The 87,617-nt window shown below is 43.0% G+C and carries 68 protein-coding genes; 33 read left to right on the forward strand and 35 right to left on the reverse strand.

Features of this window, described 5'->3' with window-relative positions; all coding sequences use genetic code 11:
• Window positions 1–348: 348 nt before the first annotated feature.
• The gene (locus EI161_RS00790; RefSeq protein ID WP_192523204.1) at window positions 349–843 is read right to left on the reverse strand and encodes an EVE domain-containing protein; all 495 of its coding nucleotides are present in this window, start codon (window positions 841–843) and stop codon (window positions 349–351) included.
• Between the two features lie 251 nt (window positions 844–1,094).
• Here EI161_RS00790 and hemW point away from each other — a divergent pair, with 251 nt between their 5' ends.
• The gene (hemW, locus tag EI161_RS00795; RefSeq protein WP_192523205.1) at window positions 1,095–2,417 is read left to right on the forward strand and encodes a radical SAM family heme chaperone HemW; all 1,323 of its coding nucleotides are present in this window, start codon (window positions 1,095–1,097) and stop codon (window positions 2,415–2,417) included.
• Window positions 2,418–2,532: 115 nt separating this feature from the next.
• Here the strand turns inward: hemW and EI161_RS00800 are convergent, their stop codons facing one another.
• Window positions 2,533–2,673: an entericidin A/B family lipoprotein gene (locus tag EI161_RS00800; protein WP_192523206.1), complete on the reverse strand. Its 141-nt coding sequence runs from the start codon at window positions 2,671–2,673 to the stop codon at window positions 2,533–2,535.
• Between the two features lie 244 nt (window positions 2,674–2,917).
• On the opposite strand from EI161_RS00800, the gene EI161_RS00805 reads away from it, so the two are divergent.
• The gene (locus EI161_RS00805) at window positions 2,918–3,466 is read left to right on the forward strand and encodes a tRNA (cytidine(34)-2'-O)-methyltransferase (protein ID WP_192523207.1); all 549 of its coding nucleotides are present in this window, start codon (window positions 2,918–2,920) and stop codon (window positions 3,464–3,466) included.
• A gap of 42 nt (window positions 3,467–3,508) precedes the next feature.
• On the opposite strand, the gene EI161_RS00810 is transcribed toward EI161_RS00805, so the two are convergent.
• From EI161_RS00810 to EI161_RS00830, 5 genes are all read right to left on the reverse strand, one after another.
• Window positions 3,509–3,832 carry a TusE/DsrC/DsvC family sulfur relay protein gene (locus EI161_RS00810; protein ID WP_192523219.1) on the reverse strand — a complete coding sequence of 108 codons (324 nt, stop codon included), beginning with the start codon at window positions 3,830–3,832 and terminating at the stop codon, window positions 3,509–3,511.
• Between the two features lie 41 nt (window positions 3,833–3,873).
• On the reverse strand, window positions 3,874–4,218 hold the full coding sequence (locus EI161_RS00815) for a hypothetical protein (RefSeq protein WP_192523208.1): 345 nt from the start codon (window positions 4,216–4,218) through the stop codon (window positions 3,874–3,876).
• A gap of 42 nt (window positions 4,219–4,260) precedes the next feature.
• On the reverse strand, window positions 4,261–4,584 hold the full coding sequence (locus tag EI161_RS00820; RefSeq protein ID WP_192523209.1) for a hypothetical protein: 324 nt from the start codon (window positions 4,582–4,584) through the stop codon (window positions 4,261–4,263).
• Between the two features lie 96 nt (window positions 4,585–4,680).
• The gene (gene tusD, locus EI161_RS00825; protein ID WP_192523210.1) at window positions 4,681–5,112 is read right to left on the reverse strand and encodes a sulfurtransferase complex subunit TusD; all 432 of its coding nucleotides are present in this window, start codon (window positions 5,110–5,112) and stop codon (window positions 4,681–4,683) included.
• 120 nt (window positions 5,113–5,232) lie between these two features.
• Entirely contained in the window at window positions 5,233–6,273 is a 1,041-nt protein-coding gene (locus EI161_RS00830) for an NADP-dependent oxidoreductase (RefSeq protein ID WP_192523211.1), read from the reverse strand.
• Between the two features lie 278 nt (window positions 6,274–6,551).
• Here EI161_RS00830 and glnE point away from each other — a divergent pair, with 278 nt between their 5' ends.
• Together glnE and EI161_RS00840 are read left to right on the forward strand one after the other, a co-directional pair.
• Window positions 6,552–9,419: a bifunctional [glutamate--ammonia ligase]-adenylyl-L-tyrosine phosphorylase/[glutamate--ammonia-ligase] adenylyltransferase gene (gene glnE, locus EI161_RS00835; RefSeq protein ID WP_192523212.1), complete on the forward strand. Its 2,868-nt coding sequence runs from the start codon at window positions 6,552–6,554 to the stop codon at window positions 9,417–9,419.
• Between the two features lie 332 nt (window positions 9,420–9,751).
• The gene (locus EI161_RS00840; protein ID WP_192528762.1) at window positions 9,752–10,681 is read left to right on the forward strand and encodes a branched-chain amino acid transaminase; all 930 of its coding nucleotides are present in this window, start codon (window positions 9,752–9,754) and stop codon (window positions 10,679–10,681) included.
• A 269-nt stretch (window positions 10,682–10,950) separates the two neighbouring features.
• On the opposite strand, the gene EI161_RS00845 is transcribed toward EI161_RS00840, so the two are convergent.
• From EI161_RS00845 to EI161_RS00865, 5 genes are all read right to left on the reverse strand, one after another.
• Window positions 10,951–11,934, reverse strand: a complete 984-nt coding sequence (locus EI161_RS00845; protein ID WP_192528763.1) for a ChbG/HpnK family deacetylase — start codon at window positions 11,932–11,934, stop codon at window positions 10,951–10,953.
• On the reverse strand, window positions 11,931–12,392 hold the full coding sequence (locus tag EI161_RS00850; protein ID WP_192528764.1) for a GtrA family protein: 462 nt from the start codon (window positions 12,390–12,392) through the stop codon (window positions 11,931–11,933). The genes EI161_RS00845 and EI161_RS00850 overlap by 4 nt, the downstream gene beginning before the upstream one ends.
• Window positions 12,385–13,467 carry a glycosyltransferase family 2 protein gene (locus EI161_RS00855; protein WP_192528765.1) on the reverse strand — a complete coding sequence of 361 codons (1,083 nt, stop codon included), beginning with the start codon at window positions 13,465–13,467 and terminating at the stop codon, window positions 12,385–12,387. The genes EI161_RS00850 and EI161_RS00855 overlap by 8 nt, the downstream gene beginning before the upstream one ends.
• Before the next feature lie 45 nt (window positions 13,468–13,512).
• Window positions 13,513–15,117, reverse strand: coding sequence for a glycosyltransferase family 39 protein (locus EI161_RS00860; protein ID WP_192528766.1), 1,605 nt, complete (start codon window positions 15,115–15,117; stop codon window positions 13,513–13,515).
• Between the two features lie 368 nt (window positions 15,118–15,485).
• Entirely contained in the window at window positions 15,486–16,568 is a 1,083-nt protein-coding gene (locus EI161_RS00865) for a glycosyltransferase family 8 protein (protein ID WP_192528767.1), read from the reverse strand.
• A 210-nt stretch (window positions 16,569–16,778) separates the two neighbouring features.
• Here EI161_RS00865 and EI161_RS00870 point away from each other — a divergent pair, with 210 nt between their 5' ends.
• The 3 genes from EI161_RS00870 to EI161_RS00880 all read left to right on the forward strand — a co-directional run bounded on the left by EI161_RS00870 (window position 16,779) and on the right by EI161_RS00880 (window position 19,911).
• Window positions 16,779–17,642, forward strand: a complete 864-nt coding sequence (locus EI161_RS00870; RefSeq protein ID WP_192528768.1) for a glycosyltransferase — start codon at window positions 16,779–16,781, stop codon at window positions 17,640–17,642.
• 71 nt (window positions 17,643–17,713) lie between these two features.
• A complete protein-coding gene (locus EI161_RS00875; protein WP_192528769.1) occupies window positions 17,714–18,790 on the forward strand; it encodes a glycosyltransferase in 1,077 nt (358 codons plus the stop codon).
• Window positions 18,791–18,792: 2 nt separating this feature from the next.
• On the forward strand, window positions 18,793–19,911 hold the full coding sequence (locus EI161_RS00880) for a glycosyltransferase (protein ID WP_192528770.1): 1,119 nt from the start codon (window positions 18,793–18,795) through the stop codon (window positions 19,909–19,911).
• A 27-nt stretch (window positions 19,912–19,938) separates the two neighbouring features.
• On the opposite strand, the gene EI161_RS00885 is transcribed toward EI161_RS00880, so the two are convergent.
• From EI161_RS00885 to aspS, 4 genes are all read right to left on the reverse strand, one after another.
• Window positions 19,939–20,790 (reverse strand): hypothetical protein, encoded by an 852-nt coding sequence (locus EI161_RS00885; protein ID WP_192528771.1) that lies wholly within the window; start codon window positions 20,788–20,790, stop codon window positions 19,939–19,941.
• Window positions 20,791–20,925: 135 nt separating this feature from the next.
• Window positions 20,926–21,669 carry a glycosyltransferase gene (locus tag EI161_RS00890; protein WP_192528794.1) on the reverse strand — a complete coding sequence of 248 codons (744 nt, stop codon included), beginning with the start codon at window positions 21,667–21,669 and terminating at the stop codon, window positions 20,926–20,928.
• 168 nt (window positions 21,670–21,837) lie between these two features.
• Window positions 21,838–22,815 (reverse strand): lysophospholipid acyltransferase family protein, encoded by a 978-nt coding sequence (locus EI161_RS00895; protein WP_192523917.1) that lies wholly within the window; start codon window positions 22,813–22,815, stop codon window positions 21,838–21,840.
• A 67-nt stretch (window positions 22,816–22,882) separates the two neighbouring features.
• A complete protein-coding gene (gene aspS / locus EI161_RS00900; protein ID WP_192523929.1) occupies window positions 22,883–24,709 on the reverse strand; it encodes an aspartate--tRNA ligase in 1,827 nt (608 codons plus the stop codon).
• A gap of 376 nt (window positions 24,710–25,085) precedes the next feature.
• Between aspS and sohB the strand changes: the two genes are divergently transcribed.
• From sohB to EI161_RS00925, 5 genes are all read left to right on the forward strand, one after another.
• The gene (sohB, locus tag EI161_RS00905) at window positions 25,086–26,084 is read left to right on the forward strand and encodes a protease SohB (protein ID WP_318779354.1); all 999 of its coding nucleotides are present in this window, start codon (window positions 25,086–25,088) and stop codon (window positions 26,082–26,084) included.
• Between the two features lie 376 nt (window positions 26,085–26,460).
• Window positions 26,461–27,711, forward strand: coding sequence for an acyl-CoA dehydrogenase family protein (locus EI161_RS00910; RefSeq protein ID WP_192528795.1), 1,251 nt, complete (start codon window positions 26,461–26,463; stop codon window positions 27,709–27,711).
• 238 nt (window positions 27,712–27,949) lie between these two features.
• Window positions 27,950–29,230: a phosphotransferase family protein gene (locus EI161_RS00915; RefSeq protein WP_192528773.1), complete on the forward strand. Its 1,281-nt coding sequence runs from the start codon at window positions 27,950–27,952 to the stop codon at window positions 29,228–29,230.
• 47 nt (window positions 29,231–29,277) lie between these two features.
• Window positions 29,278–30,036 (forward strand): histidine phosphatase family protein, encoded by a 759-nt coding sequence (locus tag EI161_RS00920; RefSeq protein ID WP_192528774.1) that lies wholly within the window; start codon window positions 29,278–29,280, stop codon window positions 30,034–30,036.
• Window positions 30,037–30,416: 380 nt separating this feature from the next.
• Window positions 30,417–31,286: an SDR family oxidoreductase gene (locus tag EI161_RS00925; protein ID WP_192528775.1), complete on the forward strand. Its 870-nt coding sequence runs from the start codon at window positions 30,417–30,419 to the stop codon at window positions 31,284–31,286.
• Between the two features lie 113 nt (window positions 31,287–31,399).
• Here the strand turns inward: EI161_RS00925 and EI161_RS00930 are convergent, their stop codons facing one another.
• From EI161_RS00930 to EI161_RS00940, 3 genes are all read right to left on the reverse strand, one after another.
• Entirely contained in the window at window positions 31,400–33,100 is a 1,701-nt protein-coding gene (locus tag EI161_RS00930) for an AMP-binding protein (RefSeq protein ID WP_192523921.1), read from the reverse strand.
• Window positions 33,101–33,505: 405 nt separating this feature from the next.
• The gene (locus EI161_RS00935; protein WP_192523922.1) at window positions 33,506–35,203 is read right to left on the reverse strand and encodes an AMP-binding protein; all 1,698 of its coding nucleotides are present in this window, start codon (window positions 35,201–35,203) and stop codon (window positions 33,506–33,508) included.
• 448 nt (window positions 35,204–35,651) lie between these two features.
• Window positions 35,652–36,227, reverse strand: coding sequence for a thioesterase family protein (locus EI161_RS00940; protein ID WP_192523923.1), 576 nt, complete (start codon window positions 36,225–36,227; stop codon window positions 35,652–35,654).
• A 241-nt stretch (window positions 36,228–36,468) separates the two neighbouring features.
• On the opposite strand from EI161_RS00940, the gene xthA reads away from it, so the two are divergent.
• The 5 genes from xthA to EI161_RS00965 all read left to right on the forward strand — a co-directional run bounded on the left by xthA (window position 36,469) and on the right by EI161_RS00965 (window position 41,107).
• Window positions 36,469–37,290, forward strand: coding sequence for an exodeoxyribonuclease III (xthA, locus tag EI161_RS00945; RefSeq protein ID WP_192523924.1), 822 nt, complete (start codon window positions 36,469–36,471; stop codon window positions 37,288–37,290).
• A gap of 59 nt (window positions 37,291–37,349) precedes the next feature.
• Window positions 37,350–38,573, forward strand: coding sequence for a bifunctional glutamate N-acetyltransferase/amino-acid acetyltransferase ArgJ (gene argJ / locus EI161_RS00950; protein ID WP_192523925.1), 1,224 nt, complete (start codon window positions 37,350–37,352; stop codon window positions 38,571–38,573).
• A gap of 276 nt (window positions 38,574–38,849) precedes the next feature.
• A complete protein-coding gene (tnpA, locus tag EI161_RS00955; protein ID WP_192523926.1) occupies window positions 38,850–39,245 on the forward strand; it encodes an IS200/IS605 family transposase in 396 nt (131 codons plus the stop codon).
• Window positions 39,245–40,399 (forward strand): IS200/IS605 family element RNA-guided endonuclease TnpB, encoded by a 1,155-nt coding sequence (tnpB, locus tag EI161_RS00960; protein ID WP_192523927.1) that lies wholly within the window; start codon window positions 39,245–39,247, stop codon window positions 40,397–40,399. The genes tnpA and tnpB overlap by 1 nt, the downstream gene beginning before the upstream one ends.
• A 309-nt stretch (window positions 40,400–40,708) precedes the next feature.
• Window positions 40,709–41,107, forward strand: a complete 399-nt coding sequence (locus EI161_RS00965) for a DUF4377 domain-containing protein (RefSeq protein ID WP_192524781.1) — start codon at window positions 40,709–40,711, stop codon at window positions 41,105–41,107.
• Between the two features lie 244 nt (window positions 41,108–41,351).
• Here the strand turns inward: EI161_RS00965 and EI161_RS00970 are convergent, their stop codons facing one another.
• A complete protein-coding gene (locus EI161_RS00970) occupies window positions 41,352–42,785 on the reverse strand; it encodes an L-serine ammonia-lyase (protein ID WP_225735164.1) in 1,434 nt (477 codons plus the stop codon).
• Between the two features lie 543 nt (window positions 42,786–43,328).
• Here EI161_RS00970 and EI161_RS00975 point away from each other — a divergent pair.
• Window positions 43,329–44,762 carry a solute carrier family 23 protein gene (locus EI161_RS00975; protein ID WP_192524782.1) on the forward strand — a complete coding sequence of 478 codons (1,434 nt, stop codon included), beginning with the start codon at window positions 43,329–43,331 and terminating at the stop codon, window positions 44,760–44,762.
• 115 nt (window positions 44,763–44,877) lie between these two features.
• Here the strand turns inward: EI161_RS00975 and EI161_RS00980 are convergent, their stop codons facing one another.
• Window positions 44,878–45,810 (reverse strand): DMT family transporter, encoded by a 933-nt coding sequence (locus EI161_RS00980; RefSeq protein WP_192528776.1) that lies wholly within the window; start codon window positions 45,808–45,810, stop codon window positions 44,878–44,880.
• 347 nt (window positions 45,811–46,157) lie between these two features.
• On the opposite strand from EI161_RS00980, the gene EI161_RS00985 reads away from it, so the two are divergent.
• Window positions 46,158–47,198, forward strand: a complete 1,041-nt coding sequence (locus EI161_RS00985) for a WG repeat-containing protein (RefSeq protein ID WP_225735165.1) — start codon at window positions 46,158–46,160, stop codon at window positions 47,196–47,198.
• A 452-nt stretch (window positions 47,199–47,650) separates the two neighbouring features.
• Here the strand turns inward: EI161_RS00985 and EI161_RS00990 are convergent, their stop codons facing one another.
• The 3 genes from EI161_RS00990 to EI161_RS01000 all read right to left on the reverse strand — a co-directional run bounded on the left by EI161_RS00990 (window position 47,651) and on the right by EI161_RS01000 (window position 49,438).
• Window positions 47,651–48,013, reverse strand: coding sequence for a hypothetical protein (locus EI161_RS00990; protein WP_192523504.1), 363 nt, complete (start codon window positions 48,011–48,013; stop codon window positions 47,651–47,653).
• A 190-nt stretch (window positions 48,014–48,203) separates the two neighbouring features.
• Window positions 48,204–49,241, reverse strand: a complete 1,038-nt coding sequence (locus EI161_RS00995) for an alpha/beta fold hydrolase (RefSeq protein WP_192523503.1) — start codon at window positions 49,239–49,241, stop codon at window positions 48,204–48,206.
• A gap of 32 nt (window positions 49,242–49,273) precedes the next feature.
• Window positions 49,274–49,438, reverse strand: coding sequence for a rubredoxin (locus tag EI161_RS01000; protein ID WP_068406924.1), 165 nt, complete (start codon window positions 49,436–49,438; stop codon window positions 49,274–49,276).
• 328 nt (window positions 49,439–49,766) lie between these two features.
• Between EI161_RS01000 and EI161_RS01005 the strand changes: the two genes are divergently transcribed.
• Complete coding sequence (locus EI161_RS01005; RefSeq protein ID WP_192523502.1) at window positions 49,767–50,333, forward strand: adenine phosphoribosyltransferase; 567 nt, start codon at window positions 49,767–49,769, stop codon at window positions 50,331–50,333.
• Between the two features lie 114 nt (window positions 50,334–50,447).
• Here the strand turns inward: EI161_RS01005 and EI161_RS01010 are convergent, their stop codons facing one another.
• Both EI161_RS01010 and EI161_RS01015 read right to left on the reverse strand, forming a co-directional pair.
• Complete coding sequence (locus EI161_RS01010) at window positions 50,448–50,969, reverse strand: hypothetical protein (RefSeq protein WP_192523501.1); 522 nt, start codon at window positions 50,967–50,969, stop codon at window positions 50,448–50,450.
• Window positions 50,970–51,409: 440 nt separating this feature from the next.
• Window positions 51,410–52,351 (reverse strand): transaldolase, encoded by a 942-nt coding sequence (locus EI161_RS01015; RefSeq protein ID WP_192528777.1) that lies wholly within the window; start codon window positions 52,349–52,351, stop codon window positions 51,410–51,412.
• A 399-nt stretch (window positions 52,352–52,750) separates the two neighbouring features.
• Between EI161_RS01015 and pheA the strand changes: the two genes are divergently transcribed.
• From pheA to EI161_RS01055, 8 genes are all read left to right on the forward strand, one after another.
• Complete coding sequence (pheA, locus tag EI161_RS01020) at window positions 52,751–53,932, forward strand: prephenate dehydratase (RefSeq protein WP_192523499.1); 1,182 nt, start codon at window positions 52,751–52,753, stop codon at window positions 53,930–53,932.
• Window positions 53,933–53,962: 30 nt separating this feature from the next.
• Window positions 53,963–55,105: a histidinol-phosphate transaminase gene (gene hisC / locus EI161_RS01025; protein ID WP_192523498.1), complete on the forward strand. Its 1,143-nt coding sequence runs from the start codon at window positions 53,963–53,965 to the stop codon at window positions 55,103–55,105.
• An 84-nt stretch (window positions 55,106–55,189) separates the two neighbouring features.
• Window positions 55,190–57,553, forward strand: a complete 2,364-nt coding sequence (locus EI161_RS01030) for a bifunctional prephenate dehydrogenase/3-phosphoshikimate 1-carboxyvinyltransferase (protein ID WP_192528778.1) — start codon at window positions 55,190–55,192, stop codon at window positions 57,551–57,553.
• Between the two features lie 277 nt (window positions 57,554–57,830).
• Entirely contained in the window at window positions 57,831–58,793 is a 963-nt protein-coding gene (rarD, locus tag EI161_RS01035; protein ID WP_192523496.1) for an EamA family transporter RarD, read from the forward strand.
• Window positions 58,794–59,030: 237 nt separating this feature from the next.
• On the forward strand, window positions 59,031–59,450 hold the full coding sequence (gene folB / locus EI161_RS01040; protein WP_192528779.1) for a dihydroneopterin aldolase: 420 nt from the start codon (window positions 59,031–59,033) through the stop codon (window positions 59,448–59,450).
• Entirely contained in the window at window positions 59,440–59,973 is a 534-nt protein-coding gene (locus EI161_RS01045) for a 2-amino-4-hydroxy-6-hydroxymethyldihydropteridine diphosphokinase (protein WP_192528780.1), read from the forward strand. Before folB ends, EI161_RS01045 begins: the two co-directional genes overlap by 11 nt.
• A 47-nt stretch (window positions 59,974–60,020) precedes the next feature.
• Complete coding sequence (locus EI161_RS01050; RefSeq protein ID WP_413038491.1) at window positions 60,021–60,578, forward strand: DUF924 family protein; 558 nt, start codon at window positions 60,021–60,023, stop codon at window positions 60,576–60,578.
• A 108-nt stretch (window positions 60,579–60,686) separates the two neighbouring features.
• Window positions 60,687–61,052 (forward strand): DUF488 domain-containing protein, encoded by a 366-nt coding sequence (locus EI161_RS01055; RefSeq protein ID WP_192523492.1) that lies wholly within the window; start codon window positions 60,687–60,689, stop codon window positions 61,050–61,052.
• Window positions 61,053–61,179: 127 nt separating this feature from the next.
• On the opposite strand, the gene cysE is transcribed toward EI161_RS01055, so the two are convergent.
• From cysE to ggt, 8 genes are all read right to left on the reverse strand, one after another.
• Window positions 61,180–62,052 carry a serine O-acetyltransferase gene (gene cysE, locus EI161_RS01060; RefSeq protein WP_413038380.1) on the reverse strand — a complete coding sequence of 291 codons (873 nt, stop codon included), beginning with the start codon at window positions 62,050–62,052 and terminating at the stop codon, window positions 61,180–61,182.
• 176 nt (window positions 62,053–62,228) lie between these two features.
• Window positions 62,229–62,672, reverse strand: a complete 444-nt coding sequence (locus EI161_RS01065) for a YtoQ family protein (RefSeq protein ID WP_192528782.1) — start codon at window positions 62,670–62,672, stop codon at window positions 62,229–62,231.
• A gap of 192 nt (window positions 62,673–62,864) precedes the next feature.
• Window positions 62,865–63,770: an RNA methyltransferase gene (locus tag EI161_RS01070; protein ID WP_192528783.1), complete on the reverse strand. Its 906-nt coding sequence runs from the start codon at window positions 63,768–63,770 to the stop codon at window positions 62,865–62,867.
• Window positions 63,770–64,150, reverse strand: a complete 381-nt coding sequence (locus EI161_RS01075; protein ID WP_192528784.1) for an Hpt domain-containing protein — start codon at window positions 64,148–64,150, stop codon at window positions 63,770–63,772. Before EI161_RS01075 ends, EI161_RS01070 begins: the two co-directional genes overlap by 1 nt.
• 93 nt (window positions 64,151–64,243) lie before the next feature.
• Window positions 64,244–67,969: a DNA polymerase III subunit alpha gene (dnaE, locus tag EI161_RS01080; protein ID WP_192528785.1), complete on the reverse strand. Its 3,726-nt coding sequence runs from the start codon at window positions 67,967–67,969 to the stop codon at window positions 64,244–64,246.
• Window positions 67,970–68,361: 392 nt separating this feature from the next.
• Window positions 68,362–68,760: a hypothetical protein gene (locus EI161_RS01085; protein ID WP_192528786.1), complete on the reverse strand. Its 399-nt coding sequence runs from the start codon at window positions 68,758–68,760 to the stop codon at window positions 68,362–68,364.
• 126 nt (window positions 68,761–68,886) lie between these two features.
• On the reverse strand, window positions 68,887–69,321 hold the full coding sequence (locus tag EI161_RS01090) for a hypothetical protein (protein WP_192528787.1): 435 nt from the start codon (window positions 69,319–69,321) through the stop codon (window positions 68,887–68,889).
• A 475-nt stretch (window positions 69,322–69,796) separates the two neighbouring features.
• Complete coding sequence (ggt, locus tag EI161_RS01095) at window positions 69,797–71,731, reverse strand: gamma-glutamyltransferase (protein ID WP_192528796.1); 1,935 nt, start codon at window positions 71,729–71,731, stop codon at window positions 69,797–69,799.
• A 261-nt stretch (window positions 71,732–71,992) separates the two neighbouring features.
• On the opposite strand from ggt, the gene EI161_RS14760 reads away from it, so the two are divergent.
• Entirely contained in the window at window positions 71,993–73,990 is a 1,998-nt protein-coding gene (locus EI161_RS14760) for a hypothetical protein (protein WP_225735168.1), read from the forward strand.
• 66 nt (window positions 73,991–74,056) lie between these two features.
• Entirely contained in the window at window positions 74,057–75,670 is a 1,614-nt protein-coding gene (locus EI161_RS01105) for a hypothetical protein (protein WP_192528789.1), read from the forward strand.
• Window positions 75,671–75,772: 102 nt separating this feature from the next.
• Here the strand turns inward: EI161_RS01105 and EI161_RS01110 are convergent, their stop codons facing one another.
• Complete coding sequence (locus tag EI161_RS01110) at window positions 75,773–76,312, reverse strand: Spy/CpxP family protein refolding chaperone (RefSeq protein WP_192528790.1); 540 nt, start codon at window positions 76,310–76,312, stop codon at window positions 75,773–75,775.
• A gap of 333 nt (window positions 76,313–76,645) precedes the next feature.
• Between EI161_RS01110 and EI161_RS01115 the strand changes: the two genes are divergently transcribed.
• From EI161_RS01115 to EI161_RS01125, 3 genes are all read left to right on the forward strand, one after another.
• Entirely contained in the window at window positions 76,646–77,347 is a 702-nt protein-coding gene (locus EI161_RS01115) for a response regulator transcription factor (RefSeq protein ID WP_192528791.1), read from the forward strand.
• Window positions 77,347–78,969, forward strand: a complete 1,623-nt coding sequence (locus tag EI161_RS01120) for a sensor histidine kinase (RefSeq protein ID WP_192528792.1) — start codon at window positions 77,347–77,349, stop codon at window positions 78,967–78,969. Before EI161_RS01115 ends, EI161_RS01120 begins: the two co-directional genes overlap by 1 nt.
• 475 nt (window positions 78,970–79,444) lie before the next feature.
• A complete protein-coding gene (locus EI161_RS01125; protein ID WP_192528793.1) occupies window positions 79,445–87,229 on the forward strand; it encodes a YadA-like family protein in 7,785 nt (2,594 codons plus the stop codon).
• The last annotated feature ends 388 nt before the right edge of the window (window positions 87,230–87,617 follow it).

The following is an 87,617-nucleotide window of genomic DNA, read 5'->3' on the forward strand; positions in this document are numbered from 1 at the left end:
AAACGACTTATCTAAATTATTTTATGATATTTGTCCAAGGCATAACTCTTTTATGGTGCAGTGACTATAGTGGTGCGACGATAATACTCTGATAAATAATATGAGCAAGTAGATTATGAATAAGGCTGTATAGTCTGCGCGTACAAATAAAATCGACGAGGCTAAAATAAAAATAACCCATCAATTCAAGCGATGAATTGACAGGTCATAAACAAATAAGATGGTAAAGAAACTAAGCGATGAAGTCAATATTTTGGAAGCGTTTATTAGGGCCTGTCCTCAGTTCAATCAATAGTTTTTACTTAAATATTTTTAACCATCTTTAGTCTCTAAATGGGCTGAAAACGGTTAAATAGAGTCTGTTTCATCTGGTATTAGCTCCAGCTCTTCTGCCATGTTCATAATGGTATTCCAGTGTTTGGGTTCTAGTGGAATGACGGTCAGCTGCTGACAGCCTTTTCTTAACAATAAGGAATCCTCAAGCGTAGGCAGAAACTTAAGCTCTGCTAGTGGGAGTATATCGGTAAAAGCTTGCTCGAAAGTGACATCTACCATGTACCAGCGCGGTTCGTCTTCGGTTGCGATAGGGTCATAGTGCCTATGCTCAGGATGGAATTGGGAGGGGTCAGGATGGCCTGCTTTGCTGACGGTCATGATACCAGCGACGCCAGAAGGCTTGGCGCTAGAATGATAAAAGATGACCTTATCACCGACCTTCATATCATCGCGCATAAAGTTACGCGCGCGATAATTGCGCACGCCATCCCAGCTGTCGGTTTTCAAGCGCTGTAAGTCATCAATACCAAAAAACTTGGGGTTGGATTTCATCAACCAGTAAGCCATCTTTTTATCCTATTAATTATCGTTAACCATGCACTTTTTTATGATAGGTCGTTTAACCTATAGTATATTTTATACTATCACTCTTAACTATTCTGCCTGTACGGAAGTGCCATTAACATGAGCGTTTGTTACTGGTTTTGTTATTAATCTAACTTTCTTTAACAAGGCCTTTTTTTTAATGAGCTTAGCCGTTATCCTAGCGCTACTTTCTGCTAATGACAGCAGTTACCTATTTATAGATAAATCCTTTTATGTTAAATATCAAACCTGCTCACTCATCCATTAGTTCTAGTGCTCTGAATCATTCTGTTGCGAATACCATAGTGGTAAACACTATTCCATTGGCGCTATATATCCATATTCCTTGGTGTGTCAAAAAATGCCCTTATTGTGATTTTAACTCGCATGAGCTGCCGATAGACAGTCAGTCATTGATGTATGACGAGTATGTCGATGCATTATTGTTAGATGCAAAGGTGCAGCAGACGTTGACTCAAGGGCGCAAAATCAGCTCGATATTTATCGGTGGTGGTACGCCATCGCTATTGCCGATTGCTCAGTATCAACGCTTATTCGCTGGGCTGCGGGCGTGTTTTGATTTTTCTGCTGACATAGAGGTTACTATGGAAGCCAATCCAGGTACGCTAGAGCATGCGCCTTTTGCGCAGTATTTGGATGTCGGTATCAATCGATTGTCGATTGGTGTGCAAAGCTTTGCGGCTGATAAGCTGAAAACGCTGGGACGTATACATGATCCTGCTCAGGCACTCGCAGCGATTCATGCGGCTCGCACAGCGGGGTTTGAGCGAGTCAATGTCGACTTGATGCATGGCTTACCGCAGCAAACGATGCATGAAGCACTAGACGATATTCAGATGGCACACGATGCAGGTGCAACGCATATTTCGTGGTATCAGCTGACGATTGAGCCCAATACCGTGTTTTATCGCAGTCAGCCCGTGTTGCCAGATGAGGATAACTTGGCAGATATTGAGCAGGCAGGGCAGGCGTTACTCCAAAAATTGGGTTATAACAATTATGAAGTATCTGCTTGGTCAGGCGCGTCCGATAAGCCATGCCGGCACAATGTCAATTATTGGCAATTTGGGGATTATCTCGCCATTGGTGCTGGGGCACATGGCAAGTTAACGGTTGCAGGTAAAGCGACAGAATTAAATGGAAATGAGTTGTTGCTAGATTCTGGCATTTATCGTTTTAGTAAGTCACGCTTGCCTAAAGACTATGTAAATTATCAGGACATAAGTCATCAAGACATGGACTACCAAGCTGACGCCGAGCAATCTACATTAAGCCAAAGTGCACCAAAGATGGTTGGTTGGCAAGTGATTGATAGTGATGAGTTGGTAAGTGAATTTATGCTGAATGCGCTACGTCTGCACGACGGGGTGATGTGGTCGCTTTTTGAGGCACGAACAGGATTGAGATATAGCGATATTGCGGAGCAGGTAGATAAATTGGTTGTTCAAGGTTTATTGGTCGACAGTGCCGAGCATTTGCAACCAACAAAATTGGGGCAGCGTTACCTCAATCAAATATTACGAGTGTTTTTGTAAGCTTGTTTGACGAAGATTTTTTAGTTTTGACGAAGCTTTCTTAGTATAGGTAATAAAAAAAGGCTTGCCAAATAAATGGCAAACCTTTTTAGCTTTAAATCTAAAACGCTAAGACTTAGATTTTTTGTTGTACGTCTTGTGCGCCGCCAGTTACAGCATCGCCAGCGCTTGACACGTCTTGGCCTAGACCTTTAAAAGTGTTGCAACCGGTCAATACGAACATAGCTGTTAAAGATGCAATGATTACTTTTTTCATAATAGTGTCCTCAAAAATAAATGGATTCTGGCGTGTTATACCAATAACGTTAAACGATTTGCGCGAACATTATTGGTTTGGTATAAGATAGCGCCACAATATACCGACATCGACATATCGTCTTGTTATCTAATACAGACATCATAGTGAAAGTTAAAAACGCTGCACAGTATCAAAATGTAATTATTGACAGTAAACTGTAACTTTTGATTACGGTGAGTCTAAAATCATCTACGGAAATATTATGACCATACACATCGTACTGGTAGCTCCAAAAATGCCGAGCAATACCGGTAATATTATTCGCCTATGTGCCAATACTGGTGCGCAGCTGCATTTAGTCAAACCTTTGGGGTTTGAGTTAGATGATAAAAAACTGCGCCGTGCAGGGTTGGACTATCATGAATACGCCCATTTGCAAGTCCATGATAATTGGGCAGCTGCAAAACAATCATTGCTAGCAGCGGACTGCGATATGATTACGGCAATGACTACCAAGCTTAGCAAGCCATTTTATGATTATGATTTTACAAGCTTAAAAGGGAATGCCAATGTGAGATCTAATGTTGCTCTGGTTTTCGGTTCTGAGACAGCAGGTCTGCCGGATTCAATTCGTGAAGATATCGGCAGCGGTAACTGGCTTAGGTTGCCCATGCTACCGGATTCACGCAGTTTGAACTTGTCTAATAGCGTGTCTATATGTCTGTATGAGGTGTGGCGGCAGCAAGGGTTTGAGGGCGATGAAGGGCGTAGCATCGGTTATGAGACCTTGACAGTATACGACCCAAAATAGCGGTTCATATTGAACCGACTATGTATTTATGGATTGAGAAAATTATAAGCAATTAGGGGGTTTTGGCAAACCAGCCAAGCGATTGACATGACGAGCAACCAAGCCTGTATTAAATAATTGCTGCAGCTTTTGATTGCTAATGTCACACTCAGGCAACGTTTTCTGTAGCCACTTGATAAGTGGTCGCGTCGCTGGTGGATGATTAAACTTGGTAAAAAAAGCCCGTACCTGTTGTAAGATTTGCAAATGCTCAGTCTCTAAATGTACCTCTAGGGTGTTGGCTAATTGCTGGGCAATATCAGCCGTCCAAATCGTATAATCACATAAGTGGCCGTCTTGATCCAGTTCAACATCGATTGTTGTCATAATTTTAATAGCGTTGTCGTTAATAGTGTTGTCGTTATTATTCATAAGGCGATGGTCACTACTTTATCAAATCCAGCATTACTAACGTTAGCATTTTGAGTCAGTTTGACCCATTCACTATCGGTTAAGATACAGCTTAACTTGGCCTCTAAGTTTAGCTTGGCTCTGGTATTGGTCGTGAGTTGAGCCACATCATCGGCTAGCGCATAAATACCCGTAATACCTTGTATCTCGCTATCACCTAAGTAGGCATCAAACCAGTCAATAAAAGCGACCGTGGTGCCAAGTAAGACGATACTGTCACCTTTGCACCATGTGCGCGACATCTCTTCGACACTGCGTCTGAGGGTGTCTATCTTACTGTGTAATTGATATAAGGTTGCCATAACGGTATCCATTTGCTTTGATAGTATTCATTGTTTTTTTTATTAAAAAGTCAGTATTTGCTCAAAGTCATTTGAGTTCACCACTTCTGGTATCAATGTTAGCTGCGAGGCCAAATCGGCTGGCAACATACCTGTGACCCAGCCACTAAACACATCGTCTGGTAACCAAGCCGCTGGCATATCATAGAGCTCAAGTGACTGAATCATGCCGTGCAAACGTGACTCATGCTGCATCAAAAAGCCAAAAACAGGCGCATCTAAATACAACTGTACTTCATGCCCAAAGGTTGCCAGCGTTAGTGCCAGTGCACAGCCTTCATAACTGACCATTTCAGTCGGGGTATGCAGCTGAATTAATAGTTTCATGGTATGTTCCTAATCTGATTGCTGGCTTAGAATGTTACTCGCTAATAAGTATTGTCTTGGCGTCATCAATTTTATAAAACCTGCATCAAAATTGTATTAAAACTGCACCAAGCGACAGTCCTCTTGCATCATCATTGCAAGCTCACTCAATCCTACCAATGTAAAACCTTGTGCCAGATTTTCAGTGTCTAGCTGATGTCGTTTGCTGTTATCGCTATCGCTAATACCGCGACTGAGTGCGGTACTGACGCAAACGGGCAGTGATAACTGATATTGCTCAGCGAGCGTTTGCCATTCTTTGGTCAAGTCGATTTGGTCTGCCGACTGCCAGCGTAAACGATTGGCAGTATGCGCTGCGTCTGCATAAAAAAAGACGTTTAAAGGGCTGCGTCTGCCCACCTCTTCTTGGTTTGAGCTGCTCTGAAGATAAGCGCGTGCATAACGTAGCGCTAGTTGAGCAAGCGGGTGACTAGGATCAGCGGTGATTAGAAGTAATGGGGTAGAGGCCGTGGTTGTAGGCGTGGTCATAACGGTAGCATCGCAATTTATAGGTGGTTGTTGATTGATAGGTAGTGACTAAAAAGTCTTTAATAAACCGACCTTGAACGGTTCATGGTCAACCGTTCAAGTCTAAAAGCCAGATTCAATTTATTTTTCTAAATCGCCAGTTTTGATCATTTGCTTACCGATGTTTTCACCGGTAAAGAGACCAATAAAGGCGGAAGGAATGTTTTCAAATCCTTCGATAAGGTTTTCTTTGTATTTCAGTTGCCCAGCATTATACCATTCTGCGATTTGCTTTTTGGCGGCATCGAACTCATCTGCGAAATCGTAGACAACAAACCCTTCCATACGGGCGCTTTTCTTGATTAAGGTTTGCATGGGTCTTGGACCTTGTGGCGGATTGTCTGCGTTGTATTCTGCAATTTGTCCACAAATAGCGACACGGCCGTGTTTGTTAATATTGGCAAAAACCGCATCGAACAATTCTCCGCCGACATTATCAAAAAACACATCAACACCATCGGGACAGGCTTCTTTGATCGCCACTTCCATGTCGTCAGTTTGATGATAGTTGATGCCTTTATCCAAGCCTAAGTCATCTTCTAAGAACGCAATTTTTTGGGCAGAGCCTGCAATACCGATAACTTTACAGCCTTTTATCTTAGCGATCTGCGCAGCAATACTGCCTACTGAGCCTGCTGCACCAGAGACAACGACTGTTTCCTCTTTTTTTGGCTGACCAATAGTTAGCATACCAAAATAGGCGGAGAGGCCGGGAATACCAAGCATACTGACAGCGGTGGAAATAGGTGCAAGCGTCGGGTCTACTTTTTCAATGTCTGCAATTTTAACGGTTTGATATTTTTGCCATGCAAAGCGCCCATGCACAATATCACCTACTGCAAAATCATCATCATTGCTTTCAATGATCTGTGCAACCGTTCGACTGGTAATCGGCTTGTTTAACTGAAATTTATTGCCAGCAGCATCGTCATCGCCTTTATTCATAAAGCCGCGCATACCAGGATCGACAGAGACGTAAATACTTTTTATTAAGACCTCGCTCGCTTTGAGCTGAGGCATATCAATGTCATTAATTTTAAAGGTGTTTTCTGTTGGCAAACCTGAAGGGTGTTCAGCCAATACAATTTCCTGGTTTTGTTGTTTTAAATTTGAATGATTCATTTTATTATCCTGATTTTTATAGTTTGTTTTTTATAATTTGACACTTTCATTATTATTCATCACGGCTGGTGGCCTAAGGTTATGGCTGTTCGTGCTAAAGTTATTCATGCTACCATAAAGCCGCTAGAATCAAATAGTGTCCGTGTTGTTAAACGTTGCTGAACACTCAGATATTGAGTAAGCTTATTTGATGCTGTGATTGGCTCGGCAGAAAAAATCTAGACTTAGGTTCTAGATTTACGTCGTCTTATTATTCTATGTAAGGAGTTCATTCCTCTATGTTATCTGCTATGTCTTTACGTGCGACTCATGGGACAGATTATCAGCCTACGGCAGATCAGTTGCAAGTATTGCAGACGGCGAGTGAATTTGCCTATCAAATTTGGGAAAGTCGGACCATTTCATGCCAGACTTTTTTGCGCAGTTACCCATTAGACCAAACCCTAACACGTCAGCAAATTGATGATTTAATCCAAGACTATACCTTGGATGATAATTACCAACTCGCCGCTGAAATGAAGGTGATGAGTGGTTTGCGCCATTTGCGTACGCTGCTGATGATGCGCTGGATATGGCAAGATGCATTACAAATGATTACGCTTGAGCAGTTAACCGATGAGCTGTCTGAGTTTGCAGATGGTTGTATCTCTTTTGCCAAAGAGTATACCTATCAGCATCTTATCAAACAGTATGGCGAACCGACCTTTATTAATGCTAAAGGCAATGTACAAATTGACGATATGGCGATTATGGCCATGGGCAAACTTGGCGCTCATGAGCTAAATTTATCCAGTGATATCGATCTTATCTTTGTCCATCAGGCACGTGGTGAGACCAATGGCGATAAAGCCAAAGGCACCCGCTGCATAGATAACAAGCGTTTTATGACTCGGCTGGGTCAAGGTATTATTAAGTTGCTTGATAACAAGACCGCTGATGGTTTTGTGTTTCGAGTGGATATGCGTCTGCGTCCGTGGGGTGACGGTAGCGACTTGGCCATCCATTTATCCGCATTACAGAAGTATTTTTCGCAGCATGGCCGTGCATGGGAGCGTTTTGCTTGGCTAAAAGCTCGAGTGGTTGGGCAGATAGAGCAGCCGTTCTATGATGAGTTGCAGGTGCTTATTAAACCATTTGTCTTTCGTTATTATGTTGATTACAGTGCTTTTTCAGCACTCAGAGAAATGAAGTCGCTTATCCAAAACCAAGTGGTACAGCGTGAAGATTTGGATAATATTAAGCTTGGTGCTGGTGGTATCAGGGATATTGAGTTTATTGTGCAAGCATTCCAGTTGATTTATGGTGGGCGGCATCCTCAACTACAGGTTAAATCGTGCTTACAGGCAATGCAGGCATTACATAAGCTTGGGTATATAGAGACCGTCACCTATGAGCAGCTGCAAGTGGCTTATCGTTTTCTACGCCGATTGGAGCATGGTATTCAAGCCATCAATGACCAGCAGACTCAGCGCTTACCACATGATTTACAGTGGCAGCGCAATTTAGCGATAACACTTGGGTTTGATAACTGGCAAGCATTGCTAAGCACGCTTAATCATCATCGCGACAATGTCAATGTTCCGTTTGAGCGTATGGTCACCGAGCGCCAGATACCTGACCAAGACGATATGAATCTTGAGCCAGAACACCTCGATGAGCAGATTGCGCGCTTAAATGAAGTACTCACCCCAGAAAATCGCGAGCTATTGCAGGGTTTTTGGCAATCAAAGATGGTTGCCAACTTAAGTGACGAAGCAAGAGAGCGTTTGGACGATGCTTATCCTGTCATTATCCATGCATTACTCGCTCATCAAGAGCAGCAGCAACTGGCTAATACCGCCTTACCGCGTCTCATTGCTTTGCTCGAAGCGATTTGTCGCCGTTCTATCTATTTGGTCATGATTGCAGAGAACCCCAACGCAACGATTGAGCTGATTCCGATGCTGTCGGCCAGTCCTTGGATTGCAAAAGAGTTGGCACATTATCCGGTGCTTTTAGATACTTTTTTACAGCAACGCTATCGTCATTTGCCAGATAAGCCTGAGCTTCGTGATATTTTGCGCCAACAACTTTTGCGGGTTGAGCCCAATGATGAAGAAGAGTTGCTCAGCGTATTAAGGCTATTCAAAAAGAACCAAGTATTGGCGGTCGCCGCCAGTGATGTATTGGCTGAGCGTCCAATTATGAAGGTGTCGGACTCATTAACCTATATCGCTGCTGTGGTATTAGAAGCGGCACTAGAGCGTGCTTTTGCAGAAATCGTCAAACGCTACGGTTACCCCATTGGTCAAGATGGTGACCCAGTGACTGAGGCTGATTGCGGCTTTGCCATCATTGGCTACGGCAAGCTTGGTGGGTTAGAGTTGTCGTATTCATCCGATTTAGATTTGGTGTTTTTACACAAGATAAAAGAGCAGGGCATGACTACTGGCGAAAAATCAGTCAGTGGGATGAAATTTGCTGCGCGTTTGGTACAAAAGCTGATGAATTACCTCAATACTCAAACTCGAGATGGCCGCGTTTATGAGATTGACATGCGTCTGCGCCCCTCGGGTAACGCTGGCATGATGGTAGTATCTTGCCATGCTTTTGAAACCTATCAAATGGACAAAGCATGGTCGTGGGAGCATCAAGCATTGGTGCGGGGACGGGCGATTTGTGGCGACAAACGAGTGACAGCACGTTTTTGTGATATCCGACGAGAGGTACTGGCCCTACCGCGCACGATAGAACAAGTGCGTAGTGAAGTCACCAGTATGCGTATTAAGATGCAAAAACATCTAGGCACCAGTCAGTGGCAACAACAAGCGGGCAAGTTTCATCTTAAACAAGACGCAGGCGGCATAATTGATATTGAGTTTTTAGCACAATTTGCGGTGCTGGCTTATTCGCACGAATATCCAAGTTTGACTAAGTGGAGTGACAACGTCCGTATTTTTGAAGAAGTTGCGTTACTAGGAATTTGGGACGCGCAAGTTTGTCAGGATTTAACCGATGCTTATCTAAGAATACGTGCTGCCACTCACCAGCTGGCATTGTCAGAGCAGTCATTGTTAGTCGATGAATCGCTATGGAAGGAGACGCGAACATTGGTACAAGATCAATGGCAACATTTGATGGGCGTCGACTCAATAGAAGAAGAATAGGCACCACTATAAACAAAAATCATTTAACCACAAACCAAAAGGTTGCATTTGTCAGCATTGCCAGTGATATAATCGCTTGCTCATGGTAATACTGCCGTCAGTCATTAATAATAATGAAGCGGTATTTTAGCAGTAAAAATTGACGCTGCGGTGTTATCATATGATGTTGATAAATACGACTAAATACAACCTCTAGTCGAAGCAGTTTAAGGTGGGTACAAGGTAACCGAGCGTAAATATTACATTGCACGAGGTTAATGTTGTGGCCATTTTCAAGTGCGTTGACTATACCTAAAAAAGTTAGCCGTTAGTGCTAGCATAAGGATTATAAAATGAACATGGCAACACAAGATGGTAAGCTTTGGATGAATGGCACGATGATTGAACAGCCAGATGCCAAAGTCCATGTACTGACGCATAGCTTACATTATGGTATGGCGGTGTTTGAAGGCGTCCGTGCTTACCAAACGGCTGACAATCGCACAGCAATTTTTCGTCTAAAAGAGCACACTGAGCGCCTATTGGGTTCAGCAAAAATCTTTCAGATGGATGTGCCGTTTGATGCAGCAACGCTTGAGCAAGCGCACAAAGACGTGGTCAAGCAAAACAACTTCGCAGAAGCCTATATTCGTCCACTGATTTGGGTGGGTGCAGAAAAACTAGGCCTGTCATCACGTGACAATAGCATCAATGCGATGGTTGCGGCTTGGCATTGGGGCGCGTACCTTGGTGAAGAAGGTATCAAAAATGGTATCCGTGTCAAAACCTCTTCATTTACCCACCATATGACCAATGTAACTATGTGTAAGGCAAAAGCCTCAAGCAACTATCCAGTCTCTATCATGGCCAATCAAGAAGTCACGCGTAATGGTTATGACGAAGCCATCTTGATGGACCCACAAGGCTATGTCTGCCAAGGTGCTGGCGAGAACTTGTTTTTAGTAAAAGATGGCGTGTTACATACTCCTGATTTAGGTGGCGGTGCATTAGATGGTATCACGCGTCGTACTATCATCGAATTTGCGGATGACTTGGGTATCAAAGTCGTTGAGCGCCGCATCACTCGTGATGAGTTTTACTTAGCAGATGAAATCTTTATGACGGGCACCGCGGCTGAGGTGACACCTATTCGTGAATATGATGACCGTGTTATCGGTAACGGTAGTCGTGGACCCTTGACTGAGCAGCTACAGACTTTATACTTCGATGTCGTGCACGGTCGCAATGAGCAGTATATGGATTGGTTAAGTTTTATTGACTGATTTATATATTAATCGGTGTTTGAGAAAAGCCAAGACTGTGTCATAGTCTTGGCTTTTTTGTTGGCTATACTATAAAGAAAGCCATTGAGTTCGAGTGGTTAATATAGATATAGTTAATCCAATTTTGAAAGAGTACAGAGTTACTGGGGTGAATTATTCGCAGCTTCTGGAGTGCAAAGCGCACAGCAAGCAAGAAAAATTCATCCCAGTAGCACGTTATAATACTTGTCTTTCTTTTATTTAGGACTGGCTATAGCAATAAATAGCTTTTAAACACTTTCTGACCAGCGTACCAATCTCACATCATGCTTCTGTAATAATACTTCAAACGCATCACTCATTAACCAGTTGTATTCAATTTCTCGTGCAGTCTTAATTTCATCCTGCCAGCCGTTATCAGGAATGGCAGGATGGCACATAATGAGAGTGGTAGACAACTCCGTAGGCAATGAGAGTGGCGCAGCATGTATGGCGGGAGTGGTCGTATCATATTGCGCATAAGTGCCCAACGGTTCAATGACAAATGACTGTGCATAGAGCGCAGGCGATAAATCAGCGGTGCGCGGTGCACTCTGTAACCATTGATCCCACAATGCTGTTAACTCTTGACGGTTGGCATCAAACCCATAAATTCCGCCAAAATAATCGTTGGTTGCAATGTGTTTATCTTTGCACAGTTTGCGCCATGCATTGCCACCTAGCGTGTAGATAACCCAAGACTTAAAATCGTTCACCAACGGGGTGGTCGTACGCGCACTAATATGAGTTTGGGTGTTTTCGCCACCGTAACGCTCATTCAGCTCGTTGGCTAAGCGTTGACGGATAATAGGAAACTGATGGATATGCTGATGACCATCTACAAAAATAGGGGCACGGCCAAAACGGTCTTCAAAGCCATCCAATTGTTTTTTGATGGTATCAGTCACTTGTACAGGATTAATTTTACGTAGGTAGCTGGCTATAATGAGCGACTTAAGAGAACCGCGTAGCGCTGATGGGAATATTCCGGTCAAATCCAGATGCAAACCAATATCGATATTTAATTCAGCTAACGTTTGTATCTCACTGTCACTGATAGTACCCCCTACCATATAGCTACTAGCACCGATGCGCCCACGTTCAGCGAGATGTAATACCGCATCATTTACTGCACCCGATAAACCCAAATCATCGACATTGATAATAATAGCGCGTGCACTATTTGATATTTGAGAGTTCTGGTTTTGAGGTGTGTTGTTTTTTATTGTCGTCATGATTTAAATGCCCAAAGTTTACCTAATGAAAAAGTCATCACCGTGATAACGCCGGTTACTACCAACCATATCAACATATAGTAATGCTCACCAAACCAATTTAACCCCAAAACAAATAAGCTTTGATTGGCAAGAAATCCAATAATTGAGCTGGCAAACCACTTGGCTAGCACTGGTAACGAGCCAGCCAAGGATGGACGTTTCACACTCTGATTATCGTTCTTTTTATTACCTGAAAAAGGTAGGCTCGAGGGGTTGAAGGTCAGATAAAAATGCCCCAAAAAACTGATGATGAAGGCCAGTAAAAATGCCATAACATTCGCCCATGTTGGGGTCATGGGCGTAAAGCTGACAATACTTACCAATACTAAAAAATGCACCAATGCAGCAATAGCGCCAACGGCTATAAACCATAGGGCTTGTTTGGATGCTGTTGGTGTTGCTGGTTTTTTATTCATAGGTTTTTTTGTCAATAAATCTAGTAGGGGTGTCCGTGACTTCATCAGCATGGTTATCGCTATCACTGAGTTCGCGACTACTAATGGTTTCATCAATGAGATATAGCGGTCGTTGCTTAACCTCTTCATACAGCCTGCCAACATATTCACCAATCACGCCAATACAGACCAGTTGGATACCAGTGGAAAACATAATGCCAGCGGCTACGGTTGCCCAGCCTGCGACATCGCTACCAAATATTAAGGTATCTATGACAATAAATAAACCGTATAAAAATGCCAAAGCGGAGACGACAAAACCCATGCGTGATATGAGTCGTAACGGTCTTTGAGAAAAAGAAGTAATGCCAACCAAAGCCAATTCAAAAAGACTACCAAAGTTAAACTTACTCTCACCAGAGCCGCGATTATCAGCAGTAAAGGGCAGGTAGACAGTATTAAAGCCTACCCAAGCGTAGAGACCTTTCATAAAGCGTTGGCGCTCAGGTAGTGAGCGTAATGCCTGTACGACCTTACGCTTCATCACGCGAAAATCACCAGCATTGGGGCGAATCTCATAACGCTGACGGTCTTGGATAAAGTGGTAAAAGCTGCGTTTGAAGGTTTTTGCTAACTGGCTTTCATGCGGGCGATTGGCCTGAATACCGGCCACCATATCAATATTTGACTGTTCAATCATATTTAACATTTGCGCCAATACTGATAAAGGGTGCTGACCATCCGCATCAATCATCGCCACCATATCACCTTCTGCCTGAGCAAGACCAGCACTGAGCGCAGGCTCTTTACCAAAGTTTCGAGACAAACGTATTATTTGCAATGTTGTGTTTTCAGGCAGTGTTGCCATCAGATTGGTCACTACAGCAACCGAGTCATCACGGCTACCATCATCGACGATGATAATTTCACAGCTTGCGGGCGTTACTTTGTCTTTTGGTTGTTCTGATATTTTATATTCTTTGGGCAGGTTTAACGCTGCGGTAAACGCAAATACTTCGGGCAAAAATGCTTGCAATGCCTCGGCATCATTATAGGCTGGCATGATGATCGATAAGTAAGGTTGGTTTTGTGGCATAAAACACTCATCATCTTTGGTAAGTAGGTATGGTTGCTGGGCAATTTATTGAGGCGACTGAATACAGCGACTAGGAACATAAGCAGTCCAGTTTACGGTCAACGGTGTATCCGCTTTAGGGTCACGCCATGAAATTTGCCATTGACCTTGTTTTTTTATTAGTCGATCAGAGCTGGCTGCATTATTATCCTGATGGTCACCGACCACTGTTATTTCATCCAGTAAGGGCAGCAATATATCGTCATCGCCGTCTTCCCACATGACTAGGGTGCCGTTTTTTTGAAGTCGTTCAATACTCATCCACGGTGAATGGCTGGCGGGACCTGAAATCATTTGTGATGGAAACCCACTATTTATTGCTACTAAAGCGCCCAGCCAGCGGTCACCTGAGACGCTATCGAGTGGGCAACTACTCAGCGATTGCCAAGTGTCCTGAGCTTGTCCAGCAAGCACTTGTTCAGGCCATTGCATACGCGATGGTTTATGACGTATTTTATCACCAAAACCCACGTATACGACCATCAGTACCGTGGCTAGTGTCAGCCAAATAGCGAGGGCTTTACGTAGTTTAGTCGCTGTCAGTAATTGAGTAGCTGGGACAACGAATGAGGCAGCTAGCAATCCAGACAGCGCCCACATTGGCATGCCCCACATATCACGCAAGCCAACACCGAATACTAAGCTCAACACTACTAGCACACCAATGGGAGCGGCCCAAAGATACCATAGTAGAGAAGCACCTGCTGGCAGGCTATGCTTATAAGCGCTAACACCAAATAAGCGTTTGCGATTAAGGGCGAGTATTAATAATAGTGGGATATGTGCGACGAGCTGAGCGATAATAAAACTGATCCAACTAAAATGGCGGCTAACGCTACTAGCGGCTTCACCGACATCATGTGAGCGCCCATTAGCATAACCGAGCGGCAACCAATCATGCATCACTAACCAATATAGATGCGGGGCAAATACTGCGAGCATCACAAAAATAGCTATCCATGGCTGCGGTTGCTTTAGCAGCGGCCACTGTTTTGGTAGTAACAAGTAAGTCGCCATTGGTAATAATAAGAATACCACACTGTATTTGGTGAGCATACCGAGCCCACCAAGCACACCCAGTAGTAGCCAGTCTGTGAGCCGATTACGGGTAAGTGCTTGATAGAATACTAAATACAGCCCTGCCCAAATAGGAAATTGTGCAACATTATGATTGAACTCTAGGCTGGGATAGGTGTAATAAACGATCGCTAAGGTTAGTGCGCTGCCCAATAGCGCAACTTCATGTGACCAGACCTTTTTACCTAGCTGATAGATAAAAAATAAAGTGAGTAGGACGTATAGTTGGCTAAGCAGATAAGGACCAATATGGCCAAACAGCTGATAAAAGCTATATAGTACCCATGACGAAAAAGGAGGGTGTTTATAGTAGCCCAATTGCCATTCGCTTCCCCAACTAATACCTTCGCTGACATCAAACGGTACGCTGCTGGCGAAAAAGGTAGGCGCGATAGACCAAATAACAAAGTAAGCGATTAAAAACAAACCAAACCAGCGCCAAGAATTTGAACTTTTATCCTGCTGTTCAAATTTCTTACCAGTACCATTATTTATAGGTCGAGCATCAGAGGACACTTTATCAATGGGGGGCATAATACAAGCCTTATAATAGTAAAACTAGCTTAGAGTAAGTCTAGCAGATAAATTTTTTAGTATTATAAAGGCTATTGATAGGCAGTCATAGTCAGGCGTCACTTTTTATCTACAAGCAGCTCTTAAGGCTTATAGGTACAAGGATGAGAATACAGCTGATCCAGTAGACTAAGTATAGCCATAATTGCAATATGACTCATTAAGCAGTTTAGAGAGTTCGCTGATTATCATAAAAAAAATGTAATAATTTAAGAGCAATCTTCATGGAGTGACATAATATAAGCTGCAAAAACTTACCATAAATTGATATGAGGAAGGAGTGTAAATGTTAGTGCGATATTGGGCCCATGCTGTTTAACTGTAACCGCTTAACCTTCTTCATTTAGAGCATCGCTAGTGGACACTAAAAAAGGTGCTTCGGCTAATACTGGTATAATATTATATTTGTCTACTACCTTTTCTGAGCCTGATAATTTCACAAGATTTTCGGAGAAATTAGTTTTTATACGCTGCCATTCTCTTGAGATAAACTCTTTAGCAGGATTGTCATATTTTGGTGATTTACGTCTTTGATCAAACATATTTAATATATCTAATGTTATTTCAGGAAAATTAGTGAATAGGAAATCCTTATAAAATACCTGATATTTAGCAGTGTATTTATTGTCTGTACGCCAAGGTTTATTATTGCTAATAAAATGGATGATATAAGGCTCTGTAGTATCAGTAAAACTATGAGTAAGCCGATTAATTTGCCAATTAAAATCAAACGGTAAAAGTACTATCTCATTTAACAACACTCTATTTAAGGCAGATTGATCATGACACTGTAGTCTATCAGCGTTTTCAATAGCATAATTAAAAACTCTAGATAGTATGTCTTCTTTGACATATTGCCTAGTACTGAATACTAAAACACCTGAATTACGATAAATATGGTCATACTGATGATATGACTTTATATAATTATCCACCGTTTTTTGTTTTTGTTTAAAAGTTGAACGAAACTTAAGTTCCATAATGTCAGCTGCTGCCGCTACGCAAAACTCTGTATCTAAACTATCAACATATGTCATCAGTTCGCTATAAAAAGGTTTGTTTATAAAAGTATCTGCGTCTAAATATATAATATATTCATAAATACCTTCAAAGATCTGAGGTAGAAATAAGCGGTGATAAGCTGCAAGGCTAAGTTTTCCTACCGGTAAAGAGGCTATGCCATTAATACAAAGCTCAATAAAGCGAATCTGTGTGTCAATAAACTTTTCTGGTACTTTACTAATGTCAGGTAAGCATATACAGATATCACACGGTAATTTTGGATGTAGAGCTATAAATTGTTCAGCTACAAATAAAGCATAAGGTAAATAGTTCTCATCAACACAAAAGGCTAAAGTGTTATTATATTCAGCTTCACCTGTTTGCTGAGAAATTGTTGCAGAAATATTCATAGTAATAAAGCTCATTCGTTATTTTGTTAATTGCACACATACTCTTATTACACATTATAACAATAATACAATTAAAAAATAGTGAAGTAATAAACTAGGGTGTACCCCTAAATGTATTTAAACCATAAACCCAATTAGCTATAGGCTATGTTGAGGTATAATATGAGACATAGTATTTTTTATCAAGTTATTAATTCAGGATAGTAAACCATGACTAATGAAACCATACGTGTATTTGTAGGCTGCGATCCTAATAATTGCGATTTAGAGCAGATGATGGTACTAGAATATAGTATTCATAAACATACAAAGACACCTGTAGAAATCACATGGATGCAGCTATCACATAATCCTCAAAGCTTTTGGTATTCTAATCCAACAGTAGGTGAAGGCTGGAACACCACTAAATGGTCGACTCCTTTTTCGGGGTTCCGTTGGGCTATTCCTGAATATTGCAACTACTCGGGGCGCGCCATTTATATGGATGCGGATGTCATAATTTTAGATGATTTAGCAAAACTATGGGATCATCCTATAGAAGGCCAATCAATAGTAGCAGCGAAAAGTTATGCGGATATGACACGATTATGTACCTGCGTTTGGGATTGTGGCAAAGCAAAAACGGTTATTCCGTCAATTGAACAATTACGACAAGACCCTGACAGTCATAAAAAGATGATGAAGCTTCTTAAAAAAAATAAAGACTTAATTGAGCCTTATCAGGACAGCTATAATTGTGTGGATGGTGAAGATTTAGTGATAGAGGATATCAAGATATTACACTATTCTGATATGGGAACACAGTTTAGTCATAAGTATTCACTTGCAAGGATTAGTGAGGAAGGGCTTGAACACTGGTTTGACGGTAATGTGATGGACCATCCAAGACAAGATTTGACTGAATTGTTTGATAGTTATTATAGTGAAGCCTTGGCTAATGGGTATCAATTAGATGATTATAGAATTGATGCTTTTGGTAGCTTTCCAAAAAAGACTCAGCAACGCTATAAGCGTAATAAAGTAACGCGACCAAAAAAATCTAAATCTTTATTTTCAAAAATATTTAAGCGTTAATTTGTTCGATAAAATAATAGTTAATTATCTAGCCAACGAACGAACAACCAATTATCCATAGGTCATAATTTATGAAGCAGCCCACCAAAATAGTGGTATTTGTTATTAACTGTCTACAGGGTGCCGGTGCAGAGCGAGTCGTTCTTACTCTAGGACAAGGGTTTTACGAGTTAGGTTATGAGGTGCATATATTAAGGTTTAAGCCTTTAGTAGAATATGATCTTAACCCAAACCTGAGCTACCATATGCTTAGATTCAAGCCATATAAGCTTATACTGGGAGCACAGCGTCGTGAAAAGATTTTTGCACGAGCTTTAGATAAGTATATTTTAAATAAAATTGGTCAGCCTAATATTATTTTATCCAATCTGATGCCTGCAGATAGCATTCTTAGCTATAGTAGGTTGCCAAATATTACTTATATCATTCACAATACTTTATCACTATTGTATAAGCTTGATAGTGCGAATCAGGGCAATAAGTCAAAATCGAGAATGATTGATATATATTCTAAGCATCCATGTATATGTGTGAGCGAAGGGGCTGAAACAGATTTTATAGAAACCTTTGGCAATATTACGCCAACGACTGCTATCCACAATCCGATTGATAGAGATAACATCCGAAAACTTGCTGAAGTGTTTGTCCCAGAATATCAGAACTATATTATTCATGTGGGTAGTTTTAAAGAAGCAAAGCGTCACGATATCCTGCTAAAAGCTTATGCTCAAACAGATCAATCTCTGCCTTTACTGCTTTTAGGAGAAGGTAAGCGTAAGAGTGATATGAAAAGTCTAGCCGTGGAGCTTGGTTTAGAAGACAAGGTAGTGTTTTTAGGGTTTCGTGAGAATCCTTTTCCCTATATAAAACATGCGCAATTCAAAATATTAACCTCTGACTGGGAAGGGTTTGCCTTAGTTATAGCAGAGTCCTTGGCTCTAGGCACGCCAGTTATTAGTACAGACTGCCCCTCTGGGCCAAGTGAATTGTTACCAAAAAATAATTTAATGCCGATGAAAGATGTTGACGCTATCGCTAACAAACTCAGCCAAGCTATAAACAACCCTCAACAATTTCAGGCTGCATTTGATGATGCGCTCCTTCCTGTAAAGATTGCTAAAAAGTATGTTGAATTTACAGATAGCTAAAAATGATCAAACCCATTATTTTGCTGGTATTAAAGGCGTTAGAAGGTCGCGGTGCTGAACGCATGGTAGCGACTTTAGCGCGTGCTTATGCGGATATGGGCCATAGCGTTCATGTACTCTGTTTAGAGAGTACACAGAAAATGCCTTTAGATTATCGCGTCCAGCATCATGTCGTGGCATACACCCAGATTCACAATAAAGCCATCTTCGAGGAAGAGTCCGAGCAAGCCGCAGGATATAGAACCGTTGCAAAGCGTATAGATCACTATGTACTTAAAAACATAGGGGTACCAGATTTAATATTGGCTAATATCTATAAAGTAAATTGGATTATGTCTTATAGTCAACTGCCAAATATTATCAATGTCTTACATACTGCATTATCTAAACAATTTGAACAACAGTTACTAGACAGTCCCAATCATATTATCCAGCATTTAAAAAAGGTGTATGGTGCCCATCCTTGTAGCTGTGTCAGCGATGGGGCATGTAAGGATTTATTAACACTTATCGGCAATAACCTTAATAGAACGACGACGATATATAACCCATGCGATACCAATGAAATCAAAAAATCAGCCGCTCAGTCATCAGTTTTTGAGCGTTTTGGCGTAACTGCTAAAGGATACATTATTCATGTAGGGTCATTCGATACGATGAAGAATCATCAGGATTTGTTGCGAGCATATGCCAAAACAGATCGGCAGCTGCCATTGGTATTGGTAGGTGAAGGCAAACTTGAAGATGAAATGAAACAATTGGCGACTCAACTTGGTATTGATAACAGTGTCAAGTTTTTGGGGTTTCAGGGCAATCCCTATCCATTAATCGCTGGCGCAGCATTAATGGTGCTGACGTCTAAATTTGAAGGATTCGGTTATGTCATCGTTGAGGCACAGGCGTTAGGAGTACCAGTTATTAGCACAGATTGTCCCTTTGGACCAAGAGAGTTATTACCTGAGCAAAACTTAATACCTGTAGATGATACTGATGCGTTGGCAACGTTAATGAGTCAGGCGCTTGCCAATCTGGATGATTATAAAGTCCAATTGAATAATAGACTTTTACCTCACAGCATCGCTCGTCATTATCTAAAATTTGTTCAAGTAAAGTCAGTTTGAATGTTCAGCACGCCCTAGAAGGTAGTATTAATAAAGCTCATCAAACAAGTCTTTAGATACGGGCGAATGATTATAGACAGTCACACCATGATCCTTATAGACCTTTCCTAATAGATTAAACGACGGCACAATACGATCTGTAATCGCTTTATCCAGTTTACAGGGTGCGCTATTGTCTTTGTTTTCATAAAATCGTGGTTGGTTACTATTAAGTAGGTCGATGCCATATAAATGAATAGCAGAGGCTTGGCGAGAGAATGCCAGCTGTGCGGCGACATAAGCAACGGTTCCTGCTTCTACAAAACCATCAGTGACATCAAGTGATACACCAATGGGCTTTGGTTTATGAGTACTGTTGATGACGAAGCTTGGATGGTCTGCAAACTCTTTCAAGGAGCTTTTTCTAATCAGCCGCTTGGCTGTTAAAGCCAGTTTACTGTGCCAAGGCTTATTAGATTTAACGCCCCACGGCCGATCTACGGGATATAAGACGCGCATTGCTTGATGATAGTTGAGCATAATGTCTGGATGTGAAGCGGCTAAAGCTTCGAATACAGCAAGGGTTGCGTATAGCGGTTGACCATTATAGTGGTTTTTTAAAATATTTGGTTGGTGATGGATAAAGCGGGCGTCACTAATCACCCAGCCAGCAATAGACGTAAAAGTCTGCTCTGAGAGCAGACTGAGGCTACCATTGACAAAGATAGTTGGAGTACCCAATTGCTGATTGTTAAATACTAAGTCAGCAATTGAGGGGCCTGAGGCAATAATCTGCACCGCTGTTTGCCGTAAGTGTTCTTTGGTTTCAGTGCCATTAAAGGCATTAAGGGTAACGCGCTGATTCCCAACCCTAATATCGTCAGTCTTTGGTAATCCCATAATGGTATTCCATAATCTCTTAATAGTATTGTTGAATGGGATTAACCTGTTCTGATATACGGCATGCTTATTTAAAGTACCATTTAATGCATCATTAAAAATACCATTAAAAAACGACTGAAAAATCCAGTGTGCTTATCGCCAATACTCCTTCAACCAAGGGCTTGGTTTCACATGACGATACCATTTACCACCACCACCATTGATAGCATCGGGCGGGTTAATCTCACCATGAAAGATGACGATTTTTGCACCAGATGGAAGTGTAGGTGCGCGTATAAAATTAAATGGAATAGGGGCGATGCATTGGTACTTGAAGCTGACACACCAGTCTTTATCCCAATACTCTAGGTGATGATGTTCACGCAAGTAGTTCGACAGATAGGCCTGCTCGTGGCGTACTTGGGTGCGAATGGTATCAAAGTTACGCTCAAAGTTTGCCAGCAAATCAGGGTACGTATCCAAACCAATATTGAAGCGATATACCGAGCTATTACCAATCATTCGCCACGGTTTTTTCCAATCACGAATGATAACGACACTGTCTTGGTGCTCAGCTTCATAAGTAAAAAAGCCATCAATATTATCAACGATAACAATGTCGATGTCTAAAAATAAGGCCACACCTTTGAGGTCGTATAGCTCAGGCTTAAAAGTCGTGAGCTTTTTCCAGCCACGCTCAGGCCCAGCGGGTAAATCCATTTCAGGTATAGGATAGCAAGCGACATTAGGGTCGATACCTGCGCTATCATCAGTCAAGCATACCATTTGGAAGTCTAAAGTAAGATGGCGACTGACCATATTATAAAGGCGATTGACGTATTCAGGACCATATTTATCACCCCATTTCATACAAATGATATAACGCTGCTCAGACATATGGATGCCTGCTGGCGTTTGGTCTGTCGGTAAAGGGTTGGTTACGTCAGTTGCCATAATGCACTCATATTGATGTAAATGAAGGACTGATGAATAAGATTAAAAAGTTAGCCAATACTAGCATAGCTGTTGCTTGCGATATCTCTAAACGCTTAATTGATTGTACGGTTATTGCTCATTGCATTCATTGTTATGAGGTACATCGTTAGCACTATCTTGGTTGTGAGCAGAATGCCTATCCTGATTACTGCGAATAAAAGTAGTTAAGAGGGTTTTATCAGCCGTATAAGGATTACCTACAGTGGGTATGTGCTTAAAGCGTCGATAGCCCCACATATAATGACTGCAATTGTCTTTAATCATATGCTGCATCGCTTTATTAAGCGCATGAGTAGCGATTTCGGCGTTGCGGTCATAAAGTGCTGGATTATCAAGTTTATAACAGTAAATATCAAAGCCACGACCATCGTCACGGCGAATACAAGATAAGCCCACCAGTGCACATTTGGTTTTGCTAGCCAGTTTGGAGGCGAGGGTGCTGGTTAACGTCTCAACACCAAAGAAGGGTACGACAACACCACCTGATGGGTCGGGGACGTGATCAGGTAATACAATACTAAACCCCCCTTGTTTAAGCGTCTTAAAAACGGCTTTGACCCCGCTACCATCGGTAGGTACTAAAGTCGCATTGAGCCGCGCCCGCCCTTGTAGCACAAAGTCGTTGGTAATATCACCTTTGACTGGTTTATACATGATGGTTGGTGAACCAAACTGATTGAGCCAGGCGTTCATCATCTCCCACGTTCCCAGATGTGGAACGATTGCCAGCATGCCGTTAGGACTAGCAAGTCCTTCTAATAAAATGTCTTTATTATGCACATCACGAATCTGGGCGATACTCCATTCTGGTGGCATCGCCCAACTCTTAATCGACTCAATACTGGTTAAACATTGATGGTAAATAATGTCTTTGACAAGGATTTGTTTTTGCAAATTAGGCAAGGTATGAGCAATCAGTGCGATATTAGTATTCACTGTGCGCATGATACTGGCGTTAGGCATCTTTAAAATGACCCACGCAACAAAACGTGCCAGCATCTGCAAGACAGACAATGGCACGATTTTGAAGATATGATACGGATTCATAACCATTCACATGGTGACGAATCACGTAACCTGCACTGTAAAAAATATCTGCGCATTATTCAACCATTTATTGAGCAGGCTTGTTGGCGTCAGCCTGTACTTTTTCACGCACACGGATACCAAGCTCACGTAGCTGCTTGCTATCAACTTCAGCAGGTGCTTGCGTTAATGGGCACTCAGCTGTCTTAGTTTTTGGGAATGCAATGACGTCACGGATAGAGCCTGCACCGACCATCAGCATAATCAAGCGATCTAAACCAAAGGCTAGGCCACCATGCGGCGGCGCACCAAATTTGAGTGCATCCAATAAGAAACCAAATTTGTCCTCGGCCTCAGTTTCACCAATACCTAGCGCTTCTAACACTGCTTGCTGCATCTCAAACGTGTTGATACGCAAACTACCACCGCCAATTTCGGTACCGTTTAAGACCATGTCATAAGCAATCGACAGGGCGGCTTCTGGATTGTTTTTTAATTCTTCAACTGAGCCTTTAGGCTTAGTAAACGGGTGATGCATGGATGTCCACTTGCCGTCGTCCGTTTCTTCAAACATGGGGAAGTCAGTGACCCAAAGTGGCGCCCACTCACACGTAGTCATTTCAAGGTCGAGACCAATCTTTTGACGTAGTGCACCCATGGCGTCATTGACGATACTGGCTTTATCGGCACCAAAGAAGATAATATCACTGCTTTCTGCACCCGTACGTTCAATCAAACTCACCAATACATCATCAGTCATGTTTTTGATGATCGGTGATTGTAGACCAGATTCTTGGTCCACGCCGTTGTTAATATTGCTGGCATCATTGACTTTAATATAAGCCAAGCCGCGCGCGCCATAGATACCGACAAATTTGGTATAAGCATCTATTTGCTTGCGACTAAGCGAGCTACCACCAGGGATGCGTAGGGCAGCGACGCGACCTTTAGGATCATTGGCAGGGCCCGCGAATACTTTAAAGTCAACGTCTTTCATCAAGTCAGCAACGTCGACCAATTTCAATGGAATACGCAAATCAGGCTTATCTGACGCATAGTCACGCATTGCTTCAGCATAAGTCATACGCGGAAAGTCTGCAAACTCAACGTCCATCATGGTTTTAAACAGATGTTTGATAAGACCTTCGTTGATGTTCATGATTTCTTCTTCATTTAAGAAAGAAGTCTCAATGTCCACCTGGGTGAATTCTGGCTGACGGTCAGCACGTAAATCTTCGTCACGGAAGCATTTAGCGATTTGATAATAGCGATCAAAACCTGAAATCATTAATAATTGCTTAAATAACTGTGGCGACTGCGGCAAAGCAAAGAAGTTGCCCGGGCGTGTACGCGAAGGCACAAGATAGTCACGTGCGCCTTCAGGCGTGGCTTTGGTCAAAATAGGGGTTTCAACATCTAAGAAGCCATGGTCATCTAGGTAACGACGAATCGCTGAAGTGGCTTTAGCGCGGAAAACCATACGCTCTTGCATCTGTGGACGACGCATATCAAGGTAGCGATATTTTAGACGCAAGTCTTCTGATACTGTGGTGTTTTCATCATTCAAAGGGAATGGTGGCGTTTCAGACTTTGCCAATACTTCAATCTCTTTGCCCAATAGTTCCACTTGACCGCTGGTCATATTGTTGTTTTCGGTGCCTTCATAACGACGACGTACACGGCCTGTAATTTTTAGTACGTATTCAGGGCGTACTGCATCAGCAGTGGCAAAAGCTTCTGGGGTATCAGGGTCAACAACGACCTGTAAGATACCAGCGCGGTCACGCATGTCTAAAAAAATCACGCCACCGTGATCGCGACGACGATGTACCCAGCCCACGACACTAATAGTCTGATCAATTAAGCTTTCGGTTACGGCTCCGCAATATTCGTCTCGGTATTCGCTATGCGTCATAGTGCTTTGCGTCATAATAAGGTTATCCAGTTGTCAGCCCAATTCGAAGTACAATATGCAGCCATTGTTGCGCGTTTCAAGCTATTTGCAAAAAAAGCACAAACAACGCGATTAAGACAAATGGTCATCACGTTGGCTGCAGAAAATTTGATGTAAACGCATATTATGCCTAATCTGCCTTTGTTATACAACCAGCGGAGTCCAATCAAACCTTAGGAGTCAGTGCAGCCCAATCAAAGTATAAAAGTACCTCGATACCGACGAGTTTATACAGTAACAATTGCCTTGGCGTAAATATCTGCATTTTGCTTGAAAATAGAGGTCGCTGGGCACATATCAAGATAACTAATAAAATGCTATTAAAATTATTTACACCATTCAAGGAATACTACTGATGCTGTTTCATCCTACTAAAAACCCTGTTGAGCTACGCGTTATTCATCTAAATAAAAATCAAGAACAACGTCGTGAAGACCTGATGGAGGCAACTCAAGGTAAAGCGGCGCTTAAGCAATTCAAAAAAGTGATGGCTAAAAAAGCCAAGCAAGCGCTAAAAGCAAAAACCAAGAATAAGAAAAAAAAGCACAATTCTAAACCACAAGTTTTCGTCCTTGATTTCGATGGCGATATGAAAGCCTCGGCGGTTAAGCATATGCGTGAAGAAATAAGTACGCTCATTAGCACTGCCAATAAAGGCGATGAAGTCGTCGTGCGCCTTGAGTCAGGCGGTGGCTTGGTTCATGGTTATGGACTGGCAGCGGCACAATTGGCACGTCTAAAAGATGCAGGTCTAACATTAACCGTCTGCGTGGATAAAATTGCGGCTAGTGGGGGCTATATGATGGCTTGTGTTGCAGACAACGTTATCGCTGCTCCATTTGCCGTGATTGGTTCTATCGGAGTGGTATCACAATTACCAAATTTCCATAAATGGCTCAAAAATCATGATGTCGATTATGAAATGTTTACCGCTGGTGACTATAAACGTACCGTGACTGTATTTGGCGAAAATGCTGCTGAGGATCGTGCCAAATATCAAGAAGAGCTAGAGCAAACGCACGAGTTGTTTAAGCATTTTGTCAATACTTACCGTCCAGCATTAGATGTCGATAAAGTGGCTACTGGAGAGCATTGGTATGGTGAAGACGCGCTAAAACTCAATTTAATTGATAGTCTGCAAACTTCGGACAGCTATATTTTAGAACGAATGGAAAACAACGAAGTCTATGCACTACATTCACGCCAAAAACCAACGCTAGCCGAAAAATTGGGATTGTCACAAGCGGCAGAAGCCACCGTAAATATGGCGATTGATAAGCTACCAGATGCTTTGATGCGTGTTGATCTGAATAGCCGCTTAAACATTCTAAAATAATGATATATATATCGTTCTATAATCGTTTCGCTTTTATTTTACCGAACTATAGTCCGTTAAAGATAAAAGCGAGTTATTTATATTAACGTGCCGCTGCTATAATTTTTAAATTGAATCGGCTATATATTGCTTATTTATTAATCGTTGAGCATCTTTGGTTTGTATGATGCATTGTTTGTATTTTGTAAAAGGCGTGTCCTAGCGGGTCGCGCCTTTTTGCTGTTTATTCATATTTGCTGTGTTATAAATGGGGCATACCAAAAAGAGTATACGTACGTACACTATAAGAGTCTCATCAAGTTTTAGTAAAAAATTTGATGAAGATAATCAACAACCAGCAAGAAAAAGGATGTCAGCTATGTCTACCGATACATTAATGTTTACGGCCACAGAACATGGTCAAGCCATGCACGCCAAAGTTAAAGCATTTATTGAAACCCATATTGAACCAATAGAAGCGCAGTTCTGGCAAGACCGTGAAGCGCAAAATCCTGATGGTGACTGGACAACATGGCAGTGGCCTGAAAAATATGAGAGCTTACGTAAGCAGGCGCGTGAAGCGGGGTTATGGAACTTATTCCTTCCTGATGATGAGTTGGGTGCAGGGCTGTCGGTTACTGATTATGCACCGATTGCTGAGCTGACTGGTCGTAGTTTATTAGCGCCTTATGTATTTAACTGTAATGCGCCTGATAGCGGCAATATGGAATTGTTATGGCGCTATGGTACACAAGAGCAGCAGGATAAATGGTTGACGCCGATATTAGAAGGTAAAACGCGCTCGGTGTTTTGTATGACTGAGCCTGATGTGGCTTCTAGTGATGCGACCAATATGCAAGCGACGGCTGTCGTGGAAGGTGATGAGATTATCATCAATGGTAGTAAATGGTGGTCATCGGGTCTTGGTGATCCAGCGGTTGACGTGTTGATTGTCATGGCATATACCCCCGATGAAAATAAAGACCGTCACCATCAGCACTCTATGGTCTTAGTGCCAGCAAAAACAGCGGGCGTCAATATCGAGCGTATGCTCAAAGTATTCGGTGATTACGATGCGCCGCATGGTCACGGCGAAGTCAGTTTTAATGAGGTACGTGTGCCAGTTAGTCACTTTATCGGTGGGCCGGGTATGGGCTTTGAAATTGCCCAAGGTCGCTTAGGGCCAGGTCGTATTCATCATTGCATGCGTTGTATTGGGGCTGCTGAAAAGTCATTAGAATTGGCGGTTAAGCGCGGCATGGAGCGCACCGCTTTTGGTAAGCCATTGCTTCAATTAGGCGGTAATTTTGAACGTATCGCTGACGCTCGTATCAAAATTGATCAAGCACGCCTATTAACTTTATATGCCGCACAAAAAATGGATGCGCAAGGCACCAAAGCGGCCTTAACGGAAATCTCTGCTATTAAAGTCGTTGCCCCAACGGTATTGCAAGAAGTGGTCGATATGGCGATTCAGATCCATGGCGGCATGGGTGTCTGCCAAGATACATTATTGCCAAGCTTCTTTGCCCAAGCACGGGCGCTACGCTTAGCAGATGGTCCCGATGAAGTGCATAAAACCATGATTGCCAAATTAGAATTAAAGCGTCAGGGTTTTAAACGTCCGTCGAAACCTACTAAATCATAATTATAGAATGTTATTGAGCTTATAGTTTATACCAAACCCAAGAAGTAAGATTAGCTGTGTCAAACTCGTTTAGTCTACAAAGCGTAGTACTTTCACTCGTTTTCCTTGCTACTCTAATTTTTGTGAATGGTATTAAATAGAGAATAAGTTTAAAAAAAGGTTGATGAAAATTCACTATCGAATATTTGATAGTGGATTTTTAACCCTTAAACAATAACCACAAGATAAGGAATGTCTCATGGCAACTGCTAATAATGTTAAAAATAATAATAAAATATCAGATAAAGTACTGGATAAAGGGGGCGCTGTTCGCGAAGGCGAGGAGCTTGATGCTAAAGCCGTCAGTGAATGGCTACGAGCTCAAGGTGTTGAGATAGAAGGCGCGCCTACCGTAACGCAATTCTCAGGTGGTGCCTCTAACTGGACGTACCGCTTACAATATGAAAATAAAAGCTTGGATAACAGCCAAGACCTGATTTTACGTCGTCCACCAAAAGGCACTAAAGCCAAGTCGGCGCATGATATGGTGCGCGAATATACGGTACAAAAATCGCTAGAAAATGTTTATCCTTATGTGCCAAAAATGGTGGCGCTGTGTACTGACGAAGCCGTTATCGGTGCAGATTTTTACGTGATGGAGCGTATGGAAGGTATTATTCCTCGTGCCAATTTACCAAAAGGGGTTGATTTAGATACCGAGCAAACACGTAAGTTATGTACCAATGTCATCGATGCTTTGGTGGAGCTACACCAAGTGGATTACAAACAACACCCTGATTTGGTGAGTCTGGGTCGCGGCGATGGTTACTGTGAGCGCCAAGTTAGTGGCTGGGATAAGCGCTATGTTAAAGCCAAAACCCCTAACGTGCCAAGCTTTGCATTGGTACGGCAGTGGCTTGGTAAGCATACACCTGCTGATAGTAAAACCTGTGTCATACACAACGATTGGCGCTTTGACAATGTGATTTTGGCAGCTGACGATCCGACCAAAGTCATTGGCGTCCTTGATTGGGAGATGGCGACCCTTGGCGATCCTTTGATGGATTTGGGTAGCGCATTAGCGTACTGGATTGAAGAAGATGACAATATCATCATGCAGCAGTCACGCCGTCAGCCAACTCACCTAAAGGGTATGATGACCCGCGATGAAGTTGTTGCTTATTATCTTGAGCAGACGGGGTTAGAGATAGAAAATTGGACTTTTTATGAGGTCTTTGGTCTATTCCGTCTGGCGGGTATCGTTCAACAAATTTATTATCGCTACTATCATAAACAAACCACCAATCCAGCGTTTAAGAACTTTTGGATTATCGTCCATGTACTACATGCCAAATGTCTTAAACTGATTGCTCAGTATGAAGGAGAGGCGCTATTTACCAGTCATGTGCAGCCGCATCTGCAAGATATGGGCGTCGATGCTGCCACCGTTGAACAGCTACCAAACCCCGTACAAACTGTTATTAAAGGTATTTTGCCAAAAAGCTATTTTGCGCAAACCACTCAAAAGCCTGAAGAATAAATAGTTTAAGTAAAATTCAAGAAATATCAGTGATAAGGCAGTATTTTATGACAACCATACTTTTAGCACGTCATGGTCAAGCCTCATTTGGTCAAGAAAATTACGATCAGCTTTCAAAGCTTGGTGAGCAACAGGCACAAATGCTGGGTCAGCACTACGCGACTACTCAGCGCCAAATCGATGCTATTTTTACTGGCAGCTTGGTCAGGCAGCAGGATTCGGCCCGTCATTTTTGGGAGCGTTATCAGTCATCTTTTGACGATAATAGCAATATACCTAGCACATCTGCAATCGACCTAAATATACCAGACAGCTATGTGCTGCCACAATTTGATGAGTTTAATCATAAAGACGTGTTTATCAAGTCCAATCCTGCCTTTGCTAGTAAAGGAGCCATCACAGCTGAGCTTGCTAAAGCGAATATACCAGTGACGCGTTTGGCTGAGCTGTTTGATAAGGCCATGCAGCGCTGGCATGGCGGTGATAATGATCATGATTATATCGAAAGCTGGACACAGTTTAATGAGCGGGCAACGCTGGCGCTTGAACAAGTACGCTTGCAAGTGGCAAAGATGGGTTTAGAGCGAGATAGTACCGTGTTAGTCTTTACTTCTGGCGGCATCATCGCGGCTATCACCGCACAATTGTTACAGCAGGGCAGCCAAACCGCTTATCAACTCAATAAAAGCTTGGTCAATACTGGCGTAACGTCTATTACCTTCAAGGAGCAAAGTACACGCTTATTGTCTTTAAATGAATATAGTCATTTATTCGCTGAAGGCAAACGCTTTGTGACGTGGCGTTAAAATAACAGGCAGTTTTTTGCCACGTCTTTTAATAAGCTCTTATGTATAGTCGATCCACTATAAAACAAATACAGTGCTACTGGGATAAGTTTTGCGCTGCCTCTGTCTGCGCCGGCACAGCAAGCAAGGGAAATTTATCCCAGTAGCGCGTTATAATATTTGTACTTATTTTATGAAAGACTGACTATAGTCAAACTCAAATAACGCTGCTACTTATACAGTTCTGATATAAATATCTAGCCATGACGTTTATAATCAGAGTCGCTATCATCAGGATTTATAATAAATGCATTATCAGCTCAAATAATACCAAAGCCAGATAGACAAACGAGAGGCTTCGCGCTATCTTGATATCGATATGGAGAAATAAGGGACTGTTCATGCAACATAAGTTAATGAGCCTAGTGGCAAAAACGGCTATTAAAAGTAAAGATCAATTATTTGGTGCCATACAGCCAGCGCGTTATCTAAAAGGCTTGAATAAGCAGCAGATTGGCCATGGCAAAACGGTTTTAATCACTGGTGCTAGCTCAGGATTGGGCGAGGGCATGGCAAGGTTATTTGCTAAGCTTGGCTATAACTTGGCCATTTGTGCGCGGCGTACTGAGCGACTAGAAAGGCTAAAAACAGAATTGTCGGCACAATATCCTGATATTCGTATTGAGTATCGCGTGCTAGATGTCAGCGATTATGAGGCGATCTTTGAAGTGTTTGACGCGTTTGTGGCTGATTTTGGCCATATAGACCGTGTGGTGGTTAATGCGGGTATTGGTGATAGCCGCCGTATTGGCAAAGGCCGCTTTGATACTAACCGCCGTACGGTTGAGATCAACTTTGTATCAGCATTGGCACAGTGCGAAGCGGCGATGAATATTTTCCGCGCTCAAAATAGTGGACATCTGGTGGTGATATCGAGCATGTCAGCGATGCGCGGACTGCCTAAGCATCTGACAGCCTATGGGGCGAGTAAAGCGGGCTTGGCTCATCTAGCGGAAGGCATTCGTGCTGATATGTTGTTAACCAAACTGCCGATTCAGATTTCTACTATTTATCCAGGTTATATCCGTACCGAAATCAATACCAATGCCAAACCATTACCATTTGAAGTGGATGCAGATACGGGCACTAAAGCCATCGTTGCAGCGATTGAAGCTGGAGTAGAGGAAGCTTGTGTGCCAAGTTTACCGTGGTCGATCGTCGGTCAAGCAATGAAGCATTTACCATTACAAATAGTGAATAAAGTCAGTTAGCAACACTGTATTATTTTTAAGTTAGAACGACTATATTGGCATTAGAGTAAGCGGAAAATAAGATCAAAAAAGCCCTCCACATCACATGTGGAGGGCTTTTATCGTTTTGGAGGCTATAAAGCTTGAGGGTTGTCTAACATGTGTTTTTCACGTAGTTTTTGACGCAGCACTTTACCCACGTTACTTTTTGGTAGCTCGCTGACAAACTCGATATGACGCGGGCATTTATAGCCCGTCATATTGTCTAATGCAAACTCTTTGATAGCACTTTTGGTCACGTTATTGTCTGCAGGCACCACATATATTTTGACCGCTTCGCCTTGACGCTCATCAGGAATGCCAATTACCGCACAATCAACAATACCTTTATAATCCAGCATGACAGATTCGATCTCATTCGGGAAGACGTTAAATCCTGAGACTAAAACCATGTCTTTTTTGCGATCAAGTAGGGTGATGTAACCCCTTTCATCCATACTGATAATATCGCCTGTACGGAAATAACCATCGCTGGTAAAATCATTAGTGTTGTCTTTATTAAGGTAGCCCGAGGTGATATTTGGCCCTTTGATACACATCTCGCCAGCTTGATGTAAGCCTACACGGTTACCTTCATCATCTACGACGATGATATCGACACTAGGTACTGGTATGCCTATGGTGCCGTTAAACTTTCTGTCAGTGATGACATTGGCCGTACCAGCCGCCACACCTTCGGTCATACCCCAACCTTCAACCATCGGGCAGCCAGTGACTTCTAACCAGCGAGCTGCCGTCTGTTCAGTGGCAGCCATACCACCAGCTTGTGAAATACGTAGCGAGCTAAAATCTAAATCTTTAAAGGTTGGTTGATCCAGTAGTCCTTTAAATAGCGTATTAACCGCAGGGAAGATATGGAACGGCTGTTTGGATAACGTTTTGACAAAACCAGGCATATCGCGTGGGTTGGGTACCAGTATAAAGGTATACCCTGAACGCATGCCCAAAAGGCTGAGCATAAAGGCAAAAATATGATACAGCGGTAACGCCATGACCATATTGATGTACACTTCATTGATGTCTGAAGTGACAGGGCGATACCAGGCTTCTGACTGCATGGCGGCAGCGACGACATTACGCTGAGTCAATATAGCCCCTTTAGATAGCCCTGTCGTACCACCAGTGTATTGCAAAATAGCTTTTTGTTGTAGGGCGGTTGTTGGTGCTTTAAAAGGTAGGTTTTTGCCTTTTTTTAATACATCAGGAAATTTAGTAACATTATATTTAGGGTCATTAAGATTATACTTAGGCACTAAACGCTTAACCTGACGGATAACGGTATTAACCAAAATACCTTTTAGTCCCATCATGTCGCCCATTTTTGATAGGACAATACGCTTGATATTGGTCTCTTCGATCACTTGCTCGAGTGCTTGAGCGAAGTTGTCGACCACAAAAATAACCTGAGCGCCCGAATCATTTAGTTGATGACGCAATTCGCGACCCGTATATAGCGGGTTGACAGGGGTACAGACGTAGCCAGCACGCAAAATACCAATCATCGTCGGCAAGTATTGTGGTACGTTTGGCATCATAACTGCCACCACGCTACCTTTGGGGATATCTTGCGCTTGTAACCATGCCGCTATGGCAAGAGAGGCTTTATCGACATCACCATACGTATGAGTGACGCCCATACAGATAGTCATTGGGTGCATACGAAAACGGTTAAAGCATTCTTCATATAGCTCTATGAGGTTTTCATACTGATCAGGGTTGATAGTTTTTGGTACGTTTTGAGGGTACTGATCGAGCCAAGGTTTATCTACTGTCATATTTAGTGTCCTTAAATGTTGAGATAAGTTAAGGTTTTATAAGAAAGTAGTCACATCCATGTCAACAATACCAGTCATCGCTTTGAGGGCAATGGATTGTCGCGTGCTATCCCATTTATTCACAGACTGCTGAAATACGGTAACCTCTATATAATGATATTTAACTAAGTGACATATTTTGGCAACACATTAACATAATTACCATTGATTCCGTTATTTTCATACAAGAACTTGATAGTTTATTATTAAGTTTGATAAACCAAAGAATATATGTTGCAAAATAGAGAAGACAGGATGTTTGGTAAGCTGAAATGAACGTTTTTCTCAGTTAGGCATCAAGGGGTTAAGGAAAAAACGCCTCACATATTATGTAAGGCGCTTGTTACGATATAGGTTTTATATCATTTAGAATTGAGGGTTATCTGCCATGTGTTTTTCGCGGAGTTTTTGACGCAGTACTTTACCCACATTACTTTTTGGTAGCTCGCTGACAAACTCGATATGACGTGGGCATTTATAGCCCGTCATATTGTCTAATGCAAACTCTTTGATAGCGCTTTTGGTCACGTTATTGTCTGCAGGGATAACATATATTTTGACTGTTTCGCCTTGACGCTCATCAGGAATGCCAATCACCGCACAATCAATAATACCCTCATAATCGAGCATGACCGATTCAACTTCATTTGGGAAGACGTTAAATCCTGAGACCAGAATCATATCTTTTTTGCGGTCCAATAGTCTAAAGTAGCCTTTTTCATCCATGCTGACGATATCGCCAGTACGGAAATATCCATCGCTGGTAAAGTCGTCGCTACTGTCTCTATTGAGGTAGCCTGAGGTGATGTTAGGGCCTTTTACGCACATCTCGCCTGCCTGATTGACCCCAACGCGATTGCCCTCGTCATCAATAATAACAATATCTACGCTAGGAACGGGAACACCAATAGTGCCGTTGAACTTACGATCAGTGACGACGTTGGCTGTACCCACGGCAACACCCTCAGTCATACCCCAGCCCTCAATCATGGCACAGCCTGTCGTCTCAAGCCAGCGTTTGGCAGTTTGCTCTGTCGCAGCCATACCACCAGCTTGTGAGATACGCAATGAGCTAAAATCCAAGTCTTTAAAGTTTGGATTATCCAGCAACCCTTTAAACAAGGTATTAACCGCAGGGAAAATATGAAACGGCTGTTTTGATAATGTTTTGACAAACCCTGGTATGTCACGTGGATTAGGTACCAGAATAAAAGTATAACCCGAGCGCATACCGAGTGAGCTAAGCATAAAGGCAAAAATATGATACAGCGGTAACGCCATGACCATATTGATATAAACCTCGTTGATCTCTGAGGTAATAGGCCGTGTCCATGCTTCTGATTGCATAGCAGCTGCGACGATATTACGCTGAGATAAAATTGCACCTTTTGATAGCCCCGTCGTACCACCGGTGTACTGTAAAAAGGCTTTTTGATCCAAAGTCATTTTTGGCTTTTGGAAAGGCAGGTTTCTACCTTTTTTGAGCACGTCAGGTAATTTGGTGACGTCATATTTAGGGTCATTAAGGTTGTATTTAGGTACTAAACGCTTAACTTGACGGATGATGGTATTCACTAGAATACCTTTCAGACCCATCATGTCGCCCATTTTTGATAAGACAATACGTTTGATATTGGTCTCTTCAATGACTTGCTCGAGTGCTTGAGCGAAGTTGTCGACCACAAATATAGCTTGAGCCCCTGAATCATTTAGTTGATGACGGAGCTCGCGACCGGTATATAGCGGGTTAACAGGGGTACAAACGTAACCAGCACGCAAAATACCAATCATTGTCGGCAAATATTGCGGTACGTTTGGCATCATGAGTGCCACCACACTGCCTTGAGGCAACCCTTGCGCTTGTAGCCATGCTGCAACGGCAAGTGAGGCTTTATCAATATCATCGTAGGTATGGGTAACGCCCATACAAATACTCATCGGATGCAGACGAAAGCGATCAAAGCACTCCTCGTACAGCTCCATGATGCTGCCATATTTATCTGGGTTGATCGTTTTAGGTACACCATTGGGATATTGGGCAAGCCAAGGTTTGTTCGGCGTCATGTCAGCGTCCTTGAAGTTCTAAATAGGGTGGGATTGTGTAATAAAGCAGCCATATCCGTGTCAATAAAACTTATCAGCGCTGACGTAAATCGTTTGCCGCTGAGAGCGATAATATCCTTATCTATTGACGGACCGCTAAGTTTTGTTACTTCGTTCAGTTGCGATGAATGATAAAAGTGTGAAAGTCTAATGAGTGAATTTTAGAAAATACGCTTAAATAAGATCTCTTACTGATTACCTATCACTAAAAATAATGTATTAAGTATAAAATGATACATTTAAGCAATACATTAGCATGAATCTATGTAAATACACTATTAACATGCGCGTACTGCTCAGTACATACAATATAGCTATAAATGAATGTATTTAGAGGTTAAGGAGTGGACACTAAAACCGTCATTGTAACAATAAACGGTTGTTCATCTTTAGGCCGTGATTTGAAAAATTACTCAGCAATATGTTGTGCTATCGCTTGCTCGATAGTGGTGCGTAGGGTCTGTGGTACACGGATGGGGCGCATGGGGGTGGCAGTAGCGCCAGTATCGTTGCTACCGATTTTATCTTTAGATATCGATTCTGGTCTAATTTGGTTTTGTACGCAGGCAATGACAATTTTGGTGCTACTTAATAAGCTGTTGCTAGTTTTGGCATTGTTATCTGCTGTATGACGATGGATGCTTTGATAGAATATAATACTGGCAGGTTTTAGCTCGACTTTATCGATGCGCACATTGATAACTTCATCTAAGAGAATGGCTTTTTTGTATTGTAAGTCTGCTTGGCTTACGACGAAGTGCTGCACGTCACCAGCATCAGTCTGTAAGAAATAACCATTCAAACCCAGCTTGGTAAACCAATCACGTCGGCAGTTTTCAAAAAAGACCAAATGATTGGCGTGATAGACTATACCGCCCGCATCAGTATGGTTAATATACACCTTATAATCTGTCGCAAATAGTGGTGTGGTTTCATTATTCATAGTCGCCGCTGCGTTGGTACTTTTGTGGATAGTGGTTGTCATAAAAATGCTCAATATTTTAATAAGTTTTATTTGGTGAAGTCTTTTTCTACCAAGCGTTGCTTAGGGGTTGAATTCTATACAGACCCTAATAATTCTGCCAATAATAACTACTCTAGCTTAAGATATAAAGGCACGCAACAGATAGGTTGGTCTACGTCTGTTATCATAGTCGCTTACATTTGGCGGTATCTCATATATTCGTATCAAAACCCCATTTCAATCAATCAGTATAGGATAGTTTATGACCCGTTTTGTTTGTTTTAATGTCAATGGTATTCGCGCTCGTCAGCATCAGCTTGAGTCAGTGCGAGAGACAATCGATCCTGACGTCATGGGGCTACAAGAAACCAAAGTTCACGATGAGCAATTTCCGCTTGAAAATGTGGAAAGTTTGGGCTATCACGTCGAATATTTTGGTCAAAAAGCCCATTACGGCGTCGCATTATTGTCCAAAGTTGCGCCTATTTTTGTACAAAAAGGTTTTCCTGGTGAAGATGAAGACGCACAAAAACGCTTTATCCATGCACGCTACGAGCTGCAAGGGCGTGAGATTGATGTGCTCAATGGTTACTTTCCACAAGGGGAGAGCCAAGATCATCCGACCAAGTTTCCGATGAAGCGCGCTTATTATGCCGATTTGATAAAGTATATCGACACTTTAAAAGCAGAAGGGCGCTCGCTTGTCATTATGGGTGATATGAATGTGGCACCTGAAGATATCGATATCGGCATTGGTGAAGTCAATGCCAAACGCTGGCTTAAAAATAGAAAAACCTCCTTTTTGCCAGAGGAGCGCGAGTGGTATAGTGACCTTATGGCGCGTGAGCTGACTGATACTTATCGTTTGCATTATCCAGAGAGTACCGAGTTATACAGCTGGTTTGATTATCGCAGTCGTGGCTTCAACGATGAGCCTAAGCGCGGTTTACGTATCGATCATATCTTGTGCACCGCAGATTTAGTCGATAATTGTGTCGATGCAGGCATCAGTTACGAGCTACGTGCCATGGAAAAACCGTCTGATCATGCACCAATTTGGTCAGCGTTTGATTTAAGTAAATGATAGGTTCGTCTCTCTCTTTCTATAAATGATGATAAAAATTAAAACATAAGGATTTCACTATGGCCGTTGGCAACGTTGCAGTACCTAATACTATTTATCCTATTAAAGGTATAAAATTAAGCGCCACCGCAGCGGGCGTACGTTATAAAGATCGTGATGACTTGGTGCTGATTGAAATAGCGGATACCGCCACCACTGCGATTGTCACCACTAAGAACGCCTTTTGTGCTGCGCCTGTGCGAGTGTTACGTGAGCACTTTGCTAAAGTCTCGCCGCGTTATTTGGTGACCAATACCGGTAATGCTAATGCTGGTACGGGTGCTGATGGTAAGCGCCGTGCTGTAGATATCTGCGCTGCATTGGCAGACAAAGCTGGCGTGGCTACCGATACCGTTTTGCCGTTCTCTACTGGGGTGATTGGTGAGCCGTTAAATAGCGATGCAGTCATTGCTGGTTTAGATGATGCCTTGGCTAACTTAGCACCTGATAATTGGCTCGCCGCCGCGAATGGTATCCTGACTACTGATACCATTCCTAAGCTTGCCAGCCAAAAAGTTGATGTTTCTGGGAGTAGTTATCACATTACTGGCATGTCAAAAGGCTCAGGAATGATACGCCCTAACATGGCTACCATGCTCGGCTATGTGGCAACGGATGCCAATATCGCTGCTGATTTATTACAAGAGATGCTAAGCGCCATCAATGAGCAATCTTTTAATCGCATTACTGTCGATGGTGATACTTCTACTAACGACTGCTGTGTATTGATAGCGACAGGCGCAGCGAACTCAGAGGTCATTGATAGCATTGAGCATCCACATTATCAGCCAGTATTGACAGCATTGACCGAAGTGTTTGTCCGTCTGGCGCAGTTGATTGTACGTGATGGTGAAGGCGCTACTAAGTTTATGACTGTAAAAGTTACTGGCGGCAAGGTAACACAAGAATGCTGTGATGTGGCTTATGCCGTCGCCCATTCACCCTTAGTGAAAACAGCGTTTTTCGCCAGTGATGCCAATTGGGGCCGTATCTTAGCTGCAGTTGGTTATGCAGGCGTTGAAGACCTCGATACAGAGCAGGTCGATGTCTATCTAGACGAAGTGATGATTTGTCAAAACGGTGGCGTCGCACCAAGTTATACGGAGGCGGCGGGTAATACGGTAATGAGTCGCCCTGAGATTACCATTCATATCGACCTAGCACGTGGCGATGCCAGTGATACGGTTTATACTTGTGACTTATCGTACGATTACGTCAAAATAAATGCTGATTATCGTAGTTAAAGGCTGCTAATGCTATAAGTTTTTATGGCTTGCTGTTGAATATGCCCTAGTATTAATAAGCTTTATAAATCACTGTATCCCCAAGCCAGAGTCGATAATACTCTGGCTTTTTGCTGTTTGTATCTTGGTTGGTATCAATTTACTATTCTATTTAACATTTTACCGCAGAAATCCCCTACCTCTAAGGTAGTGGGGTGAATGCGTTTGACCTTGCGTGATTATTATTATATGATAAATATCTAATTCAGTCTATTTATATAAAGGCCTTATAATCAAATGCTTTTAGACACTAATTATCATTCAGTCTTTCTGCTAAATTACCATCTAATTTTAGTAACTAAATACCGTAGACAGGTTTTTGATGACGAAGTATCGGACAGAGCAAAAGCTATCTTTGAGCGCATTGCACCCGATTATAAGATTGATGTTGTTGAATGGAATCACGACAAAGATCATGTTCATATTTTATTCAAAGCACACCCCAAAACCGAAATTAGTAAATTCATTAACACCTATAAATCAGCAAGCAGTCGATTATTGAAAAAAGAATTTCCTAAGATTAAAACCAAGCTTTGGGAAGATAAGTTTTGGTCGCAATCATTCTGCCTAATCACGACTGGCGGTGCGCCTCTTGAAGTTATTAAAAAATATATCGTTGATCAAGGTAAATAATGACTAAGCAAATCCTTAAAGCCTATAAAGTCAGGTTGTACCCAAACGAGGATCAGCAGATATTCTTTGCTAAGTCGTTTGGTTGCACGCGCTTTATTTGGAATAGGATGCTTGCCGACAAGATTGATTATTACCAAGCCACTAAAACCACCTTAAACAACACACCAGCTCAGTACAAAAAAGAATTTGAATGGCTCAAAGAAGTCGATAGCTTGGCACTAGCCAATGTTCAACAAAACCTAAGAGCTGCCTACAGTAAATTCTTTAAAGGTGGTACTGGCTTCCCTAAGTTCAAGAAAAAAGGCATTAAAGACAGCTATACCACCAACAATCAGAAAGGAACGGTAGCGATCACAGACAGCACCGTTAAACTGCCGAAAATCGGTCATATCAATGCCAAATTCCCCGATAAAATAAACGGCTTGATTAAGAGCGCCACCATCAGCCGTACCCCATCAGGTAAGTATTTTGCCAGCCTGTTAGTCGAAACTATTGTTAATGAGCTACCAAAAACCCAATCAAACATCGGTATTGATTTAGGATTGACAGACTTTATCGTCTTATCGGACGGATGTAGAGTTGCCAATCCTAAGTTTCTAGCAAAGCTGCAAGACAAACTGGCGCGAGAACAAAAGATTTTAGCCAAGCGCAGAGCGGTTGCCAAAGCGGATCAGCGCAAGCTGTCAGAGAGCCGTAATTATCAGAAGCAAAAAATAAAAGTTGCCAAGGTCTATGAGAAAATAACCAATACCCGCAAAGACTTTCTACATAAGCTCTCATTCAACATCATCAAAAACCACGATGTGATTGCCATAGAGGACTTGAATGTAAAGGGTATGGTTAAGAACAGGAAGCTTGCCAAAGCCATATCGGACAGCTCATGGTCGTCATTCACCACCATGCTGGCCTATAAAGCAGAGTGGTACGGTAAAACGCTTGTCAAAATAGACCGGTGGTATCCATCCTCTAAGACCTGCTCAAACTGTGGTCACTTGCTAACGAAAGCTGAATTACCGCTGTCGGTGCGATCTTGGAATTGTCCAAGTTGTTTGCAAGAAAATGACCGCGACCTTAACGCCAGTATCAATATCTTAAACCAAGGATTGATACTAGCTAAACACTCAAAAACTGTCGGTGCGACAGGGTTAGCTTAGTAAATTTGCTTAACCTCTGATACAGAATATCGTATCAAGTATGAGCATTACCTAAGAAACCCCTACTTCTAAAGTAGTGGGTAGTTCATTACGTATTATTAACATCAGTTGCAAAAGCTGACGTTACTTTACAAACCAGTTGTAGAGAGTAAGGTAATTTGCGACCTATACTTGGTTCTAGTAAACGATAGATGACCTTACTGATATCGCCTGATGTGTTTTGAGCATATATCAATCATTATAAGATGTTCAAAATAATGAGCTTAAGTAGGCAATAATAATTAATAGCAATTAACTGAGGATTGAATAATGAAAAAATTAGCACTTGCAGCATTGATGACGACTTTTGCCCTTTCAGGTTGTTCTACGATGGGTATGGATAACGAGCGTACAATGGTTGTCGAAGGCCAACCTATGAACGTTAAGGTAGTCAATATTCCAAGCTTTAAGGTAGAAGTAGCACCGCGCAAAGCAGTTTGTGATCTAACGGCATCTGACGGTAACAAGATTGAGTCACAGTGCCTACAGTATCGTCAGGCTGGTCAAAGAAACTTCACGTCGCTTAACGGTAACATCCAAGGCTTTACTTATGAGCCAAACTATCGCTACATGCTAGACGTACGTCAAGAAGCAGTGACGGCTGAAGGCTCTAACGTTGTCCAGCCAGTTTGGATGCTAAACGAAGTTATCTCAAAAACGGCTGAGTAACTGCTAACCACTTATCTTGATTATAAAAAAAGACCTCTAATTAATTAGAGGTCTTTTTATGTCTTATCTATATACGAGGCTGATAAATTTATCAATTAGCCTCGTTATATTGTTAAGTGAACTGACTATATTATAATAGCATTCACAAAAATTAGAGTAGCAAGGAAAACGAGTGCAAGTGCTACGTACTATAGATTAAACGAGTTTGATACAGCTCATCGTACTTTTTGGGTTTGGTATAAGATTAGCATTGGCTGTATTTTACACTGACCCCATGAGTGGCAGTAGGTATGCGGTTGTCAGCATAAACCGCTAAACCGCCTCGTGAGGTTTCTTTATACTTATCTAGCATATCCGCACCCGTGACTCGCATGGTTTCAATGACTTTGTCTAAAGATACGAAGTGTTGTCCATTGCCGCGGCAGGCAAGTCGTGCTGCATTGACCGCTTTTACAGCGCCCATGGCATTGCGTTCGATGCAAGGTACTTGCACCAAGCCGCCAACAGGGTCGCAAGTCAGACCTAAGTTATGCTCAATGCCAATCTCGGCCGCATTAAGGCACTGAGCGGGATCGCCACCTATGATTTCTGCTAAGGCAGATGCGGCCATTGCGCATGCAGAGCCTACTTCCCCTTGACAGCCAACTTCAGCACCAGATATCGACGCGTTTTGTTTGATGAGACTACCGATAGCGGTGGCATTTAACAAAAATTTGCGCGCGCCCTCAACACTGTAGTTCGGTAAAAAGTCGCGATAATAGTGCATAACCGCAGGAATAATACCTGCTGCACCGTTAGTAGGGGCAGTCACGACATTACCCCCATTGGCGTTTTCTTCATTGACCGCTAAGGCATATAAATCAATCCAGTCCATTGCCACAAGCTTATCGTTTTTTGCAATATCCTGATTTTTCTCAGCACAAAGCTGCAGATGTAATGCTTGGGCACGACGCTTCACATCTAAGCCACCCGGCAAAATGCCACTGTTTTGACAGCCTCGCGTTACGCAATCTTGCATCGACTCCCAAATAGAGTCCAAGTAGGCGAATACTTCAGGTTGGTCGCGGTAATGACATTCATTGGCTAACACCAGTTCACTCACGCTTAAACGGTGCTGACGGCATTGCTCTAGAAGCTCTGCGGCCGTATTAAAAGGGTAAGGAAGAGAGTCAATAGTTGGCGTGGCGTGATCTTCATCTGGATTGGTAGCATCTTCTTCGTTAATCACAAAGCCGCCACCTACGGAGTAATAGGTTTGCTGATAGTGGCTGTCGTCAGCCAATGACACGCGTATGGTCATAGCGTTAGGGTGATAGGGCAGGACTGTCTCACCATACCATTGAATATCACGCTCGGTATCAAAGGCAATAATATGCTCGCCTGCGATATTAAGTTGTTTGTTTGAAAAAATCGCTGATAGATATTGATTGGTCAAACGCGTATCGATGCTGCTAGGGGCATGCCCAAGCAAGCCTAATAATATGGCCGTATCCGTTGCGTGACCTTTACCTGTAGCGGCTAACGAGCCATATAGCTCAATCTCTAGGGATTTTATACTGGTAAGCTCGGTTTGCTTACGCAATGAGGTCAAAAATAAATTCGCCGCGACCATCGGGCCGACGGTATGTGAGCTTGATGGGCCGATGCCAATTTTAAATAAATCAAATACACTAATCATAATGAATTACCAAAAAGTGAAGTAGGGTTAGGATAACCGCATAGCCAAGACTATAGCGCCTACATAATAATATGATAGGCAACAAAAAATAACAGGTACCGTTAATTGGTGGATTTAGAGCATCGTCTATGAAAATGTTTAAACGCAGTAGTTCGAGTGACGGGTGAATAATAGCTGTTGTTTATTATTAAATTCCGTTATGATGCTCGGCATCAACGCTTATGTAACATCCTGTAAGTTGGCTGTCGCTATAGAATACAATAGGTGCGAGCAACCGAAGCGGTGACTTTAGTAGAACATATCTCACTCGATACATCTAGCAAAATATGGCTATTTTATAAAATAATGTACTTTGTCAGCCTTTCTACAAACAAGTGGTTGGATATAGCAGAGTCTTTTGAATACGCCCATAAATATAGTAGCTTTTGTTGCACATACTGCTATTTATTATTTCTTTATTTATCCTAACCACCATTAATCAGCTATCATTACTCAATTAATATTAAGCGGTTATGACAAGTTTAGGCCACATAGGACAAGCGCATGGTAATCCCTCCAGAAAACCCCTCCCCATCAGAGAAAAGCAATCAAGCAGAACCGCTAATGCCAAATGCATTAGAGGCAGCGGGTATTGATTCAGCAACTGATTCAGCGACAATGAGCTTACCGCATAATCCAGATTTTGAAAATGGCCGTTGGTTTCCGACTTGGAAACCGTTCAAAGGCGATTTAGACCGCACGCCAGTCGGTATCAATGAATATTTACCACCATCGAAAAGCATGCTGCTGGGTGTACAACACACCTTTGCTATGTTTGGCTCGACGGTACTTGCGCCCTTATTGATGGGGTTTGATCCCAATTTAGCCATTTTGATGTCCGGTATTTGTACGGTGATGTTTTTTATGATCACTGGCGGGCGGATGCCCAGCTATTTGGGCTCAAGCTTTGCGTTTATCGGCCCTGTTATTGCCGTTACTGCTTATGCTGGCGTTGGCTTCAATGCCAATCTTAATGTCGCTTTAGGTGGCATTATGGTGTGCGGTATCATTTATGCCTTGGTGGGCTTGTTGGTGATAAAGACGGGCACAGGATGGATTGAGCGCTTGATGCCGCCTATTGTCACGGGTGCCATTGTGATGATTATTGGTCTTAATTTAGCGCCAGTAACCATTCAAGGGGTGTCTGCTAATCAGTTTGATGCGTGGATGGCTGCATTGACGGTATTGTTAATCAGTGGGGTGGCGGTCTTTACGCGCGGTATGTTACGACGCTTGTTGTTGTTAGTGGGTTTAATACTATCGTATATTGTCTATTATGTATTGACCAATGTGATGGGCTTTGGGGTGCCGATTGACTTTAGTGGTCTCCAATCAGCTTCATGGTTTGGGCTACCCAGCATTCATACGCCAAAATTTGAGATGAGTGCGATTATACTAATTGCGCCAGTGGCCTTTATTCTGATTGCCGAAAACCTAGGGCATTTTAAAGCGGTAGAAGGCATGACCAAAGCTCGCGTGACACCTTATATGGGTCGAGCATTTTTTGCTGATGGCTTGGCGACAACTTTTTCAGCAGGTTTTGGCGGTACTGGCGTCACCACTTATGCTGAAAACATCGGTGTGATGGCAGTGACTAAGGTTTATAGCACCACTATCTTTTTTATTGCAGGGGTGGTTGCTATCTTGCTTGGGCTATCACCAAAATTTGGCGCGATCATTCAGACGATTCCGCCAGCATTATTGGGCGGTGCCTCTATCGTGGTATTTGGTTTGATTGCGATTGCTGGTGCCAAAATATGGATAGACAGTCATATCGATTTTAGCAAAAACAGCAATCTTATCATTGCTGCTGTGACCGTTATTATGGGTACAGGTAACTTTAGTCTGCATCTAGGTGGCTTTGATTTGGGCGGTATTGGTACGGCGACTTTGACCGCAATTGTTCTTAACGCCTTGTTTAATCGCCAAAAAGACTAGGGCGTGTCCCTAAGTTTTTAGTCGTCATAAGCTTAAAAGAACTTAATATATCGTTAACTAAAAGCCATAATAACCATTGTGGCTTTTAGTTATTCTGGCGTTGTTCACCGTGTTGTTATTTATACTTACGGCTATAAAACCGTGCAAAAAACCGATAACGTCGTAGCGCGCGTGGCTTAGGTTTTAGTGAGCCCAAATAGATAGCAAACATAGTGAGCAGCGCGCCGCTCCATTGTAGAGTGTTGATGGATTTGTCCAGCCAAGTATAATCGATAACTAAGGCGGCAATGGGCTCTGTTAAGAGTAGTAACCCCGTCAATGCAAGCGAAAGTTTAGGGATAGAGTAGGCGATGAGTCCCCACGCCAAGCACTGCATCACCGTGCCATAAATCAATATCCAACCAATCTCCGACCAGGTATTGGGTAAAATGTTACCCATATCGAAGATAAACATCGGCACAATCATCGCTATTACCCCGCCCAGACTGACCAGCTGCATCAATACAAATATGGGTGTCGGTTCGGTATCGTGGGTCTTGCGGATAAAGGTCATTGAGGCCGCTAACATGCCTCCCGATATGATACCGGTGACAAATCCCCAAGTAGCAGCTGTATTCTGTGCAAATTCAGGACTGCCAATCATCGCCACGCCCAGCATCGCCAAGCACAAGCTGAGCAACTGCAAAATAGATTGACGTTCATTAAAATATAAAAAGCCAATCGCGGCTAAAAAGAAAATCTGCAAGCTGTTAAGTAAGGTTGAAATACCAGGGCCGACCGCATAAATACTCTCGTGCCACAGTGCCAAATCCAAGCCTAAAAATGCACCAGATAATAACCCATAAACGATAGCACGTTTGGAGTAGGGTAAGCGCTGGCCCATAATTTTAGCCAATATAGTAAACACGACACCCGATATTGCAAGCCGCCAAAATGACATCGCCCAACCGCCAATATCGACATGAGCCACAATCAAACTGCCTAAACCAAAAATAATACAACCAATAAGTAAGCCAATGGATGCAGAGCGTGAAGAGTCGTCAGCCATAAAATATCTCTATAAAACATATCTAAAGGTTTTTTTGGTCGATGGACAGACCGGTTATAAATATAGTGAGTTTTAAAGAGGTGATTGTAAACCTTTTGATGCTAATTGACATCAGACATGCACTTTTTTGGTATCAGGGTTTGATATGAGTTTTACTGTTATTACTCTGTGACGTATGTTTAGCGTATTAAAGTTGGCGCTTTGCTCGCTATTGGTTTGTTTAGCAGCTTATAATACGGTAACTTTGCATAAAATATGAACTATACAGATAGTCGTTTAGTTTTTATCTTTTTGAAGTTAGTGTGTCGAAATCCTTTATACCATCTCGATTTAGGTCATCATCACTTATGTCATTACTATTTACTCTAAACAGAAAAAATATTCAACCACGAGCGTCGTATGAGATGAGCGTCAAACAGCTGCCTGTGTCGCGCCTTTGTGGGGGTATTGGTATTCTGTTAAGTGCGGTATTTTTTTTGCCAACGGCACAAGCTGCCAGCTGCAAACTGCCTAAAAGCTATTATAAAAATGTTTCTTGTACGGCTAGTAGTGGTTACTTTTTAGCGACAAAAGATTTTGGTGCACCCGTGGCGTTGTTGAATAAAGAAGGCAATAAGGTGGTTGATTTATCACGTTATCAAAAGGTTGCTGCGGACAAAATAGCGGGTGGCTTAATCCCCGTCCAGCGTAGCAATAAAGTCGGTTATGTCAATATGAAGGGCCGCGAAGTTGTGCCTACCGTGTATGACGTATTGGTCGAATCATCAGGCTGGGCAAGGGCAGTGTCAGAAGGGCGTATCGTGGTAAAAAAGAACGGCAACTATGGGGTAATCAATACTGCCAATAAAACCATTGTGCCGTTTTCAGCGTCGTTTAGCGATATTGATAACTATCAAAATGGACTCGCCCGCGTCCACAAAAACCGCGCGATTAGTTGGCTGGATAAAAATGGTAAAACGACCAGCGATCCTAATAACAGGGGCAGTACGCAAACAGATAGGGACCCAGCTTCTGCTAATTCATCGGCGTCAAAACCAAAACAAGCACCTGCCAATCAATTTACGACCTTACAGCCGCATCAACAAGACGGTAAATGGGGGTTCATCGATGACAATGACGTCACCATGATTACCTATTCATTTGATGAAGTACGGCCATTTTCGGAAGGATTGGCAGGCGTGCGTATTGATAGCGACTGGGGCTTTGTCAATCTTGGTGGTGAGCTGGTGATTCCTTTTCGCTTTGACAATAGTGGCGTCAGTACTGGCGATAGCTACCAAGGTAAACCAGCGTTTATATTTACAGGTGGCAAAGCATGGATAGGTAATTTAAAAAATGGTAATAAGATGTGCATTGATAAAGACGGCGCTGGTGTCGGTTGTGATTAAAACTTAATACCATGTTTATTCTGAAAAAAGCTTATATATCTTTAGTTCACTAATTAGCATAGGTAGGTAGTTATTCAGAGATATTTGATTAACTCAACTACTTATTAGATTTTACCTCAATGGTGTACTCTTGTTCAAAACCAGATCCTGGAAAGTTAGTTCCGTATGTATCCCCAGCGATATAAATATGAACAGGCTTTAATGCTGTAGGTGTGCCAGTCACGGTCAACAGGTTATAATCTTTATAACCTCCCTCTGCAAGACTTGGCATAATTTTGAAACTAGCGTCAGACACTTCAGAATGGAAGTTGAGATCGACGACAGTACCCCCTGTAATCTCTATATTGGCTTGATAGGATTGATTAAGGTAAGCGTCAGGTAATTTATTAGGTGTTACATGAACACTAGGAGCACATCCAACTAATAGCAGTATTTATAGGGTGGCTGAGTGCTTATTTAGCAACTTTTACCTCAATGGTGTACTCTTGTTCAAAACCAGCTCCTGGAAAGTTAGTTCCATATGTTTCACCATACATATAAATACTTATAGGTTCGAGTGTAGTTGCTATACCATTAATTTTCAGGTTGTTATAATTGTCTTGACCACTGTCCCTAACTCCAGGAATGATTTTAAAATCAGTATTTGAAGTTTTCGAAGAGAAACTACGGTTAATAACAGTACCCCCTGTAACTACTACATCGACTGTATAAGGCTGATTTAAGTAGGCATCAGGAAGATTATTGGGTGTTACTTTGACATTGGGAGTGCAACCAACTAATAGAAGTGCTGATAGTATGGCTAAGTACTTATTCACAGTGTTATTTCTCTATTATGATAGTGGTCGTAATGTATGCGCTGAATTTTACATAAGATAAATCGGCATGAGTACTCATGTTAGGATCTCCCCATGAAAATAGCTTAAGCAATCATCAATCGCTATAGGCTCTTTTTTAAATAGTCATTTTTGCAAGCTAAAATATTAAAGCTGCTTTTCTAATAAAAAGCTACTTATCCAATAAATGATTACTAATCAAGTCGACCATATAAGGCTGATAATATTCAGGAATGTCATGTGCCATGCCCTCGATTAAGTGAAACTTAGCATTGGGAATGGTTTTGGCAACGACACGTCCTTGCGAGGCAGGTAACAGGCCGTCTGCACTACCATGCAGTACGATAGTTGGTGCTTTGACTTGCTTACTGTATTTGCTAATCGAGCCTGAGGCCAAGATGGCGTTGAGCTGTTGTACCGTACCGAGCGGATGGAAGTTACGCTGATAACGTATCTTGGCAATTTCACGCACCATACGTACATTCACATGTCCTGGCGTGCCGACCGTCTTCATAAACCAAACGCTATGGCGCACAATATCGCGCTCAGAATGGCTCTCAGGACGATTGATAAGTGTATATAGCTGCTTCGGTTTGGGCGGCTTTAAAAAGGCACGGTTGGTGGTGGTAAACATCAGCGCCATGCGTTGTACCAAGCTTGGATAACGTGCTGCCACAATTTGGGCAATCATCCCGCCCATAGAGGCACCTATTAGGTGGGTCTTGCTAAGCCGCAACGCTTTGATTAAGCGCGCGGTATCTTCTGCCATATCGGTTAAGTTATAAGCAACCTGAGTGCCTTTATTAGACAGTCCTGTTTGCAGCCGCATCATCATTTTGAGTTGGCTAATACGGGGTAGGCCGTCAATTTGCACTTTGGAGGACAAGCCAATATCACGATTGTCAAAACGAATCACAAAAAAACCCGCATCAATAAGGCGCTTCATAAAATTGTTTGGCCAAAATACCATTTGTGAGCCAAGCCCCATTATCATCAGCAGTGGCGGATTATTGGGGTTGCCACCGGCTTCAACGCACAGCTCAATGCCATCACCGATGTCTATCATCGATTGATAAAGATGCTCGCTCAAGTCTGAATCACGCCATTGGTATTCGCCAAATTTTTGCCATTCTGGAGTAGGGTAACTGACTGAAATTTTATCTGAGTTTTCAGTCAAGTTAGCATGAGTGATGTCGTTTGGTTCTGTCATGAAGTATCCTAGTTAGAGAGTCGGGCATTCGCTTAAAATTCGAGCATTTCAAAATCAAGCTTGCCAACGCCGCATTCTGGGCATGTCCAATCATCAGGGATATCTTCCCATTTAGTACCAGGTGCGATACCTTCTTCAGGACAGCCGAGTTCTTCATCGTATATCCAGCCACAGACGATACATTCATAACGTTTCATAAATAGTCCTATCGATTATTACCAGTATGACACATATTTTTTTAAAGCTAATATTAACTATTCTGGTCAATATATAGACCTTAAAAGCGCACGTAGTTTAGCATATAACCGTTGTTTTTATAGTTAAGTTTACACTTGTATATTGAGATTGAATAGCTTTTATCAAGTCATTAGCTATCACTTTGTTTATTTAAGCGGGGCTTTTTCCGTGCTATTTGCCGCTATATTAAGGCTGATTATGATATAATTATCACCGAAAATTTCACCGATTCAGTCATTGTTTGCCACTGTTATATCATCATCTAAGTCATACAAGCTAAGGGTTATTATGAGCGCTAACACCGCCGTTACATCAGCCAATACCACCGAGTCATCCAATACGCTCAATACCGATCATCCATTTTGGCAAATCATTCGCACAGTACCAGACTTTCCGAAAGTCGGCATTGATTTTTATGACATTACCCCGTTACTGCGCAGTCATATTAATGAGGTGATTGATGCGCTGCTCGCCGCATTGCCGACGGGTTTACTCGACGAAGTAGACTGTTTAGGCGCCGTTGAAGCGCGCGGATTTGTCTTTGCTAGCTTGCTGGCAGGTCGATTGGGCAAAGGTATGATTTTGCTACGTAAACCCGGTAAACTGCCACCGCCTGTCGCCAATAAAGCCTATGCGCTTGAGTATGGTAAAGACACGCTTGAGATGCAAAATAATCTGCCACCTGAGCGTGTGCTATTGGTCGATGATATCCTGGCCACTGGCGGTACGCTAACCACGGCTTACGAGCTGTGCAAATCTGCAGAACATACCGTGGTAGGGGCGTTAGTGCTACTAGATTTGGTCGACTTACATGGTGAGTTTCCAGTGCCGGTTTATACCGTATTAAAGGCCTAAATTAAAAGCCTAACTGACTGACGAACATTATTTGCTAAGGATAAGTAAAGCACTGACATAAAAAAGCGCGCTGAACTCATTCGGCGCGCTTTCTTTGATTTTATTTGGTGTGTTTTACTTGGCTTGTTCGTAGCTTTTACAAGACTGTTCGATGAGTACTCGGCTAATCGTTTTTGGCGTAGTGACTTTAAAATCTTTGGTGGTCAGGATTGGTTTATCCGATTGCCAAGATTTTAGTACCTTATCGTTAGCGGCATAATCAACGTAGGCTCGTCTATAGTAGCTGGCGTCCTTACAAGAGATAAGCCATTGTTGATCGCTATGATGAATACGCGTTTCTTTAGCAACTTTATCTTTGCTGTCCTTTTCCTTCGGGTCTTTCTCTTTACTGTCTTTCGTCACAGCTTTCGTAGTGGGTTTAGTGACACTTTTTTGTGCAGGATAAGCTCTACGAATGGAGACGGTAATGTTGTCGACACGCTTTTCATCGATGATACTGATGTCTGAGCGTTCGATAGAATCCAAGTCTACGCTAAAAATGGAGCCGGTCTGACTTTCTGCTACTGTTGACCAGTTGGCTGCTTGAGCACCCATCGCCAGCGTACTACTTGCTAATATCACTGCTAGCCGTTTCATAGTTCAGCCTTGCTTGTTGTTATTTGAGGTCGCTTATAATAGCCAACTTGATATTAGCAGGCAAATTTCTTTTATTACCTACTAGGGGCTGTATAGAATTCATCTATTAGGACTGCTGATCGCTAAAATAATTCCAGACTAGGCGTAAATCGAAGGTAATGTCGAGACCTTAGCTAGATTTACAACAACGTCTGGGGCGATTTTAGCATCAGTCCGAAGGAACAGGACTATTTTTTGCCACTTCATAGCCAAAACTATCGCGCTTAGAATAACTAAACTTACTATTTTTGGCGTCGAATTGCCTAAAAAATAGTCTCTGTCAGTTCCTTAGCTGAATTCTATACAGCCCCTAGTTATTCTCGCAGTTTACTGGCAATGTTTATTATCGTTTATATTTAGGCTTAGCGCACTGGAATATCGGAACATTGGCTTAATCGCGCTTAGCTACGCATAGACGCTAACATTTGAGCAAGCTCATTACGTGCAGCGATAAAGCCGTCAATACCCTTAGGTAATAAATCTTGAGTAACCGTGTCTTGCTGATAGGCGGTACTGAACTCTTCTTCAGTCAGGCTCACTTTGGTCATATCGGCCAAATCCATTGACATACTTGGTGACAGCTGCTGCATCACTTCTACATCCATCTCTGCCAGCTCGTCGATGAGGTTGGGCGCGATGGTCAGTAAGTCACAACCTGCCAAAGCCAATATTTGCTCAGTCGAGCGGAAACTTGCGCCCATGACTTGAGTTTTATAACCGTGTTGTTTGTAATACTGATAAATGAGCTTGACCGATTGCACCCCCATATCATCAGTAGCGGGGACATGTTGACGGTTTTTCTGGCGTTTTTGCCAGTCTAAAATACGTCCCACAAAGGGCGATATCAAGGTCACGCCTGCATCAGCACAAGCAATCGCTTGATGCTGACCAAATAACAAGGTTAAGTTACAGTGAATGTTTTGAGTTTCTAGATAGCGTGCGGCTTCGATACCTTGCCACGTCGCTGCCATCTTAATCAATACACGCTCTGACTCGATACCCGCTTTTTGATAAGCATCCATAAACGCTAAAGCTTTATCAATCGTCGCTTGGGTGTCATAAGACAGACGAGCATCGACTTCGGTTGAGACACGGCCTTTGATTAAGTCTAAAATATCGCAGCCCACTTGAACCGTCAGTGCGTCAATCACCGCATCTATATCACCGTTATGCTGACTCATGGTTTCTGATAGCATACTTTGGTTGTCAGGATGCATGAGAGCCTTGGTTATTAGGCTGGGGTTGGTCGTCGCATCGATAGGTTTTAGGCGCGCAATGGCGGCAAGATCACCCGTATCAGCGACAATGGTGGTCATGGTGCGAAGCTGTTGTAATGCGCTCATCAGATATCCTTGGTATGGTCAATTAACGGTGTTGTCTGCTTATTAATGGCTGTAGCAATATGTGCTGTAGCAATATTTATAGTCATCAATAAGTAATTATTAATAAGTAACTATCAATAAAGTTATGGGTACGCTCAAACTGTAACATAGATTTGAGCCTATTTTGAGATTAAGTTAGCTGATAGTTTCACGGTGCTTGGCCTTTATATCATTCAACTGTGCTAAGATTTATAGCTATTTATAGGTTTATGCGCATTTACAAATGGGCACTGTCCCTAGTTTTTGTTATAGTAGAGCAGGTTGGTTATTTGGCTTGTGCTAAATAGCAAAAGTATTTAAGCATGTTATATCTAATAGTGATAAATAGTAGTTATAAAATCTAAAAAAGGATGGGCGGTAATGAGTGAGCAGTCACCAGAGCAGAACGTGGATAATCTAAATCAAACCAGCGCAAGCACTAGCGATACCGCAACTGAAAAAGAGTTTTTGGACAATATTCGCCAAAGTATTGACACAGTAGACTGCGAAATTCAAACGCTGATTAATAATCGTGCCAAGCTGGCTCAGCAAGTGGCAACGGTAAAGAAAAACCATATTGCCAATAACCCGACCACTGACGATAGCAACCCTATCTTTTATCGTCCTGAGCGTGAGGCTCAAGTTTTAAAAGCGGTGATGGAGCGCAATGGTGGGCCAATCGCTGATGAAAAAATGGCACGCTTATTCCGTGAGATTATGTCGGTATGCCTTGATTTAGAAGCGCCGCAACGTATTGCCTTTTTGGGCCCTGTCGGCACCTTTACCCATGCCGCCGCTTTAAAGCACTTTGGCAAAGCGGCTGATACCGTGCCGCTAAACACCATTACTGATGTATTCCGTGAAGTCGAAGCAGGCACGGCGATGTATGGTGTGGTGCCAGTCGAAAACTCCTCAGAGGGCGTGGTCAACCATACGCTAGATGGTTTTTTATCTTCTACCTTAAAAATCATTGGTGAGGTTGAGTTACCGATTCATCAAAACTTCTTGGTCGCTGAGCATACCAAACTTGATGGCTTAAGCCGTATTTATTCGCATCAGCAATCCTTGGCACAATGTCGCCATTGGCTCGATGTCAATTATCCTAATGTTGAGCGTGTTGCTGTATCGAGCAACGGAGAAGCGGCGCGACGCTTAAGAAATGAGTGGCATTCAGCAGCGATTGCAGGCGATGTAGCTGCTGTGGAATATGACTTGCACAAGCTTTACTCAAATATCGAAGACAACCCTAGCAACACCACACGATTCCTGATTATCGGTCACGAAGCAATTGCGCCATCAGGTCAAGACAAAACCTCTATTATGGTTTCAGCGCATGATAAAGCGGGTGCCCTGATCGAGATTTTAAAACCGTTATCGTATCATGGCGTCTCTATGACCAGTATCGAGACGCGTCCAGAACGCCCTAATAAATGGGCTTACGTGTTCTTTATCGATATGGATGGGCACATTCAAGACCCTAATGTTAGTGCTGCTATCGCTGATATCCGCCCATTGGTCAAAGATTTACGTATATTGGGCTCTTATCCAAAAGCGGTATTATAGATATAGAAAAATTAAACCTAAGGATAAATCATGCAGTCTACGCCATCGACAGAGTCAAATTTATCACTGCTAGCACCTGCTTATGACAGTATTTTAGAGTTGGCACCTTATCAAACTGGGAAGCCGGTTGAAGAGTTAACGCGTGAATATGGCGTCTCAGATGTGGTAAAGCTTGCCAGCAATGAGAATCCGATAGGCTGCTCACCGCAAGTAACGCTAGCGATTACCGAGCAGTTAGGTCAGTTGTCGCGTTATCCTGATGGCAATGGCTATTATCTGAAACAAGCATTGGCTGATTTTAATGAGGTTGATGTTGAACAGATTACGCTAGGTAATGGCTCTAACGATTTGCTTGATATCTTGGCGCGTAGTTTTGCCGGTGCTGATGATGCGCTCGTTTATAGTCAATATGCATTTATTATTTATCCGATGCTGGCTAAAATGCAAGGCGCAATGGGTATTGAAGTACCTGCCAATCGTTTTGGTCATGATTTAAAAGCCATGAGCCAAGCGGTTCAAGACAATCCTAATACTAAGATGGTGTTTATCGCCAATCCTAATAATCCGACCGGTACACAGCTTGAACATAAAGAGCTACGTGAGTTTGTGGCTAGTGTGCCAAGTTCGGTATTGATAGTATTAGATGAGGCTTATATCGAATACAGTCCTGAAAGTAACAATCGGGCGCTGTTAGATGAATTTGGCAACGTGGTCATTGTACGTACTTTTTCTAAAGCTTATGGACTGGCGGGTCTGCGTGTTGGTTATGCGCTGAGTTCAGTTGCAGTTGCTGACTTACTTAATCGGATCCGTCAGCCGTTTAATGTCAGCCGCGTGGCTCTGGCTGCTGCCGCTGCCGCACTGACTGACCAAGATTTTATTGAAAAAGTTAGCTCAACCAACCAAGGGCAAAGGCGCTGGCTAGAGAAGCAGTTTGATGCGTTGGGCTTGGGTTTTGTTAAATCACATGCCAACTTTGTTATGGTAGAAATAGAAGTTGAGATGGAGGACGTAACGGCTGCTGTGATTCACCAGGCGTTATTGGAGCAAGGCGTGATAGTGCGTCCGCTCGATGCTTATGGTTTACCTAATTGGTTAAGGGTTACCGTTGGGGTCGCAGAAGACAATACCCGTCTAATCGATACTCTACGTTCTATATTGACTGATGATTAAGATTGACTGATGGCTGAGCTTAATGCTATCAAACTCAAAGCTGTTCAGCTAACACCTATTAAGTGACATGATAACTAAAATAATATGCAAAAAATAAATCAAGCGGCAAGTCATCAAACCGCAGCTGCACCCAACCTATCTACTTTACCACCATTATTCGATCAAGTTTGTGTGATAGGTTTGGGATTGATTGGTGCCAGTTTAGCCCAAGCGATTAAAGACAATGGCTTAAGTCGGCGTTTGGTGGCAGTCGACAGGCATGCTCCAAGCATCGAAGAGGCTATTCAGCAGGGTTTATTAGATGCGGGAAGCTCGGAATTAAGCAAAGTGGTATCGGGCAGTGACTTAATCGTTATTGCGGTGCCAGTACAAGCGGTGCAAACAGTATTCGCAGATATCAAAACAGCGATGGACAGTGGTCAGCTGGCTACTGACTGCATCATTACTGATGTCTGTAGTACCAAGGTTAATATTATTAATGCCGCCAAAGCCGTCTTTAGCTCATTACCTGTGGGCTTGGTGCCAGCACATCCGATTGCCGGTGCTGAAAATTCAGGGTATCATGCCAGGCGAGCCAATTTATTTGTCAACCATAGCGTCATCATTTGTGAGCTACCAACGACCAAACAGACGGCCATTACAAAGTTACGCCAATTATGGGAAGCAGCAGGTGCGACAGTCATGCCGATGGCAGCTGCCCATCATGATTCGATATTGGCGCATACCAGTCATTTACCGCACCTATTGGCATTTAATCTAGTAGAGCAGCTAGCAAGCCACGATGACAATTTAGATATGTTTCGCTATGCTGCTGGCGGGTTTCGCGATTTTACCCGTATCGCTGCCAGCGACCCTAAAATGTGGCATGATATATTTTTTGCCAACCAAGACGCGATTGTGAGCGCCCTTGATGAGTACGGTGTTTATCTACAGACCATGCGCCAGCTTATCATTGATAAAGATTCAACTGCCCTGATGGGACTTTTAGGCCGCGCGCAAGCCGCACGGCGACATTTCGGCCATATGTTAGCCAGCACCCCTTATACGGATACCTCTGCCATGTCAGCTTCTTACCTAATCTCTCCAAGTAACACCGTTTCTGGCACCATTACTATTCCTGGTGATAAATCTATCTCACATCGCAGTATCATGCTTGGAAGCCTTGCAACTGGTGTCACCAAGGTCACTGGGTTTTTGGAAGGGGAAGATGCACTGGCAACTTTGCAAGCATTTCGCGATATGGGTGTGACCATTGAAGGTCCTGATAAGGGTAGGCTAACCATTCATGGCGTGGGTATGAATGGTTTAAAACCAAGCAAGACGCCACTATATATGGGCAATTCAGGCACCAGTATGCGTCTACTAGCGGGTATTTTAGCAGCGCAATCTTTTGATAGTGTCATGACTGGCGATACCAGTTTGAATAAACGTCCGATGGAGCGAGTCGCTGCGCCGCTGCGCGAGATGGGTGCAGTGATTCAAAGTACAGGACATAGTGGTACAGCACCGCTGAGCATCACTGGTCGTGATAACGTGGGTAAACCACTACAAGGTGTTGAGTATGATATGCCAGTCGCCTCAGCACAAATAAAGTCCTGCTTATTGCTCGCTGGATTATGGGCAGAAGGCACCACGACAGTCACGCAACCGGAAGTGAGCCGCGACCATACCGAACGTATGCTTTCAGCCTTTGGGTATCCAGTAACGGTTGACGGTAATCGTATCAGTGTTGACGGTGGTGGTACATTAACAGGCGGTGATATAGCCGTACCTGCAGACATCTCTTCAGCAGCATTCTTTATGGTTGCCGCTGCTATCAGTCATGGTAGTGAGTTGACTTTAAAACAGGTCGGCATCAATCCTACTCGTACGGGTATTATTGATATTTTAAAATTAATGCAAGCAGATATCACCTTAAGCAATAAAACCTATGTCGGTGAAGAGCCTGTTGCTGACATTACTATTCGCTCATCCAATCTGGTCGGAATCAAGATTCCAGAAATGCTTGTTCCGCTTGCCATTGATGAGTTTCCAGTACTATTTATTGCGGCAAGTTGTGCCCAAGGTCGTACGGTGTTAACTGGTGCGAAAGAGCTGCGTGTTAAAGAGTCAGATCGTATCGCCGTCATGGCAGAAGGCTTACAAGCGCTGGGTGTTGATTGCACCGTGACGGATGATGGCTTGATTATTGAAGGTCAAGGCAGCCATGGACAAATGAGCAAAGTAATTGGCGGTCAGGTCGATAATAGTACCCCAGTTTTCGGTGGTGGACATATCACCTCGCATCACGATCATCGCATTGCCATGAGCTTTGCCGTGGCGAGTTTGCGGGCGTCTGAGCAGATCACAATCGAAGGTATCGAAACCGTTAATACCAGCTTCCCAGGATTTGCCGAGCTTGCCAACCAAATTGGTATGGCTATTGAAGTCGATAATGGTGCTGTTTAATATTAATAAAATGTCGGCTTTATTCGTCATTTTATTAATTACTATATGAGTAATATTGACTGCTGAATTCGGCCAAATTGGTTATAAGTAATTATGTAAGACTGTTTTTTTAAAATAGTTATTATCGTCAGCAATGTGTAGATACGATTTTAGTATCTACACATTGCTTTTTACCTTTTATCCTATCTGTAGTGACCCTGTGCTCTTACCACCGAGTTATCATCAATGATGATAGTTGGGTGAGGGCGCGCTTTGCTCTAAAAAGTTGTATTGTCTTATGACTACTCAAAACGTCATCAAAAAATCAATTACTCCTATTAAAACAACCAGACGCGGCATTGTCACCGCCCTGATTGCCTTTTCTATTTGGGGTGCTTTTCCTTTATATTTTAAGCAACTGTCTGACTATAATGCCACCGAAATCATTGGTCACCGCATTGTTTGGACATTTGCTTGCCTGCTAGTGGTATTGATCGTTACTAAGCGTTGGCAGTGGATCGATACGCTTAAGAAAAATCCAAGATGGATAGCCTATACCTTTATTTCGGGCGCTATCATTGCTGTCAATTGGCTTACCTATGTTTGGGCGGTCAATCATGATCAGATTTTAGAAGCCAGCTTGGGGTATTTTATCGGCCCACTCGTTGGGGTGGCGCTATCGATGATTTTGTTCAAAGAACGCCTGCGATCCTTACAATGGGTAGCGATTGGCTTTGCGCTATTGTCGGTCGTTATTCAAGTGGTCATGCTGGGTAGTTTGCCGTGGATATCCTTGATCTTGGCCTTTAGCTTTAGCACTTATGGTACCATTCAACGGCAAACGCCTCTTACCGCTGTCGACGCGATGTTTGTTGAAACCGCGATGCTGTTGCCTATTTTTCTATGGTGGTTCTGGCAGTCTGATGTGGCGAGTAGTCATATCAGCTTTTGGTTTACGCCTTCTATTTGGCTATTAATGCTGGCGGGTCCCATTACCTTGATACCGCTATTGATGTTTAATAAATCGACCAAGTTAGTGGCTTATAGCATCCTTAGTTTTATGAATTATTTAACGCCAACCTTTATTTTCTTTTTGGCTGTATTTTATTATAAAGAGCCATTTGACTTACATCGCTTAGCCGTATTTGGTTTAATTTGGTTGGGGTTATTGTTATTTAGCATTGATCTGTGGCGACACCGTCCTAGTAAAGCGTTAAAAGCCGAACGTCTACGCGAAGAGGCTTTAGAAAGCGTTAAATAGAAGCTAAAGTAGAATTAACCACCAGAGTGAGAAATGGTACTTAATACAGTCAGGTCGATATAAAAGAGATACAGCGGGGCTGGGATAAATGTTTTGTAGCCTCTGTCGGCGTAGGCACAGCCAGCAAGAAAAATTTGTACCAGTCACGCAGCATAGTTTTGTGTATCCATTTTACTCAGTATCGACTATAACTGGTAAATAAAAACTAGTAAAAATTTAGTTAACAAGGATGAAAGCATGTTTCATACCCAGTCTGATGTAGTATTTGTCAAAGGCCTAAAAGTAGAGGCGGTAATCGGTGTTTATGAGTGGGAGCGCGCTATTACCCAGCCCTTACTGATTGATATTGCACTGGAAACAGATATTCGCAAAGCGGCAATCTCAGATGACGTCGGCGATGCGCTTAATTATAAAGCGGTCTGCGATGATGTGACGGATTGGTGCCAGACTATTAAAGCGCAATTGCTTGAACATCTGGCAGGAGAGATTGCGGACAAACTACTAGCGAAATATGCGTGCCATCAAGTGACGTTGAGTGTCGCTAAACCCACTGCTATTAAACAAGCAGATGCCGTTGGGGTACAAATAACGCGTAGTGCCAAAGCTTCAGATAGCGAAGCAGTTGGTGATAATAACAGCCAATCTGATGATGCATAAAGAGCGAGTTGATTTGAATCTTGAAACGCTAAAAAAGTGTGCGCCTGAGCAATTACAAACGCAACCAGTGGCAGCTGTGCTATTGGCTTTGGGTAGTAATTACCAAGCAGAAAAGCATTTATTACGCGTCCGAGAAAGTTTGGCGACTATAGGAGAGATAGAATTATCGATAGCTTTTCAAAACCCTGATTTTACGGCGACTCCTGAGCTGCCAAAACCTGCTTATACCAACCAATGTGTCTATTTGATATTAACCGCGCCATTAACATTACAACAGTTACAGCAGAGGTTTAAAAAGTTTGAAAGGGATTGCCATAGGCAGCGTCTAACGGAATTACAAACGCCAATCAAGCAAGTCACTATGGACATTGATATATTGCTTATTAGATTAGCGAATAATATAAATAGCCTAAGCAATAAAGATGAATCTGAATGGATAGTTATGGCAGATCGTTATCCATTTAAAGCCCATGAAAGAGCAGGGTTAAAAGAGTTAATAGCAACAAAAAGAATAGATTGTTAGAGTAGGTTTGAGTAAGATGTTTGGTCTATGCATCATTGCCTATCAGAATTTGCAAGGTGTGGTTTATGCACAAAAAAATATTAGATTTTTGTTTTAATGAGGCGGGCAGCCAGAAATTTTTTGAAAAAGATTTAAGTTTTGATCGATTATTAACTGAGCAATTTACCACTGTACTCGAGCAAGCCGCCGCTGCCGAATTTTATGCATGGCGTAGTAGTACGCAGGGGCGCTTAGCAGAGATTATTGTATTGGATCAGTTTTCACGTAATATTTATCGTGATACTCCAGCCGCTTTTTCTCAAGATGCAATGGCATTAGCGCTGGCGCAGGAGGCTGTGGCTAGCGGCGCGTTAGAAGAGCTTGTCAGTTTAGAGGCGCGCAAGTTTCTGTTGATGCCTTATATGCATAGTGAATCGAAGCTTATTCATCAGCAAGCTGAACGGTTATTTGAGCAATTTACCAATGCAGAAATCTTTAACTCAGAGATGAAGCATAAAATAATTATCGATCGCTTTGGCCGTTATCCACATCGTAATAAGGTACTGAGGCGAGTGTCTAGTGCAGAAGAAATAGCATTCTTAAAACAGCCCAATTCATCGTTTTAATCAGATTTTCCCTGTATCATTATTTATACTATCTATGGATAAGGCAGGTTAGCGAGCCAACCATTCAAATATTCTATTAATGTTTATCACTACAAGGATTATATAGTTATGTCAAAAATTAAAATCCGAAGAGCGTATACAGAGAAGGGAAATGATGACGGATACTGTATATTAGTAGACCGGTTATGGCCAAGAGGTATAAAAAAAGAAGACCTAAGTTATAGCTGGTGGCCAAAAGATATTGCACCTTCAGATAAACTGAGGAAGTCCTTTGACCATGACGCAGACAAGTTCAGTGACTTTAAAAAATCCTATAAAAAAGAATTAGAAGACAACGAGCTTAAAGATGAGTTTCTAGACAAAGTAAAATACCAGCTTGAAAAGCACAATGTAACTTTTATTTATGGCGCAAAAGACGAAGAGCATAATCAAGCGGTGGTATTAAAACAATGGGCTGAAGAGAAAATAAACTAATAAATACGGCTTTCTATTTTCATTATAAAAAAACCCGAAGCCAATAGTTATGAATGGCTTCGGGTTTTAGCTTGAGACTATAATATATCTGTTCTTGCGAGCGTCAATCAGTGACTTAACGCTAGGCTTACTTCTGCTCAGCGTCCGCCTCATCCATATCTTTTTGACCAATTACGTCTAAATCCTCTAAACACAATTTATCGTATTTTTTCTTACAAAACTCTGGGTCAATCTTGCACATTGCTGTTTGCAGCTGATCGAGACGATTTTCTGATTGCTGAATATGCTCGAGCATTTTAGCAAAAGCTTCAGCAACAGGGTCGTTTGAAGAAGGGTCAATACCATAAGCCTGAAACGCCGTTGCCCGTACTGTGCTTTGGCTTGAGTCTTTATCCTGCTGGTTATCAGTTGTCCCTGCTTGTGCAACTTTTTCTTGTTGCTTGGTATCTTGCACCTTAGTGGTCAATGGGTTGCCTTTTTCATCGTGATGATCAGAAATCATCCGAGCGGCACTGCCTACCATGGTGGCACCAGCTGGTACAGGTTTTACCACCACGGCATTTGAGCCAATTTTAGCGCCTTTACCTACAGTGAAAGGGCCTAATACTTTGGCACCTGCACCAACGATGACACCGTCTTCCAAAGTTGGATGACGTTTGCCATTGTTCCAAGAGACACCGCCAAGGGTGACGCCATGGTATAAAGTGACATCGTTGCCAATCTCAGCAGTTTCACCAATGACCACACCAACGCCATGGTCAATAAAAAAGCGCTTACCGATTGTGGCAGCAGGATGAATCTCAATACCAGTGATGATGCGCGAACCATAAGAGATCACACGCGCTGCAAGTTTCTGCTCATTTTGCCACAGACAATGGGCACCGCGATGCAAGATAAGAGCGTGGATGCCAGGATAAGTTAAGACAACTTCTAAGCTATTACGCGCTGCAGGATCGCGATTAAAGACCGCGTCGATATCTTCTTTTAAGTCTTTTTTAATGCTAGCAAGCGATTTGAACAAGGCGGTTGGCAATGACATAAAGCATCCTATCGTGTTTTTAATTACAATCTCTTTAGTTATAGCAGCTTTGCCTCATAAAATATAGCGATGAGTGATAAATAAGAGCAGATGGCAAAGTTATATGGACTTTTTACTTACAGGTAATCGTTTCCAAATTAGCTGTTGTTGGTAATATATTTCAGCAGCTCTACAACCTGCTCAGGCGTTTGCGCCCAGCCCATTGCTGCTGCATCCACTTCTTTTAGTGGATGAATAATATCCTCAGCATGCAATGTGATATAAGGCTTGCCCAAGGCGGCACAGTAGCCCGCATCGAAAGCGGCGTTCCACTGCTTGTATTTATCACCAAAACGAATAATCGCAATATCACATTTTTGAATCATATTTTTGGTACGAATCGCATTGACCTTCGACGACTGATGGTCGCGCCAGAATCCACTTTCATTTTCGCCGAGTACATCACCGGCTGCGTCGCTGGCTTCGTGCTCAGTCACTGCAGATGTGAACTTAATATTCAGACCATGGTCTTTAGCGCCTTGCATGATTTTCTGACGCCAGTCGGTGTGTATTTCTCCAGATAAATAAACGGTCCAATTCATAATAAACTCCTTTTTAGTATTAAATGCTGGTTATTCTCAAATTCAGGCCAGCTGTTAGTGAACAGTTGCTACTGTTGTTCGATTCATAAAAAATGAATGATAGTTATCGAATGATGTGTGCGGCGTACGGCAATATATTAACTGCTGTCCATGGCACAAAAAATCTAGTGAGCCATGAATTGTAGCTAAGTATTAATCTTTTGCAAGTTTGGCAATCAAAGCGCTTAATAATTGATATTCTTTTTGATCGAGCTGTAGGCGCGAGCCCAGTCGAGACAAACGCGATGGTAGCGATTTTAAATTTTCACTGTCTGCCAGTTTACGTTGCACCATTAATGCGGTGATGCGTTCTGTAAGCTGTTGCAATTGCTGCTGGGTAATCGCAGGTTCATCCCATTGCTGACGTAGATAGGTATTAAGTAGGGGATGTTCTGTTATCTCTAAGCTGCCCGTCGTTTCTAATCTTTCCTCATTACCCTTATTACTATCAGCTTCGATATGCGTTTGGGTATAAGCAAAGATAAAACTGGCTATCACTTGCACCGCTGAGGCGACATTGAGCACTGGGTAGGCAGGATTGGCATCGATTTGAATATGATAATCAGCGTAAGCCAACTCTTCGTTAGTCAAACCACGATCTTCACGGCCAAATAGGATAGCAATATTTGGCTTGTTGGCCTTATCACTTATTGGTTGATCATTGGTAGTCGTGCTTAATGCTATAGCCGACTGCTTATCAATAAAATCCAGCATGATTTTGGCCGCTTGGGTAGGTGTTACCACAGGGCGGGGCAGATGACGACTGCGACTGCTGGCCGCAAACACTAGCTGACAGTCCGCTATTGCCGACTCTAGTGTCGGCGCAATGGTTGCTAATGACAATAAATCACTACCACCAGCGGCGTGTGAGACACTGGTGTCATCAATTGGCAGCTTAGGGTCAACGACCGTTAAATGTGATAAGCCCATAGTATGCATCGCGCGCGCTGCTGAGCCGATATTGGCGGGTAAGGTGGTATTAACCATCACCACTTGTATGCAAGACAGATAATCGCTGACCGAAAAACCCGCTATTGACGATGATGCATTGTTATTCATTATTGCCCCAAGCGCTGGTTGATGTCTTGTTCTGCATGGTCTAGTGCCATGGCAATATCTTCGATAAGCGGGGCTTGTTCGCTGATACGCTGCTCGCGGCATCGCTCTTGTAATTGACTGCTAAGATTCACCAGTTGGGTTGTACCCAGATTAGCGCTGGCACCTTTTAATGCGTGAGCAAGCTCAAAGCCATTGGCATTATCGTTTTCTTGCTGCGCGATTCTAAGTTTGGTGATACGCTCATGACAGTCAGTAATATAGACTTGTATTAAATCGACAAAGTCTTCTTCTAGTAAGTCACGCATATCTTCAAATTGCTCATCATTGATAACCTGGTCATCAGGATTGGCAGTTATATTGTTATTGTGGTTTTCAGCCATGGTCATGTGTCCAATAGGATAAAAGTTAACATGGAAAGTTTAAGTGTCGTTGGTTTCTTAATGCTAATGAATATGCTAACGCTAATCAAATCATCAGCTGTAATGAAAGTGTAATTTATCCTCACTAATCATACTTTTTAGCTGTTGTAAATTATCGTCATTTGGATAAACGCGCCAATGCTCCGATAAACCAACATTGGCAATGCCATATTCTTCATAGATACTCAGCCCAAGTGGCAGGCAGTTATCGTTAATGGAAGCGTCTGTATTACTCAGGGCGTTGTTGGCATAGCTGCTGCCATTTTGGTGAAGAGTATCTTGGGTCATGTCGCTTTCTAACGCCAATAAATCGTTGCCATCTTCATCATATAGGCTGCCGCCCATCACCGGATCGTAAACACCGTTAGCGCCGTTGTTTATATTACCGCCTTGCTCGTTTTGTTCATGGTCATAAGACAGCTTTGGTACCGGAATAATACTGGCTTGTGCAGATTTAAGTAACGGTTGCATGCGCGTCAGTAAGTCGATATCGCTGCCGTGAATTTTAATACTGATTTTTTTTAGCCATCTGAGGCGGGCATCGACCATGCTCATAGCACTATCAAGGCGCGCAAACAGGCGACCCTCGCGCTCACGGATACTGCCTTTTATAATTACTACTTCGTCAACCTTGAGCTGGTCTTTAACACGATTGAAGCGCTCAGCGTAACAGCTTACCTCTAGCCTTGAGGTGCCATCATCCAAGGTAATGACGTTACGGTTACCAAAATTGGCGATGTCGATGATTAAGCCTGCAAAGTAGCAGCTACCATTATAGCCAGTATCCGTGAGCTTATCGAGGCGTGCGCCTGAGGTATAACGTTTTAACTCGTCTAAATACTCATTGATAGGATGTCCCGTTAAATACAAACCTAAAGTATTTTTTTCAGCTTTTAAACGATGCTTATCGCCCCAAATCAACTCAGGTGTCATCACGAGTGGCGGTGCGGCAACGACGCCATCCATTTCACCAAACAAATCCATCATACCGATTTCTTTATTCTGACGGTCTTGCTCAGCGGCTTGCACCGCGCTTGGCAGTTGACTCATCAGCGCACCGCGAATCTCGTATGCTTCGTCTGCTGGCAAGTCAGGTCGTAAAGTGGTAGCAAAGTCATCAAAACAGCCAGCGTTTATCAGACCTTCAAGGGTGCGCTTATTAACCTTTTTGATATCAACGCGTCGGCAAAAGTCATATAAATCTTTAAACGGACCCTCACGGCGGCGCGCATCAACGATAGATTCAACCGCACCTTCACCAACCCCTTTAATAGCGCCCAGTCCATAAATAATGTTGGTTGGCGTATCAGCAACAAAGTGCCATTCACTGCGGTTAACCGATGGATTGACCACGGTTAAATCAAAGTTTTCACGGCAGTCATTGATAAAGAACACCACGTTATCGGTGTTGTTCATATCTGAAGTCAGTACCGCGGCCATAAATTCGGCAGGGTAGTATTGCTTTAGATAAGCAGTTTGATAAGCCAGTACACCATAAGCAGCAGAATGCGAGCGGTTAAAACCATAACCGGCGAACTTTTCCATCAAGTCAAATACGCCACCTGAAGTCACTTCATCGATACCTTGCGACGTCGCCCCTGTGATAAAAATATCGCGCTGCTTGGCCATCTCTTCAGGCTTTTTCTTACCCATAGCACGGCGTAACATATCAGCGCCGCCCAAGCTATAGCCTGCCATTACTTGCGAGATTTGCATCACTTGTTCTTGATAGACAATAACGCCGTTGGTGTTTTCTAAAATTGGCTCAAGGTTAGGATGGTCATAAATGACTTCCTCGCGGCCGTGCTTACGGTCGATATACATCTCGACCATACCGGCATCAAGCGGGCCGGGACGATAGAGCGCACACATGGCGATGACGTCTTCGATATTGGTCGGTTGTAATTTTGCCAGATACTTTTTCATGCCCATACTTTCTAGCTGAAAGACAGCCGTGGTTTTGGCATCTTGCAGTAGCTTATAAGCCTTGCTGTCATCTAATGGCAACTCTTCTAACACCAGCGCATCTTTGCCTTCTATCGCACGGCGTCGATTGATGTTTTCAACGGCCGCGCTAATTACCGTTAAGTTACGCAGACCCAAGAAGTCAAACTTTACCAGACCAACATCTTCGACATCGTCTTTATCAAATTGACTAACGCGGTGTCCTTCGTCATCACAGTAAATAGCACTAAAATCAGTGATTTTATGAGGGGCAATTAGTACGCCACCCGCATGTTTACCGACGTTTCGGCAGACACCTTCCAGCTTGATGGCCATCTCCCAAATCTCAATGGCATCTTCATAATCCATATTATCAGGGTTGGATATTAAGTCTTTGAGCTGCGGCTCTTGTTCGAGGGCTTGGCTCAGCGTAATACCGGGCGTTTTGGGGATGAGTTTTGATAATTTGCTGGCGAGAAAGTACGATTTACTTTGGACACGCGCCACATCACGTACCACCGCTTTTGCTGCCATGGTACCAAAGGTGATAATCTGCGAGACCGCTTCACGCCCATAAGTTTGTGCGACATAATCAATAACGCGGTCGCGACCTTCAATACAAAAGTCAATATCGAAATCGGGCATGGAGACACGCTCAGGGTTTAAGAAGCGCTCAAATAATAAGTCGTAGTGAATAGGGTCAAGATCGGTAATGTTTAACGCATAAGCGACCAAGGACCCGGCACCAGAACCACGACCCGGCCCAACAGGTACGCCATTGGCTTTCGCCCAGCGGATAAAATCCATGACGATTAAGAAGTAACCAGGGAAACCCATGGATAAGATAATCTCAAGCTCATATTCTAAGCGCTCGTCATACTTTTGGCGAAAGTCGCTCCAGTGTTCACTACGCTCGTCAACAGGAAATAGCTTGTCTAGCCGCCTATCAAGACCGCGTTGTGATTCAGCCCGAAAAAACGACTCAGTGGTCTCACCTTCAGGTACGGGAAAATCAGGCAGGACGTTAATACCCAGAGTCAAGGTCACATTACAGCGGGTTGTTAAGCGTAAGGTATTATCAATAACTTGCGGAATATCAGCAAACAATTGCTCCATTTGCGCTTGAGTTTTTAAATATTGCTCATCAGAATAAGTTTGTGGGCGATTTTGGTCGGCGAGTACATAGGAGCCTGCGATACAAACGCGTGCTTCGTGAGCATCAAAATCGTCTTGTTCTAAAAAGCGCACGTCATTATGGGCAACAATTGGAATATTGTGTTTGGCACCCGCGTGAATCGCCGCTTTAATAAATGCGTCTTCGCCTGAGCGATTGGTACGTTTGATGGCAAAATATAAGCGATCACTAAAATAGGCTTGCCACTCTGTAATCAGCTCATCGGCTTTTTCTGGCATCGAACCAACTAGCGCCTGTCCAACATCAGATTTTTCGGTAAATAAAACAATGACGCCTGCCGCATGCTCTAAAATATGGTGACGTTTAATGACAGGCGTACCATGGTTGGCAGGGTCTGCGCGACCTTCGGTAAAGCCAAGCGATACGATGCGGGTAATGTTTTGATAGCCTTCGTTATCCATCGCCAATAAGGTCAAGCGTGTGTCGTCATTATCCATAATGACTTCACTACCGATAATGGGTTTGATACCAGCGCCCAAGCAGGCACGGTAGAACTTTACCGTGGCATAAAGGTTCGATAAATCAGTCAACGCAAGCGCGCTTTGATTGTCTGCCGCTGCCGCTTTAATCAACGGCTTGATACGCACGATAGAATCGGTAATGGAATATTCGCTGTGAATGCCAAGGTGTACAAATGCCATAGAAGACTCTTACTGGTACGATCGAGAAGGAATGGGTTGTATGATGATAAAATTTTTATTATCAATACTTTATGCTTTTTTAAGACGCAGTAGAACGCTAAAACTTGTATTTTTACCGTTTAAATTTGGTCGTTAATAATAGCATTATTTGGCGCGGGCAGCTACTGATTCAAACCTATAAGACTGAGTAAAAACATGTAAAAAACATTTTTTATGCCTATAAAATCAATACCATAAGTGAGTTTTCATGGTAAATACTTAAGTTTTAACGTATGAAAAAATATAAATCATCATCCATCAAGCTAGTGCCAAATCGTAATGTCAGGCATTTTTGATATAGCCAGTATTTAATATCATGTTAAGACTGGTAGGTAGTGCGACGGTTTTTTTAACTAGCTGCTCAAAGGAACAGGAGTAACCGTGCCATTGTTACAAGTGAATCTCATATTTCCGTTATTTAAGTTGTACTTTGATCTAAATCCTTCAACACCACCAGACTGCTTAGCAATGAGATTATTTTGACAATCTGTGACTTTGCTAGGCAAGTAGGCTTTACCATCTTTACAAACGAAGTCATAGGTTCCTTTCGGCAAGTTATTATCTTGCCAAAATGTATCAGCATCTGAAATTGAAAGCTCCATGCTTAAATTATTTCCTCTGCAGTCTCCCACTAATCTTCCTTGATCATCTTTCAAATATTTTCCACCTCCTTGTAGTGCAGCGTTCATATCGAGACACGCATTAAGAGGTAGAAGGCAGATGGTAATTAAGACAGCTCTAATAATTTTCATAATTCTGCTCCTTGATTAACCTTGAATGACGTATCGATAAAACAGATTTTTATTATTTTCCATAGCGGTAAAAAAAGGAGTTGAACGCATCAATACATCATTAAAAGCAGAGACTATAAAGACGCACTACTTATTAGTATAATCTATAGGAACAACTTTACTGCCTTGACAGTTGAACATGGTGTACCAAACCATTTCACCATCTTTATATCTGGGGAAATTATTGTTGAGCTTGAACTGGCTAATACCGCCTGATTGTTTAGCGATGAGATTACCTTGACAGTCAGTTACTTTACTAGGTAAGTAGGCTTTGCCGTCTTTACAGACAAAGTCAGTAGTTCCTTTAGGCAAATTATTAGCCTGCCAAAATCTATCAGCTTCTGACGATGGTTTATGCTTCAGACTTAAGTTGTTTCCTCTACAATCAATAATCATTCCATTGTTATCTGATAAGTAATCTGTTCCTCCCGATAAATATCCACTATTCCAGTTTCGAAGATTATCGCAAGCGGTGAGAGAGAGTAGGCAAACACCTGCTATGATAGTGCTGATGATGTTCATAATGTTGCTCCTATTGGTTAGCCTTGAATGACGTAGCGATAGCATTATCTATATCTACGATAATCATATAAATAGAATAAACTAAGTCGCAGCTAACTATTAAAACTAAGCCTTTAATCGGTTACTACGAGCTACTTATATGAACAGGAGTAACTGTGCCATTTTTACAAGCAAACCTCATATTCCTGTTATTCAAATTGTACTTTGCTCTAAAACCTTCAACGCCACCAGATATCTCGCCAAAATGAATATGCTCAGCTTTTGGGGATTAAAGAAAAAAGAGGCTTGCCTGTTTTCCAGCTTACCGCAGTTGTACATTTTACTACGGCGTTGCCAAAATCATTATTCTAAATATTTTGTCTGCATTTGCGAGTCGATTAAAAACCTAAAGTAGTTTCATAGGCTGCTAGTCCTGGTGTGCTGGTCATGAGTAATACGAGTTTTATTGATTGCATAATAGAACTCAGTGATATGATTAATACCCAACCACCGCCGCATCGACGATACGTGGGTCAGAAGAACCATAGACGCCATTTGGGGTCATCATAATCGACTGGGTTGAGCCCATGGCTGATTGTGGGCTAACTTTGTGCCCCATTGATTCTAGCTTTTGAATAGTATCGACATTCAGCGCTTTTTCGACTCGAATCTCATCGGGCAGCCATTGGTCATGGATACGCGGTGCGTGTGTCGCTTCAGCGATATTCATATCATGATCGATGACGTTAGAGATCACTTGCGCGACGGTAGTAATAATGCGGCTACCACCGGGGCTACCAGTGACGATATAAGGTTTACTGTCTTTAAATACGATTGTCGGACTCATCGAGGATAACGGCCGTTTATTAGCTTCTACCGCATTTGCTTCACCGCCTAATAATCCATAACCATTTGGCACACCCGGTTTGGCAGAAAAATCATCCATCTCATTATTGAGTAAAATGCCTGTGCCGTCAGCGACAAGACCCGTACCGTAAGAAAAGTTCAGCGTATAGGTATTGGCTATCGCATTGCCGTCTTTATCAACGATAGAGAAATGCGTGGTTTGATCGCTTTCATAAGGTAGTGGATTATTTGCCTTAACGGTAGACGCTGGCGTGGCTTTTTCTGGATTAATCAACGCGCGCAGTTTATCCGCATAAGCTTGTGAGGTTAAGCCGCTGGCAGGCACATCGATAAAATCAGAATCCCCCAAATACTCCGCTCGATCCGCATAAGCCAACTGCATTGCTTCAGCCATTAAGTGAATCGTTTGCGCGCTGTTTTGACCGTAGTCTTTTAGCGGATAGCCTTCTAAGATATTTAAAATCTGTACGATGTGTATACCGCCAGAAGAGGGTGGTGGCATCGACACAATCTCATAACCACGATACTCCCCTTTGACTGGCTCGCGAGCAATAGCTTCGTAATTGGCTAAGTCTTCTAGGCTCATGCTACCGCCAGCTTCATTAACCGCTTTTACCAGTTTTTTGGCCGTTTCCCCTTTATAAAACCCATCGGCACCTTTTGCCGCAACAAGCTTAAGTGATTTTGCCAGTTCAGGTTGTTTTAAACGCTCACCGGGTTGATAGGCGCTGCCATCGGCTTTAAAAAATATCTTTTTAGTACTTGGCCATTTTTGCAAACGATCGCTTAGGGCTTCTAGTGACTCGGATAGACCTGCAGTCACTTCTATACCGTCCTCAGCCAGTACAATGGCTGGTGCCATCACTTGTCCGCGACTCATGGTGCCATGATCTTCTAACGCTTTAAGTAATCCTGCGACTGTCCCCGGAACCCCAATCGCTAAGCCATGATAGCGTGATAAATCACTGACCGCATTGCCTTCTTCATCGAGATACATATCACGCGAGGCGCTACTCGGCGCTTTTTCACGGTAATCGAGTGCCACTGTTTTGCCTTGCTTGGCATCATAAATCATCATAAAACCACCACCGCCGATGTTTCCAGCACGCGGTAAGGTCACTGCTAAGGCAAAGCCAACGGCGACCCCAGCATCAACCGCATTACCACCGTCTTTTAAAATTTTGAGTCCGATATCAGAAGCCAGCGCTTCTTGGGTGGCGACCATGCCATTCTTTGCCCAGACTGGATGATGAATCGCGTCAGCTGAGTAAATGGCTTGATCGGTTTTGGCAGTGTTAGTCGTGGGGGTAAGGACATTACTTGTTGCTGGTGTAACACGCTGAGTTTCAGACAATACGGTAGGATTATCAGTCATAATCGCTAGATTGATAGCACTGGTATTAATCGATGTTGGGTTGATGGTATTTGATTGGTTGATTGTCGATTCAGCAGCATGAGCAGATAGCGATACTAAAAACGTACTGCTGATTAACAAGATAGCGGCTTTAATTTTCGATCTATCTTGAAAGATATCGCGAGAAGTATGAGTGGTGTTTTTTGACATTGAGCTTGGCATTATAAGTTCCTTTTTACGCAAGTGATGAAACTGGGTTCGTAGCAGCTAAGCTATAAAAATAAAGCGGTTAAAATAGTCACTAAATAGTCACTAGCTCTACATTTTATAAGCAAATAGTCTTATCAGAAATTCTAAAAAACTTTCTTAAGAAATACGCTCTAATCTTACTAAATTGTAACGCCTTGTGTTATAAGTATACTCAATAATACCCACTTATTATCGACTTTTTATATGTATAAAGGGACTTTTATGTCATTCAACCATAGTGATAATCGCGAACAACAGCGTTACTCTGACATGACTCATCACCAGTTATCTGCCAATAATCATACCGAGCGTTCACATCAGTCGCGCAAATTAATCTCCATCACAGGCTGCGCATTACTGCTTGGCGGTGCGGCTTTTGGGCTGACAGGCTGTCAATCAAGCCCAACGCTATCATCGTCTGCGGCATCAAAAAGTATGATTGATTTTAATACTGCCGATAGTGTACAAAACCAAGCACAAGGACGCGCGTTTAATGCCGAGATAACAGCCAAATCTAAGCGCTATCAACAGCTATTTGATCAAAGCAAAAACCCCAATACGGACAATCAAGCCAAGTCACATTTACTTGCTGCTATTCGTCAGCATCTGGCAACAGAACATGTGGCAGTCGCGCAAGCCAATTATCATGCCGTCCCTTTTATTGACCCAGATAGCATAGATGCAGGCTCTAGTAGCTTACTTAGAACGATTATAGAAGCTTATGCTTATGAACCTGAAAGCATAGATGAGGGTATGGACTATAATGAGAGCGGATCGAATGATAATGACGAGAGAGTTAACGATAGCTATGGAGATAGTGATGAACTGACAATAGCGGATGCGGCAACAGCAGTAGTAGATGACGTGAAAGATATCAGTGAATATGGCGATTATGATGTCATCGATGCCGATGAAACTGTTGATGATTATCATCGCTACTATGAGGATGGCTATAATCGAGAGGGTTACGACAGAGATGGCGATAATGAATATGGCAATGCAGAGGGCGGTCTTCTCTCAGGGGTCTCAAACCTAAAGCCCAAAAACCTATTAAAAAACTATGAAACCGTACAGATGGCCAAACAGCAGTCAAAAGCTGTAGAAGATAGCCAATCATCAATGCCATCTACTGGCATCATCGGTCAAATGCTGAGTATGTTCCATCGCACGCCGGAACAGATAGCCGCGTCAAATGCTTATCAATATCAAAACTTAACGTTTAATAGTGTCAGTCAGTACAAACCCAAACAACGACAACTGCAAAGCGTCTATAGCTATGACTATGTGACGCCGACGATTAGCTCATCCGTACAGATACCGTTAGCATTCGATTTTAACCATAGTAAAGTTACGGTAGACCCGTCAGCAATTATGCCTATCGTGGCGCTCGTTAACCCTGAAAACACCCCTTTACCTAACCAAATGGCCTCAAATACCGTCAGTTTTGGCTTGCCTGAAGCTATTACGGCGCAGCTGCCACCAGCAGTCCTTTATGATGCTGCCATTGCTGCTATACAGAGCAGCATGGCAGAGTTAGCGCCTGAGCACTTTAGCGCGGTAGATATTCGTCATGATGCCTTTGCCAAAGAAGTCGGCGCGAGCCGCGCTGTAAAGCTGCATTTCGGTAGCAAGCAAAGCGGTGAGATGATCGGCAAAACCCTAAAATACATGACACAGTCGCTACAGGATTATGTCGATGCCAATCCACAGAAATATCCTGATGGCGCGATGCTGAAAACTGCGCTTGCGAAAGTGCAGCTATACAATAAAGGCTATCAAAGTGCGGATGTGGGCGCGCTATTGCAGCTCATTGAGGCCATTGGTCCGATCTCTTTTAATCAGATAAATCACTATTATTTAGACAGCTCAGATCGCCTGCTTGCCAAGCAGCAGCGGATAAATATCGGCGGCGACTTGATGGGTTCGACCACCAGCGTGCTAAACCAAATACGCTATGATAAAAGTAGCTTTAATAACCATGCGCTAACGCCTTTATTGACCGAGTCTTTTGGCGTAAACGCTAAAGCTGCTATCGATGGCAATGCATGGATTGCAGAGCAACGCCAACAAAAAGACAGACTGCAAGCAGCACGTGAGGCGCGCTACGATTATAGTGGGAGCAGTATTGATTACGATGATGATTATGATGACTATGTTAGCGATTACGCTGATGATGTGGCAGAGAATGATTATGACGATGACGATGACCAAAAATACTGATAATAGAAAAGCGGTTAAATAGCGCTATTTTATTACGTCTAAGTCAATATTTATTAAGGATAAAAAATGAAAACAGTACATCAAATCATTGCAAGTCGTCTTTCGTCAGTTAGCCTTGCGTCAGTTCTCAATGGCAATCGCCTATTTGCTAGTGTATTGGTAACAGGGGCACTATTATTAACAGGCTGCCAATCTACCAATCCTAGCCAATCCAATGCTATGACTGCCAAGCAAACGCCAGCGGCAGCAAAAGCAGCATTGGCAACTGCATTACAAAAACAGCGCCGCCAGTCTTTTAGTTATCATAGTAATCTTGAGATTAGTAACGAGCAGCAGTTTAGTGATATAAATACTAAAGTAGATGCCAAAGAGCCAGTCGCCTCAGATTATATTTATGAATACTGCGAAGACACACATGATCAAGCATATACCGTCTTACTTGCTCAGGCAGCAGCACAAAATAAAGACATTTTGGCGGTGGGTTATGACGCTGAGCGAACGACGCTGAAAGACCGCTACCTTGAGTGCACGAATGCGTATGAGGCATGGGTAGACAGTAAATATGATAGTGATATCACCGTGCCAGCATCTTACCAACAGCTATTTGATAGTTACGATGATCGAGCGACAGCGCAAGATGTCAAAAAAGCAAAGCTGCTAGATGCTTATGTGCTAAAGCCACTATCTATCAATGCACAAGGCGTTTATCAGCCAATGGCTGGCAAGGCGACTATGCTGGCGAGCATACATTATCAGGCGCGCAACCATCAAAGCAGCATCAATCAGCCTATGTATATCGATTTTAAAAACGGTAATATGTATCTATGGGCAGATAATTTTGCGATGTTTAATTCAGAACTGTTAGACGATAAGCTCGGTACAAAGTGGCGTAATAAGTGGCTAAAGCTAGCCATTGATGATGGTAGCTTACCCAAGGGCTTTGGTAGTGAGTTGATAAAAAGTCATTTTGCGGCGCTAGATGCCACATTTGATGCCGCACCTATTAGCCAGTTTGATTATGTCGCTCCTACTACGCTAGCCTCGCTTTCTCCTAAGTTACCTGCGCATCAGCTACCAGCCATGCTGGCAAGTAACCAAGTCATTCGCCGTGTACAAAGTGTCGAGAGTTATGAGCAGTTTTATCAAGACTACATGCGCATCGTCTACGAGCGGATTGGTCAGCGATATCCAGAGCTAGTCAAAGAAAGTGAATCTTACGAGCTAGGCGAGACTAATACTGATAAATTTACCAGTAAAGCATTAGTACAGCAAATGTTGGCAATGATAAAAAGCGGCATCGACAGTGGTAGTGAAACAAAAGAAGAGGCGGTAGAAGGTGCAATGCTAGCAAATACAGAGATGCAAGCGCTGTATGGATTTGATAAGCGGGGTCAGCTTAAATGGCAGCATCTGCGTCGTGAGCTACCGAGCGAAACTGTCTCTAATAAGAATATGGTCGTAGATGTTTTACAGCAATACTCCGCTATAAGCGCTAAAGACAAGGCATTTCCCAACTTACCCAGTAATAGTCAAGTACCAAACGCCAGTAATAGTATCGATATGCGAGAGTATGGCAGCGAGCTGATGCAATATTATCGTGATGGCAATGGTACTGCGATGGGTAAGATGATGTTTAGTGTCATGCCAATGGCTAAAAAGAAGTTTGGTTCGATTGACTGAGCGAAATCTGGTTAAACCTTGGTTTAAAAACCTAAAAAGCGCACCGGCTAACCGATGCGCTTTTTTAGATAAATGTCCTATCAATTAAAAAGCAGTGGTCAATTACAAGCCTTGTTGATGGTGCTTACCATGCATTTTACGATTTTTTGCACCATGATGACCTTTTGCTTGTCTTTCTGATTTTAATTGCGCCATTTTTTGACGCTGTTCGGCAGTCAGTACTTGAGAGATTGCATGTTGGGTTTGAATACGTTCGATAAAGCGCTGCTTGGTTTTTGCCGCTTGCTGGTCAGCCAAGCGATTGACAGCGGCGTTGTTTAACGTACTGGCACTGGTTAACGCTTGGATTTGTTTTTGCGTTTGCGCACGTTCTGCTTGGTATTTCGTGCGATCATTTTTGTGACCACTATATTTTTCTTTCATGATAGCTTTGATTTGCGCTTGCTGCTCGGCTGTCAAATCCAGCTGTGCCATTGGCCCTTTCATACCGTCTTTATTCATGGCGTTTTTCATGCCATTTTTATGGTGCTGCATTTTGCTGGTCGTTGGTGCAGTGTCGGTGGTGGCATTAACACTGGTGCAAGCCGTTACGGTGAAAATGCTAGACATTGCTAATACTGAGCCTATTAATAATTTTTTCATTGTTATTACCTTAATTTATAGTGCATACGTTATTGATTGCGAAAAAGTCAGTTTTTATCTGATAAGCCTATCAATGATAAGTGTCCCGAATAGCTACTATTCATCACTACTTGCCATCAGGATTGGTTGCTGATAGCCGCTATCATACGTCAGTTAGAAGTTACGAACATTTATGAAGTATTAAGAAAGGTAACGTTTATAGCGCATTGATAGGCGCTTGCCTGATAATATAGGCAGTGCTAAATAGAGTCGATAGGTTGGTAGCACACGTATCGGCTTTAAAGTGAATCAACTATATGAGTAATAATAAGAGTGAGTTACAAGAGGATGGACATGCCAAATATTTTATTGGGTGACGATGACGAAGAGTTGACTCAATTATTGCAAGAGTATTTGCATAATCACGGTATTCGCTGTGATTGTGTTCATGATGGTGAAGCCGTCATAGAGCGACTGAAAACAGCGCTGCATGACGATTTGCCTTATGATTTATTGGTGCTTGATATTATGATGCCAAAGATAGATGGGCTCAGCGTGCTACGTCAGCTGCCAGCTATTAGTGATATTCCTGTCATTATGCTGACCGCAAAAGGGGAGGAGATTGATCGCATTATCGGACTGGAGCTGGGTGCGGATGATTATATTACCAAACCCTGTAATCCTCGAGAATTGCTGGCACGTATCAATGCCGTTATCAAGCGTAGCCGCACTATAGCATCTGGTGTCGCCACATCAGAGCACGCTGTGCTACCAGACAGTCGGTTGCATCTGGATCAAAACCAGCGGCTTTGTCAAATAGATGGTACAGAGCTACAAGTTACTGGCACAGAGTTTGATTTACTCGTCGCTTTATTAAAACAAAAAGGCGAGGTGGTGAGTAAAGCATGGTTATCAAAACATGTCTTGCAACGTGAATTACAACCATTCGACCGTAGCCTCGATGTCCATGTCTCGCGCCTACGTAAAAAACTCCAGCCTTTTCATGATGAGCCAATCAAGGCGATTCGTGGCAAAGGTTATCAGTTGGTGCTTTAATGACAGACGCGACTAAGATGGCAAGTTCAGCGATAAAAAAATCGAAATTTCGCATACATATGACACTATTTTGGCGACTCTTTTTGAGCTTGCTATCGATGATTCTTATCACCTCTGTATTGTCTATTTTGGTTGAGCGCTGGCTTAATGAGCAAGAGCTGGCGACACGCATGGACTCGCAAATTGAAAAGCTATTGACGCAGCGTGAGCGATTGGTGACATCTTTACAAGCAGGTGATTTATCTACCGTTAAGCAAATTTATAGCGAAGATCGTAGGCTCATGAGCCAAATAAGGATATATGACCAGCAAGGCGCTATCATGTTTCCTAGATATCGGATGCGGCAAAGCCGTCGAGAGCCAGGTCAGACAACAGATTCACAGAGTTCTGTGTCGTCAGACAATGGTAGTTTGAATGGTAGTTCTGACAATAAAGAGCGTCGCGATAGCAACCCTCATGGCCGTTACAGCTTAAATGATGATAAATTAAAGGGTAATAATCCGGTCGATAGACCTTTTAGTCTCAATGATATATTACGACCGCTACCTCCTCATAAAGCCATTGCTGATACGGATAGCCGACCTGAGTTGGCCGAGATTACAGTGGTTATGCCGAATGATGAAAGCGTTATCATCCAGATGCGTCCGCATCTATTGTTTAAAGATGTCTTAGAGCTACAGCGTGGTAACTTCATGCTACGCCTGCTATTGATTGTCCTTTTTAGTATTTTGGTATGCTTTTGGCTCAGTCGTACGCTGACGCGGCGTATCGGTAGGGTACAAGATACGGTACACCATATGATTGATGGTAATTATGAGGTCAATCCACAATTATTAACATTGGGCTCTGATGAGCTGGGGTTGCTTGCAAAAGACGTGGCGCAACTATCAAGCCGATTGGCTGATAGTGAGCTGGCTCGTAGACAGATGCTAAGCGATATCTCCCATGAGCTGCGCTCACCACTTGCGCGTCTTGACGTGGCGACTGAGCTGACTCGAGACTTTGCCCCTAATGCCAATCACTATCTAGACCGTATCGATAAAGAATCTACACGAATGAACGAGCTGATTGAACAAATCATTCATATTCAATCGCTACAGATGCAGCAATATACCATCGATAATATAGAAGATGAAGCAGTTGATATTTCTGACATTATCAGCGAGATTGGTAAAGATGTTTGTTTTGAGTTCCAACATAAAAATGTGCGCTGGCAATGGCAGCCAAGCAATAGTTGGTTGAGAGATTCTTGCACCGTAAGGGGTAATCAAGAACAATTATATAGCGCTCTTGAAAATGTTATTCGTAATGCCTTTATGCACACATCAACAAGCTCCGCCGTCGCTGCTGAAATGATAAAAACACAGGTAGGTAATAAAATACCTGCTATACAAGTGAGCATCATAGACGAGGGCGGCGGTATCGCAGAAAAAGACTTAGCGCGTATTTTTCAACCTTTTGTCCGGCTTGATACGGCTCGTCACCGCGAAACAGGTGGATATGGCTTGGGCTTAGCCATCGTTCATGCGGTGGTTATGGCGCATAACGGCCAGATCAGTGTTTATAATCGTAAAGATAATATTCAAGGTTTGGTCGTTGAAATAATACTGCCTGTTGAATAGCTTCGCTAAAGGTTGGTTTAAATATTACTTAATTTGTACCAGTCCCGCTTTATAGCGTTGTGTATCCATTTTATTCAGGATCGACTATAGACAATCTATTTTTGTAATGTATTCAAGTAATATGTAGTAGTAACCTTACATTTATATCTCAGAAAAATAGCACGAATTTCTGAGATATTTACAATGTAGAGTATATCTCCACCTATTATATTCATTTTTTGTTATATATAAGATAAGCGGTAGTAAATAGTCGATGAACAGTATTGATACTCTCTATATATTCGTTAATAATCATATATAGAGAGTGATAATGACTATACAATATAAAACCTACCTGCTGCTTAAGTTCTAATAGCAGTTACATTTCAGCATAAAACAAATATTTTTGTAAAGTTATAAGTGTTTTATTTGATCCTTTTTACTCTCTGCAATACGGAAGTTAATTTTCTCATAAGTTGGTCAGGGAGTACACGTTATGAATCGCAATTATAAAGTGATCTGGAATGCGTCTTTAAACTGTTTTATGGCAGTTGCTGAATACGCAAAAGCGCGTGGTAAGTCGTCAAAGTCTAGCGTGAGTTCAAACGCTACCATCAATACTACATCTAATCTTTCATCTACCAGTATTTTCCGTATAACTACTCTTGGATTAGGGTTAGTTGCGTTCGGGTTTAGTCTGCAGGCGACTGCTGTGCCTTGCGACGGTAGTGCAGAAGTAGAGTGTGGAACTAATGCTACAGCAAGTGCTCTTCATGGTATTGCTATAGGTAAGAATGCCACCGTTTTAGGTAGTCAAGGGATAGCAATTGGTGGGGGGTCAAGTGGTCAGAACACAACAGCAGCGGGTGAGCAATCTATCGCCATAGGTGCGAACGTTGTTTCATCAGGTGCATCCTCTATCGGCATTGGTGGTGATGATTTAGACGCCGCCTCTAAAACCAACTTCGATGGCACCATATCTGCAGGTCCACTAAATAGTGGTGACGTCAATACGACTTTTAATGAATATGCTGGTCGAGATTTATTAGAGTTGAGTGATAGGTATGGTGGACATACTGAAGCGAGTGGAGCGGCCTCTATTGCCATGGGTGCCAAAGCGCGGTCTGCTGGTAACTTAGCAACTGCTATAGGCATTCATTCGAGCGCATCCGGCATCGCTTCATCAGCGTTTGGTGTGGCATCATCAGCCACCGAAAAAGGCGCATTAGCATTGGGCGCAGGTGCACAAGCGTTAGTACAGGATGGCGTAGCGTTAGGTTCAAGATCAGTAGCTAATGTTGCGGGCGGCACAGTAGGCTTTGCGCCAACAAATGCAAGCACAGCAGAACGAAATGCTATTACAGCAACCAACAGCACTACTCTTGGTGCCGTTTCTGTGGGCAGTGCAAAAGACGGTACTCGTCAGATTGTCAATCTAGCAGCCGGTACCAACGACAGTGATGCGGTGAACGTGGCTCAACTAAAAGGCGTATCTAACGCTATCGTCACTAACAAAACGCACTTCTATGGTGTCAATAGCACCGATTCAACCCGTGGCAATTATAACAATGACGGTGCGACTGGCGTTGATGCAATGGCGGCTGGAATAGATGCTAAAGCAGCTGGAGATCGCTCTGTTGCTATGGGTACTGGTGCTTCTGCTACGAGTTCTGAATCAACCGCATTAGGCGCTGCATCACAAGCATTTGCAGCTTCTGCTACCGCAGTTGGTTTTGGCGCAAGAGCAGATCAGTACGGTGCAACTGCGATGGGTGTGAACTCTCGTGCACAAGGCCAGTACAGCACTGCTGTTGGTCAAACTGCACAAGCGACAGGTGATAATTCTGTTGCCATGGGTAAAAACGCTAAGGCAACTAACAAAAGTGCAACAGCGCTTGGCGTCAATGCTGATGCTTTAGGCGAGCGTTCAGTGGCTTTAGGTGAAGGTGCGCAAGCTACTACTCTGACAGGCACTGCCATTGGCTCGCGTACGCGTGCTACTGGAATCCAAAGTACCGCAGTTGGTGTTGGTTCTAAGGCAACTAAGCAATGGGCAACGGCTATGGGCTTTGTTTCAGAAGCAAATGGTGTTAGTTCTGTTGCTCTAGGCGATCGAAGTGTGGTGGATGGTAAAGAGTCGATAGCGATTGGTAAAAGCAATACAGTGAGCGGTAAGAATTCAATTGCTGTTGGTACTGGCCATACTATTGGTGGAGACAACTCAGGCGCATTTGGTGACCCTAACATTGTCAACGGCAATAATAGCTACGCGGTGGGTAACAATAATACTATCGATGCCGACAACTCCTTTGTTCTTGGCAACAACGTCACGATCAACGGCAGTGACAAGCATTCGATCGCTGTTGGCGAGGGTGCGATAATTAATGGCGAAGACAGCATTGCAATTGGTCGGAACGCCTCTGCTGCGGCTGGTACTAGAAACGGTCTAGCAATTGGTGTGAGATCGAAGTCTGGTAACCACGCCGTATCTTTGGGTGACGACGCTACGTCGGGTAACTACGCGGTAGCGCTTGGTAGTAAAGCTAAAACGCAGATTGGCGGTACAGCTATTGGTCAGGCCTCCAGTGCAGTCAGCAATGCCACAGCCTTAGGTCGCGGTGCTATTGCAGGGCAGTCAGGTAATGTGGCTTTGGGGAACCAATCCATTACTGCAGCACAGCACACTGGCGCTTTTGCCATAAATAATCTACCAGTCGCAGGTTTAACTAGTGGCGCTAGGACAGTATCGGTAGGTGCTATTGGTGCTGAGCGACAAATCCAGAACGTGGCACCGGGGGTCGTGGATGCTAATAGCACCGATGCCATTAACGGTAGTCAGTTGTTTGGGACTAACAGCGTGCTTAAAGATTTAGGTGATACTGTTGACGATGGTTTAAACTTCGATGGTGACACAGGTACAACCGTTAACCGCAAGCTTGGTCAAAAGCTCACGGTGAAAGGAGGTGCAACCACGCCATTATCGGACAACAACATCGGTGTGGTGGCGAGCAGTCCTGATACCTTAACCGTCAAATTGGCCAAAAATATTGACTTAGGAAAAACTGGTAGTGTCAAAATGGGTACCAGTGCACCATTTGGTCTAGGTCCTGTGACTAATGTTAACCGTTTAGGTATGACAACAGGCAACGTTCTAGGGAGTACTGCGGTTACTGGTTTAGGAGTAGTTGTAAATGGTCCATTCGGTGTTCCTAGTACCACTTTAACTACTAATGGTCTTAACATTATTGGTGGCCCAAGCGTTACTAAATCTGGCATTGATGCAGGTGGTAAGGTAATCAGTAACGTCAAAGACGGTGTTGCACCGAAAGATGGTGTCAATGTTAGTCAGCTAGTAACCAGTGCTGCAGGATCAAGAACGGAAGTAACTAAAGGCACTAATGTGGCCAGTGTAGGTAAAACCACAGGCGGCAGTGGTCAAGACGTATATACCGTCAATGCCGACGGCGCCAGTGTATCAGGCGGTTCTACGGCAGTCACGGTGACTCCTGGCATTAAAAACACCGCCACTAACGTCACTGATTATCAAGTGGACTTAAGTCAAACGACTAAAGACAGCATCAGCGATAACACGACCAACATCACTAAAGGCATTAAATTCAACGTCAATAATGGTCTCAAGAAAACCTTTGCTTTAGGGGAAGAGATCAAGTTTGATACGGACAGCAATTTAACCACAGCTGCACTCTCTACAGGCGATGGTATTAAACTTGCCCTAGCTCCAGTGGTGAACGTTGGTACTGCTAATCCAGTACAAATCAATGGTGATACAGGTGAAATATCAGGACTGACTAATAGAGCCTTCAATCCAACGACAACCTACACTGGTGGCGTAGCGGCTACTCAAGAACAGTTGAGCGACCTTAATGGAAAAGTCACCACCTTAGGCTTCGGTATCAAAGCTGCCGATGGTAACACTGTCCAGAAGAACTTGGGTGAAGCGGTTGAGGTTGTGGGTTCTAACAGCAATATCACCACGCAAGTAAACGGTGGCAAAGTTGAAGTTGCGCTCAATAATAATCTAGATTTAGGTGCTAATGGCAGCGTCAAAATGGGTACCAGTGCACCATTTGGTCTAGGTCCTGTGACTAGCGTTAACCGTTTAGGTGTTACAACAGGCAATATTGCAGGAAGTACTGCGGTTACTGGTTTAGGAGTAGTTGTAAATGGTCCATTCGGTATTCCTAGTACGACGTTAACTACTAATGGTCTGAACATTATTGGTGGCCCAAGCGTTACTAAAACAGGTATCGACGCTGGTAATAAAAAGATTACTCGGGTTGATGCTGGTACGGCTGGTACCGATGCGGTGAACGTCGATCAATTGGGCGCCGCCATCTCAAGCAACAAAACCAAGTACTACAGCGTCAACTCAACAGGCGGTACCAACGATCTAAACGAAGGTGCCACTGGACAAAACGCCATGGCCATGGGCCGCAACTCAGTCGCTACTGGCAGTCAAGCCATCTCGATTGGTAGCAGTGCAGGCGGTCAAAAAACCACTGCCAGTGGAGAGCAGTCTATCGCCATGGGTGCCAACACAGTGTCTAAAGGCGCATCCTCTATCGCCATTGGTGGTGATGACCTAGACGCGGCCTCTAAAGCCAATCTCACAGGGGCTTCTAGCACAGCCGTCAATGGTGGTAGTGTCAACACTACCTTCAAAGCTTATACCGGTCGTGATCTTGTTGAGACCCCGCCGTATCAAGTGAATACTGCATCAGATGGTACCGCCTCCATAGCTATGGGTGCCAAAGCATTGTCTAAAGGCGCGTTGTCTACCGCCATTGGTATACAATCCTCTTCAGCGGGTGTCGCATCCTCAGCCTTTGGTGTGGGATCTTCAGCGAGTGAAGAGGGTTCAGTGGCCTTAGGTGCCGGATCGGTGGCTAATGTTGCAGGCGGCGCAGTAGGCTATGTTCCAACAGGCACAAGTGCAGCAGATGCAACCGCCATCACAAATACCCAAAGTGGTGCAAGATATGGCGCTGTTTCAGTAGGAAACGGGGACAAAGGTGGCAATCGTCAAATCGTCAATCTAGCAGCCGGTACTAACGACAGTGATGCAGTGAACGTGGCTCAATTAAAAGGCGGCGTCTCAAGTGTCATTGATTTGGGCCTCAACTTCGATGGCGACACAGGTACAACCGTCAACCGCAAGCTTGGTCAAAAGCTCACGGTGAAAGGAGGTGCAACCACGCCATTATCGGACAACAACATCGGTGTGGTGGCGAGCAGTCCTGATACCTTAACCGTCAAACTGGCCAAAGACTTAACCGGTCTTAATAGTGTGACGACAGGTGGTACTGTTATGAATAATAGTGGTCTAAGAGTTGGTAACAGCTTAGTCAACCAAAATGGGTTTACCTTCCTAAGCACTGGTAGTCCTAACAATACTGTTAGATTGACGAAGGCGGGTCTCCATAATGGCAACAAGCAAATCACAGGGGTTGGCAGCGCAGGTGATCTCACCGATATAAATAACGTAAACAATGCCGTCAATGTCAGCGACTTAAATGACTTTAGTTCTAATCTTGGCAAAGTTGACGTTGCTGCTGGTACCAACGTTAATAACGTCACACCAACGACGGTTGGTAACCTAACCACTTACACCATCAATGCCGATGGCGCAAAAGTCTCAGTTGGCTCAGCTTTAACCGTCAGCGATACGAAAGACACGACTACTAATCTCACTGACTATAAAGTGGATTTAAGTGCCGACACTAAAACCAGCTTGGGCAATGCCGACAGTGCCTTACAATCTGTCGTGACTCAGATTGATGGTACTGCTGTCAAAACCATTAACAAAGCAAACAATACTGCCAACTTTGTCACAGGCGATAATATGGTCTTAAGTGATGATTTATCAGGAGGTATTAAAATTGCGACTGCTCAAGATCTGGTGCTAAACAGTGTTAAAACAGGTAATACTACAGTCAATAATAATGGTATGACTATAGTGGCACCAACTTTAGCCCGTACAGTCGTACTTAACAGCAACGGTCTCAACAACGGTGGTAATAAGATCATTAACGTTAAAGCCGGTGAAGCGGATACTGATGTGGTCAACGTTGGACAGTTAAATCTAGCGAATACTACCATTAATAAAGGCTTGGACTTTGGCGGTGACAGTGGAACCGATGTCAACCGTAAACTCGGTGAAAAGCTGATCGTTAAAGGTGGCGACACTATCAATGCGGATCCAACGACGAAAAACATTAGTGTCACTGCTAATGGCGCTGATACGTTGACTGTCAGACTGGCTAAAGATATTAATCTTGGTAATACAGGTAGCGTGACTACTGGTAATACTCAAGTTAATAATGCTGGTATTACTTTATATAATGGTAGTAATGATCAAGTGGTTCTTACTAATAATGGTCTGAACAATGGCAATAACAAAATCACTAACGTTGCTGTTGGAACATTGAACGCGACTAGTAAGGATGCGGTGAACGGTAGTCAGTTATTCGAGACTAACGAAAAAGTTGCCAAAGGCATCAAGTTTGACCTAAATGGTAATACAAAAACCTACGCGTTAGGTGAAGCCATTCAAGTGGCGACTGATGCCAATATTACCACGACCGCTTTTGGTAACGGTGCAAAGTTTGGTCTAGCTGATACTATTAAAGTCGGTGGCACTAGTACAAATGCGGTATCAATAAATGGTACGGCAGGAACTATCAAAGGCTTGTCTAATACGACCTTTGATGCCGATGCCGTTTATGATGGTGGACAAGCCGCGACCCAAGAGCAGTTATCTGGTCTTCAGAGTGGTATAAACACCACCTTCAATAAAGGTATCTCGTTTGCTGGCGATAGTGGTACAGATGTCAACCGTAAGCTTGGTGACAGAGTTATTGTCAAAGGTGGGGTGAGCGATCCTACAAAACTCACGGACAGTAACATCGGTGTGATTGCTGATGGTACCGATACACTATCAGTCAAGTTAGCCAAAGACCTCACTGGACTGAATAGTGCGAGCTTTGGTAATAATGTCATGATTTCATCCACTGGCTTAAGAGCTGGTGATACCTTAGTCAATCAAAGTGGTGTGACGTTTATTAGCGAAGAAAGTCCGAGTAAAACAGTCTTGCTAAGCAGTAATGGCCTAAACAACGGCGGTAATAAAATTACCAATGTTGCAAAAGGTGAAGCAAAAACTGACGCTGTCAACGTTCAACAATTAAACGAAGTCAAGAAAAGTGCCGCTGATGCCAATAAAGGTTGGGATTTAAGTGCACAAGGGGATACAGCCACCACTACTACTGTAAAACCAAGCGCCAAAGTCGACCTAAATAACACAGATGGCAATATTACAGTGTCTAAAACGGCAGACAGTAACGATGTCAGTTTTAATCTAAATAAAGACATTGCCATAGAAAGTGTAAAAACGGGTGTTGTGACGATGAATGGTGACGGTTTAACCATCGCAGGCGGCCCTAAGTTTACCAAAACAAGTATTGATGCTGGTGGTAACAAAATCACCAATGTTGCTAACGGTATTGTTGCGTTTGAAAGTAAAGACGCAGTGAATGGTGGACAATTACAAGAGGTTATCACTGGTATTCAATCAGATGCCGCTGTACTTGCTTTAGAAATGGGCGCTGGACTTAACTTTAATGCTGATAGTGGCCCTATTATCAACAAAAAAGCCGGTTCCAATCCACTTAGCCTTAAAGGTGGTAATAACATTACCACCACATCAGAAGGCAGTAGTATTAAGTTCGACTTGAATGGCAACATTAATGTCGATAGCGTGACGACTGGTAACACCACAGTCAGTACCAATGGCATCAGTATCAAGAATGGTCCAAGTATGACCGCATCTGGTATCTATGCGGGCAACCTTGAAACTGCCCCTAGCATGACTTCAGCAGGTATCAATGCAGCTGGTACTAAGATCAGCAATGTTGCTGATGGTATGGCACCTAGAGATGCTGTGAACCTCGCTCAACTAGATGCGGTTGGTAAACGACTGGGTGACAACATGAATCAGCTAGGTTATAAGATTGGCGAAGTCGAAGATGATGCAAACGCGGGTATCTCAGCTGCGATGGCAATGTCTTCACTACCACAAGCTTATATTGCAGGTAAATCGCTGATTGGTGGTGGTATAGGAACGTACAACGGAGAGAGCGCAGTGGCTATCGGTTTCTCTAAACTGTTTGATGACGGTCGTTGGATCATGAAACTAAATGGTACGGCAGATACTCAAGGCAATGTAGGTGCTTCGGTTGGTGCAGGTTTCCATTTTGATTAAAACCGCTGAGTTAAAATAAGCTAAGCATCAACTACGACTGTTAATAATACACAAAAAAGCAAGACATCTAATGTCTTGCTTTTTTATATACAGCTTCTAGAATCGGTACTACAAAAAATGAGATCTAGCAACTGCTAGCAACTGATTGGTACGCCTCATATGCTCAAGCCATTATATATTTAAGTCATTCAGCTTGTTTTTTACCAGAAAGTTGCTAATATGCGGCAATGGGTTTTATTGTGGGTTTCGTGTCAAACACTTCGTTGTGAAGTGGTTTGATATTAATAGGGAAGTTACTAGGGGCTGTATAGAATTCAAATCAGCGGCAGCCAGATAAAGACACAAGCGAGAATTACGGCAGCCTCATAGCTGGCTTTAAGCTTATCAT

It is taken from the genome of Psychrobacter sp. FME5 (assembly GCF_014861375.1).
Lineage (GTDB): Bacteria > Pseudomonadota > Gammaproteobacteria > Pseudomonadales > Moraxellaceae > Psychrobacter.

What these genes read in the sequence shown, in the direction of transcription:
- EI161_RS00885 (WP_192528771.1), bottom strand. Translation starts at nt 20,790, where the DNA reads ATGGGATTACCAAAGACTGACGATATTAGGGTTGGGAATCAGCGCGTT.
- EI161_RS01005 (WP_192523502.1), top strand. Translation starts at nt 49,767, where the DNA reads ATGAGCGCTAACACCGCCGTTACATCAGCCAATACCACCGAGTCATCC.
- EI161_RS00830 (WP_192523211.1), bottom strand. Translation starts at nt 6,273, where the DNA reads ATGAATCATTCAAATTTAAAACAACAAAACCAGGAAATTGTATTGGCT.
- EI161_RS00845 (WP_192528763.1), bottom strand. Translation starts at nt 11,934, where the DNA reads ATGACGACAATAAAAAACAACACACCTCAAAACCAGAACTCTCAAATA.
- EI161_RS00820 (WP_192523209.1), bottom strand. Translation starts at nt 4,584, where the DNA reads ATGAAACTATTAATTCAGCTGCATACCCCGACTGAAATGGTCAGTTAT.
- EI161_RS01015 (WP_192528777.1), bottom strand. Translation starts at nt 52,351, where the DNA reads ATGAGCGCATTACAACAGCTTCGCACCATGACCACCATTGTCGCTGAT.
- EI161_RS00985 (WP_225735165.1), top strand. Translation starts at nt 46,158, where the DNA reads ATGTCATTACTATTTACTCTAAACAGAAAAAATATTCAACCACGAGCG.
- hisC (WP_192523498.1), top strand. Translation starts at nt 53,963, where the DNA reads ATGCAGTCTACGCCATCGACAGAGTCAAATTTATCACTGCTAGCACCT.
- EI161_RS00860 (WP_192528766.1), bottom strand. Translation starts at nt 15,117, where the DNA reads ATGCCCCCCATTGATAAAGTGTCCTCTGATGCTCGACCTATAAATAAT.
- tusD (WP_192523210.1), bottom strand. Translation starts at nt 5,112, where the DNA reads ATGACCACGCCTACAACCACGGCCTCTACCCCATTACTTCTAATCACC.
- argJ (WP_192523925.1), top strand. Translation starts at nt 37,350, where the DNA reads ATGGCCGTTGGCAACGTTGCAGTACCTAATACTATTTATCCTATTAAA.
- EI161_RS01125 (WP_192528793.1), top strand. Translation starts at nt 79,445, where the DNA reads ATGAATCGCAATTATAAAGTGATCTGGAATGCGTCTTTAAACTGTTTT.
- EI161_RS01045 (WP_192528780.1), top strand. Translation starts at nt 59,440, where the DNA reads ATGATGCATAAAGAGCGAGTTGATTTGAATCTTGAAACGCTAAAAAAG.
- EI161_RS00930 (WP_192523921.1), bottom strand. Translation starts at nt 33,100, where the DNA reads ATGACAGTAGATAAACCTTGGCTCGATCAGTACCCTCAAAACGTACCA.
- hemW (WP_192523205.1), top strand. Translation starts at nt 1,095, where the DNA reads ATGTTAAATATCAAACCTGCTCACTCATCCATTAGTTCTAGTGCTCTG.
- tnpB (WP_192523927.1), top strand. Translation starts at nt 39,245, where the DNA reads ATGACTAAGCAAATCCTTAAAGCCTATAAAGTCAGGTTGTACCCAAAC.
- pheA (WP_192523499.1), top strand. Translation starts at nt 52,751, where the DNA reads ATGAGTGAGCAGTCACCAGAGCAGAACGTGGATAATCTAAATCAAACC.
- EI161_RS00865 (WP_192528767.1), bottom strand. Translation starts at nt 16,568, where the DNA reads ATGAATATTTCTGCAACAATTTCTCAGCAAACAGGTGAAGCTGAATAT.
- EI161_RS00910 (WP_192528795.1), top strand. Translation starts at nt 26,461, where the DNA reads ATGTTTACGGCCACAGAACATGGTCAAGCCATGCACGCCAAAGTTAAA.
- EI161_RS14760 (WP_225735168.1), top strand. Translation starts at nt 71,993, where the DNA reads ATGTCATTCAACCATAGTGATAATCGCGAACAACAGCGTTACTCTGAC.
- EI161_RS01065 (WP_192528782.1), bottom strand. Translation starts at nt 62,672, where the DNA reads ATGAATTGGACCGTTTATTTATCTGGAGAAATACACACCGACTGGCGT.
- EI161_RS01105 (WP_192528789.1), top strand. Translation starts at nt 74,057, where the DNA reads ATGAAAACAGTACATCAAATCATTGCAAGTCGTCTTTCGTCAGTTAGC.
- EI161_RS00940 (WP_192523923.1), bottom strand. Translation starts at nt 36,227, where the DNA reads ATGACAACCACTATCCACAAAAGTACCAACGCAGCGGCGACTATGAAT.
- aspS (WP_192523929.1), bottom strand. Translation starts at nt 24,709, where the DNA reads ATGACGCATAGCGAATACCGAGACGAATATTGCGGAGCCGTAACCGAA.
- tnpA (WP_192523926.1), top strand. Translation starts at nt 38,850, where the DNA reads ATGCTTTTAGACACTAATTATCATTCAGTCTTTCTGCTAAATTACCAT.
- EI161_RS01115 (WP_192528791.1), top strand. Translation starts at nt 76,646, where the DNA reads ATGCCAAATATTTTATTGGGTGACGATGACGAAGAGTTGACTCAATTA.
- EI161_RS00890 (WP_192528794.1), bottom strand. Translation starts at nt 21,669, where the DNA reads ATGTCTGAGCAGCGTTATATCATTTGTATGAAATGGGGTGATAAATAT.
- EI161_RS01120 (WP_192528792.1), top strand. Translation starts at nt 77,347, where the DNA reads ATGACAGACGCGACTAAGATGGCAAGTTCAGCGATAAAAAAATCGAAA.
- rarD (WP_192523496.1), top strand. Translation starts at nt 57,831, where the DNA reads ATGACTACTCAAAACGTCATCAAAAAATCAATTACTCCTATTAAAACA.
- EI161_RS00840 (WP_192528762.1), top strand. Translation starts at nt 9,752, where the DNA reads ATGAACATGGCAACACAAGATGGTAAGCTTTGGATGAATGGCACGATG.
- EI161_RS01110 (WP_192528790.1), bottom strand. Translation starts at nt 76,312, where the DNA reads ATGAAAAAATTATTAATAGGCTCAGTATTAGCAATGTCTAGCATTTTC.
- EI161_RS00815 (WP_192523208.1), bottom strand. Translation starts at nt 4,218, where the DNA reads ATGGCAACCTTATATCAATTACACAGTAAGATAGACACCCTCAGACGC.
- xthA (WP_192523924.1), top strand. Translation starts at nt 36,469, where the DNA reads ATGACCCGTTTTGTTTGTTTTAATGTCAATGGTATTCGCGCTCGTCAG.
- EI161_RS00975 (WP_192524782.1), top strand. Translation starts at nt 43,329, where the DNA reads ATGGTAATCCCTCCAGAAAACCCCTCCCCATCAGAGAAAAGCAATCAA.
- EI161_RS00935 (WP_192523922.1), bottom strand. Translation starts at nt 35,203, where the DNA reads ATGACGCCGAACAAACCTTGGCTTGCCCAATATCCCAATGGTGTACCT.
- EI161_RS01000 (WP_068406924.1), bottom strand. Translation starts at nt 49,438, where the DNA reads ATGAAACGTTATGAATGTATCGTCTGTGGCTGGATATACGATGAAGAA.
- EI161_RS01085 (WP_192528786.1), bottom strand. Translation starts at nt 68,760, where the DNA reads ATGAAAATTATTAGAGCTGTCTTAATTACCATCTGCCTTCTACCTCTT.
- EI161_RS00925 (WP_192528775.1), top strand. Translation starts at nt 30,417, where the DNA reads ATGCAACATAAGTTAATGAGCCTAGTGGCAAAAACGGCTATTAAAAGT.
- EI161_RS01090 (WP_192528787.1), bottom strand. Translation starts at nt 69,321, where the DNA reads ATGAACATCATCAGCACTATCATAGCAGGTGTTTGCCTACTCTCTCTC.
- EI161_RS00805 (WP_192523207.1), top strand. Translation starts at nt 2,918, where the DNA reads ATGACCATACACATCGTACTGGTAGCTCCAAAAATGCCGAGCAATACC.
- EI161_RS01070 (WP_192528783.1), bottom strand. Translation starts at nt 63,770, where the DNA reads ATGAATAACAATGCATCATCGTCAATAGCGGGTTTTTCGGTCAGCGAT.
- EI161_RS00850 (WP_192528764.1), bottom strand. Translation starts at nt 12,392, where the DNA reads ATGAATAAAAAACCAGCAACACCAACAGCATCCAAACAAGCCCTATGG.
- ggt (WP_192528796.1), bottom strand. Translation starts at nt 71,731, where the DNA reads ATGTCAAAAAACACCACTCATACTTCTCGCGATATCTTTCAAGATAGA.
- EI161_RS01030 (WP_192528778.1), top strand. Translation starts at nt 55,190, where the DNA reads ATGCAAAAAATAAATCAAGCGGCAAGTCATCAAACCGCAGCTGCACCC.
- EI161_RS00810 (WP_192523219.1), bottom strand. Translation starts at nt 3,832, where the DNA reads ATGACAACAATCGATGTTGAACTGGATCAAGACGGCCACTTATGTGAT.
- EI161_RS01055 (WP_192523492.1), top strand. Translation starts at nt 60,687, where the DNA reads ATGTCAAAAATTAAAATCCGAAGAGCGTATACAGAGAAGGGAAATGAT.
- EI161_RS00880 (WP_192528770.1), top strand. Translation starts at nt 18,793, where the DNA reads ATGATCAAACCCATTATTTTGCTGGTATTAAAGGCGTTAGAAGGTCGC.
- glnE (WP_192523212.1), top strand. Translation starts at nt 6,552, where the DNA reads ATGTTATCTGCTATGTCTTTACGTGCGACTCATGGGACAGATTATCAG.
- EI161_RS00980 (WP_192528776.1), bottom strand. Translation starts at nt 45,810, where the DNA reads ATGGCTGACGACTCTTCACGCTCTGCATCCATTGGCTTACTTATTGGT.
- EI161_RS00915 (WP_192528773.1), top strand. Translation starts at nt 27,950, where the DNA reads ATGGCAACTGCTAATAATGTTAAAAATAATAATAAAATATCAGATAAA.
- EI161_RS00875 (WP_192528769.1), top strand. Translation starts at nt 17,714, where the DNA reads ATGAAGCAGCCCACCAAAATAGTGGTATTTGTTATTAACTGTCTACAG.
- dnaE (WP_192528785.1), bottom strand. Translation starts at nt 67,969, where the DNA reads ATGGCATTTGTACACCTTGGCATTCACAGCGAATATTCCATTACCGAT.
- EI161_RS00920 (WP_192528774.1), top strand. Translation starts at nt 29,278, where the DNA reads ATGACAACCATACTTTTAGCACGTCATGGTCAAGCCTCATTTGGTCAA.
- EI161_RS00965 (WP_192524781.1), top strand. Translation starts at nt 40,709, where the DNA reads ATGAAAAAATTAGCACTTGCAGCATTGATGACGACTTTTGCCCTTTCA.
- EI161_RS00970 (WP_225735164.1), bottom strand. Translation starts at nt 42,785, where the DNA reads ATGATTAGTGTATTTGATTTATTTAAAATTGGCATCGGCCCATCAAGC.
- EI161_RS01075 (WP_192528784.1), bottom strand. Translation starts at nt 64,150, where the DNA reads ATGGCTGAAAACCACAATAACAATATAACTGCCAATCCTGATGACCAG.
- EI161_RS00800 (WP_192523206.1), bottom strand. Translation starts at nt 2,673, where the DNA reads ATGAAAAAAGTAATCATTGCATCTTTAACAGCTATGTTCGTATTGACC.
- folB (WP_192528779.1), top strand. Translation starts at nt 59,031, where the DNA reads ATGTTTCATACCCAGTCTGATGTAGTATTTGTCAAAGGCCTAAAAGTA.
- EI161_RS00855 (WP_192528765.1), bottom strand. Translation starts at nt 13,467, where the DNA reads ATGCCACAAAACCAACCTTACTTATCGATCATCATGCCAGCCTATAAT.
- EI161_RS00995 (WP_192523503.1), bottom strand. Translation starts at nt 49,241, where the DNA reads ATGACAGAACCAAACGACATCACTCATGCTAACTTGACTGAAAACTCA.
- EI161_RS01010 (WP_192523501.1), bottom strand. Translation starts at nt 50,969, where the DNA reads ATGAAACGGCTAGCAGTGATATTAGCAAGTAGTACGCTGGCGATGGGT.
- EI161_RS00790 (WP_192523204.1), bottom strand. Translation starts at nt 843, where the DNA reads ATGGCTTACTGGTTGATGAAATCCAACCCCAAGTTTTTTGGTATTGAT.
- EI161_RS00895 (WP_192523917.1), bottom strand. Translation starts at nt 22,815, where the DNA reads ATGAATCCGTATCATATCTTCAAAATCGTGCCATTGTCTGTCTTGCAG.
- EI161_RS00870 (WP_192528768.1), top strand. Translation starts at nt 16,779, where the DNA reads ATGACTAATGAAACCATACGTGTATTTGTAGGCTGCGATCCTAATAAT.